General features: G+C 34.3%; 103 protein-coding genes, 1 other RNA gene and 1 pseudogene (2 of these 105 cut by a window edge). 36 read left to right on the top strand and 69 right to left on the bottom strand.

All coding sequences use genetic code 11. The features are described 5' to 3' along the window. Together C1631_RS10720 and C1631_RS10715 are read left to right on the top strand one after the other, a co-directional pair. Positions 1-1,795, top strand: the 3' portion of a protein-coding gene (locus C1631_RS10720; RefSeq protein ID WP_109712363.1) for a TonB-dependent receptor. The gene continues 944 nt to the left of window position 1, outside the view; the window shows 1,795 of its 2,739 coding nt (coding positions 945-2,739); its start codon lies off the left edge, out of view; it ends in the stop codon at positions 1,793-1,795. 275 nt (positions 1,796-2,070) lie between these two features. Then, on the top strand, positions 2,071-3,930 hold the full coding sequence (locus C1631_RS10715; RefSeq protein WP_109712069.1) for a CocE/NonD family hydrolase: 1,860 nt from the start codon (positions 2,071-2,073) through the stop codon (positions 3,928-3,930). Between the two features lie 179 nt (positions 3,931-4,109). Here the strand turns inward: C1631_RS10715 and C1631_RS10710 are convergent, their stop codons facing one another. The 3 genes from C1631_RS10710 to speB all read right to left on the bottom strand — a co-directional run bounded on the left by C1631_RS10710 (position 4,110) and on the right by speB (position 6,689). Next, positions 4,110-4,718 (bottom strand): alpha-ketoglutarate-dependent dioxygenase AlkB family protein, encoded by a 609-nt coding sequence (locus tag C1631_RS10710; protein WP_109712068.1) that lies wholly within the window; start codon positions 4,716-4,718, stop codon positions 4,110-4,112. A 201-nt stretch (positions 4,719-4,919) separates the two neighbouring features. Continuing rightward, entirely contained in the window at positions 4,920-5,762 is an 843-nt protein-coding gene (locus tag C1631_RS10705) for a bifunctional helix-turn-helix domain-containing protein/methylated-DNA--[protein]-cysteine S-methyltransferase (protein ID WP_109712066.1), read from the bottom strand. 69 nt (positions 5,763-5,831) lie between these two features. Then, entirely contained in the window at positions 5,832-6,689 is an 858-nt protein-coding gene (speB, locus tag C1631_RS10700; protein WP_103248178.1) for an agmatinase, read from the bottom strand. A gap of 244 nt (positions 6,690-6,933) precedes the next feature. On the opposite strand from speB, the gene C1631_RS10690 reads away from it, so the two are divergent. Continuing rightward, the gene (locus C1631_RS10690) at positions 6,934-7,593 is read left to right on the top strand and encodes an HAD family hydrolase (protein WP_109712062.1); all 660 of its coding nucleotides are present in this window, start codon (positions 6,934-6,936) and stop codon (positions 7,591-7,593) included. A gap of 105 nt (positions 7,594-7,698) precedes the next feature. Here the strand turns inward: C1631_RS10690 and C1631_RS10685 are convergent, their stop codons facing one another. From C1631_RS10685 to C1631_RS10660, 6 genes are all read right to left on the bottom strand, one after another. Then, positions 7,699-9,093 (bottom strand): type III PLP-dependent enzyme domain-containing protein, encoded by a 1,395-nt coding sequence (locus C1631_RS10685; protein ID WP_103248181.1) that lies wholly within the window; start codon positions 9,091-9,093, stop codon positions 7,699-7,701. 122 nt (positions 9,094-9,215) lie between these two features. Continuing rightward, positions 9,216-10,091, bottom strand: a complete 876-nt coding sequence (locus C1631_RS10680) for a tyrosine-protein phosphatase (protein WP_103248182.1) — start codon at positions 10,089-10,091, stop codon at positions 9,216-9,218. A 213-nt stretch (positions 10,092-10,304) separates the two neighbouring features. Then, a complete protein-coding gene (locus tag C1631_RS10675) occupies positions 10,305-10,934 on the bottom strand; it encodes a thiamine diphosphokinase (RefSeq protein ID WP_103248183.1) in 630 nt (209 codons plus the stop codon). Continuing rightward, the gene (locus C1631_RS10670) at positions 10,924-11,493 is read right to left on the bottom strand and encodes a cob(I)yrinic acid a,c-diamide adenosyltransferase (protein ID WP_103248184.1); all 570 of its coding nucleotides are present in this window, start codon (positions 11,491-11,493) and stop codon (positions 10,924-10,926) included. Before C1631_RS10670 ends, C1631_RS10675 begins: the two co-directional genes overlap by 11 nt. A 191-nt stretch (positions 11,494-11,684) precedes the next feature. After that, the gene (locus tag C1631_RS10665; protein ID WP_109712060.1) at positions 11,685-14,102 is read right to left on the bottom strand and encodes a TonB-dependent receptor plug domain-containing protein; all 2,418 of its coding nucleotides are present in this window, start codon (positions 14,100-14,102) and stop codon (positions 11,685-11,687) included. A gap of 331 nt (positions 14,103-14,433) precedes the next feature. Further along, positions 14,434-15,018 (bottom strand): hypothetical protein, encoded by a 585-nt coding sequence (locus C1631_RS10660; RefSeq protein ID WP_109712058.1) that lies wholly within the window; start codon positions 15,016-15,018, stop codon positions 14,434-14,436. 184 nt (positions 15,019-15,202) lie between these two features. Between C1631_RS10660 and C1631_RS10655 the strand changes: the two genes are divergently transcribed. Next, positions 15,203-15,694 (top strand): DinB family protein, encoded by a 492-nt coding sequence (locus C1631_RS10655; RefSeq protein WP_103249852.1) that lies wholly within the window; start codon positions 15,203-15,205, stop codon positions 15,692-15,694. Positions 15,695-15,761: 67 nt separating this feature from the next. On the opposite strand, the gene C1631_RS10650 is transcribed toward C1631_RS10655, so the two are convergent. Continuing rightward, positions 15,762-16,715, bottom strand: a complete 954-nt coding sequence (locus tag C1631_RS10650; protein WP_103249853.1) for a helix-turn-helix transcriptional regulator — start codon at positions 16,713-16,715, stop codon at positions 15,762-15,764. Between the two features lie 96 nt (positions 16,716-16,811). On the opposite strand from C1631_RS10650, the gene C1631_RS10645 reads away from it, so the two are divergent. Together C1631_RS10645 and C1631_RS10640 are read left to right on the top strand one after the other, a co-directional pair. After that, complete coding sequence (locus C1631_RS10645; protein ID WP_109712056.1) at positions 16,812-17,384, top strand: Crp/Fnr family transcriptional regulator; 573 nt, start codon at positions 16,812-16,814, stop codon at positions 17,382-17,384. 187 nt (positions 17,385-17,571) lie between these two features. Then, on the top strand, positions 17,572-18,036 hold the full coding sequence (locus C1631_RS10640) for a carboxymuconolactone decarboxylase family protein (protein ID WP_103248872.1): 465 nt from the start codon (positions 17,572-17,574) through the stop codon (positions 18,034-18,036). A gap of 51 nt (positions 18,037-18,087) precedes the next feature. Here the strand turns inward: C1631_RS10640 and C1631_RS10635 are convergent, their stop codons facing one another. Together C1631_RS10635 and lptB are read right to left on the bottom strand one after the other, a co-directional pair. Next, a complete protein-coding gene (locus tag C1631_RS10635; RefSeq protein WP_109712361.1) occupies positions 18,088-19,815 on the bottom strand; it encodes an ABC transporter ATP-binding protein in 1,728 nt (575 codons plus the stop codon). 505 nt (positions 19,816-20,320) lie between these two features. Continuing rightward, positions 20,321-21,046, bottom strand: a pseudogene (lptB, locus tag C1631_RS10630) (LPS export ABC transporter ATP-binding protein); the annotation flags it as partial. Between the two features lie 80 nt (positions 21,047-21,126). Between lptB and C1631_RS10625 the strand changes: the two are divergent. The 3 genes from C1631_RS10625 (at position 21,127) to C1631_RS24020 (ending at position 23,295) form a co-directional block, all read left to right on the top strand. After that, positions 21,127-22,578, top strand: a complete 1,452-nt coding sequence (locus tag C1631_RS10625) for a T9SS type A sorting domain-containing protein (protein WP_109712054.1) — start codon at positions 21,127-21,129, stop codon at positions 22,576-22,578. A 184-nt stretch (positions 22,579-22,762) separates the two neighbouring features. Continuing rightward, a complete protein-coding gene (locus C1631_RS10620) occupies positions 22,763-23,056 on the top strand; it encodes a TM2 domain-containing protein (protein WP_109712052.1) in 294 nt (97 codons plus the stop codon). Between the two features lie 65 nt (positions 23,057-23,121). Beyond that, positions 23,122-23,295: a hypothetical protein gene (locus tag C1631_RS24020; RefSeq protein ID WP_165828271.1), complete on the top strand. Its 174-nt coding sequence runs from the start codon at positions 23,122-23,124 to the stop codon at positions 23,293-23,295. A 78-nt stretch (positions 23,296-23,373) separates the two neighbouring features. Here the strand turns inward: C1631_RS24020 and hemB are convergent, their stop codons facing one another. Continuing rightward, a complete protein-coding gene (gene hemB, locus C1631_RS10615) occupies positions 23,374-24,363 on the bottom strand; it encodes a porphobilinogen synthase (RefSeq protein ID WP_103247825.1) in 990 nt (329 codons plus the stop codon). A gap of 118 nt (positions 24,364-24,481) precedes the next feature. On the opposite strand from hemB, the gene C1631_RS10610 reads away from it, so the two are divergent. The 3 genes from C1631_RS10610 (at position 24,482) to C1631_RS10600 (ending at position 27,165) form a co-directional block, all read left to right on the top strand. Continuing rightward, positions 24,482-24,832, top strand: coding sequence for a T9SS type A sorting domain-containing protein (locus tag C1631_RS10610; RefSeq protein WP_103247824.1), 351 nt, complete (start codon positions 24,482-24,484; stop codon positions 24,830-24,832). Between the two features lie 105 nt (positions 24,833-24,937). After that, the gene (locus C1631_RS10605) at positions 24,938-25,849 is read left to right on the top strand and encodes an ABC transporter ATP-binding protein (RefSeq protein ID WP_103247823.1); all 912 of its coding nucleotides are present in this window, start codon (positions 24,938-24,940) and stop codon (positions 25,847-25,849) included. Between the two features lie 5 nt (positions 25,850-25,854). Beyond that, entirely contained in the window at positions 25,855-27,165 is a 1,311-nt protein-coding gene (locus tag C1631_RS10600; protein ID WP_109712050.1) for an ABC transporter permease, read from the top strand. Between the two features lie 148 nt (positions 27,166-27,313). Here C1631_RS10600 and C1631_RS10595 read toward each other — a convergent pair whose 3' ends face one another. The 8 genes from C1631_RS10595 to C1631_RS10560 form a co-directional block, all read right to left on the bottom strand. After that, positions 27,314-27,985: a porin family protein gene (locus C1631_RS10595; RefSeq protein WP_103247821.1), complete on the bottom strand. Its 672-nt coding sequence runs from the start codon at positions 27,983-27,985 to the stop codon at positions 27,314-27,316. 16 nt (positions 27,986-28,001) lie between these two features. Further along, complete coding sequence (gene sucD / locus C1631_RS10590; RefSeq protein WP_103247820.1) at positions 28,002-28,874, bottom strand: succinate--CoA ligase subunit alpha; 873 nt, start codon at positions 28,872-28,874, stop codon at positions 28,002-28,004. A gap of 90 nt (positions 28,875-28,964) precedes the next feature. Further along, positions 28,965-29,867: a UDP-3-O-(3-hydroxymyristoyl)glucosamine N-acyltransferase gene (locus C1631_RS10585; protein WP_103247819.1), complete on the bottom strand. Its 903-nt coding sequence runs from the start codon at positions 29,865-29,867 to the stop codon at positions 28,965-28,967. A gap of 67 nt (positions 29,868-29,934) precedes the next feature. Further along, positions 29,935-30,501 carry an elongation factor P gene (gene efp / locus C1631_RS10580; protein ID WP_109712048.1) on the bottom strand — a complete coding sequence of 189 codons (567 nt, stop codon included), beginning with the start codon at positions 30,499-30,501 and terminating at the stop codon, positions 29,935-29,937. 85 nt (positions 30,502-30,586) lie between these two features. Further along, positions 30,587-31,381, bottom strand: a complete 795-nt coding sequence (gene lpxA, locus C1631_RS10575) for an acyl-ACP--UDP-N-acetylglucosamine O-acyltransferase (protein ID WP_109712046.1) — start codon at positions 31,379-31,381, stop codon at positions 30,587-30,589. Then, positions 31,382-32,779 carry a bifunctional UDP-3-O-[3-hydroxymyristoyl] N-acetylglucosamine deacetylase/3-hydroxyacyl-ACP dehydratase gene (locus C1631_RS10570; protein WP_109712044.1) on the bottom strand — a complete coding sequence of 466 codons (1,398 nt, stop codon included), beginning with the start codon at positions 32,777-32,779 and terminating at the stop codon, positions 31,382-31,384. Beyond that, positions 32,772-33,803: a UDP-3-O-(3-hydroxymyristoyl)glucosamine N-acyltransferase gene (gene lpxD, locus C1631_RS10565; protein WP_109712042.1), complete on the bottom strand. Its 1,032-nt coding sequence runs from the start codon at positions 33,801-33,803 to the stop codon at positions 32,772-32,774. The genes C1631_RS10570 and lpxD overlap by 8 nt, the downstream gene beginning before the upstream one ends. Positions 33,804-33,874: 71 nt before the next feature. Further along, positions 33,875-35,101: an HD domain-containing protein gene (locus tag C1631_RS10560; RefSeq protein WP_109712040.1), complete on the bottom strand. Its 1,227-nt coding sequence runs from the start codon at positions 35,099-35,101 to the stop codon at positions 33,875-33,877. Between the two features lie 280 nt (positions 35,102-35,381). Between C1631_RS10560 and C1631_RS10555 the strand changes: the two genes are divergently transcribed. The 5 genes from C1631_RS10555 (at position 35,382) to C1631_RS10535 (ending at position 40,429) form a co-directional block, all read left to right on the top strand. Further along, complete coding sequence (locus C1631_RS10555) at positions 35,382-37,016, top strand: S41 family peptidase (RefSeq protein WP_109712038.1); 1,635 nt, start codon at positions 35,382-35,384, stop codon at positions 37,014-37,016. 131 nt (positions 37,017-37,147) lie between these two features. Further along, positions 37,148-38,692 (top strand): T9SS response regulator signal transducer PorX, encoded by a 1,545-nt coding sequence (porX, locus tag C1631_RS10550; protein ID WP_109712036.1) that lies wholly within the window; start codon positions 37,148-37,150, stop codon positions 38,690-38,692. 122 nt (positions 38,693-38,814) lie between these two features. After that, complete coding sequence (locus C1631_RS10545; RefSeq protein WP_103248005.1) at positions 38,815-39,195, top strand: MliC family protein; 381 nt, start codon at positions 38,815-38,817, stop codon at positions 39,193-39,195. 179 nt (positions 39,196-39,374) lie between these two features. Further along, complete coding sequence (locus tag C1631_RS10540) at positions 39,375-39,665, top strand: YciI family protein (RefSeq protein ID WP_103248007.1); 291 nt, start codon at positions 39,375-39,377, stop codon at positions 39,663-39,665. Continuing rightward, entirely contained in the window at positions 39,665-40,429 is a 765-nt protein-coding gene (locus C1631_RS10535; protein WP_103248009.1) for an exodeoxyribonuclease III, read from the top strand. The genes C1631_RS10540 and C1631_RS10535 overlap by 1 nt, the downstream gene beginning before the upstream one ends. Positions 40,430-40,499: 70 nt before the next feature. On the opposite strand, the gene C1631_RS10530 is transcribed toward C1631_RS10535, so the two are convergent. The 40 genes from C1631_RS10530 to C1631_RS10335 all read right to left on the bottom strand — a co-directional run bounded on the left by C1631_RS10530 (position 40,500) and on the right by C1631_RS10335 (position 86,083). Then, positions 40,500-40,871: a septal ring lytic transglycosylase RlpA family protein gene (locus C1631_RS10530; RefSeq protein WP_103248010.1), complete on the bottom strand. Its 372-nt coding sequence runs from the start codon at positions 40,869-40,871 to the stop codon at positions 40,500-40,502. 392 nt (positions 40,872-41,263) lie between these two features. After that, positions 41,264-42,013, bottom strand: a complete 750-nt coding sequence (locus C1631_RS10525) for a hypothetical protein (RefSeq protein WP_103248011.1) — start codon at positions 42,011-42,013, stop codon at positions 41,264-41,266. A 22-nt stretch (positions 42,014-42,035) separates the two neighbouring features. Beyond that, the gene (locus C1631_RS10520) at positions 42,036-42,701 is read right to left on the bottom strand and encodes a phage tail-like protein (protein WP_103248013.1); all 666 of its coding nucleotides are present in this window, start codon (positions 42,699-42,701) and stop codon (positions 42,036-42,038) included. 383 nt (positions 42,702-43,084) lie between these two features. Then, the gene (gene rimO / locus C1631_RS10515) at positions 43,085-44,386 is read right to left on the bottom strand and encodes a 30S ribosomal protein S12 methylthiotransferase RimO (RefSeq protein WP_103248014.1); all 1,302 of its coding nucleotides are present in this window, start codon (positions 44,384-44,386) and stop codon (positions 43,085-43,087) included. Positions 44,387-44,482: 96 nt separating this feature from the next. Continuing rightward, a complete protein-coding gene (gene rfbC / locus C1631_RS10510; RefSeq protein ID WP_103248016.1) occupies positions 44,483-45,028 on the bottom strand; it encodes a dTDP-4-dehydrorhamnose 3,5-epimerase in 546 nt (181 codons plus the stop codon). Positions 45,029-45,047: 19 nt separating this feature from the next. Continuing rightward, positions 45,048-46,010, bottom strand: a complete 963-nt coding sequence (locus C1631_RS10505) for an MraY family glycosyltransferase (protein ID WP_103248017.1) — start codon at positions 46,008-46,010, stop codon at positions 45,048-45,050. 3 nt (positions 46,011-46,013) lie between these two features. Further along, positions 46,014-46,907 carry an NAD-dependent epimerase/dehydratase family protein gene (locus C1631_RS10500; protein WP_109712032.1) on the bottom strand — a complete coding sequence of 298 codons (894 nt, stop codon included), beginning with the start codon at positions 46,905-46,907 and terminating at the stop codon, positions 46,014-46,016. After that, a complete protein-coding gene (locus C1631_RS10495; RefSeq protein WP_103248018.1) occupies positions 46,908-48,113 on the bottom strand; it encodes a glycosyltransferase family 4 protein in 1,206 nt (401 codons plus the stop codon). After that, positions 48,113-49,249 carry a non-hydrolyzing UDP-N-acetylglucosamine 2-epimerase gene (gene wecB / locus C1631_RS10490; RefSeq protein ID WP_109712031.1) on the bottom strand — a complete coding sequence of 379 codons (1,137 nt, stop codon included), beginning with the start codon at positions 49,247-49,249 and terminating at the stop codon, positions 48,113-48,115. Before wecB ends, C1631_RS10495 begins: the two co-directional genes overlap by 1 nt. Continuing rightward, positions 49,197-49,838 carry an O-antigen ligase family protein gene (locus tag C1631_RS24015; RefSeq protein WP_165828270.1) on the bottom strand — a complete coding sequence of 214 codons (642 nt, stop codon included), beginning with the start codon at positions 49,836-49,838 and terminating at the stop codon, positions 49,197-49,199. The genes wecB and C1631_RS24015 overlap by 53 nt, the downstream gene beginning before the upstream one ends. Positions 49,839-50,416: 578 nt before the next feature. Next, complete coding sequence (locus C1631_RS10480; RefSeq protein ID WP_109712027.1) at positions 50,417-51,535, bottom strand: polysaccharide biosynthesis C-terminal domain-containing protein; 1,119 nt, start codon at positions 51,533-51,535, stop codon at positions 50,417-50,419. Position 51,536: 1 nt separating this feature from the next. Beyond that, positions 51,537-51,959, bottom strand: coding sequence for a WxcM-like domain-containing protein (locus tag C1631_RS10475; RefSeq protein ID WP_109712025.1), 423 nt, complete (start codon positions 51,957-51,959; stop codon positions 51,537-51,539). 6 nt (positions 51,960-51,965) lie between these two features. Further along, positions 51,966-53,000, bottom strand: coding sequence for a polysaccharide biosynthesis protein (locus C1631_RS10470; RefSeq protein ID WP_109712023.1), 1,035 nt, complete (start codon positions 52,998-53,000; stop codon positions 51,966-51,968). 12 nt (positions 53,001-53,012) lie between these two features. Continuing rightward, complete coding sequence (gene asnB / locus C1631_RS10465; protein ID WP_109712021.1) at positions 53,013-54,821, bottom strand: asparagine synthase (glutamine-hydrolyzing); 1,809 nt, start codon at positions 54,819-54,821, stop codon at positions 53,013-53,015. 3 nt (positions 54,822-54,824) lie between these two features. Further along, positions 54,825-55,595 (bottom strand): AglZ/HisF2 family acetamidino modification protein, encoded by a 771-nt coding sequence (locus C1631_RS10460; RefSeq protein WP_103248390.1) that lies wholly within the window; start codon positions 55,593-55,595, stop codon positions 54,825-54,827. Next, entirely contained in the window at positions 55,589-56,206 is a 618-nt protein-coding gene (hisH, locus tag C1631_RS10455) for an imidazole glycerol phosphate synthase subunit HisH (protein WP_109712019.1), read from the bottom strand. The genes C1631_RS10460 and hisH overlap by 7 nt, the downstream gene beginning before the upstream one ends. Positions 56,207-56,210: 4 nt before the next feature. Then, entirely contained in the window at positions 56,211-57,356 is a 1,146-nt protein-coding gene (locus tag C1631_RS10450) for an N-acetyl sugar amidotransferase (protein WP_027374612.1), read from the bottom strand. Positions 57,357-57,456: 100 nt separating this feature from the next. Then, a complete protein-coding gene (locus C1631_RS10445) occupies positions 57,457-58,602 on the bottom strand; it encodes a glycosyltransferase (RefSeq protein ID WP_103248393.1) in 1,146 nt (381 codons plus the stop codon). A 158-nt stretch (positions 58,603-58,760) separates the two neighbouring features. Then, a complete protein-coding gene (locus C1631_RS10440; RefSeq protein ID WP_109712015.1) occupies positions 58,761-60,326 on the bottom strand; it encodes a T9SS type A sorting domain-containing protein in 1,566 nt (521 codons plus the stop codon). A 29-nt stretch (positions 60,327-60,355) separates the two neighbouring features. Beyond that, a complete protein-coding gene (locus C1631_RS10435; protein ID WP_165828269.1) occupies positions 60,356-61,747 on the bottom strand; it encodes a right-handed parallel beta-helix repeat-containing protein in 1,392 nt (463 codons plus the stop codon). A gap of 17 nt (positions 61,748-61,764) precedes the next feature. Beyond that, complete coding sequence (locus tag C1631_RS10430; protein WP_109712011.1) at positions 61,765-62,943, bottom strand: O-antigen polymerase; 1,179 nt, start codon at positions 62,941-62,943, stop codon at positions 61,765-61,767. 7 nt (positions 62,944-62,950) lie between these two features. Further along, complete coding sequence (locus C1631_RS10425) at positions 62,951-64,180, bottom strand: oligosaccharide flippase family protein (protein ID WP_123966648.1); 1,230 nt, start codon at positions 64,178-64,180, stop codon at positions 62,951-62,953. A gap of 3 nt (positions 64,181-64,183) precedes the next feature. Beyond that, positions 64,184-65,209: a Gfo/Idh/MocA family protein gene (locus tag C1631_RS10420; protein WP_109712009.1), complete on the bottom strand. Its 1,026-nt coding sequence runs from the start codon at positions 65,207-65,209 to the stop codon at positions 64,184-64,186. A 10-nt stretch (positions 65,210-65,219) separates the two neighbouring features. Then, complete coding sequence (locus C1631_RS10415) at positions 65,220-65,792, bottom strand: acyltransferase (protein WP_103247613.1); 573 nt, start codon at positions 65,790-65,792, stop codon at positions 65,220-65,222. Positions 65,793-65,810: 18 nt separating this feature from the next. Continuing rightward, complete coding sequence (locus C1631_RS10410; protein ID WP_228441184.1) at positions 65,811-66,938, bottom strand: DegT/DnrJ/EryC1/StrS family aminotransferase; 1,128 nt, start codon at positions 66,936-66,938, stop codon at positions 65,811-65,813. Positions 66,939-66,977: 39 nt separating this feature from the next. After that, a complete protein-coding gene (lhgD, locus tag C1631_RS10405) occupies positions 66,978-68,162 on the bottom strand; it encodes an L-2-hydroxyglutarate dehydrogenase (protein WP_103247611.1) in 1,185 nt (394 codons plus the stop codon). A 6-nt stretch (positions 68,163-68,168) separates the two neighbouring features. Continuing rightward, positions 68,169-69,461 (bottom strand): nucleotide sugar dehydrogenase, encoded by a 1,293-nt coding sequence (locus C1631_RS10400; RefSeq protein WP_109712005.1) that lies wholly within the window; start codon positions 69,459-69,461, stop codon positions 68,169-68,171. A gap of 2 nt (positions 69,462-69,463) precedes the next feature. Further along, a complete protein-coding gene (locus C1631_RS10395) occupies positions 69,464-71,863 on the bottom strand; it encodes a GumC family protein (RefSeq protein WP_109712003.1) in 2,400 nt (799 codons plus the stop codon). A 7-nt stretch (positions 71,864-71,870) separates the two neighbouring features. Further along, on the bottom strand, positions 71,871-72,692 hold the full coding sequence (locus C1631_RS10390; RefSeq protein WP_103247608.1) for a polysaccharide biosynthesis/export family protein: 822 nt from the start codon (positions 72,690-72,692) through the stop codon (positions 71,871-71,873). A gap of 37 nt (positions 72,693-72,729) precedes the next feature. Beyond that, complete coding sequence (locus tag C1631_RS10385; protein WP_109712001.1) at positions 72,730-74,658, bottom strand: polysaccharide biosynthesis protein; 1,929 nt, start codon at positions 74,656-74,658, stop codon at positions 72,730-72,732. A gap of 127 nt (positions 74,659-74,785) precedes the next feature. Then, the gene (locus tag C1631_RS10380; protein WP_438502072.1) at positions 74,786-75,886 is read right to left on the bottom strand and encodes a DegT/DnrJ/EryC1/StrS family aminotransferase; all 1,101 of its coding nucleotides are present in this window, start codon (positions 75,884-75,886) and stop codon (positions 74,786-74,788) included. A gap of 55 nt (positions 75,887-75,941) precedes the next feature. Beyond that, entirely contained in the window at positions 75,942-76,412 is a 471-nt protein-coding gene (locus C1631_RS10375; RefSeq protein WP_438502071.1) for a regulatory protein RecX, read from the bottom strand. Between the two features lie 52 nt (positions 76,413-76,464). After that, positions 76,465-77,730 carry a serine hydroxymethyltransferase gene (gene glyA, locus C1631_RS10370; RefSeq protein ID WP_109711997.1) on the bottom strand — a complete coding sequence of 422 codons (1,266 nt, stop codon included), beginning with the start codon at positions 77,728-77,730 and terminating at the stop codon, positions 76,465-76,467. A gap of 153 nt (positions 77,731-77,883) precedes the next feature. Next, positions 77,884-78,789 (bottom strand): NAD(P)/FAD-dependent oxidoreductase, encoded by a 906-nt coding sequence (locus C1631_RS10365; protein ID WP_103247607.1) that lies wholly within the window; start codon positions 78,787-78,789, stop codon positions 77,884-77,886. 137 nt (positions 78,790-78,926) lie between these two features. Then, entirely contained in the window at positions 78,927-79,679 is a 753-nt protein-coding gene (gene blaCIM / locus C1631_RS10360; protein WP_109711995.1) for a CIM family subclass B1 metallo-beta-lactamase, read from the bottom strand. A gap of 67 nt (positions 79,680-79,746) precedes the next feature. Then, a complete protein-coding gene (locus tag C1631_RS10355; protein WP_109711993.1) occupies positions 79,747-81,276 on the bottom strand; it encodes a glycosyltransferase family 39 protein in 1,530 nt (509 codons plus the stop codon). 142 nt (positions 81,277-81,418) lie between these two features. Then, entirely contained in the window at positions 81,419-82,630 is a 1,212-nt protein-coding gene (locus tag C1631_RS10350; RefSeq protein ID WP_185144662.1) for an efflux RND transporter periplasmic adaptor subunit, read from the bottom strand. A 103-nt stretch (positions 82,631-82,733) separates the two neighbouring features. Next, complete coding sequence (locus tag C1631_RS10345; RefSeq protein ID WP_103249133.1) at positions 82,734-84,005, bottom strand: ABC transporter permease; 1,272 nt, start codon at positions 84,003-84,005, stop codon at positions 82,734-82,736. A 71-nt stretch (positions 84,006-84,076) separates the two neighbouring features. Then, positions 84,077-85,306: an ABC transporter permease gene (locus C1631_RS10340; protein ID WP_109711989.1), complete on the bottom strand. Its 1,230-nt coding sequence runs from the start codon at positions 85,304-85,306 to the stop codon at positions 84,077-84,079. An 87-nt stretch (positions 85,307-85,393) separates the two neighbouring features. Then, positions 85,394-86,083 carry an ABC transporter ATP-binding protein gene (locus C1631_RS10335; protein WP_103249131.1) on the bottom strand — a complete coding sequence of 230 codons (690 nt, stop codon included), beginning with the start codon at positions 86,081-86,083 and terminating at the stop codon, positions 85,394-85,396. 424 nt (positions 86,084-86,507) lie between these two features. On the opposite strand from C1631_RS10335, the gene C1631_RS10330 reads away from it, so the two are divergent. From C1631_RS10330 to C1631_RS10320, 3 genes are all read left to right on the top strand, one after another. Then, positions 86,508-87,482 carry a ribonucleotide-diphosphate reductase subunit beta gene (locus C1631_RS10330; RefSeq protein ID WP_109711987.1) on the top strand — a complete coding sequence of 325 codons (975 nt, stop codon included), beginning with the start codon at positions 86,508-86,510 and terminating at the stop codon, positions 87,480-87,482. Positions 87,483-87,579: 97 nt separating this feature from the next. Next, positions 87,580-87,870 (top strand): hypothetical protein, encoded by a 291-nt coding sequence (locus C1631_RS10325; RefSeq protein WP_103248130.1) that lies wholly within the window; start codon positions 87,580-87,582, stop codon positions 87,868-87,870. A 47-nt stretch (positions 87,871-87,917) separates the two neighbouring features. Then, positions 87,918-89,585, top strand: a complete 1,668-nt coding sequence (locus C1631_RS10320; RefSeq protein ID WP_262510208.1) for a ribonucleoside-diphosphate reductase subunit alpha — start codon at positions 87,918-87,920, stop codon at positions 89,583-89,585. A gap of 299 nt (positions 89,586-89,884) precedes the next feature. On the opposite strand, the gene C1631_RS10315 is transcribed toward C1631_RS10320, so the two are convergent. Continuing rightward, positions 89,885-93,070: a TonB-dependent receptor gene (locus C1631_RS10315; protein WP_103248131.1), complete on the bottom strand. Its 3,186-nt coding sequence runs from the start codon at positions 93,068-93,070 to the stop codon at positions 89,885-89,887. A 251-nt stretch (positions 93,071-93,321) separates the two neighbouring features. Between C1631_RS10315 and C1631_RS10310 the strand changes: the two genes are divergently transcribed. Together C1631_RS10310 and C1631_RS10305 are read left to right on the top strand one after the other, a co-directional pair. Next, positions 93,322-94,212: a DUF72 domain-containing protein gene (locus C1631_RS10310; protein ID WP_103248132.1), complete on the top strand. Its 891-nt coding sequence runs from the start codon at positions 93,322-93,324 to the stop codon at positions 94,210-94,212. Between the two features lie 161 nt (positions 94,213-94,373). Then, on the top strand, positions 94,374-94,604 hold the full coding sequence (locus C1631_RS10305; protein ID WP_103248133.1) for a hypothetical protein: 231 nt from the start codon (positions 94,374-94,376) through the stop codon (positions 94,602-94,604). Between the two features lie 55 nt (positions 94,605-94,659). Here the strand turns inward: C1631_RS10305 and C1631_RS10300 are convergent, their stop codons facing one another. From C1631_RS10300 to C1631_RS10275, 6 genes are all read right to left on the bottom strand, one after another. Continuing rightward, positions 94,660-95,169: a hypothetical protein gene (locus tag C1631_RS10300; protein WP_228441157.1), complete on the bottom strand. Its 510-nt coding sequence runs from the start codon at positions 95,167-95,169 to the stop codon at positions 94,660-94,662. A gap of 130 nt (positions 95,170-95,299) precedes the next feature. Then, positions 95,300-95,944: an HD domain-containing protein gene (locus tag C1631_RS10295; protein ID WP_103248135.1), complete on the bottom strand. Its 645-nt coding sequence runs from the start codon at positions 95,942-95,944 to the stop codon at positions 95,300-95,302. After that, positions 95,941-96,786 carry an alpha/beta hydrolase family protein gene (locus C1631_RS10290; protein WP_103248136.1) on the bottom strand — a complete coding sequence of 282 codons (846 nt, stop codon included), beginning with the start codon at positions 96,784-96,786 and terminating at the stop codon, positions 95,941-95,943. The genes C1631_RS10295 and C1631_RS10290 overlap by 4 nt, the downstream gene beginning before the upstream one ends. A gap of 88 nt (positions 96,787-96,874) precedes the next feature. Further along, positions 96,875-97,765, bottom strand: a complete 891-nt coding sequence (locus tag C1631_RS10285) for a ribokinase (RefSeq protein WP_109711983.1) — start codon at positions 97,763-97,765, stop codon at positions 96,875-96,877. Between the two features lie 69 nt (positions 97,766-97,834). Continuing rightward, positions 97,835-98,470, bottom strand: coding sequence for a DUF4241 domain-containing protein (locus tag C1631_RS10280; protein WP_103249019.1), 636 nt, complete (start codon positions 98,468-98,470; stop codon positions 97,835-97,837). Between the two features lie 93 nt (positions 98,471-98,563). Beyond that, the gene (locus C1631_RS10275; protein WP_103249020.1) at positions 98,564-101,179 is read right to left on the bottom strand and encodes a valine--tRNA ligase; all 2,616 of its coding nucleotides are present in this window, start codon (positions 101,177-101,179) and stop codon (positions 98,564-98,566) included. A 128-nt stretch (positions 101,180-101,307) separates the two neighbouring features. Between C1631_RS10275 and C1631_RS10270 the strand changes: the two genes are divergently transcribed. The 6 genes from C1631_RS10270 to C1631_RS10245 all read left to right on the top strand — a co-directional run bounded on the left by C1631_RS10270 (position 101,308) and on the right by C1631_RS10245 (position 104,822). Continuing rightward, a complete protein-coding gene (locus C1631_RS10270; RefSeq protein WP_109711981.1) occupies positions 101,308-101,772 on the top strand; it encodes a DUF1573 domain-containing protein in 465 nt (154 codons plus the stop codon). 127 nt (positions 101,773-101,899) lie between these two features. Beyond that, entirely contained in the window at positions 101,900-102,769 is an 870-nt protein-coding gene (locus C1631_RS10265) for a polyphosphate kinase 2 family protein (protein ID WP_103250225.1), read from the top strand. Between the two features lie 149 nt (positions 102,770-102,918). After that, a complete protein-coding gene (locus C1631_RS10260; protein WP_109711980.1) occupies positions 102,919-103,290 on the top strand; it encodes a hypothetical protein in 372 nt (123 codons plus the stop codon). 4 nt (positions 103,291-103,294) lie between these two features. Beyond that, positions 103,295-103,846: a hypothetical protein gene (locus tag C1631_RS10255; protein WP_123966646.1), complete on the top strand. Its 552-nt coding sequence runs from the start codon at positions 103,295-103,297 to the stop codon at positions 103,844-103,846. A 20-nt stretch (positions 103,847-103,866) separates the two neighbouring features. Beyond that, on the top strand, positions 103,867-104,244 hold the full coding sequence (locus C1631_RS10250) for a hypothetical protein (protein ID WP_123966644.1): 378 nt from the start codon (positions 103,867-103,869) through the stop codon (positions 104,242-104,244). Between the two features lie 47 nt (positions 104,245-104,291). Further along, complete coding sequence (locus tag C1631_RS10245; protein ID WP_103247304.1) at positions 104,292-104,822, top strand: hypothetical protein; 531 nt, start codon at positions 104,292-104,294, stop codon at positions 104,820-104,822. Positions 104,823-104,880: 58 nt separating this feature from the next. Here the strand turns inward: C1631_RS10245 and rnpB are convergent. Beyond that, positions 104,881-105,204, bottom strand: an RNA gene (rnpB, locus tag C1631_RS10240) — RNase P RNA component class A. A 237-nt stretch (positions 105,205-105,441) separates the two neighbouring features. On the opposite strand from rnpB, the gene C1631_RS10235 reads away from it, so the two are divergent. The 8 genes from C1631_RS10235 to C1631_RS10200 form a co-directional block, all read left to right on the top strand. Further along, on the top strand, positions 105,442-105,933 hold the full coding sequence (locus C1631_RS10235) for an RNA polymerase sigma factor (RefSeq protein WP_047098737.1): 492 nt from the start codon (positions 105,442-105,444) through the stop codon (positions 105,931-105,933). Then, a complete protein-coding gene (locus C1631_RS10230; RefSeq protein WP_103247303.1) occupies positions 105,926-106,600 on the top strand; it encodes a DUF8845 family protein in 675 nt (224 codons plus the stop codon). Before C1631_RS10235 ends, C1631_RS10230 begins: the two co-directional genes overlap by 8 nt. 59 nt (positions 106,601-106,659) lie before the next feature. Beyond that, entirely contained in the window at positions 106,660-108,285 is a 1,626-nt protein-coding gene (locus C1631_RS10225) for an AMP-binding protein (RefSeq protein ID WP_109711979.1), read from the top strand. A gap of 373 nt (positions 108,286-108,658) precedes the next feature. Beyond that, positions 108,659-110,287 (top strand): alpha/beta fold hydrolase, encoded by a 1,629-nt coding sequence (locus C1631_RS10220; RefSeq protein ID WP_109711977.1) that lies wholly within the window; start codon positions 108,659-108,661, stop codon positions 110,285-110,287. An 81-nt stretch (positions 110,288-110,368) separates the two neighbouring features. Then, a complete protein-coding gene (locus C1631_RS24010) occupies positions 110,369-110,554 on the top strand; it encodes a class I lanthipeptide (protein ID WP_103247301.1) in 186 nt (61 codons plus the stop codon). Positions 110,555-110,621: 67 nt separating this feature from the next. Further along, entirely contained in the window at positions 110,622-111,539 is a 918-nt protein-coding gene (locus C1631_RS10210; RefSeq protein WP_103247300.1) for an LLM class flavin-dependent oxidoreductase, read from the top strand. After that, positions 111,532-112,686 carry a lanthionine synthetase LanC family protein gene (locus tag C1631_RS10205; protein ID WP_103247299.1) on the top strand — a complete coding sequence of 385 codons (1,155 nt, stop codon included), beginning with the start codon at positions 111,532-111,534 and terminating at the stop codon, positions 112,684-112,686. Before C1631_RS10210 ends, C1631_RS10205 begins: the two co-directional genes overlap by 8 nt. Further along, positions 112,683-115,343, top strand: the 5' portion of a protein-coding gene (locus C1631_RS10200; protein WP_109711975.1) for a lantibiotic dehydratase. Its footprint extends 393 nt past the window's final position; 2,661 of the gene's 3,054 nt are visible here — the first part of the coding sequence; its start codon is at positions 112,683-112,685; its stop codon lies off the right edge, out of view. Before C1631_RS10205 ends, C1631_RS10200 begins: the two co-directional genes overlap by 4 nt.

Genomic DNA, 115,343 nt, shown 5'->3' with positions numbered 1-115,343 from the left:
AACTATTGGATTGAATTATAGTGATCAATTAGGTAAAGAAGCTGATCTCGACACTTTCAGTTTCATGTATAATAATTCCAATACAGAAACGAAATCCAAAGTTTCCCGGTCTACTCTTCTTCCGCAATACACACTTCAGACTCAATCTGAAAATACCGGAAGCAGTGACTCTAAACAATATAGTTTTAATACTTCAGCCCGAATCAAACTGGATTCTCTGACTAATATTTACATTTCACCGGGATTTACCAAAAATAAAACTTTGACTATTAACGACTCACAATCGTCAACTTTAAAAGGTAACACCCTATTGAATGAAAGTAGTTCTTATTCGAGTAATGAATCTGAAAACAATACTTTTACACCCAGTATTTATTTCTCTAAAAGATTCAAAAAAAGAGGACGTGTCATTTCTTCCAACATCAACACTTCCATTTCAGAATCCAAAACAAATAATTTGATCCAGTCTCAGAATACATTTTATCAGGATTCAGGAAATACGTTTGACAACAGGGATCAGGTTACAAAAAACAAAAATCAGAATAGTAATTTTGGTTTCAGCGCAGGATATACCGAACCTATTTCCGATTCTGCTACTGTAAGCCTTGAAGTGAAATATGAGAACAGATCATCCAGTGACCTGAGAAATGTAAATGATTTTGATAACACTACCGGACAATACTCGAAATATAATATGCTTTTGTCTAAAAGTATGAAACAGAGAATTAATCAAATATCGCCCGAAATGACCTTTCAACTCAGTAAAAGTAAACTGAACCTCTGGGCTTCTTTGAATCTTGATATTTCTGATATGAATGTAAATTCCATTTTTAACGGTCAGCAATATAATCTTCAGAAAAGCTTTGCTCTCCCTGGATATAATGTGAATTTCTATTATCAACTTTCCGAAGGTAAAAACTTAAGTATATATAACTATTCGAATTTTACCATTCCAAGTGCGGAACAACTGACTCCTTACAGAGATGAGTCTAACCCTCTAAGTACTTACACCGGAAATCCTGATTTGAAAAATACATGGACGAACAGCCTGTCTTTTTATTTCAGCAATTATAATAAGGTAAAAAATATCAATTATTTCGTCAATGTTGGCTTTACTTATAGAAATAATGATATCATCAATTATTCTAAATATGATGACACCGGAAAGCAAATCGTGACCTATGACAACGTGAGTGGCAATAAAAATGTAAATGCGGGAGGAGGTCTCACAAAAACATTTAAATGGAATGACAAAAAATTTAGCATGAGTCCGAGATTTACAATGAACTATACCTATAATAACGGATTCATTAACGGACAATCCTATACAAGCCATTCCTATAGCCTTAATCCAGGGTTGAATCTTGTATATGAAATCAAAGACAAGATTACTATAAAACCGTCATACCGACTTGGGTATAGCTTTTCCAATTACACCAATTATAATGTTGACAGGGTCAATACCGCCAATCAATCTTTAAAACTGGAACTAACCAATTATCTGTTTCAGAGCAGATTCGTTTTCGGAAATGATTTTGAATACAATACCAACTCCAACATTGCTCCCGGCTTCAAAAAGGATTTCTATTTCTGGAATACCAGTTTAGGATATTCATTCTTTAAGAAACAATTCACTGCCAAAGTGAAAATTTATGATGTACTTAATCAGAATCAAAGTGTGAGAAGAACCATCACAGATTCTTATTTTGAAGACAGAGAAGATCTGATTCTGAAGCGATATATTATGTTTTCCATCAGTATGAAGCTGAATAAATTTGCTGGGAAAAAATTATAAACACCATACTTTTATATATTTTCACTATTATGGCCGGAATTTTTCCGGCTTTTTTCGTTATTGAGAGTTGAAGGTAAAGCCATCTCATTCATTAGTTATAAAAGTTTTCTGACACTTAAGTTGACTGCAACCTGTTGAGAAGCACACTTACTTTTCCTCGAAAATCCCGGATTGTCCTCTGAAGAGTACAATCATATTTAATTTTTAGAAGAAGATTCGCAGAATAAGCTGCAATAAGAGTATTTTTATTTCTAAATTAGCCGTAAATTTTTTCTATGAAAATCCATATTTCAGTTTTATTTATTCTATTTTTCCTTCTTGGAAAGGCACAAACTGCTGAACAGAAAGATAACTTTGTGAAAGAAAATTTCACCAAAAAAGAATTTTATATTCCCATGCGTGATGGGGTTAAGCTTTTCACTTCTGTGTATGTTCCCAAAGATATTTCCAATAAAAATAAGTATCCTTTTCTGATGCAGAGAACCTGCTACAGCGTGGCTCCTTATGGTGAAAATGAATACAAAGTGAAAATCGGCCCGAATACTTATCTGATGAAAGACAAATATATTTTTGTCTACCAGGATGTACGGGGAAGATATATGAGTGAAGGGACTTTTACCAATATGACTCCTCAGGTTGAACGTAAAACTAAAAAAGATGTGGACGAGAGTACGGATACTTATGATACCATTGAATGGCTTTTGAAGAATGTAAAAGACAATAATGGAAAAGTAGGTCAGTTTGGAACTTCATATCCGGGTTTTTATACTGCTGTAGGAACATTAGCACAACACCCTGCTTTAGTAGCCTCTTCCCCACAGGCTCCTATTTCTGATTTCTGGAATGATGACTTTCTTCACAACGGAAGATTTATGCTGGGATATTTCAGAACCTTTCCGGTATTCGGGGTTCAGAAGACTAAACCGGAAAACAAAGCCTGGTATATGGATTCTTTCATTAAACAAACGTCTGAAGATGGCTTAAAATTCTACAGAGATCTTGGAACATTGAAAGATGCTTATGAAAAATATTACAAGAATAATTTTTTCATGACAGAAATTATGAATCATACCAACTATGATGAATTCTGGCAAAAAAGAAACCTCCTTCCTCATCTGAAGAATATCAACCATGCAGTAATGACTGTTGGAGGTTGGTTTGATGCAGAAGATCTGTCAGGCCCGTTAAATATTTACAAAACAATCGAAAAGACGAGTCCAAAAGCGAAGAATACTATTGTTATGGGACCTTTTTCTCATGGTGGTTGGTCGCAGGAACAAGGGAAACACTTTCACAGTGAGACTTATTTCGGTGACAGTATTGCAACGCATTATCAAAAAAATGTTGAAACAAAATTTTTCAACCATTATCTCAAAGGAAATACCAAAGAAGATGCAGGGCTTCCTGAAGCTTTGATGTATGATACCGGAGCTAAAGAATGGAAAGAATTTGCTTCTTATCCACCTAAAAATGCTCAGAAAGTTAATTTTTATTTAGCTGATAAAACATTGAAAAAAACCTCCGGACAAGGATATTCTGAATATTACAGTGATCCTAATAATCCTGTTTTAAGCTCAGATCATTTAAAAGATTTCAATGGTTTTACTCCAAAAAATTATATGTCCGAAGATCAGAGATTCGCAGTGGGAAGACCGGATGTTCTTACATTTACAACAGATGTATTGACTGAGGATATTACTTTTGCCGGTGAAATTATGGCTAAATTAAATATTGCCTCTTCTTCCACGGATGCTGATTTTGCTGTAAAACTGATCGACGTATATCCTGAAGATTTCAAACCTACAGAAAAGAAAGAGGGTGTTATTTACGGAAACTACCACCAGATGGTAAGAAGTGAAATTATGCCTGCCAGATTCAGAAATACAAGAGAAAAAGGAGAAGCCTTGATTGCTAATCATAAAACAGCAGTTAACTTCAGACTTCAGGACGTCGTTCATACCTTCAAAAAAGGGCATAAAATCCAGATTCAAATCAGCAGTACATGGTTCCCGCTTTTCGCCATCAATCCACAGAAATTTACGGATAATCCGAATTTTGCGACCAAAGAAGATTACACCAAAGCATTTATTAAAGTATATGATGACAGTTCTATTGAAGCTGAAGTTTTGAAATAAATCAGAAAAGCTGTTCGTTTGAACAGCTTTTTTTGAATACTTACGGTTTATTTTCTAGGTTTTGGCTAAAGCCATATGAATTTTAATTTATTTGGCAAATCGGCTAAAGCCCACTTCTATTGATGGAGATTGAGATTCCTACAGATTGACAGACATTGTGGATAAAATATCTCTTATCATTATTCCTCAATTGTTCTGAAGGTCAGGTTTACTCGGGGTGTTTTTACTTTCGTGGTGGGAGGTAGCCTGTGAAGCCAGTTATCCTGAGTAGCTCCTTTCATAATTAATAAACTTCCGTTTTCCAGGAATATTTCAACCTTTTCTTTGGTTGTTTTATGCTTAAATAAAAACTTTCTTTCAGCTCCAAAAGTTAAAGAAGCAATCGCTCCATGTTTTTTTAGATCAGTTTCACCATCGCTATGGTAAGCCATACCTTCACTTCCGTCATGGTATAGATTAAGAAGACATGAATTGTAAGTTTCACCAGAAACTTCTTCACATTTTTTCTTCAGTTCCAATAATTCCGGTGTCCAGAATTGAGCATATTTTGTTCTTTTTGAATAGGTATATTCAAAAGCTTTTTCTCCAAACCAGGCTACTTTTCGTTTGGTGAGAATCAGTTTTCCAAAGATGATTGCTTCATCATTCTCCCATGGAATCTGGTTCAATAGATAATCATAATAAAAATCTGATTTTTCTTTAGAAAAAACCTTCCCGTAATAATGAACGGTTCCGTCATGTGGAAGTATATTTAAAGGATAATCCGAGATATTTTCAAAGAGACTCATCATAATTTTTAATTTGTAAAATTGTATGACTTTTTATTAAACACAAATCACGCAAATATTTGACCAATAACACAATGATTTCTGCATCAATAGCAACGGACTTTAGTCCGTTCAATCGAAACAAGCAATCCATTGGCTTTAGCCAAAACTTAATATTGAATATTCTTTACCTGAATAGAATGTGCTTTTGACGAAAGATAATTAAGAGTAAACGTGTGAACTTTCCCAGCCTACAATCAGTTGTTTACGGTCACTCCCCCATCGATAACCTCCAAGATGTCCCGTAGACTGAATAACACGATGACACGGAATAAGAAATGCTACCGGATTACTTCCAATTGCTGTTCCCACCGCTCTGGATGCTTTGGGATTTCCAATTTTTTCAGCCAGGCTGCCATAGGTAGATAGTTTTCCCATAGGAATGGTCAATAAACTCTCCCAAACCTTAAGTTGAAAATCGGTACCTTTTAAATGAAGTTTAATCGTATTAAGCTTCGTCCAGTCTTCACTGAATATAGACAATGCATTTTTTTGAAGAGCATCCTGTTTTTCAAAAAAAGAAGCATTGGGGAACTTTTGTTTCAGCTCCCCTAATGCTTTTTCTGTATCGTTTTCAAAAGCCATGAAACAGATTCCTTTTTCTGTTGATGCAACCAATATGGATCCAAAAGGACTTTCGGAAAAACTATAATTAATCGTCAGGCTTTTTCCACCGTTTTTATATTCTGCCGGAGACATACCTTCAATGTTTACAAACAAATCATGAAGTCTGCTTGTACTGGATAGGCCTGTCTCGTATGCGGTATCAAACAAGCTTGCTTTTTCTTCCTTCAGTAAATTTTTAGCATGCTCAAGACTGATGAACTGTAAAAATTTTTTCGGACTTGTTCCTGCCCAATCTGTAAAGATTTTCTGAAAATGGGCGGGACTTAAGTGAATATTCTCTGCCACTTCCTCCAAACTTGGCTGAAGCCTGAAATTGCTTTGGATATATTCTATCGCCTTAGCAATTCTGTTATAATCTATCTGACTTTGTGTGGACATTGTATTATTATTTTACCTCACAAATTTCCAAAGAATATACGGCAGAAAAAATCCGATTCTTGCGGAATATTAGTTGTTGTTATAAATATCGTTGTATGCAAGCATTTTGTAATATAGCTTAGCTGCTAAGAAAGCAGTTGGTTTAGCCATTGGAGAATCCATTAATTCTACAATGTCAAATGCTACTACATTACATTTTTCAAATACTTTTCTTAATAATTCCAATGTAGGATACCATTGTAATCCGCCTGGTTCCGGAGTTCCCGTAGATGGAGCAATAGATGGATCAAAAGCATCAAGGTCGATTGTAATATATACGTTTCCTGAAACTTTCTCTAATACATCATTCACCCAGTTTTCGTTGTTGGCAATCTCGTGCGCAAAGAATACTCTCCCTTCCGGTAGGTATTGAGCTTCTTCAGCGTCCATAGAACGGATTCCCACCTGTACTAAGTTATGCTTCTGATTCGCTTCAAACACTGCACAAGCGTGATTAGAAGTAGAACCGTGGAAGTCAGGACGTAAGTCTGTGTGGGCATCTAACTGAAGAACGGTAAGGTTTTCAAATTTCTCACCTACTGCACGGATAGAACCGATAGAAACAGAATGCTCTCCCCCGAATAAAGTGAATACCTTACCTTCATTATTCAAAAGCTCTTTTGTTTTTTGATAAACAGCTTCTGTCATCGCTTCAGGTGTAGAATTTTCAGAAACTTCTCCAGCCAAATATACCCCCTGAAGGTAAGGCTCAGTTTGAGTTTCAATGTCATAAAGCTCCATATTTTCAGAAGCGTCTAAGAATAATTCAGGTCCTTTATCTGCTCCTTTCCCCCATGTTGAAGTTCCATCGTAAGGAACTGTTACCAACATTACTTTTGAATTCTCCAACGTTGCGTTTTCTTCAGGAATTCCAGCGTATGTTCTCATCTTTTATTTTAAAATTTTAATGTTTTAAGATTGAAATATTGACCACAAAGATACGAAGAAGTTGAGAGTTGAAAATGAAAAATTGAAAATTGAGAACGGAAAGAACACAGAAAATAATTTCCAGAACCCAATCTTTCCTCCAGCCTGCCCATTACATAAAAATAATTCTATTTCTCACTACTATTTTTCAACTTTCAATTTTCGCTTTTCAATTCAAACTCCTATTTTTGTGAAAACTTAAAAAATGTCTTTAAAAGCTGTTCTTTTCGATATGGATGGGGTCATTGTAGACACAGAACCATTGCATAGAAAAGCCTACTTCAAAACGTTTGATGAATTGGAAATTGCTGTTTCCGAAGACCTATACACCTCTTTCACAGGGGCTTCTACCAAAAGGGTCTCAGAAACATTGATCAATGAATTTAATTTAAATCAGACGTACGAAACGATCGCAGGCATTAAACGGGCTCATTTCAAAGATTATTTTTACAATGATGATGAGTTTGATTTAATTCCTGGTGTAAGACAACTTATTCAGCATTATCATGAAAATGGAATAAAACTGATTCTTGCCTCTTCTGCAACGATGACTACCATCAATATGGTCTTTGAAAAGTTTGAGCTTGAAAAGTATTTCAGTGGAAAAATCAGTGGTGCCGATTTAAAAGAGTCAAAACCTCATCCTGAAGTTTTCTTATTGGCTGCTGAAATGGCAGGTGAATCTATAGAAAACTGCATGGTTATCGAAGATTCTACCAACGGAATTCTTGCCGCACATCGGGCTAAAATTTTCTGTGCTGCCTACAGAAGCCCGCACTCAAAAAATCAGGATTATACCCTTGCAGATACTGTAATTTCTGATTATGAAGAATTGGAATTAGATAAGATTTCAAAATATTTTTAAATATAAAAAGCTCTCAGAATCTGAGAGCTTTTGTTTGGTATAAGTTTTGGCTAAAGCTTATTATTTTTGTAAACAGGCTAGAGCCCGTTTCTATTGATCATACAATTATTTATACCCCAAAAGTTTCAATATATCTTCCGGTTCCTGTTTTTCACGGAAAATCTCATATTGTAATTCCCCGTTTTCATCTTTCTGAATCAGGACATGTCTTGGCTGAGGCATCAGACAGTGGTGTACACCACCATAGCCTCCGATGGTTTCCTGGTAAGCTCCGGTATGGAAGAATCCGATATACAAAGGCTTCGTATCACTGAAAACCGGTAAATAAATGGCATTGGTATGCTGTTCAGAGTTATAATAATCGTCTGAATCACACGTTAATCCTCCCAGGAATACTCTTTCGTAGCTATCTTCCCAACGGTTTAACGGAAGCATGATAAAGTGTCTTGAAATTGCCCATGTATCAGGAAGTGTTGTCATGAAAGAAGAATCGATCATATTCCACTTTTCTCTGTCATTCTGACGTTTCTGAGAAATGATTTTATAAAGGTTCGCTCCACTTTCTCCAACAGTAAAGCTTCCGAATTCAGTATAAATATTGGGTTCTTCTACTCCTTCTTCTTCACAGAATTTTTTGATCTGAGAAACAATTTCTTCTACCATATATTGGTAATCGTAATCAAAGTTCAAAGAAGTTTTGATTGGGAAACCACCTCCGATGTTCAATGAATCGACCTCAGGAGCAATTTTCTTCAAACGTGCATATACACGAAGACATTTATACAACTCGTTCCAGTAGTAAGAAGTATCTTTGATTCCTGTATTAATGAAGAAGTGAAGCATTTTCAATCTTGCATTCGGGTGTTCAGCAATCTTCTGGCTGTAATAAGGAATAATATCTTTATATCCTATTCCTAATCTTGAGGTATAAAATTCGAACTTCGGCTCTTCTTCTGATGCAATTCTGATTCCGATATTGAATGTAGAGTCTATACTTTCTGTAAGCTTATCCAGTTCACGGTAATTATCCAGAATCGGAGTAATGTTTCCAAAGCCATTATTGATCATATCTGAAATGTTCGTCAGATAATCATCCGTTTTGAATCCATTACAGATTACTTCAATATTTTTATCAACCTTCCCTTTCTCATAAAGAGATTTAACAATATCCATGTCATAGGCAGAAGACGTTTCTATCGAAATATCATTCTTCAAAGCCTCTTCCAATACGAAATTGAAATGACTGGATTTTGTACAGTAACAGTAGGTATAATTCTTTTTATATTCAATTTTTTCAAAAGCTTCTTTAAACCAGCTTTTCGCTTTTTGAATATTTTGAGAAATTCTCGGCAGATAGCTAATCTTTAGCGGAGTGCCAAATTGCTCAACAACGTCCATCAATGGAACATCGTGAAACAACAAATTGTTCTCAGAAACATTAAACTCCTCAGTAGGAAAATATAATGTCTGATCAATAAGTTCCGAGTACTTTATTTTCATTTCTAAACAAGTGAATTAAGAAATGCAAAATTGCTAAAAAAGTTTGATTTTTGGATGTTAAAATTATTATAATTTTCTATAATAAAAGGATATCGCCCTTTAGTTTTTTTTGAACCTGATAATCAGTAGGTAAACTTTTCAATATATTCCCTTCTCTTGGTTTCAGAAATTTCTAAAGCCTGTTGAATGTAAGCATCCGTTGAGCCATACTTTTTATTGATCTCCCCAAAAGCAGCATCAAGATACCTTTTTTCTACCCAACTGAGTTTCTCCAAGACCTGTATATCCATTTTGGGATATAGGAAGTGTAAATTATTTGCCAGCCTAAGTCTTTTCTGAACAAGATCTTTTCTGTAATTATTAGATAAAAGGTATTCGTTGTAGATTGTTTCTTTATCAAACCTCAGAATGGTCAGAATCAATGCTGTAACAATTCCTGTTCTGTCCTTACCGGCAGTACAATGATATAAAACGGGATTTTTAGATTCTAAAGTTTCTGTAATAATTTTCTTTATGATTACAGGATTTTCCGTGACATATTCTCTGTAAAAATCTATCATTCTTTGATCGGCATCGGCTCCGTTTACTTTTCCTTTTAGCACAAGCTTTTTTGCCTGATCCAACTGATCTCCCTCATCTTCAAAAGCTGAATAATTTTTGTACATAATCTCTTTTGGAAGATGATCCGGTTTCTGAGCTATTTCTTTAGAATTTCTCAGATCAATAACTTCTTTGATTCCCAGGTTTTCTATTTGTGCAAAAGAACCCTTCTTCAATTTGGAAAGCTGTCCACTTCTGTAGAAAAAATCCTGCTTTAAAGCCCTTCCTTCAATATTTTTCATATTTCCTACAGCCCGGAAATTATAAACCTTTTTAACGGTAATCGTTTTCTCAATTTCATTTTTGCCATATTCAGGTGTTTCAAAGTGCTGTGTTTTACAGGAGAAAACACAGAATAATAAAATAGAGAGAACCGATATTTTGATTAATGTATTCAATAGATTTTTTGTTTCTCCACAAAAGGTAGTAAATTTTTAAGACTTAAGAAATGTCAAGCTTTTGTGATCAAATATTTTATGTTTTGGCTAAAGCCAATGGATTGATTTTCTTTTAATAAAACGGGCTAACGCCCGTTTCTATTGATAAAGATAACATATTTAATCCATAATTTTGTTGGTAAAAATGATCATTACAGGATATATCCGATCAAATCACAAATAGTTTTTTCCAATAAAAATTAGTAAATCACCTTTTTCATATTCAATAGAAACCTCATCTTCGACAGCGAAGTTTCTGGTTCCTATTTGTGAGGTGATACTTAAACTTCCATTCATCAAGGGCCAGTTTAACCCTTTTGTTGTAATATTTTCTACAACAGGAAACGGATATAATGAAATCATCTTATCCTTAACTCCTTTTGCTACATAATTTTTAGGGATGAAATAATATTCTGAAAACTCATCATAAAATTTCAAATCCATACTATCTTTAAAGGCGTAGGCAACTGTCAGGTTTCCGAGAAAATGATCCTGTTCTCCTCCACTTCCGCCTAAAACATCAACTTTCTTATAGCCCTTTTCTACAATAATATCCAATGCTTTGTGAAAATCTGTCTTATTCTGATCCGGCGTATGGATAAATCTCTCCTCATAAATATTTTCATCAGATCCGGAATGCGAATCAAAATCACCGGAAACAAAATCCAGTTTACCCAAAGGAAATCCCATTCTTTTTAAATAATGAAAAGCACCATCTGTACAGGCAATCAATTCATAATCATCTGGGTTCGGATAAGATTTTGGAGCATCTCCGTTGATGAAAAGTAATACTCTATCTCTCATTCGGGTTCCAGTATTCTTCCGGTTCGTTGTTTAATTTTGAAATATATCTTGCTAATACAAAAAGATAATCTGAAAGTCTGTTAAGATATTTAATTAATTCAGGGCGTACTTCCTCTGATTCATTTAAAAATACCAGAGAACGTTCCGCTCTCCTGCAAATAGTTCTTGCTGCATGTAAAAAAGTAGCTGGTTTTCCACCTCCGGGAAGAATAAAAAACTGAAGCGGCTCCAATTTTTCTTCAAAAGCATCCATCCAATGTTCCAATTCCTCGATTTCTGTTTCAGAAATGATAATCGGAAGACGTGATTTTCCATTCGCCAACATTAATTTATCTACCGGTGTTGCAGCCTCTGAGCCTACGGTAAATAAATCAAACTGAATTTTCTTTAATTGTTGTAAAACCTCTTTATCTTCAATATGACTTTTTGCAATCCCAATGAATGAATTCAGCTCATCTATATTTCCATAACTGTCTACTCTTGCACTGGCTTTAGAAACTCTCGTTCCACCATATAATGCCGTCTGACCTTTATCTCCTGTTTTTGTATAAATTTTCATACTACTAAAATACTTTTTTTTACACAATGTAAAAGTAAAATGTAGCAATAACTTCCTATTCTATCTGAAAAAACAAAACTGACATTAGAAATTAATGTCAGTTATATTTGCATATGCGGATTTTATATCTTTCGGGATTACTTTGCCTTCGTAAGGCACGATAACAAACATGCCCATCCTTTATGTATAGATTAAAAAGTATAATTAACATTAAGCTGAAAAGTTGTTCCGTTAAATCCAAACTGATTCACCTCCCAAGGATATCTGAACCTTCCTCCAAGATCAGTTACTACATCTCCTTTGCTGTCTATTACATCCGGATAAATATTAAATAAATTATTTACAACCCCGGAAACTTTAAGGTCTTGTGTGATTTTATATGTTAAAACGATATCCGTAACTACCTTACCAGAAAAGGTCTGATCTTTGGCAGGATCAGTTGCGTGCTGCCATGTCACAGAACCAAAGTAAGTATTATTAAGGTTAAAATTAAACTTAGAAATATCATACGAAAGACTAAGAATAGTTTTTGTTTTTGGCCTTGCAGAGGTAATTCTGGATTGTTCTTTTCTATCAAAAAAGTTTTCTGAGTAACCATTTTCAGCCAAAATCGGTGGAACAGCAATATTATCTACTATTTTTGTTTCGTTATAATTGAAAGCACCAATAATTCCCAATCTTCCTTTCCCAATAGCAGTATAATAATTAGCAACGAAATCTATCCCTTGAGTAACTGTATTTACCGCATTGGTGAAAAACTTCAAAGAGGTTATTTTATTATTGTCTAATATTACTTCCACAGGGTTTGCTATATCCGGATTCCCCGGAGTACCGGTTTTGTAACCAATATCTCCTGAGAAAAGTACCCGGTCTTTAATTTTTATTCTATAATAGTCTGCTGTAATAGTAAGGTTTTTAAAAGGTTTTACGGCAAATCCCCCGGTAATATTAAAGGCTTTTTCAGCATTTAATTTTGGTACCCCAAGATCAGATCTTACAATTTGAGAGTCATTATTGAAAGTCCCCTGATTCGCTACAGTATTTCCTGTGATTTTGGTTTGAACATTGGAATAATAAATCTGGTGTAATGAAGGTGCCCGAAATCCTGTAGAAACAGACCCCCGGAAAACTAATTTATCATCCAGCAATTTATATCTGGCATTTCCTTTCCAGGAAACATTATTTCCAAAATCACTAAAGTTTTCATATCTCACTGTTCCTCCCAATAACAAGTTTTTTGTAATATCCCATTCCGCATTTATATAAGCTCCGATATTCTGACGATTTTTATTGACTTCGTTTTGAGGTTGCAGTCCTGGAAATGATTCTGCACCACTTCCTATATAAGATGCTTCCTCTCCTGCTGTAGCCTGATAGTTTTCATTGCGCACTTCTGCTCCAGCTCCTAAAACAAGTGCACCAAAATCCCGGCTGATATCTATGTTTCCAATAATATTACTAAACTGATGGCCACCTGCTTTAAAACGGGTCGGTGAATTTGCACCCAAAGATGTATTAATGGTGTTTCCTACAACATAATTTACCGCATTAGAACCAAAGGTTGCACTCCCATCAAAACTCCATTTTCCAAACATCCCTTTCCATCCGGAAGTCAGGTTATAATCATAAACATCTGTTTTAAATTCCGGCTGAAATCCATTGTAAGGTTGTCCTTTTGGAGTTAATAAACCAAAATCTGAAGTTACCCAATAGGGCGTTCTATACAAAGCATAACTCGTTCCATTCCTGTAAGTTGTCCCCCCAAAAGCATAAAATTTGCCCGTTTCACTTGTTGGCAATTCAAAATTGACAAACATATTAGCAACTTTTGTATCCGGCTGCCCTATAATCATTCCTAAACCAGGATGAGCTTGTGTCCAGGCATTATCCACGCCAAAAAGTTCATCTTTTGTAACAGATCCTGCGCGGTTCGTTTTATTTTGAGAAGAATATCCCAGTGTAAGATTCAAACTTCCATTTTTTGCAACCCTGATTCCTGTATTAAAATCTGCTCCGATAGTAAAGCCATCTCCTTTTGAAGTGATACCTGAAAAAAGATTGACTGTACTTTTTCCAATGCTGTTCTTAAGAATAATATTGATCACTCCTGCAATAGCATCAGAACCGTATTGTGCAGAGGCACCATCTCTCAACACCTCTACATTCTGTAAGGCAGCAGATGGAATGCTTTTCAGATCTGTACCCACCTCACCTTTTCCCGGTGTATCATTTACATAAATTAAAGCACTTTGATTTTTTCTTTTACCATTAACCAAAACCAATGTTCTGGAAGGTCCTAATCCTCTTAAATCTGCCGGATCAAAATGAGCCGTTGCATCAGAAACAGTTTGTTGTGATGAATTAAAAGAGGGGACAGCATAGGTTAAAGCTTTATCAAAAGTAATTTGCCCTGTGGATTTTAATTGTACAGCAGAAATATTATCAATAGGAATTGCTGAGGTAATGATGGTCCTGGGCTTAGTTCTACCCGTTGTAACCACAACTTCATCTATTTTGTTTTGTTTTATGCTGTCCTGAGCATACCCCATTGCACCAGCTCCGCTTAATACCAGTGCACAGATTTTTTTATTAAATAATTCCTTTTTCATATAAATTGATAATTATTTAATAAATCTAGTAAAAATATTAACATTAAGTATAAAAATAAATCATATGATGTGAATAATACTCCATAACCACACAAATGGTATTTATTTACAAAAAGCATTAAATTCACAAACATCAAGTAATTTATTAATAATATTAAAAGAAATGTAGTAACAATTTCTTAATTATGTTTGAAAAAGCGATTAACTTACATCATAAATAACTGTGATTTCATTCTTTCTGATACGTAATTTTCAGCAAATTGAACTGCTTCACCTATAGCTCGCAATGACGATGTACAAAAATGGCCGGTAAAAACCGGCCATATCCAAATTATTTATTTACCTCTACATACTGTAATACGGTCTTATTTTGGGGGTTGTAGATAATAGTACTACTGTTGGGAAATCTCTTAAGCTTATAATACTCAATATTTTTATCTGTCTTGATTTCCTCTAAAAAACTGGTATCAATGGTATTTTCAGGGAGAAACTTTGATACAAGATCTATTTTGTCAATGATACTCTGACCATCAATTTTACGGGCTTTCTTATCTGATTTGTTTTCGTTGGATGTAGGTTGTCCCTCCAAAACGGGAAGAAGGACCGCTATATCTGCTTTATATTTAAAAATATATCCTTCAGAACCGGTAGGAAATGTGAACTTTTTCCCCTTTTCTTCTGAAACTACAGAAGTTCCGGTACCAGGAAATACATCATTCAATTTAACATCCTGAGAATTTGTTAAAGAATTGATAGATTCATTGACTGTTTTCTTTACCGTCTCTTCTACTGCCTGCTGAGCTTTTTGTTGTACCGTCTCCGTTGTTTTTTGAACGGTCTGGTCAATTTTTTCTTCAATTTTATTACATGATATTAATAAAAGCCCTGTCATTACAGGTAAAATATACTTCTTCATAATGCTATTCTAATGGATCAATTTCTTTTTTTATTAATTCACTTTTCTTCTAACGGAAAAGTAGGTATGGATATTTTAATAAGTAAATAAAAAATTTTTTATTGGCAAAAATCCTGCTGACAAACTGTTGTCATAACCCGGTCTTACCTTTGTATCAACAATAACAAACAAAAACCATACAATTATGACAACTACAGCAACAGCCACTAAACAATTCATGACATCTGATCAATTATTAGAAGATTGGCAAGGACACAGAAATCTTACAAGAAGAGTTATTGAAGCCTTTCCTGAAAAAGATTTATTTGAATTTTCAATTGGTGGTATGAGACCCTTCGCTAAAATGGCAACAGAGCTGATTGGCATTGCCGGACCTGCCCTAAAAGGAATCATTGACAACAATATGGAGGCCTACAATGAAGAAGGCTTCAAACCAGGCACTAAAGAAGATATTTTAAAGAAATGGGATGAAGAAACAGAAGTAATCAATCATTATTTCAATATGATTTCTGAAGAGCGTTTTCAGGAGACTTTCAACCTGTTCGGAGAATATGAATTTCCGGTGTATCAAAATGTTCTTTATTTTATAGACAACGAAATCCACCACCGTGCACAGGGATATGTTTATCTGAGAGCTTTAGGTATTGAGCCCCCTTTCTTCTGGGAGAGATTTTAAAACAACAAAAACCATTTCATCTATTGTCAATAAAAGTCACTTCAACCCCGGCCTCATAGCTGGGGTTTTATTGATGTCTTTCTGTCATTTTTGTGAGCAACTCGTTGAGCCTTGTCCGAAGTCTTTCCGGTTCCAGTACAGTTGCATAATCTGCAAAAGTGATAAGCCAGCGTGGAAATCCGTCATTGATCCATTCTGTTTCAAAAGTAAGTTCTACTCCTTCAGATGTTTCTACTTCTTCGATGAGACCGTAGTATCTTTTAGAGTTTACCAGATGAGACATGATTTTTTTATCTACTAAAAGTTTAGCTTTCTCTTTTTGGTTGTGAGATTTTTTCCGATAATCATTCACCTGACCGTACTCCTGTAAAAACGGGTTTTGCGTTTTGGAAATTTTTAAAATTCTATCGATCCGGAATTGTCTGAAATCATTTCTCAGGGTGCAATAGGCCATGATATACCAAAAATTAAATTCAAAAAAAACACCAACGGTTTCAATTGTTCTGGTGCTAACTCTTGCATCTACTGTCTGATACTCTATTGTTAATTGGGTTTTATCTGCAATACTGTCTAAAATAATAGGGATTACATTTTTAAGAGAATCTTCAGGTTGGGTATGAAAATTAAAAACATCAATTTGCTTTTCAATATTCTGAATTAAGTTTTTATCCGAATATTTCAATACTGAACGTACTTTCTCCATTGCTGTCTGGTAATGATCTCCTAAACTTTGGTGAGAAAATTTTTGCATCAGTTTTTCTGCCGTGATAAAACTCAGAACCTCATCCTTCGTAAACATTACCGGAGGAAGTTTATATCCTTCCATCAAAGAATAACCGTTTCCGGCTTCCCCTACGATCGGAATTCCTGCATTTTCCAGTGTTTTCACATCCCGATAAATCGTTCTGATACTGACATCAAACTTTTCAGCCAAATCCTGTGCTCTGACAACAGACTTAGACTGGAGCTGGGTAAGAATGGCGGTTACCCGGTCGAGTTTCTTTAGATAATGATCATTCATAATTGCTACAACAAAACTAAAATTCTTTTTTGATCTATCCCTTACAATATCATACCTTTTTTATTAAATTTATTTTCTGAAAACAAACTCTTCCTTATGCACCAAAATCACTTCATACAAGCTATTGAAAAGATATTAAAACCTGAACAAGCTGTAATGGAAGGTCTGGTCTCCAGTTCAGAGTCCAAATTGTACAGAAAGGGTGACTTTTTATTAAAAGCTGATGAAACCTGCCGCTATTTTTATTTTATTGAAAAGGGACTTGTAAAGTTATTTTTTGACAATGGTGATAAGGATTTCATCATGACCTTTTTTGCAGAACATTCATTCTTTGCAGAATTGAGTGGTTTTCTGACCGGACATCCGTCAAAATATATGATTGTTGCTCTGGAGCCTACCGAAGTTCTTCGAATTCCAAAAGAAACGATTGAGAAATTATGCAGGAAGTATCATTCCGCAGAAACACTTTTTAGTAAACTTTATTCAAAGGCTCCGGTGAATATGATGGGAAGGATAAGTGAAATGCTTGAAGACGATGGCAAGGAACGCTATCATAATTTTCTGAAACAAAGACCCGATCTTATCCAAAGGATCAGCCTGGGAGATCTTGCCGATTATATTGGAATTACCCAGGTATCATTAAGCAGAATAAGGGCACAAAAGCTGTAATGGAAGGATGCTGGAAGAAAGAAGTTATTGTAGCCAGAATAGAAGTTATTTACCTAATAGTCACTTCCAGCATCCCGCTCCCATCCTCCTGCTTCAAAAATCTTTCCTTTTAAAATTTATCATTTGTAAAAAAATCCGGAAAAATTCAGTTCTACATTTGTCTCATAATTAATCAAAAACAAATATTATGTCACAAAGAATCAATGCATTTGCGATGGGTAGTAAAGCTGTAAATGCACTTCACAACATGGGCTTTCAGGTACAGAATTCATCACTGGACAATTCATTTCTGGAATTGTTGTACTTCAGGGTGTCCCAAATGAACGGATGTGCTTTTTGCCTTGATATGCACTCTAAAGAATTAAGAGCAAAAGGAGAAACTGAACAGAGAATATTTCTGGTAAGCGCCTGGAGAGAATGTTCTTTTTATACTGATAAAGAAAAAGCGGGATTACTCTGGGCAGAGCGTCTTACTTCTCTGAACGGACAGGAAGTTTCAGATGAAATGTACTCTCAGGTAAGTCAATATTTCTCTGAAACGGAAATGGTAGATCTTACGATGGCTGTTATTGCAATCAATAGCTATAACAGGATTAATATCGCTTTTGGAGCAGATGTTGGAGCCTATCAGGTTCCTGAAAAGACTCACTAAAATTTTTATTACAGTACAAAATCTCAGTTATTCCTAACTGAGATTTTATTTTTAATTTTCTTTAAACGTATTGACCAATTTATCAAGATTTAAACTTCTTGCAGAGGCATCAAAAATTTCACGGTAGACTCCCTCCCTGTTATAAAGTTCATCATGGGTTCCATTTTCCACGACTCTTCCCTTTTTCATTACATAAATTGTATCTGAATCTAAAATTTGTGACAATGAATGGGAAATAATAACGACGGTTCTCCCTTCTTTTATTGCATCAAGTGAGTTCTTGATCTGTTCTGTAGCAATGGCATCCAGACTTGCTGTAGGTTCATCTAAAAAGATAATCGGTGGATTTTTCAGAAATAACCGTGCAATCGCAATTCTCTGCTGCTGTCCTCCTGAAAGCTGGGTAGCGTCATGCTGATATTGATTGGGTAAATCCAAAATCTGCTCGTGCAAATATGCTTTCTTGGCTGCTTCTTCAATTTCGTCAAAGCTGGCATTCATATTTCCGTAACGGATATTATCTTCAATACTTCCCTGGAAAATATGATTTCTTTGAAGTACTAGCCCCAGATCACTTCTCAGAAAAGTATTATTGAAATCATTTAAATTGACTCCATCCAATATGATTTCACCTGAATCAGGGAGATAAAACTTACATAAAAGATTAATGATCGTTGACTTTCCTGCACCGCTTAAGCCTACTAAAGCGGTAGTTTTTCCGTTTTCAATCTTCATCGAAACATTGTGAAGTGCTTTGGTACCGTTAGGATAAGTAAAGTCTACATTTTTTAATTCAAAAGTTCCTTTAATTTCTTTTTCTGTAAAATCTCCGTTAGGTTCAGTTTCACTGTCAGCATTTAAAATATCAAAATATCCTTCTGCATAAATCATTGCATCGTTCATATCATCATAAATCCTATGTAATTGGCGAATAGGTGCAGAAACATTATTGAAAAGCATAATATGAAGCATAATAGCTCCAATTGTCATTTGCTGATCAAGAACGAGATAGACCGTCAGAAGAATGATTAAAACTACTCCAAATTGTTCGATAAAAGTTTTTAATCCATCATAAATAAAATTGGTTCGTCTTGTTATCATCTGGCTTTCCATCAGTTCCATCTGAAGATCATATTGTTTTTTTCCCTCAAATTTTTCACGAACAAAACTTTTAATCACCATAATAGAGTTGATCAGATTCAGCAATCCGGATGTCTTTCTTTCCCTTTGATTTCTGAGTTGGCGACGAACTCCGCCCAGCTTTTTTGCTTGCAAGGAACTGATGTAGAAATAAATCGGAACAATAATGGTAGAAACAATTCCCACATATACATTCTGCATATACATAATGACCAGCGCAATAATTGCATTGGAAAAAAGTGGCAGAATATCAATGAAAAAGTTCTGAACTAACTTTGTCAGGCTTTCTATTCCACGATCTATTCTGATCTGTAGTTTTCCGGATTCATGGTTTTCATCATTAAAATAGGCAACTCTATAGGTTAAAATTTTATCAATCGCTGACTGTGCCAGTATAGAACTGACATTAATTCTGATTTTTTCTCCATAAAATTTCTGTCCGAAGTTGATGAAAATATTCAACAGCTCTTTACCCAATAAAATAACAGAAATAATAATGAGGATATGAATTCCTTCCGACATCGGGTGTGGAAGATGTGTCAGTTTAGTGACCTCATCCACCGTATACTTTAATACCAATGGGTTGACCTGTGCTGCAAGAGCTCCCAGAAAAGTAAGAAACAAGGTTCCATAAATCATTAACCGGTAAGGTCTTATGAACGGGACAAGCTGTTTATAAATTCCGAACAAGGTAACTGTTCTGTTAAAAGGTTTTGCCATAGAAACTATTTAAACTGAAAAACGTACCGTTTTCAAGAGAAAAAGGTACGTTTTTATTATTATTTTTTGTTGATAATTTGCTTACATTTTATCCTTCATACATATAAGTAGTAAGATAATGCAGCTCCTGTCTGCTTGCTTCTTTAGAATCTGCTTCAGCCTGCTCTTTGGAATATTGAGAATTAATCTCTTTTTTCTGGAAAACAAACGAATTATTTGCATTCTTGTCTACTACATCATTAAAGATATGTTCAATTTCTGAATTTGCCAGTGAAGCAAAACTAATGTCTTCAAATCCGTACATCAGTCTAAGATCATCAAATTGCTTAAAGTTTTCATTTACAAAACCTTGAAACTGAACTTTAGAATCAAAATTTCCCGCCCAGATATTATAAGCATATTTTTTCTTTTTAGGCTTGTCTAAAATACTCTGGTACACGAAGTTCTCTCCAAGATACGCTTCTCTTACCTGCGGATCATTTGCAAGTTCTTCCGGAAGACCTTCTTTCAGGATCTTTCCTTCAAACATGATGTATGTTTTGTTCGTAATAGCCAAAGTCTGTTGTACGTTGTGATCAGTGATCAGAATTCCGATATTTTTATCGACAAGGCTTCTTACAATTTTCTGGATATCTTCAACAGCAATCGGGTCTACTCCAGCAAACGGTTCATCGAGAAGAATAAAATTTGGACTTGTAGCAAGACAACGGGCGATTTCCGTTCTACGTCTTTCTCCTCCTGAAAGAAGATCTCCCCTGTTTTTACGGACATGCTGTAAAGAAAATTCTTCAATCAGCTCGTCACATTTGATTTGTTGCTCACGCTTTGAAAGCTTTGTTAGTTGCAAAACTCCCATAATATTTTCTTCTACAGATAATTTTCTAAAAACGGAAGCTTCCTGAGCAAGATAACCAATACCTTTCTGAGCTCTGCGGTACATCGCATCCGTAGTGATTTCCTGTTTATCCAGAAAAATTTTTCCTGAAGTAGGCTTAACCAACCCTACGATCATATAAAACGATGTGGTTTTTCCTGCTCCGTTCGGACCCAGCAAACCAACAATTTCTCCTTGTTGAACCTGTACAGAAACGCCTTTTACAACTTTTTTAGGACCGTATTCTTTGATTAAGTTTTCTCCGCGTAAAATCATAGGGCAAATATAAAAATTTCTTAGTAAGATAATTCAGTTTAGCTTCTTTATAATTAGTTTTGCAAAAAAAAAAAATTACCATGAAACATATTTACGTTTTGATTTTATTTCTAAATTCTTTGTTCCTGATAGCACAAACTCAAATTGGATCTACATTATATGGAACAGCAAATGTGGAAATGTCCGGCGAATCTATCAGTATGTCAAATAACGGAAACCGTATCGCAGTTGGAACTCCCTTTAATAATGACCAGGGATCTCATAAAGGCAATATTAAAATATATGATTGGATCAATGGAAATTGGGCTTTGACAGGAAATATCTATGGGCCCAACAACTCTTATCTGTCAAATAATGTACATCTCTCTGAAAATGGGAATACCTTTATTGTTACAACATCCGATTTTGTATCAACTGCAAATACAAACATTTGTATTTATGAGCTTCAAAACGGAGTATGGACCATGACATGGAATCTTACATCAGCTGTAAATAGTAATGTAGGATATTCCGCATCCATATCTGGTGATGGGAATACTTTTGCCTATACAGATTATAATCTGGGAAGTGATCAAATGTCTCTCGGAAAAGTCTACATAGTCAGAAAAATTAATAATACGTGGACAGAAATTGGGGTTATTAATGAAAACAGTTTAAATATTGGATACGGAAACGGCTTTGGGCGTACCACCAAACTTTCACCTGATGGAAATAAGCTTTTTGTAAGTGCTCCAGGCAAAGGAACTTTACATAGTTTCCAATATGAAAACGGACAGTGGGTACAATATGGAGGAACAATTTTAGAAACCAACAATAGTGCCGGACATTTTGGAGAATCTTTTTCATTAAATTCCAATTCGGACCTCATCGCTATTGGAAATAATTTCTATAACCGAACAACAACAAATAACGGAGCCGTTACATTTTATTCTTTAATTAATGGATTATGGACAAAAGTAGGACAGATTACAGGAGCTCCAGATGCAATGATTGGAAAGCATGTAAGTATCTCCGACAATAATCTGGTAGCGATTTCAAGTATAAAAAACAATTTGAATCAGAGTATTTCCGGTAGTTTATTGGTATATAAAATTGATCTGGCAAATCAGATTTATACTCAGCTTGGCAATACTGTAAATGCAGGATATAATGATTTTATGATTGTAAACGAAATTTCTAAAACATCTAATAAAGTAATGACTTCTGCACATAGTGCGGATAGCCCCAATAATACCAGAGCAGGCTATGTAAAAGTCTTTGGTTATGATTCATTTTTAAATACAACAGAAATCGATAATAAAAAAAATCTAAATATTTATCCTAGTCCTACAAAAGGAAAAATTTATTTTGATGGTCTGGAAAACAAGATTAATTCTGTTAAAGTTTTCAATACCAGCCAACAGTTGATAATGGAAAAAGCAGTTCAATCAAATGACAAAAATATTGATATTCCCCACATAGCAGGTATATATTTTGTAGTTTTTTATTTAAAAGACTCAACGACCTTAACTAAAAAAATAATTATCGAATAATCTACATCTATATTTAGTAAGATTTTGATACTATGAAAAGGCTGTTCTTATTTGAACAGCTTTTTATCTTTTTCAGAGTATTTTTTAAGTAAGGAATAACCACTACTACCAGTTAGTAACCTTTGTAACTTTTAATCATTTTAATCTACTTATTGTGTATCACGATCATTTAAAACATTAAGAAATGGAAAATTACGGTTATACCAAAACAGAAAACAACATCAATCAACAAAGCAACGTTCCTTATCGTTCAGAAAAAAAGCTTCCCGCTGCCTTATTAGGAATTCTTGTGGGTTGGCTGGCTTTAAATAAATTTTATCTCGGGTATACAAAAGAGGGTGTCATTCAGTTAGTTCTCAATATTGTTACTTTGGGTGCCGCTTCTGTTATTCCTTTTATTGAAGGAATTTTGTACCTGTTTATGAGTGATAAACAGTTTGATGATACGTATGTGTACGGAAGAAAAGGATGGCTTTAATATACTTCCAAACCATGTGATATATTTTCATTAAATTAGATCAACTAATTAATAAAATATTCACCATGAAAAAATTAACAAAAAGAGATTTAAAAGGAATCAAAGGAGGCTATTATTATACCTATCCTGATAAAAACGGAAACTGCTTTCCGGGATGGTACCTTTGTCCAACAAAAATTTGTCTTCTAGATCATCCCGAAAATCCTATACGCCCTGAGGATCCTTTCTGCCAGGGATAAATAAGAAATTACATCCGTAAATACTATAAAAGGCTGTCCCGATGAGACAGCCTTTGCTTTTTATATTGAATTATTTCTTTATTTATTCAATAGTATAGCAGCTTCTTTGGCAAAGTAAGTAAAGATCATGTCTGCCCCTGCTCTCTTAAAGCAGGTAAGGTTTTCAATAATTGTTTTATCATTATCCAGCCATCCATTTTGAGCCGCAGCCTTTACCATCGCGTATTCTCCGCTTACGTTGTAAACTGCTATAGGAAGGTCAATCGCCTCGCGAACTTTAGAAACGATATCCAGATAAGGAAGTCCCGGTTTAATCATAATCACATCTGCTCCTTCGTCAACATCTTTAAAAACTTCGTTTAACGCTTCACGGGTGTTGTGGAAATCCATCTGATAGGTTTTCTTATCCTTAGGAATTTCAATATCATCTTTTGGTGCACTATCCAGAGCACTTCTGAAAGGTCCGTAGAATGAACTTGCATATTTTGCAGCATAACTTACAATACCGACATCTGTAAATCCGCTTTCTTCTAACGCTTCTCTGATCACAAGTACTCTTCCATCCATCATGTCACTGGGTGCCACTAAGTCAGCTCCGGCTTCTGCATGGGATACTGACATTCTGGCCAGTGCATCATTGGTAGCGTCATTTAGAATTTTTCCGTTTTCAATAATTCCATCATGTCCGTAGATTGAATAAGGATCTAAGGCAACATCCGGCATCACAACCATTCCCGGAACAGCATCTTTAATTGCTTTAATGGTATTCTGCATCAATCCGTCTTTGTTCCAAGCCTCTTTTCCAGTATTGTCTTTCAGATGCTCAGATACTTTCATGTACAAATTGACAGCTTTTACGCCTAAAGAAAATAATTCCTTACATTCCTTCACTGTTAAATCTATGCTTCGCCTGAAAATCCCTGGCATTGACGGGATCGCTTCCTGCATGTTTTCGCCCTCCATTACGAAGATTGGCATTACAAAATCATCAGTTGTAAGAATAGTTTCTCTTACCAAACTTCTGATAGATTCATTAACTCTAAGTCTTCTATTTCTTGAATGTATCATTTTGGAATACTTTTTGAATAAGTTTCTACAAATTTACTACAAGTTCTATAAAAAACTATTGTACGAGATTGTAGAATTTTTTATATTTGTTATATATATTCGAGAAATTATAAATTTGATGAAAAAACTTTTACTTTTAATTTTATTTATAGGCACTTTTGTTGGGTTTTCCAACAATTTGCAAGCTCAGCTAAAAGAGCCGGGATCCATCACTCAAAAAGCTGATGATGGGGTATTGCTTGCCTATCCAAATCCTGCAAAGGATTTCCTTATCATTAAGGCAAAGGATTCTAATTTAAGAATCAAAAGCGTGACTTTCTATTCAATTTTGGGTATGCAGGTTGCTAGTTATACTGTCAATATGAACTCCGGAGAGATTAATATTGAAAAATTAAAACCCGGTAAGTATTTGATACGATATATTTTAAGCGACAATACGCAAAAAGTTACTCAAATCGTGAAACAATAAATTAAAATCCTGATAATCATCAGGATTTTTTCTTTTGCATTAATTCTCTTCAATAATTCCGTAACTTTCAGGACTTTTTTATACTAATTGTAAAAGAACATTTTAATGTTAAAAGCTGAACATATTAAAAAGACCTATAATGCCGGAAAAAAGGTCGCTCTGGATGACTTCAGCATCCATGTTCCAAAAGGCAGTATTTATGGCCTTTTAGGGCCCAACGGAGCCGGAAAAACTTCTTTTATCCGTATCATTAACCAAATTACTCAGGCAGACTCAGGCGATATTTTCATTAATGGAGAAAAACTGAATCCCACCCATATCAGAGATATAGGATATATGCCAGAAGAAAGAGGTTTATATAAAAATATGACTGTAGGAGATCAGATCCTTTATTTTGCAGAACTTAAAGGCATGCACAAAAATGATGCTTTGAATGAAGCCAAAAAATGGTTTGAAAAACTTAATATTGATCAGTGGTGGAAAAAGAAACTATCTGAATTATCCAAGGGAATGGCGCAAAAGATTCAATTTGTTGTCACCGTTCTCCACAGACCTCACCTTTTGATTTTGGATGAACCATTTTCCGGTTTCGATCCTGTCAATGCCAATTTAATCAAAGACCAGATTATTGATCTTAAAAACAATGGCACCACCATTATTCTTTCTACCCACCGAATGGAAAGTGTGGAAGAAATGTGTGATTATGTTGCTTTGATCGATAATTCGAAAAAAATTATTGACGGAAGGGTATTTGATGTAAGAGAAAAGTTCAAAAAAAATATTTTTGGAATTACACTTTCGGAAGTTAATCATGATCAGTTTGAAGATTTCAAGGCTCAATATGAAGTATTCAATTTTTCAAATGAAAATAATCTGATCTCTTTTGATCTGAAAAATGAAACTGACCAGAATCATATTCTAATGGATCTTGTACGCGTGGGTAAGGTGAGATCATTCGACGAGAGAATTCCCAGTATGAATGAAGTGTTTATTAATGCAGTCAGTAATCATTCTTAATTTTTATGAATAATATTTTTTTAATTACAAAGAGAGAATTTCTTACTCAGGTTAAGAAAAAATCTTTCATCATATTGACACTTCTGGCTCCTGTTTTGATTGTTGCCTTTGGCGCAGTAATCGGGCTTATGTTTAAAGCGAATGAGTCTCATAGTATTATAGAAGTTGTAGACAAAAGCGGAATGTTTACCCATCAGTTTAAGTCTAATGATAAAGTTGATTATGCGTTTGTTTCCGCAGCGGACGAAAAATCTAAGATCAATAATCTTAAAAGTAATGAATCTATCGCCGGTATTCTTATTCTACCTGAATTGAAAAATCAGAATTTTGATGAGCTGGAAACCGGAGCAAGATTAGTAGTCAATAGTAAAATAGGATTGGATACTAAGCAGAAGATCGTTTCTGATATCAGTAATGTGATTAAAAAAGAAAAAATCAAGCATTTAGGTATCCAGGAATCTCAATTGATAGATCTTGACAAAAGTTTCAGTCTAAAAACAATTAATGTCTCTGATAACAACAAAGAAGATTCTGATCTTGCTTTTGGGGTAAAAACAGGGCTTAGTATGATTTTGATGTATGTAACATTTATGTTTATCATCATTTATGGGGTTCGTGTCATGCGAAGTGTTCTGGAAGAAAAGAACAACCGCGTGGTAGAAATCATTATTTCTTCCGTTAAGCCTTTTGAACTTATGATGGGGAAAATACTTGGGGTAACATTGGTTGCTCTCACCCAGTTTGTCATCTGGATTACGATGTCAGTGATCGGAGCTTTAGTTTTAAATACCGGGTTTTCTCCCGTGCCGAAAAATATTCCGGGAGGAAATGAGCAAATAGCAAATAAGCTGGATGTTTCCGCTCTTGCTACTCAGATTTCTCATAGCTTATTGGAAATGAATTTTCCGCTTATTATTTTCGTTTTCATTGTTTTCTTTCTTTTAGGATATATCTTCTACAGTTCTATTTATGCAGCCATAGGATCTGCAGTAGATAATGAAACCGAAACTCAGCAATTCACTCTATTTGCTGTTTTACCCCTTATGCTAGGTATGTATGGCAGTTTCTCATTAATGAACAATCCTGATGGGCCGCTGGGCTTTTGGTTATCCATTATTCCATTTACGTCACCGGTTGCTATGATTGCAAGAATTCCGTTTGGAGTACCGGCTTGGCAGATCGCTTTATCTATTGTCTTATTACTGGGAACAACCATCTTCATGATATTCCTTGCCGGAAAAATCTATCGTGTAGGTATTTTAATGTATGGGAATAAGGCCACTTTAAAAGAACTTTGGAAGTGGATTAAAGGATAGGAGCAAAGAAAGCTGATAAGGCTAAAAAATAAAGGGCAAATTTGCAAATAAGCCAGTTTGCCCTTTTATTTGACTTTACTCAATCTATGGAAAATACAAATCCCGGAAATTTCTTTCCGGGATTTATTATTATTCTGAATAAAGTAATTTATTTGAATATATAGCTTAAGGTAAGTGCTATTACCTGTTCTGATTTTTTCTTATCAGTACCTTTAGTTTCTTTTGCAAGACCCGGGTAGGTATCTCCAAGACCTAAATCATACTTAAGAGCTACTTCCAGTTGTCTTTTATAACTATATCCGACTCCCAGACCAATTCCCCAGTTAAAGCTTTTTGCTTTTCCGTTTACTCCTGCCGGTTGGTTAGGATCAGTAACGTCCGGATCATAATAAGGTCTGCTTACGGGAGCATTCTTTACGTTCTGACTTACCAAAAAATTAAATCTAGGTCCAAGCAATCCAAAGAATTCTGATTCAGCTTCTGAAAAGTATCCTTTGAAATAAAGTGGTACACTCAGATAGTTATTTGCATATACAGCATCGTAACCATCTCTTCCTTTAGCATCTTTATCTTTACCCGTTTCTCCTGCACCATAATACAAAACTTCGGGCTGAATAAAGAACTGGTTTGCCTTTCCTACGGGAATTAAAGCCAAAGCACCACCTTGAAAAGTGTATCTTGGGCCTGAAGGATTATGGGCATTGGCTACTCTAGAGTAGTTTAAACCTGCAGCAATACCAAATCTTGTACTTTTCCATTGCACTTGCGCAAATGAGAAAGCAGAAAGGGCCAAAGCTGAGGCTAATAAAAGTTTTTTCATATGTTTTGGTTTTATATTATCCTAGGATTTTTGCTACAGTAGCACCGATATCAGCAGGAGAGTCAACAACGTTGATACCGTTTTCTCTCATGATTTCCATTTTTGCCTGAGCTGTATCTTCTGCACCACCAACGATAGCACCAGCGTGTCCCATTGTTCTTCCTTTTGGAGCTGTTTGTCCGGCGATAAAACCTACAACCGGCTTAGTAGATCCGCTTGCTTTATACCATCTGGCTGCTTCAGCTTCCAATCCTCCACCGATCTCACCGATCATTACAACCGCCTCAGTATCAGGATCATTAATGAACAATTCTAAAGCTTCTCTTGTTGTAGTTCCAATGATTGGGTCACCACCGATACCGATTGCTGTAGAAATACCGTAACCGGCTCTTACTACCTGGTCAGCTGCTTCATAAGTAAGGGTACCTGATTTTGAAACGATTCCAACTTTTCCTTTTTTGAAAACGAATCCAGGCATAATACCAATTTTAGCTTCTTCAGAAGTAATGATTCCAGGGCAGTTTGGTCCGATTAATCTGCAGTCTCTGTCAGCGATATAAGATTTTACTTTTACCATATCAGCTACAGGAATACCTTCAGTAATACATACAATTACTTTGATCCCTGCTTCAGCAGCTTCCATGATAGCATCTGCTGCGAATGCCGGTGGTACGAAGATAATACTTACGTTTGCTCCTGCTTTTTCAACAGCATCAGCTACCGTATTAAATACCGGTTTTCCTAAGTGCTCGCTACCTCCTTTTCCTGGTGTAACACCTCCCACTACGTTTGTTCCGTATTCAATCATCTGACCTGCATGGAAAGTACCTTCGTTTCCAGTAAATCCTTGTACAATTACTTTAGAATCTTTGTTTACTAAAATTGACATTTTATTGTTGTTTTAATTTATTTATTATTTTATTAATGCTCACAAATTTACTCAAATTTCTTTGATTTCGGATAAAACCTACACAATAGTTTATTTGAGATTTCTCAGTTTTACTTCTTTTTTCAGGTAACCTTTAAAATCCTCAGCAATAATTCCAAAATAGGTTCCTTTTTCAAGATCTCTGTTTACTCCTACTTTAGCCAAAAGAACTGTTCCGCTGGCAATTCTAAGGCCGGAAGCAATACCTGCCTGCCCCCAAATAGTAACCTCATCTTCAATAATACAACATCCTGCAATTCCTACTTGTGAAGCAATGAGACATTTCTTTCCTATTACGGTGTCATGTCCTACCTGAATTTGATTATCCAGTACAGAACCTTCTCCAATAATCGTAGAATCTGTAACTCCTCTATCAATGGTACAATTATTCCCTATTTCAACATTATTTTCAATGATGACATTTCCTACCGAAATCAAGCGGTCAAAATTTCCGTCTAATTTTCTGTAATAAAAAGCATCCCCCCCCAATACAGTGCCGGATTGAATGATAACGTTATCTCCTATTTCTGTTCTGTCCCCAATCACAACATTAGGAAAGATAAGACAGTTTTTTCCAATTTTCACATTGTTTCCAATCACAGCAGAAGAGTGAACTTTGGTCCCGTCACCTATTTCGACATCATGAAGTTCTTCTGTGAAATTATAAATTCTCGTAAAATGAGTATTGATCTTATTAAAATCCCTGAATGGATCATCAGAAACAAGAAGTGCCTTTCCTTCAGGGCATTCTACTTCTTTATCAATTAAAATAATGGTAGCTGCTGAGTTTAAAGCTTTGTCGTAATATTTAGGATGATTGACAAAAACAATTTCTCCGGGTTTTACCATATGAATTTCGTTGGAACCCAATACTTCAAAGTCTTCAGGGCCAACAAATTTTGAGCCTATTAAATCAGCTATCGTTTTAAGCTTTTGTGGAGAATGGAATCTCATAACAATAGATTTTCTTATAAAACAAAATTCGGACTGCTAGTGCAAACCGAATTTATGTGAATTTTATTTATTCTTTTACTCTTTCCAGGTAGCTACCGTCTTCAGTGCTTACTTTAATTCTGTCACCTGGCTCGATGAACAAAGGAACCATTACTCTTGCTCCTGTTTCTACAATCGCATTTTTAAGAGCGTTTGTTGCTGTGTTTCCTTTTACTCCCGGATCAGCTTCAATTACATCAAGGTAAACAGATTGTGGAAGTTCTGCAGAAAGTGGAGTTTCATCAACTTCTTTCAGAATGATTGTTACTTCTTCGCCAGCTTTCATAAATTGAGAATTTTCAATCATTTCTTTGTTTAAGTATAATTGAGAAAAGTCATCATTATTCATGAAGTGGAACCCGTTCTCATCATCATAAAGATACTGGAACTTTCTTGTGATTACTTTTACTTCTTCGATTTTGTGTCCTGCAGAGAAAGTATTATCAATTACTTTACCGTTGGTTACAGATTTTAACTTTGTTCTTACGAAAGCTGGTCCTTTCCCTGGTTTTACGTGAAGGAACTCGATTACTTTATAAATATCATTGCTGTACTCAATGCAAAGCCCTTTTCTGATATCGTTACTTGTTGCCATTAATTTATATTATTCTTTTTTTATTTAGTTTACGTGGCTGTCCGGTAAATAGGCAAATTACAAATTTACTTTTTAGCGTTGTTTGTTAATTGCTTTCTTTGGTGGTTCCGTATCCTTTTACAATACCTCTTGGAGAGTTTTGGATAAATTGCAGAATTTCATCTCTTTCAGCGGTAGGAAGCATTTCCTTTTCAATATGGGCCATTGCCTGAGAAACGTTCATTTTCATTTGGAAAATTGTTCTGTAGATTTTTTGAATTTCAAAAATCTTTTCATTAGTAAACCCTCTCCTTCTTAACCCAACAGAATTAATCCCTGCGTAAGACATCGGCTCTCTTGCTACTTTCACATAAGGTGGAATATCTTTTCTTACCAGAGTACCTCCGGAAATCATTACATGTTTTCCTATTTTACCAAATTGGTGAACAGCTGATAAACCTCCCATTACAGTGTAGTCTCCAATCTCAACATGTCCGGCAATACCACAACCGTTTACAATGATAACATGATCTCCAATTACGCAGTCATGTGCAATATGTGAAGTTGCCATAATAAGACAGTTTGCGCCTATTTTGGTATGCCCTAAGGCTTTTGTACCTCGGTTTACTGTAACACATTCTCTGATTGTTGTATCATCACCGATAATTACCTGGGTATCTTCACCATCAAATTTCAGATCCTGAGGAATTGCGGAGATTACGGTCCCGGGGAAAATCCTACAGTTTTTTCCTATTCTTGCTCCATCCATGATGGTAACATTTGGACCTATCCAGGTTCCTTCTCCAATTTCTACGTCCCCTGCAATTGTAGTAAAAGGTTCTACAATTACATTTTTGCTGATTTTCGCACGTTTATCTACGGCTGCTAATTGATGAATCATTTAATCAACTTTATTTTTTGCAACTTGAGCCATAAGCTCTGCTTCTACTGCCACTGTGTCTCCTACATATCCGTATCCTTGCATGTGAACGATACCTCTTCTGATAGGCTCAATCAATTCAATTTTGAAGATAAGGGTATCTCCGGGAATTACTTTTCTCTTGAATTTTACTTTATCAATTTTGATAAAATAGGTAGAATAATTTTCAGGATCAGGAACACTTGCCAAGACTAAAATTCCCCCTGTCTGAGCCAAAGCTTCAACCTGAAGAACTCCAGGCATTACAGGCTCTTTAGGGAAATGTCCAACGAAGAAAGGTTCGTTCATTGTCACATTTTTTAATCCTACAACATGCGAGTCTGAAAGTTCAAGTACTTTGTCGATCAATAGAAACGGTGGTCTGTGAGGCATAAGCTTCATGATACCGTTAATATCAAATACAGGTTCTTTAGTTAAATCAAAATCCGGAACGTTCTTCTTCTTTTGCAATTTCCACTGACGGTTCAGTTTCTTAGCAAATTGGGTATTTACGTAATGCCCGGGTTTGTTGGCAATAACCTTACCTTTTATTTTTACTCCGGCTAAAGCCAAATCACCAATTACATCAAGTAATTTATGTCTTGCGGCTTCGTTTGGATAGTTTAAGTTTAGATTATCAAGAATTCCGTTTGGTCTGATAGAAACATTATCTTTTCCAAAGGCTTTCTTTAGTTTTTCGGTTGTTTCCGGAGTAAGATCTTTATCTACATATACAATGGCATTGGAAATATCTCCTCCTTTAATTAATCCATGATCTAAAAGCATTTCCAATTCGTGCAGGAAGCTAAATGTTCTTGCAGAAGAGATTTCATCTTTAAATTCGGAAATATTTTTAAGAGTGGCATTTTGGGTTCCTAAAACTTTAGTACCAAAATCAACCATAGTGGTTACTTCGTAAGTATCTGAAGGGATAATAGTGATCTCTGAACCAGTAGCCGGGTCACTATAGGTAAGCACTTCTTTTACAACAAGATATTCTCTGGCCACATTTTGATCAACCACTCCAACACTTTCGATTGCCTCCACAAAGAATTTTGAGGATCCATCTAAAATCGGAGGTTCAGAAGCATCCATTTCTAACACAGCGTTATCAATATCACAACCTACCAAAGCTGCTAAAAGATGTTCACAAGTTGTAATCTTTACGCCCAGTTTTTCTAATGTTGTTCCTCTTTCTGTTGCTACAACATAATTTACATCCGCCTCAACCTGAGGGCTACCCTCAAGATCTGTTCTTACAAATACAAAACCTGTATTTTCTTTTGCAGGTTTAATGGTAAGTTTTACTTCTCTACCAGTATGAAGACCAATTCCAGAAAGAGTAACCTCTTCCTGAAGTGTTTTTTGCATATCACTCATTAGTATTATCTTTTGAGGTATTCTCAAGATTATTTATTCTGCTTACGATTTCAGGAAAGTTTCTAAAATGAACATAACTCCTCAGATAATCATTGTAGCTGATTGCTGGTGAGCCATACAATGTTTCTTTATCATTAACACTGGAATTCACTCCGCTCTGAGCCTGAATTTTCACCTGATTGCCGATCTTGATATGTCCAACAATTCCTACCTGACCTCCTATTTGATTCCAATCTCCAATAATCGTAGAGCCTGCAATTCCCGCTTGCGCTGCAATTACATTATTCTGCCCTATTTTTACGTTGTGAGCAATCTGGATCAGATTATCAATTTTTGTTCCTTTTCCTATGATAGTGGATCCTATTGTAGCTCTGTCGATACTACAGTTGGAGCCAATTTCAACATCATCTTCAATAATTACATTCCCCAGTTGTGGGATTTTCTTAAATCCTTCCGGTGTGGGCTGAAAACCAAACCCGTCACCACCAACTACAGTATTGGAATGAATGACGCAATTATCTCCGATAATGCAATAGTCATAAATTCTGGCACCACTGTCTATTTTACAGTTTTTACCAATTTTCACTCCTTTTCCGATATAAACATGAGGATAAATTTGGGAACCGTCTCCGATTTTGGCTTTTTCCGAAACATAGGTAAATGCTCCGATATAGGTTTTCTCTCCTATAACAGCCGTATCGTGAATAGAGGAACCATCCTCAATACCTTCTTTTCTCCCCCTCATTTCCTGATATAAATTCATCAGAATCTGAAATGAAAGATAAGCATCTTTTACAACGATTAAAGTAGAACTATAATTATTTTTAGCTAAAAGCTTTTCCGAAACGATAATTACGGAGCATTTTGAGGTATCTAAATAATGAGAAAATCTATCTTGTGCTATAAAAGAAAGATGCCCAGTTTCCCCATTTTCAATTGGTGAAACCCCAGTAATAAGTGCATTCTCGTCACCTATTATTTTTCCGTCAATAAAACTTGCAATTTGCGAAGCTGTAAATTCCATATTCTGCAAAGATAAGAAATTCTATAATTTGCAAACATTTTTTGGTTTGAGATCGTAAATTTTAATATTCTTTAAGAATCTAACCGGGAGATATCCCTCGGAAACATAAGGATATAACGTGTCGTTTTATTGATCATTAACCCTGATAAAAGCTGATCTTCTGACTCGTGAAGCTTCATTTTTTTACCATTTTTCTGCAATAAGTAGATGGGTTGTTTTTCTGTGTCGTAGGGTAAAAGCTTTCTTTTTATTTCGTGTACTAATTCTGCAGCATTGTCAATTTCAAAAAATTCATTTGTCTTTTTTATTTTTTCTTCAATACTTTGCTGAGGAAATGGATGGGAAGAAATAATCGTTTTTGGCAAATCCCTTTGAATCACACATTTACACCAATACGACAATACGAAATCATCGGAACTCTGCCATTCTTTCATAGCCTGAATCACATCATTATCATCAAGCTGTGTAAATCTTTTTACATCTTCATCGGTAGCAGTACTCTTACTGCGGTATAAAAAATATTTAAGATTTTCCGTTGCAGGAAGTTGTATTCCCTGAGAAATGAGATATTTTGCTCTTTCAAGAATTTTAACCAAAAGAAATTCCGCCAATGCTGATGTCTTGTGATAATAAACCTGCCAGTACATAAACATTCTGGCTGTAAGAAAGTTCTCAATAGAGTAAATCCCTTTTGCATCAATAACCAATTCTCCTTCTTCACACACATTCATCATGGAAATGATTCTTTGGGTATTAATATTGCCTTCGGAAACACCGGTAAAAAAACTATCTCTTTTGAGATAGTCTAATCGATCTACATCTAGTTGAGAAGAAATAAGCTGATTAAAAAACTTTCTATGGTATTTGCCCTGAAACATCTCGATAGCCATCGTCAGCTGACCATCAAATTCCCCATTTAGCTTATTCATCAATAATAACGAGAGATTTTCATGATGCCAGTCGTCCATCAGCATGCTTTCAAGAGCGTGAGAAAAAGGGCCATGACCAATATCATGCATTAAAATCGCCAACATTGCTCCTTTTTCCTCTTCTTCCGATATCTTAACTCCTTTTTGTTTTAACGTTTCTAATGCTGTAAACATCAAATGCATGGCACCTAAGGCGTGATGAAATCTCGTATGAGTAGCTCCCGGAAAAATAAGATTCAGAAGTCCCGTCTGCCCGATTCTTCTCAGCCTTTGAAAGTAAGGATGTTCAATAATATCAAATAAAATTTCGTGAGGAATTTTGATAAATCCGTGAACAGGATCGTTGATGATTTTTAGCTTGTTCTGCATTGAAACGTCAAGTATTAGTAAACAAAGTTAGGAATTTTAAATTTGAAGGATGATTAAATTAGTATTAAAAACGGAAGCTTGAAGCGGAAGGCTGGAAATTATCCTGCGCCATGAGAAATAAAAGTCTATACATTTTGAGAATAACTAATTCTATATTGACTGTTTTGTGATCATGCACCTTCAGTAGCTTTCAGCTTCCCCACCTTTCCAATTATTCATCAAAAACCTTTGTAGTTCTTACATTAATCATTTATCTTTGAGAAAAACCCAATTCTTTTTGATGAGAAAATATTCTCTTTTCATTTTATTATTTTTTAGTTTGCATTTTTCCGCACAAATTCTGTCAGAAACTCAGAAACTTGAATCACTTTGCAGGATTTGGGGATTTCTTAAGTATTATCACCCTAAGGTAGCCAATGGAAAGCTGGATTGGGATGAACAGCTTTTCCAAAAAATCAACGAGCTTGATCGTATTAATAGTAAAAAAGAATTAAACAATTTATATGCTACCTGGATCGAAAGCCTTGGCAATGTAGAACCCTGTATTAAATGTTCAAAAAAAACCGATAAAGTTTATTTTCTCAAAAATTTTGACCTAAGCTGGATCGATAATGAAGACCTATTCAACAAAAATGTAGCAAGAAAACTTCACTATATTGAAAATAACAGACATATGGGAAGCTCTTATTATCTGGGAAAAGGGGGAAGAAAAATATATTTCAAAAATGAAAATTCGTATGGATCACATTTTACATCCAAAAAAATCAATTTACTGGAGCTGTTCAGGTATTGGAACTATGTAGAATATTTTTTTCCTTATAAATATGAGACCGATCAGAATTGGAATAATGTTTTAACAGAAATGATTCCTAAATTTCTTATTGTTGGTGATGATACAAATTATCACCTTACATTAGCTGAACTGGTGGCAAAAACAGATGATTCCCATGCTTATCTTTTTTCAAAAGAGATCAGCTCCGGTCAATATGGAAACAAAAAAATTCCTGTAGAATATTTGTATGCAGAAGGAAAGCTGATCGTTACAAAAATTCATTCTAATAAGTTTAGAGAACAGTGTGCCTTGCAGGTGGGAGATGTAATCTATGATATCAATGGTAAAACTATTCCACAAATAGTCAACAGCATGGGAAAATATATTCCGGCATCCAATTCGTGGGGAAAAATTGAAAAGGTCAAAAGGTTTTTCCTTTCTGATAATCGGGATTCAATTTCTATGAAAATTGAAAGAGATGGTCGAAATATAGCTATTACCTCAAAGACCTACTTTGCAACAGATATTATCCGTGAACAAAATACAGCTTCTGAAAAATGGAAGTTTATAGAAAAAGGAATCGGCTACGTCAATATGGGCATCATCAAAAAGGGAGATCTTGATGACATGTACAAAAATTTACAATCTACCAAAGCCATTATTTTTGACCTCAGAAATTACCCCAACCAAACAATAGAACCCTTAAGCCGGCTTTTACTTCCGGAAATTACAACCTATTATATGTTTACTTTTCCCGAAACAGACTATCCCGGCATGTTCTACAGCAGAAAGAATGTTATTGGTCGCAGAAATAAAGAATACTATAAAGGAGAGGTTATCGTTCTAGTAAATGAAAGTACTCAAAGCCAGGCCGAGACAACAACAATGATGCTAAAGCAACATCCAAAAGCTAAGGTCATCGGAAGTAATACGTCGGGAGCAAACGGAGATGTTATTACCTTTAAGCTTGCTGATCTTGACACCCGCTTTACAGGGCTTGGCGCCTATTATCCGGACGGAAGAGAAACCCAAAGGATCGGGATTATCCCGGATATTGTGATAAAGCCTACCCTGCAAGGAATTAGAATAGGTAAAGATGAAGCCTTGGAAAGAGCTTTGTTTTATATAAAAACCAACAATTGAAGCGAACAAAAAATGAAATATTAAAAAGGATTTTCATTTAACTAATATTTAACTTTTAAACTTTCGATTTTGTGAGATTTTAAAAGGATTTGGTCAACATTTTGATAGAATAACCATGTAAAAAATAAATTATGTCAGAAAAGATATTATGGATCGATGATGAAATAGATTTACTTAAACCTCATATCGTATTTTTAGAAAAAAAGGGTTACCAGGTGACCCCTGTTAATAATGTGAATGAGGCATTGGAACTTATGGATTCAGAGAAATTTGCATTAACATTAATTGATGAAAATATGCCTGGGATATCCGGGCTCGAAGCCATTCCTATGATCAAGGAAAAAGATAATTCCTTAAAAATAGTTATGGTTACCAAAAGCGAAGAAGAGCATATTATGGAAGAAGCCATAGGTTCTCAGATCGCTGATTATATTTTAAAACCTGTAAATCCTAATCAGATCTTACTTTCGTTGAAGAAAAATCTTCAGGAGGACAATCTTGTGGAACAGAAAACCATTTTACAATACCAGCAAGAGTTCAGAAACTTGTCAATGGAACTTTCCTATTTGAGAACATATCAGGAATGGGCTGAGTACTATAAAAAAATTCTAAGCTGGGAGATTAAATTTGACAAAGTAGCAGATAATGAATTTGCAGACCTTTTGCAGTCTCAAAAGGAAGAAGCTAATATTCAGTTTGCCAAGTTTATTGAAAAGAATTATGCAGACTGGCTTATTGATTCCGACAAACCTCTTATGAGTCACACCCTTTTTAAGGAAAAAGTAAAACCGGAAGTTGAAAAAGAAAAAGTTCTTTTATTAATGGTTGATAATCTTCGCTATGATCAGTGGAAAGTTATCGAGCCGTTGTTTACAAAATATTATAATAAAATATCAGAAGATTATTATTATAGTATTCTTCCTACAGCGACACAATATGCAAGAAACTCTTTCTTTGCAGGATTAATGCCTTCGGAAATAGAGAAACGCTTCCCGGACAAATGGTTTAATGATAATGAGGAAGGAAATAAAAATGAGTTTGAACGTGATTTCCTGGAGGATCAAATGAAAAGAATTGGTCTTGGATCTAAATCTATGAAATACCTTAAAGTATTGAATGCTGATTTTGAAAGAAAAATTTATGATGACTTCAATCAACATAAAAATAATGACCTTCTGGTTATTGTATACAACTTCATCGATATTCTTTCTCATGCTAAAACAGACAACCATATTGTAGATCAGTTGATTCGGGATGATAAAACATTCCGTTCTCTAACCTTCAACTGGTTTGAAAACTCTTCTTTACTGAAGATTATTAAAACAGCCGCAGAAAATGGATATAAACTTATTATCACCACAGATCACGGAACTGTATATGTGAAAAAACCAAGTAAAGTAGTTGGAGACAGAGAAACTTCTACCAACATCAGATATAAGACAGGTAAAAGTTTGACCTATGACGATAGCGATGTTTGGGCTATTACCAATCCGGAAAAGCTTTTCCTTCCTAAAGGAAATTTAAGTTCTAAGTACATTTTTGCTAAAAACAATATTTTCCTGGCTTATCCGAAAAATTATAATCATTTTGTCAATTACTATAAAGAAACATATCAACACGGAGGAATATCATTGGAGGAATGCATCATTCCTATCAGTGTACTTGAACCCAAGTAGTTTTTTCAGAGCTAATTTAATTTTAAGCATAAAAAGCGGAAAAAATCGAATGATTTTTTCCGCTTCCTTTTTTTAAGGCACTTATTTTGCATACAAAAGAAACACGCAAATAATATACATTTATGAAAAAACACATTTTTATTGCCGCTGCATCTGCCGCATTATTTTTAACTTCATGTAATAAAGAAAAAAAAGCAACAGACTCTACTACTTCTCCAGACAGTATTGCTACTAAATCATCTGATTCAGCAACTGTAGCAGGAACTCAGGATGAAATTGTAAAAAGTACCATGATAGATGCAAAAGGAAAAAAACTGGAGGCAAGTTTTAATAATAACAAGGAAACAGCAACTATAGTTTTCGATGGTGAAACGATTGAATTAAAAGCCCAGGTTACAGGGTCCGGAATTTGGTATAAGAATGACCATTATGAACTTCGAGGAAAAGGTTCTGAAAATGAACTTTCAAAAGATGGAAAAGTAATTTTCAAAGGCATCAAATAAAAAACAATTAAAATTCAATTTTTAGTTAAATCGGTTTTTCTTGGTGGAAAAACCGATTTTTTGTTGGTATCATTTTAAAAAATCAAAATCCTCTAGCAAATCCCACACTTATAGATTAACGAAATCATTCAAAGTTTTTTATAGTCTGAAAGAGTTTATATCTTCGTAAAAAATACAGTATGTTTATTATTTCACTTACCTATAAAACATCTCTTGAAAATGTAGAGCGCTATATTCCCGGGCATAATCTTTTTCTTCAAAAGTATTATGATTCCGGACAGTTTATTGCTTCTGGAAGAAAAGAACCCAGAACCGGAGGTATTATTATTGCTAACGCTCAATCCATGAATGAAGCTGAACAGATTATCAGTGAAGACCCTTTCTATATTCATCAGATAGCAGAATATGAGATTACTGAATTTATTCCAACAAAATACAACGAAAATTTTAAAATATTTATAGAAGACTAATGAGATTAATTACATACAATGTCAACGGAATCAGAGCCGCATTTACAAAAGATTTCCTAGGTTGGCTAAAGACTGCTGATCCGGATATCATCTGCATTCAGGAAAGTAAAGCGGGAAACGATCAGATAGATATAGAAAGTCTTGAAAAATTAGGATACCACAGTTACTGGCATTCGGCAGTAAGAAAAGGCTATAGTGGTGTTGGAATCGCCTCAAAAGTAAAACCTAATCATGTAGAGTATGGGTGTGGAATTGAGAGCTATGACAATGAGGGTAGAATCATCCGTGCTGATTTCGATGGATATTCTGCAATCTCGGTCTACGTACCTTCCGCATCCAATATAGAAAGGCTGGATTTTAAGATGCAATTTTGTCATGACTTTTTAGAGTATATCAAAAACCTTAAAAAAGAAATTCCCAACCTTATTATATCCGGTGATTTTAATATCTGCCACGAGGCTATTGATATTCACAATCCAGTTGGTTTAAAGAATGTTTCAGGATTTCTTCCCATGGAAAGAGAATGGATGACCAGCTTCATTAATGAATGTGAATTGATTGACAGTTTCAGATTCTTCAACAATGAACCTGATCATTACACATGGTGGAGCTACAGGCAAAATTCAAGAGAGAGAAACAAGGGATGGAGGTTAGATTATAACTTCACTTCTTACAGTTTAAAAGATAAACTCACAAGGGCTGTTATTTTAAAGGAAGCCGTACATTCTGACCATTGTCCTGCTTTATTGGAACTGGATGTATAATTAATGAGATATCACCCATACAAAAAGCCAGCTGAAATCAGCTGGCTTTTTTTTAATTTAAATCATAAAATTAATCGACAATTTCATATTCGACCGGAATTGTACCATGATTGATATCTCCGATCTCATCGAACGCTGCTTTAGACATATCTAAAGATCTTGATGAATGGAAAGGTCCTCTGTCATTAATCCTCACTATTACCTCTTTACCATTTCTAAGGTTTGTTACCTTAACGTTTGTTCCAAATGGAAGCGTTCTGTTCGCTGCAGTAAACTTTGAGTTATCAAAGATTTCTCCGCTAGCTGTTTTTCTACCGTTAAATTTATCGTGGTAGTACGATGCATAACTTGTTTTTTTCGCATCTAAGGCAATACTCGCAAAAGAATAGATACCCAGGGTTGAAATCATCATTATGATTACGAGAATGAATCTTTTCATCATCTTGAACTTTTATTGGTTTTGACGGAGCAAATGTATCAGGAAACTTTTTAACTCCCTATTCAAATTGTTAAAAACAGTTAACAAAACCTTAAAAATATCTTAATAAACCCTGCAATGCCCTATGAATAGGGATTTTAAGGTGTACTGTTAAAAAGTGTTAAAAAAACAACCAAAAAGTTAATAGAATTAACTACTTTGTGCATAATTAAAAAAAATAAATTTTTCAAACACCTGAATTACAATAAGTTAAATAATTTATGATTTTCAGATTTAAATCTATTAAATAAAACATATCTCTATACATTGGTAAAATCAATCTCTCTCTTACAATCAAATAAAAAGCCGATGAAAATAAAATCACCGGCTATTATATGTAATTAATTAATTAAAAATTAATTGTTCGTTTTAGTGTACTCTACAGTATAATTATAAGTTCCTGAAGGATAAACTACAGACATACTTGGCGAACCTGTTACAAAAGTACCATCAGCGGCATATGAATATACACTGTTTGAGTATACATTATTTGTTCCTGACTGATAAATTGTAATTCTATAAAGGCTTCCAGGAGCTGCTACTGCAATTTGATTTGAATATGCTGTAGGAGCTGTAGAAGATCCGTTAGTTGTAAAGGTTCCTCTTCTAGCATATACCTGATTTCCGTTTACAGAAGTATTAGTAATAGTTTCAGCAGGAAGAATATTTACTTTACCAGCATTAGCATTACCTCCTAGCGGTCTCCATACCCCTGGTTGTACAGCACTTGCTGTTGCACCTGTCGGGTTATAGTAATAATAGAATCCGGGTGATACATCAGTCGCAGTTGAAGATCTTTGTCCGGTAGTTAAAGTAGTACCTGTAGATTTATTATAAACAACCATCCCATCAAACCATGTAGGGAAAGTACTACCATCAGCTAAAGATGTATCAAACTGAAAATTAACCAAATCTACACTTGGAACAACAATTCCTTTTCCAACGTTAGGACCAGCACCAGCTTCTGTACTAAAAGCAGAACTAAGGTCTATCCCGACATTTGAATTGTTAATAGCTGCATTCTGAGAACCATTATTAAGGCTTACCTGAGCATTTACTAGAGAACCAAAAGCCACAATAGCTAAAAGTTTAAATATATTTTTCATCTTATTTTTAAGTTTAAAAGGGTTATTTCTGAGGGGATGACCAAGTAGTTCCTGTCCAAACGAATTCGATACCTCTGTTTTGGTTAACAATTAAGTTTCCTAAGATAGTAGGAGGTGTATCACCTGCACCATTTGTAAATGTCAAACCAGTTGGAGTTGTATTGTTATTTACTACTTTAACGACACGTCCAATATCTGCAGGAGTGTTTGTCAAAGAAGGAAGTGTAATAGCAACACCTGTAGTTGCTCTTGTAACAATAACGTTATCTGAAGCCTGAAGCGTGTACGTAGGGTTCGTTACTACAGTTGTATTTCCTCTGATACCTTCATATCTTGAAACACCACCTCCACCACCTACAGCAACCCAAACAGAGTTTGGAGCATCATAGTAATAGAATCCGGTAGCTGTTACATTCACTGTTTTTCCGGCAGCTGCACCATCTAATGTAGTTACAAATGTAAGTGCACCATTTTGCAATGCCACATAAGTAGCATCTTTAGCTGCCAACTGAGCTCTTGTTAAACGAGGGACTAATAGAGCATCAGGCCTGGTTGCGTCTGTAGGAAATCCTGCAACTTCTAATGTCGCGTTGGGTGTGGTCGTGTTAATCCCCACACGCCCTTGCTGAGCCTGGGAAAATGCCGAAAGGCAAACCAGCATAGTAGCTGTTAATAAAAATTTTTTCATAAGTTTTTAAAGATTTTAATTACATTATTTTTCATCAATATTTCCAAAAAAGGAAGATACATCTCAACTTGCGATTATTATCGTAAAGCTTAATAACCAAAAATTTTTTTTCAGTTTTCTACTTCATTTTAATAATAACTTATTGAAAGCATATGATTTAAAAAACATTGCTTATGCCGCAAATTTAAGACATAATTTTTTAATTTATATACTTTATGAAAGAAAATTAAATTTTCTTAACATTAATGAAGCCCAATCAACTGAAATTCAATGATATAAAAAAGTAAATGCTTACGGAATTTATGTTAAATTTCTTTAATATTTCTATTTATATTACCAGACAGCAATTATCTTTTCTTTTTGATTAATAACTCTTTAGCATTTTATACCAGTTCTCCGTATAGGTCAAATTCTTCAGCTGAAGTAATTTTAACTTCTGCAAACTCTCCTATCGAAATATAGGTATCCTCAGCTGATACCAAGACAGTATTATCTACATCCGGCGAATCATATTCTGTTCTTCCTATAAAGTAGTTTCCTTCTTTACGGTCAAAAACACATTTGAATATTTTGCCAATTTTCTCTTGATTTTTCTCCCATGAGATTTGTGACTGAACTTCCATGATCTCTTCTACTCTTGCCTCTTTCACTTCCTGTGGAATGTCATCTTCCAGAACGTAAGCCGTAGTATTTTCTTCGTGAGAATAGGTAAAACATCCTAATCTGTCAAATCTTTGTTCTTTAACCCAGTCTTTAAGTTCCTGAAATCTTTCTTCAGTCTCTCCCGGATATCCGACAATCAAAGTTGTTCTGATCGCCATATCAGGAACTTTTTCTCTGAATTTTCCTAAAAGAGCATCAGTTTTTTCGTGAGTTGTCCCTCTTTTCATGGATTTCAAAAGATCCGAATTGATATGCTGAAGAGGAATATCTATATAGTTACAGACTTTAGGTTCTTCACGGATAATATCCAGAACATCTTCAGGAAAACCGCTTGGGAAAGCATAATGAAGACGAATCCACTCTATGCCTTCCACTTTCACCAATTCCTTGAGCAAGTCTCCCAGAGCACGTTTTTTATAAATATCCAGTCCATAATAGGTAAGATCCTGGGCTATAAGAATCAATTCTTTTGTTCCTTTCTTAGCTAACTTCTGGGCTTCAGAAACCAGTTTCTCGATAGGGGTAGAAACATGACCTCCTCTCATTAAAGGAATAGCACAGAAAGAGCATGGTCTGTCACAACCTTCGGAGATTTTAAGATAGGCATAATGTTTAGGGGTTGTGGTCAACCTTTCTCCAACCAATTCATGTTTATAGTCTGCCCCCAGGTGTTTTAAAAGAACCGGAAGGTCTCTTGTTCCAAAATACTGGTCAACATCCGGGATTTCTCTTATCAAATCCGGTTTATATCTTTCCGAAAGACACCCTGTAACAAATACTTTCTCAACTTCACCTCTATTTTTTGCTTCTACATAATCAAGAATTGTATTGATTGATTCTTCTTTAGCATTATCAATAAATCCGCAGGTGTTAATCACTACAATGTCGCCACGATCTTCGTGAACTACTTCTTTGCCATTGGCTTTCAACTGACTCATTAATACTTCAGAATCATATACATTCTTGGAACATCCAAGAGTAACTACATTGATTTTCTTCTTCCCTACAGATTTTGTACGCATCTTTTTGATTTTGAGTCTGCAAAGATACAAAATATTGAAGAGTTAAGGTCAAAAAATAAAAAAACCACTTTTTTGAAGTGGTTTTCAGATATATATTTAAAAGTTTTTTTCTTTGAATCCCGGTGCATTCTGATCTTTTTCCGAAAGCACAGCATCTTTTTCATCAACCTTCCAATCAATCGCCAGATCCGGATCATTAAACTTTACACTTCCTTCTGATTCTTTATTATAAAAGTTATCACATTTGTAAGCAAATACAGCATTGGTACTTAATACAGAGAATCCGTGTCCAAAACCTCTTGGAATATAGAGCTGAAGTTTATTTTCTGCTGTCAGTTCAATGCCAAACCATTGTCCAAATGTAGGAGAATCTTCCCGAAGATCGACTGCAACATCCCATACACTTCCTTCAAGACATGATACCAGTTTTGCCTGAGCATAATCTCCTTTTTGAAGATGTAATCCTCTCAATACTCCGTAAGAAGATTTAGAGATATTGTCTTGTACGAAATGTCCGTTCATTCCGGTCAGTTCTTCAAATTTTTTCTCGTTGAATTTTTCAAAGAAATAGCCTCTATCATCTTCAAAAATGTTAGGTTCTATAATGTAGCAATCTTTTAAGGGAGTCTCTTTTATTTTCATTATTAAGTTTTATTCAATTTTATAATCCGTATTGCTTTTTTAAACTTAGTTTTAATCCTAAATAAAGAATTCCAAGAGGGGCAAAAATAATCAGGATAACAGCCCAAATTGAAAGTTCAGCATGTATTAAAAAGATATTTACAATTAATTGTAAAATAGCATACACACTACTAATAATTAAATGAGATACCTTTTTTTCGTTTGCAAAAAGTTGATATAGATGTCTTCTATGGGCTTCAAAAATATTTTCTTTTAATAAAAGTCTTTCCATAATCGTCAGCACCACTTCCATTCCATATACAGAAAGTAATAGTATATATTTATATTCACCGGTTCTCATAATAAGAAGAGTAATCAAACCGATGATCCAAAAGCCAATCCCCATACTTCCTACATCACCTGCAAAACATTTTGCTTTTTTTCTGAAATTAAAAAACAGAAAGACAATGGTAGCTAATATGGGGTAATATATAAAATTCTGATCTGTAAACAGAACAACGTCTTTATTGATGTACGCTAAAGAACCAAGAGTAACAAGACTATAGGTTCCCGTCATTCCATTGATTCCATCCATAAAGTTATAGGCGTTCAGGGTTCCAATGATGATGACAAAAAGGATTGGCCATGTCCAGAAAGGCATTAATTCAAAGGCTCCTGTAAAATACAAAAGAAGAATTACAGAAATTAAATGAATGGAAAGTCTTATTTTGTTTGATAACGTTTTTACATCATCAATAAAACTAATAGTGCATATTGCCAACAGCCCTAATCCGAAAGACCAATAATTTTGTATAGCTTCATTAAAATTGAATACACAAAAAATGATAAAAGCAATGGGAAAAATAATTCCTCCTCCTCTTAAAGTGATCTGGGTATGGGCACTCCTATGATTGGGTTTATCAATAATATTATATTTATCAGCAATCTTAAAGTATATCAACATTGATATAAAAAGTAAAATTGTTACGATTGAAAATTCCATAAATTATAGTTGAAATTTTTCCATTACGTTGGAAGGATTAAAATTTAATTCTCTTTTAATTTTCTCGTTGGAAAACGTTAGAGAATCTGTAATTTTTCTTAATCTTAAAGAATTAATAGGGGCTTTATTTCCTAACAAATCACCCATTTTTGCCATTGATTTTGCCACAAAATAAGGAATACTGGCCGGTGATTTTTTATTTAATTTTTCTGAGATTTTATCTGAGATTTCTTTAAAGGTGGGATTATTATTATCACAAACATTATAAATTCCGCCATTTCGTCCTATTATATTAACTATAATTTCCGCAAAATCCTCTACCCAAAATATGCTTTTTCTCGCTGTTCCTCCGGCGATATTAAAATACTTACCAGATTTCACTGCATTGATCATATCTCCCAAATTGCCTGGAGGATTTGGCCCTGCGATTAACGAAGGTCTAAGAATAAATAATTTTACATTATTTTTTTGACACCAACTAGTAAGAAACTCTTCGGCCATCATCTTACTTTTGGCATAAGGTGTATATCCTTCTAAAGGTGCATTCTCATTTATATTTTCACCAAAATCTTTTCCGTAAACAGCTACTGTGCTGATGAAAATAAAATACTCGGGTACATTTTTCTCCAAAGCATTGCAAAGATTTTTTGTTCCGTCAAAATTTACCTTATAAAAGAGATTCTCTTCTTCCAGGTTTTGAGGGATAGAATGTGCCTTACCAGCCGCATGAAAAACAATATCAAATCTTTCTTCAAATGAAACTATGGCATTGGTTATATTCAATACATAATCTGCATGGGTTGTTCCAAAAGTTTTCACCTCAAAGTTCTTTTTGCGAAGCAGGGGAATTACATTTTTCCCTAAAAAACCGTTAGCTCCTGTAAATAGCACTTTCATTTAAATAATACTATAAAATTTGTTCAATATAATTTCTTCTGAAAATTTTGTTTCTGCAGCAAGTCTTGCTTTTTCTTTCTTCAAGTTTAAATCTGTGATGGAATTTTCATCAAAAGAATCAAAAAATTCCAAGAGCTTCTTTTCTTCAAAATGCTGAAATGAGTATCCGATATTTTCTTCTTTTACAAGTAAATCAATTTCGCTGTTTTTTTCACCAATATATAAAATAGGTTTTCCCGCAGCTAATATATTATAGGTTTTTGAAGGAACCCCTAATCCAAACATTTTTGGTGCTAAACTTACAAATGATACGTCCGCCTTGTTTAATACTGAAAGCTGATCTTCTCTTGAATATGCTCCATCGAAATAGACATTTTGTAGCTGATTCTCCTGTACATATTCAAGCATACTTTGCTTTACAGCTCCTTCTCCTACAAAATAAAAAGCTAATCTATTATTATTCACTTTTTTAATAATCTCCAATAATTCCAGTAAACCCTGAACTCTACCGATATTTCCGGCATATTGAAAAATGATCTTATTTTTCATAGGAGAATCGTCATTAAAGACATCTTGTTTTGACAATGGATAAATACCTTCAGTATCTCCCCAGTTTTCAATAATCTCGATTTTCGATTTACTATTATATTTTTTGATCTTCCCCTCAATAACCTTTTGCATATCTCTACCTAATGTGATCAAGAGATCAGCATTTGAATATGCTTTGTCAAAAATACTTCTGAGAAATTGATATGGTAATGTTTTTTCTGATTTAATAATCCCTGCAGGAATTGTATTTTCAGGAAAAACATCATGTACTAAAATAATCAATTCAATTTTTTTAAATCTCTTAAGTATTGAAATGAGTAAAATTAACGGTGCAGGATTCGTAACAATAAAAACCTTCTCCCCCTTCTTTACATTCTTCCAAAGATAAAAAAAGATAGAAAGACTTAGAAAAATAAATCGCAGGGATCTACTCACCAAACTATTCTTATTACCTCCAAATCCTTTTATTCTGTGAACAGAAACATCGGAATGAAGACTAAAATTCTTGCTTTTTGATTGTTTATCATACACAGGATCCCCACAAACGACTTTTACATTATATTTTTCTGAAAGTCTGTTTGCTATTTTGGTCAGAATAAAAGAAGTCGAAGTTTCTTCGGGATAAAAAAGTTCGGTTGCAATCCAAAGATTCTTCATTATTTTTTGCTCCAAACGACTCTGTTTATATAATCAGTATAACTTAAAATAATTCTTACCATTTTCTCAGATACATTCGGCATTGAATAATCTGCTACAGGTCTGTAATTTCTTTCTTTTCCTACCTTCTGCTGTTGAAGCTGAGTCAATCCCTGTAGAATTCTTTCCGGAGACAATCCTACCATCATCACGGAAGCTTCTTCCATCGCTTCAGGTCTTTCATGAGCTTCTCTGATATTTAATGCGCTGAAATTAAGGATTGATGATTCTTCAGAAATAGTTCCTGAATCTGAAAGCACAGCGAAGGAACGCATTTGTAATGCATTATAATCATGGAAACCCAGCGGTTTCAAAAATTGAATTTCAGGACGCATATCAATCTGCATCTTATCAATCATATTTTTGGTACGCGGGTGTGTAGAGACAATAATTGGATACTGATATTTTTCTGCGATTGCATTTAAAGATTCCATAAGGCCTCTAAAATTTTTCTCAGAATTAATATTTTCTTCACGGTGTGAAGAGACCACGAAATATTTTCTTTCTTCAAGGTTCAAGCGTGACAAAACATCTGATTTTTCTATCTGAGGTAAATAATGATTTAAAACCTCAAACATCGGAGAACCGGTTTTAATAATTCTATCCGCTGATAAACCTTCTCTCAATAAATACTCACGAGCAATATCGGAGTAAGTCAGGTTAATGTCAGCAGTATGATCAACGATTTTACGGTTAGTTTCTTCCGGTACTCTCTGATCAAAACATCTGTTTCCGGCTTCCATATGGAAAATCGGAATTTGTCTTTTCTTTGCAGGAATAGCACATAAACAGGAGTTGGTATCACCTAAAACCAAAAATGCATCTGGTTGTAATTCTTCAAGTAGAGGATCAATTTTTATTAAAATGTTTCCCACAGTTTCTGTAGCAGTTTTCCCGGCAGCCTCCAAAAAGTAGTCTGGTTTTCTTAAACCAAGGTCTTCAAAGAAGATCTGATTAAGCTCATAATCGTAATTTTGCCCTGTATGGACAATAATATGTTCTACAGCTTCAGAAGCATCTAAAGCTGATAATACTCTTGATAATCTAATGATTTCCGGTCGTGTACCCACGACTGTCATTACTTTTAATTTCTTCATCATTACAAAATAAAATTATAGATATTATTACTGCTGAAAAGCACCAAAATTCAATATTGGCAAAGATACAGTAAGAAGTTTGAACAAGTATAAGATACTGAACGAAAAATAAAAAGTAAGGTAAATAATTAATATTTGCCTTAATATATTTCAGTTTAAATTTTGTTAAATCTTTAAAATATAGACAAAAGAGGATCCCCCCTGCAATTCCCATACTCATTAATAATTCAACAAAAATATTATGGGGATACATAGCATCTTCAAATAAAATACGTCCTCCAAAAAGAATATTGTTTTTAAAAACATCCCACCCTCTAGTCAAATAATAAGATCTTCCGTAAGCATTACCTTCAAAAATAGCATCGTACATTCTTTTGATAAAACCAAAATTGGATATTGAAGTCTGCATTAAAAAATAAATGCCTACAATAAATAATAGTGCGGTAGACAACAATGCAATCCAATATCTTAATTTGTTTGCATACATTACAAATAAAAATAAAATAATAAACGCTGCCAGCATAGGACTTCTTGCGGAAGAGGTAATAACAGTAAAGATTCCCAATAGCACCCCTAAAATTGGTTTCACTGGCTTCTGAGGTGTTTGAAAATAACTAAATATGGAAATAATCATCAAAGATAACCCATAATGTCCCATACTTATATAATGGCTGGTAAATATCCCGCTTGACTGGTGATAAATGTTCCATACAAATATGGTGTACAGACAACTTACTGCAAGGATAATTAATAAAAAGTTAAAGATCCACCTATTCAACTTTACTGCAATTTTTTTTGAAAAATTGACACTTAAAACCGCTATATAGGGAAGCAGATTTGAAAACACAATACGAATATAAACCTCATATTCAGTTTTCATCACCTGTGGTAAGTAGATATCGTTTTTAAAGCTATAAATTGCTTTAATCAAATAGAATAACCAAAAAAGTATAACAAAAAAAACTGTTGTCTTTCTTTTTTTTAAGTTATCAAAGTTTTTGTAAATAATATAGATGCTTATGCATGCCATCATCATTCGAAAAGGAACTGCAAAGTACTTATTTGAAGTACCCAGGGGCATCGCTAATGAATAAACAAAAATATATCCGAAGGTTAAAAAAAAGAGGAAAAGAAATTCTATGTTATACTTCTTTAGTATTTCCATGCTTATACATTTAGAAAATAGGTATCTGCATCTTCGGGATTAAATGGTTCATTAATCCAAAAAATAGTAAACAACTCCTCTTCTCCGATATTTTTTATATTGTGGGTATACCAGATTGGCATATCAACATAAGCAGGCTCATTTCCATCTAAATAAAAATCCAGCACTTCATCTGTATCAATCTTTCTCAACTGAATTAAAGCTTTCCCTTTTATTACAGCGAATCTTTCTATTTTTCTAGTGTGAAAATGATTTCCTCTTGTGATTTCAGGAACAGTTGTTGAAAAAGAGCACTGCCCTCCGATCCCTAAACGAATTACTTCAACAAAAGCTCCTCTTGGATCGATATGCTGCGTGAATTTAACAGGATAATGCTTTTTAATGTCAAAATAACATCTGAAAGTATTGAATAAATTTAAATCAAATGTAGAGGTAAGCTCGGGAATTTCTCCATTGTCAAAATACAGCTTTTTATAATTGCTAAGCTTTTCCAGGACTTCTGAAACTTTATTTACAGAAGTATATGGAACTTCATATAGTTCTTTTGTTTCTAATTTTTCAATTTGATTAATAATCTCCTGGACAAGCTCCCCAACATAGATGAGTTTAACTTCACCATCATTATCAATATGTGGCACTTCACCATGAGTTAATTTATGGCAAAAAGTGGCGATAAAGGAATTATAATTAGGCTTACCAAAAGGACCAAATACATTTGGTATGATCATACCTGTAAATTTTCCACCTGACCTTTCTGCCCATTCTGAGAAAAATTCCCTTCCTTCCCTTTTTGACTTCCCATACAAATTGTCTTTTTCTTCTTGCGACGAAGAGGAAAAGATCACATGTGCTTTAGAACCTGTTCTGTCTAAAGAGCTAACCAATTTATGGACTAAATCTATATTGTTATCGAAAATAACCTGAGGATCGGAGTGGCGATTCATAGCAGCTAAATGTACAATAACATCACACTGCGCTACAAAATGATCTAATCTCTCTACATTATCAAAGAACTCTCTTTCAAAATAAATTCTTTCAAATTCCTCTGGTTTTAGACCTAGAGTATTATATAAATGAGATCCTACAAAGCCATTCTGACCTGTAATTCCAATTTTTTTCATGTTATAAATTTTCAAAATAATCTATGGAAAAACGATATTCATCATTTATCTCGCCTAAAAAATGATCTGCCATTACCAATAGTCTTGATTGACTTTCTATGGCCTGAATAGCACTTGCATATCCTTTTGGAATCTGAAGTATATGCAGTCCTCCGGCATTTAGTTTAAATTCCAAAATTTCGGTATTTTTCGAAGGTGCATCCCAGTGATCTATTTTTACTAATCTTATCAAAAAACTTCCCTGAAGAGCAGAAAACCATCGTTGTTCAATTTTATGACCAGTCCAGCCTCTGATAAATTTCGTATCTGCATTTTCTATACAGTATATTCTTTTAATTTCGGAAGCGTCAAAATTATTATTAAAAAAAAGGTTTCCCCTTTCATCAGAATATTCTCCACCTTCAAAAATGGTCGGTTTATCCATATTTTTTTAATCGGGATATTGCATTACATCTTCTCCTAAGACTTCTTTCCTGATTAAAGGAAGTTTTAATAATAAGTTTTTCATTCCTTCTACGTCTTGTTGTTCGGTATTATGAGAATGATAATCTTCTATTTTAGAGATATCCTCCACTCCTTCAGAAAAATATTGCGCATAGTTCAAATCTCTGTTATCAGCAGGGATTCTATAGAAATCTCCCATATCTTCTGCCTTAATCATTTCTTCACGGGTACATAATGTTTCGTACAGTTTTTCACCATGTCTTGTCCCTATTATTTTAATAGGATTATCTGCTTTAAACATTTCTTTCAACGCCTGAGCCAGATCACCAATTGTTCCTGCTGGAGCTTTGTTTACAAATAAGTCTCCTGGATTACCGTGTTCAAATGCAAACAATACCAAGTCAACTGCCTCTTCCAACGACATTAAAAAACGTGTCATATTAGGATCTGTGATCGTAATCTCACCACCATCCTGGATTTGTTTGATAAATAAAGGAATAACAGATCCTCTTGAAGCCATTACATTACCATATCTTGTAAGACAAACTACGGTTTCTTCAACGTTTCTGGAAGCCGCTACTGCTACTTTTTCCATCATTGCTTTGGAAATTCCCATCGCATTGATAGGGTAAGCAGCCTTATCTGTACTTAAACAAATAACTTTCTTAACTTTATTTCTGACTGCAGCTTCTATAACATTCTGTGTGCCTTCTACATTAGTTTTTACAGCCTGCATTGGAAAAAATTCACAAGATGGAACCTGTTTGAGAGCCGCTGCATGAAAAACGTAGTCTACTCCTCTCATTGCAGGTTCTATGCTATTAAAATCTCTTACATCACCAATATAAAATTTCAATTTATTATTTTTAAATTGATTTCTCATATCATCTTGCTTCTTCTCATCCCTTGAAAAGATACGAATCTCTTTAAAGTGATCTGTGTGTATAAATTTTCTTAAGACTGCTGTTCCAAATGAACCAGTTCCTCCTGTAATAAGAAGTGTTTTATCTTTTATCTGCATATGCGTTTATTATTACATTTTAATGTTATAGAGTTTTTCCCAAACTGCAATATTATACAGTCTCCATTCCAACTCTCTATCAGCTATAAAACTAAATTTCTTTTTAGAAATTTCCTTGATAATTTTAGAATTATTAATCGTTTCTAAAATCTCTTCGGATCTGGGCCACCAATATTTTATTGGGGGTTCAAACCCAATTTTCCTTTTGTTATAAACAATTTCATCTGGTAAAACTTTCTCTAGATTCTTTCTAAGAATATATTTTGACCATCCTTCTCCTATCTTATAATTATTATTAATGGAAAGACATAATTCAATTAATTTATAATCTAAAAAAGGCAGTCTTGATTCCACAGAATAGGCCATCGAGTTTTTGTCTTCCCATTTTAAAAGTTCTGGTAAATGACTATAAAATATTTCGTGTTTCTGAAGCTCGAATATATTTTTATATGATTTTGTAAGATTTTGAGCTTTAGAAAAATCTATTGTATTATAATATTTGTCTTTTAATATTCTGCCATTTATTCTAAAAAAAAGCTTATTGACAAAAGTATTTGAATAACACAAATAAATTGCTATAGCTTTCATCATTGAAATATTATAGTGGCTTCTTACATTCTTCAAAAATTTGATTTTGCCAAATAAGCTATGGCTTCTTAAATATCCTGCAGTATATTTACTATATCCCAACAGTACTTCATCAGCTCCTTGCCCTCCTAAAAACACTTTAATTCCCAATTTATTTGCTTCTTTCATTAAAAATTTCTGCATATAAACGGAAATACCACCAAAAGGTTCTTCATGTTTCATGATCACTTCTTCAAATGTATCCTCAAACTCATCTGATTTAGGGGTTACAATATCGTGGTTAACTTTCAGTGTATCAGTAATGACTTTGGCTAATGTACTTTCATCATTATCATCATCCATGGATCCTACAGTGACAGCTGTAAAATTATCACACTTTTTTGACTCATTAAGAATTTTGGAAGCTATTGAAACCACATAAGAGCTATCCAACCCACCGCTTAGGGCTGATCCTATTTTTACATCAGAGCGAAGTCTTAGCTTTATTGAATTTTCAAATTCTTTTTCAAAAAGGGCAATGGACTCATCTATATTTAATTGATTGATTTCCTCTTTATATGGGATATCATAATATCGATAGATCTCAAATGTATTCGTAGTTAAATCATATACAAGATTATGAGATCCTGGTAACTTTAGTATTTGGTCAAAGAATGTTTCGCCGGTTTCGTATGGCATGCTAAAAATCAAATATTGTAAAAGAATCTGAAGATTAACTTTTTCAACTTTTTCAATTTCTAATATGGGCTTTATTTCAGATGCGAAGAGGAATTTTTGATCATCTACATAATAATAGAATGGTTTTACTCCAAATCGATCTCTTGAACAAAATAATGTATTGTTTCTAGGATCAAAGATAGCAAAAGCCCACATTCCATTGAATTTCTGTACACAATCTCTCCCCCAAAAATGATAAGCAGCAATTAAAACCTCTGTATCTGAATTTGTTTTAAAGGTATAATTATTTTGTATAAGCTCTTCTCTTATTTCTAAGTAGTTGTATATAGCGCCATTAAAAACCAGAACTTGTTTATCTTCCCAAGTAAAAGGTTGATTTGCGGCCTCGCTGACATCAATAATGGATAGTCTTCTGTGACCTAATCCTATATTTTCATGAATAAAAAAACCTTCCGCATCAGGGCCTCTATGTGACAATTTATCTGTCATTTTTTTTAAAGACTCTTCTGATATCGGAATAGAATTTTTATTTATGAAACCAGCGATACCGCACATTAATTAAAAATAATTTTTAATTAGACTTTCTTTATCTGTAAAATTAGGATAGTTAATTAACACAGCTTTTAACTTGCCTTTAAAAACAAATAAACTACCAGCTGCGGCACCAATAATACCAAATTTTTTTATAAGTTCACCTATATCTTCCATTTTACCAGCACCGCCAATGGCTGTAAGTGGTAATGTAGTTTCTTTTCGCGAAGTTTCAATAAGCTTCATATCATACCCTTTCATCTCGCCGTCCTTATCAATAGAGTTAATAACAATCTCTCCGGCACCTAGCTGTTCAAACTTTTTAATAAGTTCAAAGGGTGATTTTCCTGTAGATTTTTTCCCATTGTGTGTGTATACTTCATATCCTCCAAATAATTTCTTTTTCACATCCAGTACGACAACTACACTTTGACTTCCTACCTTTTCTGATATTTCTCTAATAATATCCGGATTATTAATTGCTCCGGCACTGAATGCTATTTTTTCTACACCCAAAGAAAATATTCTTTGGGCTTGTTCAACGGTTGTTACTCCTCCTCCATAGCACAATGGCATTCTGCATTCTTCAGCCCAATGTTCAATCATTTTAAAATCGGGTCCTCTTCCTTCTGCGGTAGCATCGATATCTAAAATAATAAGTTCATCAACTTCCTTTTCATTAAAAATTCTCACCGCATTCATCGGGTCTCCCAAATATCTTGGATTTTTGAAATGCTCGGTTTTTACCAATCCTTTATCATGAACCAAAAGGCAAGGTATAATTCTTGGTCTTAACATTTTTCTGCAAAGTTCTTTAATAATTGAATTCCAAAATGGTGGCTTTTTTCCGGATGGAATTGCGCTCCAAAAATATTGTCATGATTGACAGCACTTGTAAAGTTGATTCCATAATTTGTTTCTGCAATAGAATCATTTTCATTATTACATTTGAAATAATAACTGTGCAAAAAATAATATCTGGGATCAATTTCCAAATCTTTCAAAAGCGGAGTTTCTTGCACAATCTTAATATCATTCCATCCCATATGAGGCAATGGTAATTTGGCAGAAACCTGCGAGACATCAAATTTGTGAACATAGGCATCTATCCATCCCAATCCAGGAAGATTTCCCTCATCACTGCCTTTAGCCATCATTTGCATTCCTACGCAAACTCCTACTACAGGAATCTTTTTATTAATAACCAGGTCATTCACTGTATCTTTCATTCCTGAATCAGTGAATCTCTGCATAGCATAATCAAAATGTCCTACCCCTGGAAGAATAAGTTTAGTTGCATCATTAAGATCTTCAACTGTTTTTGCTGTACTTGCCGGAATATTAAGTTGTTTATATATATTCAAAAAGGCGTTAATATTTCCAACGCCATAATCAATGATTGTAACCATATTATTATTTAAATGCTCTTTTTTCCAAGCCTAATATTTGCATTATTTTGGTTCCCAACTGAATCAGTTTGTAATTATTTTTATAGTCTTTAAATGTTTTGTTTGGACCGTTAAAATACCCCCAAAGTTCATCAACTGTAAAATCAAGTTTTTTTGCTACATATTCAAACTCTTTCATTAATTCATCTTCAGGTAGTTCTGATCTTGACACTCTATCCAATGCTGCCTCTCTTGTTAATTGTCCTGTAAGAACCAAACTTGACAAGTGGTTTTTTCTTTTATCAAATCCAAATTTTCTAGGTAGCCAGAATGCTTCATAGAATCTTGTAAATCTTGATTCATGGTGTTTATGCTGATATCTCTGCCATCCGAATTTTTCTTCTAACAAATCTTCAGCTTCTTTTTTAATGAATCTTGTATGATCAAGAGGTTTTACAACTCTTACACCATTGATCAATCTATATTGGATTTTATATTTGAATATATCACATCTAGGGAATGTTTTTAGTTTTCTTTCTCCAAATTTTTTATGAATATCATTTACATATTTCATATCTGTTTGATAGTAAGCTCCCCAATGAAGAGGTTCTCTTACACATTCGGTTGAGAAGTTACCTCCAGTCAAGATATATTTTATCCCGTTTTTAGCACAATAATTGTAAAGTGATGAGAAAAACACAAGATCCTGAGGAGTATCAATATCTGGCACCTGAGATTTGATAAAAGCTCTCTGAAGGTCTTTCATTTCTTCCCAATTGATTACATCTGTATAAAGATCTAATCCCAAACCGTCAACAAGATTCTTAATATTATTAGTAGAAACATCGGAATTCCAACCTGCGTCTACGTGATAAAGCATCGGTCTTAAACCCCATTTTTCAACTGCTAAATAGACAAGATATGAACTATCTAAACCTCCGGAAATACCAATGATACAATCATAGTCTTTTCCTTTACCTTCAGCTTTTATTTTATCGATTACCTTTTGGATTTCCTGTTCCCCTTGTTCATTAGGGTGCCAGTTTGGTAAAATATTATTATAATAATTTCCACAATAATCGCATACCCCTTTTTCATCAAATATAATGGTCTCGTCTGTAGTATCCATGATACAATTTACGCAAACTTGTGGATTTCTATTTTCACTCATTTTATGAATTTTAATTGCAAAGTTAAATAATTATTAGAACTATCTCTATTAAATTTTTTTGATCAATTTGTAAGTTTTTCTGCTTTTTTATTTTCAAAAATCATAGACGGATATTATCATACATATCTTTATATACATTTGCTAATTTTAGCTTATACAGGTTGTAATTATAATTCTTCAAAAAGAATGTTCTAAGACGTTTCTCATCAATTACAATTTCTTTTGTCGATAATTTTTTTAATATGTTCACAAAGCTATCATAATCATCATATTCTATACCAAAACCGAAATTATGTTGTTTTATTTCTTCCCATACATCTTTTTGCCCTAAGCTCACGATCATAGGTGTGCCCACCATCAAGCAGTCAAAATACTTAGTGGGAAAAGCATACACATTGTTTAATAACTTCGGGTCATAAAGCTGAGGAACAACTAATGATTTTTGAATCATTTTTAGTGCATGAAGATAAGGGACCTTGGGTAAGAATGTAACATTACTTTTATTACTTAAAAAGCTGATTTCACTTTCGTCCCTTAAGTCCCCTGCGAAAACAAAGTGAAACTCAGATAAGTTATCATCCTGAATAGCCCTAAATAATAAATCTTTCCCCCGTGTTTCAGAAAAATAGCCCAATATAGGAATCAGTGGTTTTTCAACTGGGATATTATAGAGTGCCTTGAGATCAATATTTTCTAATTGATCATATACATCTTCTGCAGAATTGGGTAAAACAAAATACTTATCTTCGGACAGACTAAACATTCCGTAATGGGAAAAATATTGTTTATCCGGAAAAATAACAAAGTCTGCAAATTTCATACATAAATTATCTAAAAATCTGATAACTGAAGCTATAACAATATTCACACGGTATGAAACCGCCACATAATCTCGCGGATCGTATATAACCTTAGATTTCCTGTTTATAAATAAACGGTAAAATAATGCAGGAAATATCGTATAAAAAGTAAAAGCAATAACCAGATTAGGTCTTTTCTGTAATAACGTTTTTAATAACCAAATCTGATATTTAACGAACTGAACCAGTACGCCAAGACTTCGCGGAGGTGCTGTTTCTTTGTATACTTTTTTAGGAATATTTTTGAAAATTGCTTCATTAACATCTCTCTCATATCCTAGTCTGGCCCAATAAACGAATTCCAATTCATCAAAATTTTCATTTAAGGCATTTACAACTCTTCGTGTTGCTGTTGTTGCATCAAAATAATCTGCAAATAGTAACAATGACTTTCTCTTTCCCAATTTAAATATTTATTTAATTTTCAATCATCTATCTTCCTGCTTATCCTGATTCTGAAATTACTACCATGGTACCAAGAAGATCTCCAAAAATACCATGGTATATTTACATCTTTCTTATATTTAATTTTATAAAATGCAGGTTAGTCTTTTATAAACTTAATTGTTTTTTGCTGAATATTAACCATATAAATTCCTTTTGGTAAGTGTGAAACATAAATCTTCATTGAATGATTGAGCTTACCTTTCAGAATAGTATTTCCAGTTGTATCATATATAATAAATCCCTCATTTGCCTTGATCATTGAATGATTATTAAAATTAATAACATCCTTCACAGGATTTGGATAAATTTTTAATTCTTCTTCTTTCTTTACATTGTCTTTAATTCCCAAAAAACCTTCATCTGTTAATCTTAAAACAACTCTGGCAAGTTTTCCATCGGGTGTATTGGACTCGCCAAAAACAAGAAGTTTATTAGTTGTTGGCTGCAAAACAATATCATTAAATTTAGCATCATAACCATTATAAATTGTTTGGGTCATTATTCCTACATTATTCAGAGAAGTATCTAAATTTCCATTGATATCTAATTTGGCAATCATAGGCATATAATTATATGTTCCACTCTTATTATTATCTCCGACCAGATAGATTTTATTATTAATGATCTTCATTGTTCTGCTGTTAAAAGTCTCGAGACCCGTAAGGTTTTTATACCCATTTTGTCCAAAGCTTGTATCTAAACTTCCATCGCTGTTCAGCCTCATCAAAATATTTCTTATCGGGCTGTAACCTTTCATAAGTACCAGGATTTTATTATCCGGTGTGATCGCAATACTTTTTGCAGTAAAACCTTTGTTGGGCTCCGGTGCCTGCTTTGAGATTCCATTTACTCCAAAAGAAGTATCTATTGAACCATCAGCATTAAATTTTCTTATAAATACATCATGTATCCTTTCGTCTTTATTAAAATTTGAAGTTGTAATATAATAATTATTATTATCATCAATTGTCACACTGGAAGTATAATCTCCCGGTCTGTTATGTACATAAGTTTTTCTTCCCGTTCCATTAAACGAGGTATCTAATGTACCTCCAGCATTTAATTTAATAATTCCAAATCTAAAATCCTGGCCGTCTACATATAAATAGGCTGAATTATCAGGCAGAACTTTAATATTTAAAACTTTAAACGTAGAATTAGGTAATATATAAGAGGATCCTACACTTGTTAAAGTATTTCCATCTGATGAAAATTTACCTATACGATAGACATCCAGATTATTAGGGAAATTTAATCCCGCTATAAAATTCTCATCATTATGATTACTATACAGCATTTCAGTTCTGGTATTACTGGATTGTCCCCAATTATATTCTGCCCCTGACAAACCATTGTTTCCATAACTTAGATCCAGCTTTCCTTCCGCATTATATTTTTTTAGCCTAAAATTAGAGTATCCATTAAAGTTATCTCTATCCATAACTCTTCCTGAAAAATCAATAATATTAGTTGCTAAAAAAGGAGCAAACTCTGTCTGCTGTAAGCTTTCACTTTGATAGGTTACATTAAGGCTAGGAGCCAGTGAATACTCTAGCCTTCCATTGCCCCCACCATATGCGTTATCTACATAAACAGTTTGTGAAGATACTCCTGTATAAAATAGCACTCCCACCAGCGATAATAAATAATTTCTTGTTTTCATAGGTTTTAGTTTTTTCAATTTTATAATAATTACTGGTTAGGTTGATTCAATATTTTCGATCCACTTACCTGAGAGTCAAACTGGTTGCCAGTAAACTCTTTAAATTTCACTTTTCCTTCAGAAAATCTTGCTCCTGAATCTCTCGCTCCAATAAACTTATTATTTTTTATAATTATTGTTTTTTGATCTCCATCTGGAATATATAAAGAATACTGTGTATACTTAGGGTTGCCTTTCAGATAATTGTTTACTATTTGTCTATTATTTCCTGACTGGATAAATATACCTGAACTAAGACCATTTTTGTCATTCCCAGCCAAGCCAATATTAGTAATGGTATTACTATCCATAACGATATTAGTTCCCGATCCTTCATCAAAAATTCCATTCTGCTGGATATTTTCTATTGTATTTTTATATATTGTCAAGCTATAATTCTCTTTCAAATAAATACCCGATCTTTTAGTCGTTAGAATCTGATTATCTAAAACCTTGCTATTTTTTGAAAACCTAAGATTAATTCCATCCTGACCAATATTTTTTAAGATATTCCCGGTAATAGTTACATTTTCTGCATATACCTCGTTACCTTCAGTGTTATTTACAAGTATACCGTCTCCAAGTCCTGTATCAAAAACGGTATTATCCTTAATTAAGATATTTTTGCTAATCCCCGGAGGAATCTTTTTACTTCTATTTTGTATTTTTATTCCAGATCCGTTAACTTTTGTGATCTTATTATTTTCGATAATAATATCTGAGCATGAAGCATCAACATAAATTCCATGTTCTAAAGGCAAATTATAGATTTGATTATCTTTTATTGTTATATTTTTACTTCCTTCAGCAATCATAATACCCTGTGAACTATTTGTGATCCGGTTATTCAAAATACGGATATCTTCTCCACCCAATGTGACTCCGGTAACATCTTTCTGATAATATTTAGGATTATTCAAACCAATACCTTCACAGTAATTATTTTCAAACAATACATTTTTTACTTTTCTTAATCCCGCAACTGGAGAATATGAAAAATTATAAAAATTATTTTCACAAATCCTTACATTTTCAGCTCCAAAGCACAATATTCCTACTGAAGTAGATGAGGATGTAGGTGAATAGTCATTTCCATATCCTTTTAAATTAATTTGTGAAACTGAAATATCTTTTTTATCTACACAATCGAAAATAGGCTTTCCCGGAGCAGTTTGTATGATCGTTGCATGATTTCCAAGGATTTTTTGTCCATTCTTCAAGTATAGTGTCCCGTTAATCTTATATGTTGTATTAGCTGGAAGTTCTACAATATTCTTTTGCTTAAGTAGAGTTTGTAGATATTTCGTATCATCATCACTTTTTTTAATAAAAATATTTTCTAAAGAAAATATCATTGATATGATTAATAAGATTTTTCCCATTTGCATTTTTTATAAAATTACTTAAATCTGACGTATATTACCATCAGATAGAAAAATAAATATCCATTACTCAAGAGATTTCCTATCAAACCTGAACTGAACAGATTATAAAAAAGTAAAGGAATAATACATATTATAGCAATATTTTTGGTATTGATCATATCCTTCACTATTTTACCCAATAAAAATGAAAATAAAAAAACACCAACATATCCATAATTAATAAAAGCTTCTATCAGATAAAACTGATTAGCATTTCCTGTTTCACTACCGCCAAATTGGCTCTGGTATAAGGCTCTTTCAAAATTAATACGTTCCAATCCAAATATTGAGGACAACAAACTACTTGTCGCACCATATAAATATTCACCATGAAACTCATTTGAAAAAAACAATTCGAGACCTTGATAGGCAGTGATTACAGGAACAGCAACCATTCTCCATACAACGGCTTCAAAAATTGTTGCGGGAATATGATAGATACTGAAGAAAGGTTCATCTCTGCTTGCATCAATAGCATCAAATTTTGAAAGAAGAAACATTAAACTGATTAAGGCTAAAATAACTCCGCCACTGACAAGTAAGTAGGTTTTTTTATTTTTTGATTTATAATATAAAAAGAAAAAAACAGGAATTGCAATTTTCAAAAAATACCCCTTTTCCAAAAATGAAATAGAGTATAATACAAATACCAACAGATACAGAAACCTTGATTTATTTTTGTAAAAAAAAGCTCTGACAATAACAAAGGGGAAAAATGTACTATCTATAATTGTTATTAAATAACTGAAAATAATTTCAAATCCTTTTCTGTCTTTTAAGAAGTCTTCTCTTAACCCAAAAAGATCTTCCTGGCTAGCACCTCTAAGCGAGGCTAAGATAGGCAGCTCTCCTGCAGTAACCATAATTAATAAAACAACCAGAATATAAATAATAAAGACATATTTGCTAAAGGTATCCCCGTTAATAACCAAATATTTTTGTTTATGATTTGGGAAAAAATTTATACAAAATGAAGCTAAGAACCCAAACACCGATAACAAAGTAATAGCTCCTAAAGTCTCACTTATAGTCTTATCAACAGAGTCTCCCATAAAAAACACAGGAATAATACAATAAAAAGTCAAAAAAATGACGCAATAACTAATTGCAAATATTTTTTTAATTTTTTTTATATTGATTTCAGTATTATACATAAATGTTCTAATTTTTATTTATTACACTTTTCATAATGTAATAATATATTGCATATAATATTGTCTCATGTATTACATAAATCCACAACAATGTTTTTATTGAAAAGAAAGATCCAACAATAAAAATTGTCATTGAAGTAAAGAAATATATGGTTTGCCACCTAGCTACTTTATTGAGTTCTTTCTTAACGATTAAAACTGTACTCAAAGGAGATACAATAAATTTCATCATAGATGCTAAAGCAATAATCTCTATAAACTCACCAGCTTCCTTCCATGCTTTCCCAAAAACAATTAAAGCTAAGTCTTCTCCAAAGAAAAATAAAGGCAAAAATATAAATACAGAAATAAGACAAAGTATATAGGTACTTTGTAAAAATGTTTTTCTTATCAGATCATTTTTATTTTCATTGTAATAATCTGATAAATTCTTAAAGTAAACTTGTCCTATTGCTGTACTTATTACAGATATAGGAGCAGTAAGTACTCTGTTGGACATTGAAAAAGATCCTAATTGAGATGATGTATAAAATTTTTTTATAAAAAAAACAGGAGCATAGCTACTTACTGTATTCATTAAAGATGAAGGTAAAATCAGAGTAGGAAATTTTTTATATTCAAAAGCCAAATGTTTGATTTCATTAAAATTTATCTTGCGAAGATGTGAAAAAAAACTATATATATATATAAGGAAACAAAACATTCCACCTAATATATAACCATAAACAAGTCCATTTTTTACTTTATAAAAGATAAAACTTCCAGCAATAATTAAAACGGATTGAAAAATCCTGATAATGTTTAATGTTTTATATTTTTTCATCCTATTGTACCAATAGGAAATCACATTATAACAGACTGTAAAAAAAATAGAGAATGGTAGTAAAAAATAAAAAAAATCTAATTCAATAAACCAATTTGCAATGTAGAATACAATCCCTGTTAAAACACTAACAGATATGGCAAGTACTGATATTAATTTAATAATATTCTGTGCATCTTTATCTTCTTCAGGCAAAACTATTGCATACTCATACATTCCAGAAGCACCCATACCGATAATAAGAGAAAAAGCCATAAAAATAGCAAGATCTCCAAAATTGGCAGGTGAATATATCCTTGTCAGGAAAGGACTAAACAGAACAGGGATAAATTGGCTAATCCCGGTTCCGACCATTAACAAAAAAGAATTTCTAATGCTAGATGAATTGACGATATTTTTAAGTTTTTCTCTCAAAATCTACCCTTTTGGAGTGTTTTTTAAAGCATATATCTTTTCTATGATATCAACTACTTTTAATCCTTCTAAAGCATTAGTTGTAATAGTATTTCTTCCTTTAATTACGTCAACAACATTCTCAATAATATAATGATGATTGGCAGCTGAACCTTTATAAGCACCATAATCATTCCCAGGATTCGTTGGTGCCAGTTCAGGCATTACATAATCCTTTACGTTACAAACCTCTACTTTATCCATGTATTGTCCACCAATTTTCACGGCTCCGTTCTCAGCAATAATAGTCATTGAACTTTCCAGGTTTTGATTCCAAACAGAAGTTGAATAATTTAAAGATCCCATTCCTCCATTTACAAAGTCAAAGCTTACAAATCCTGAATCTTCAAAATCAGTAAGATCTTTATGGTTAAAATCAGCAAATTTCGCCTTAATATTAGTGATGTCTCCGAATAACCAGTACATGATATCTATAAAGTGAGAGAACTGTGTAAACAAAGTTCCACCATCCAACTCTAGTTTACCATGCCAGGATTCCGGCTTATAATATCTGTCGTCACGGTTCCAGTAGCAATTTAACTGTACCATATATATTTTACCCAGTTTTCCGCTTTCTACTATTTCCTTTATCCATGCCGATGGTGGAGAATAACGGTTTTGCATTACGGCAAAAACTTGTTTATGCTTGTGAAGGGCTTGAAAAATCAGCTTTTCAGCATCTTGTTTATTAAGAGCCATTGGTTTTTCCACAACAACATGTTTTCCGGAATCAATTACCTTGTAAGCCTGTTCAAAATGGAATCCATTTGGAGAAGCTATATTCACAACATCTGCTTCTATCCCGGAGTTTAAAAAATCTTCCAGTGATGAGAAAAAAGGAACATCATAATTTTCTATTCCTAAGACAGATTTATCTTTTACATCTATTAACGCTACCAGTTCGCATTCAGAATTTCTCGACACCATTTCTGCGTGTCTCTTTCCGATATGTCCACATCCTACAACTGCAAATTTTATTTTTTCAGACATCGTTACTTATTTAAATTTTCGAAACTTTATTATTATCTATTTTGTATTTTTCTCCACTTTCAGTGCAAACCGCTACTCCTTCTTCATTAAATTCAAGGCGTTGTCCATATTCGCTCATCCAGCCTAATTGTTTTGCAGGATTTCCCACCACCAAAGCATAATCAGGAACTTCCTTCGTTACAACAGCCCCAGCACCTATAAAGGCAAACTGTCCGATGTTATGTCCACAAACAATGGTTGCATTAGCTCCAATAGAAGCACCTTTTCCAACATGGGTTTTAAGATATTCATTCTTTCTGTTTACTGCGCTTCTAGGATTGATTACGTTGGTGAAAACCATCGAAGGTCCCAGAAAAACGTCATCATCACATATAACCCCTTCATAGATGGAAACATTGTTTTGCACCTTAACATTCTTTCCCAAAACAACTTTAGGTGAGATTACAACATTTTGTCCAATATTACAATGTTCTCCTAAAATACATCCCGGCATAAGATGTGAAAAGTGCCAAATTTTAGTTCCATTACCTATTTGACACCCATCGTCTATAACAGCTGTTTCGTGTGCAAAGAAATCCGACATAATATTCTGTTTTAATGATTAATTGAAAAAGTTTTTAATTTCAGATATTACAAAATCTGAAGCTTCCTTATCAAATTCTGTATGAATAGGAAGTGAAATAACTTCTGAACAAAGTTTCTCAGTAACCGGTAAGGTAAAACCTTCTGCCACATATTGCTGAAAAGCTTCCTGCTTGTATAATGGAAGTGGATAATAAATCATACTTGGTATGTTCTTCTCACCAAGAAATTTTTGCAACTCATCTCTCTTCCCGTTTTTTACCTTCAGAGTATATTGATGGAATACGTGAGTTGAATTTTGTGCTCTTGCAGGAATTTCAATATCAGCAATACCGGCAAGATTTTCGTCATAATAGGTTGCCATTTTATTTCTTGATGCTGAATATTCGTCAAGATACTTCAACTTCACTTTAAGAACAGCAGCTTGTATGGTATCTAATCTTGAATTACAGCCCAGTACTTTATGATAGTATTTTTTCTCCTGTCCATGGTTCGCGATCATTCTTATTTTAAGAGCCAGATCATCATCATTTGTCATTAAAGCACCTCCATCACCGTAGCACCCTAAATTCTTGGATGGGAAAAAAGACGTACACCCGATATGACCAATAGTACCAGTCTTTTTAACATTTCCATCAGAAAAAGTATAATCAGAACCTATAGCCTGAGCATTATCTTCTATTACGAATAAATTATGCTTTTCTGCAAAAGCAAGAATTTTTTCCATGTCTGCACTTTGTCCATACAAATGAACAGGCACGATTGCTTTAGTATTCGGTGTAAGGTACTTCTCCAAACCTTCAAGCTCAATATCAAAAGTATTTTCATTGACATCTACCATGATTGGCTTTAAGCCTAAAAGTCCCATTACTTCAGCAGTGGCCACATAAGTAAAAGCAGGGCAAATAATTTCATCACCTGGTTTTAAGTCTAAAGCCATCATTGCGATCTGTAATGCATCAGTACCGTTGGCACATGGAATAACATGTTTTACCCCTAAATATTTTTCAAAATCCTGTTGAAATTCTTTTACTGCAGGGCCATTAATAAATGCGGTATTATCTAAACAATTCTGAATACCTGCATTTACTTCTTCTTTTATCTTTTCGTATTGATTTTTTAAATCAACCATCTGAATTTTCATAATGCTATTTTATCTTTAAGTGTTTTTTGAAAATAATCAGTTTTATATAAGCTCACTTATTGCATTTCCTATAGAAAGACATGAAGTGGCCGCAGGACTTGGTGCATTTCTTACATGAATGATATTTCCGTTTTTCACAATATCAAAATCATCAATTAAGGCTCCATTTCTGTCACATGCCTGAGCTCTTACTCCGGATCCTCCCGGAACAAGATCACTTTCCTGAATCTCTGGCATTAGTTTTTGTAAGGCTTTTGTAAAAGCGGATTTTGAAAGTGAACGATGTACTTCTCCCATTCCTGTTTTACCATATTTAGCAACAATTTTTCTAAAACCTGGCCATGTAAGGGTTTGCATGGTTTCATTAAAATCAAAATCAAAAAATTTATATCCTTCCTTTTTAAAAGCTAGTACTGCATTTGGACCAGCTTCTATGTTCCCATCAACCATTCTTGTAAAATGAACACCTAAAAAAGGAAAATTAGGATCCGGTACGGGATAAATAAGATGTTTTACCAGATGTTTCTTTTCATCTTTAATTTTGTAGTACTCTCCTCTAAAAGGAATAATGATAACATCATTCTTTTCATTAGTCATTTTTGTAACCTTGTCAGAATAAAGTCCGGCACAAGAAACCAGTTTGGTTGTCTTAAATTCAGAATTATGAGTCTGAACAACAATCTCATTATCTTTGGTAACAATATTTGTTACTTCCTGATTAAATTTAACTTCACCTCCTAATTCTTCGAAAAGCTTTTTTATTTTTTTGGCTACACCAGGGTAATCAATGATACCTGTCTGTGGAACTTTAATGGCTCTTACTCCTTCACAATGAGGTTCTATTTCACGAAATTCTTCTCTTGACAGATATTGTAAATTTTGAAGCCCATTTTCTACTCCTCTTTTATATATATTATCCAAAAGAGGAAGTTCTTCTTGCGAAGTTGCTACAATTATTTTACCACAAAGGTCGTATTTTATACCATGTTTCTCTGCAAAATTGATAATAGAGTTATAGCCTTCAATACAATTTTTTGCTTTTAAGCTTCTTGGTTTATAGTATATTCCGCTATGAATCACTCCGCTATTATGTCCGGATTGATGCAGCGATACATTGTTTTCTTTTTCTAAAATAAGAATTTTAGAGCCGGGGCTTTTAAGCTGAGCCTGGTATGCTGTTGCCAACCCCACTAAACCTGCCCCGATGATTACGATATCATAATTCATTTGCGATTATAATCTTGCGTCTACTAAATTTCTATCTAAACAAGCCTTAGTATCAAAAATAACTGCATTTTCTTTCTTTAGTTGAGCAAGATCCATCTGAAGAAATTCATTATGAGAAACTGCAATAATAATGGAGTCGTATTTCTTACCTTCCTGAAGTACACCTAGAATATCAATACCATACTCATGTTTTACTTCTTCTTTGCTTGCCCATGGATCATAAATATCTACATTTACACCATAGTCTACAAGTTCTTTATAAATATCTACTACTTTGGTATTTCTTACATCCGGGCAGTTTTCTTTAAAAGTAACTCCCAGGATAAGAGCTTCAGAATTTTTGATAACCCCCCCTTTTGCAATTAAAAGTTTAACCACTTTAGATGCGACAAACTTCGCAATTGAGTCATTTACTCTACGTCCTGAAAGGATTACATCTGGATGATATCCTAACTGTTCAGCTTTGTGAGCAAGGTAATAAGGGTCAACGGAAATACAGTGTCCTCCTACCAGGCCTGGTTTGTATTTAAGGAAGTTATACTTTGTTCCTGCTGCCTCCAATACATCATTGGTATCAATACCAATTCTGTCAAATATAAGAGCAAGTTCGTTTACAAAAGATATATTAACATCTCGCTGGGCATTCTCTATTGCTTTGGAAGCCTCTGCTACTTTAATACTTGATGCTTTATGTGTTCCGGCAGTAATAATTTTTTTATATAGATTATCTACTTCGTCTGCAATTTCATCTGTAGAACCCGAAGTTACTTTCTTAACACTTGTAAGCGTATTTACTTTATCTCCCGGGTTAATTCTTTCCGGAGAATATCCTACAAAAAAGTCTTTATTAAATGCAAGTCCTGAATGTTTTTCAAGGACAGGAACACATTCTTCTTCTGTACAACCAGGGAAAACGGTAGATTCATAAATAACAATATCTCCTTTCTTGATAATTTCTCCAAGCATTTTAGAAGCAGAAATTAATGGCTTCAAATCAGGAGCATTATACTTATCAATAGGAGTAGGAACGGTAACAATAAAAACATTAGCTTCAGCTATGTCTGCTAAAGTACTGGTGGCTTTGTATCCATTTCTCCCATTAGATTCTTTGAAGTTTTTTAAGCCTTCATTAAGTTTTTCAATTTCAGCCTCAAGGGTAATATCTACTCCCTTATTAAGCTGAACAACTCTTTCTGCATTGATATCAAATCCTAAAACAGGATAATGACCAGCAAATTCTAAAGATAAAGGCAGCCCTACATAACCTTGCCCTATAACAGCTATTTTATATGTTTTCATCACTAGCTAAATTTATTTTTAATTTTTTCTAACCAAGTTTGTTCTTTTTGGTTATTATATCCGTAACCGTATTTATTACTATATCCCAGGTTTTCTCTACTGACATCGTTTAAAACAAATCCGACGTTTTTAATCTTATTTTGATCAATATTTTTATTTGCAAATTCTGTTAATGCTTTCTCAGTATATTTAGATCTGGAAACATAAATAGTAACATCAGCGAGATCAGCAATCAGGAATGTATCTGTAACCAAAAGCAATGGAGCAGTATCCAGTATAATATAATCATATTTTGATTTTAGCTCATCTAATAGGAGTGCATAACGTCCATTAGAAAGCAATTCTGTAGGGTTAGGAGGTATCATTCCCGAATAAATAACATCCAGATGAGGGTTAAATGAAGAAACATGGATAATTTCTTCCAGTTTAGTCTGATCTGAATAAAGATACTCCGTCAACCCGGCTAAGCCTTTTCTTGCAGGATTATATCTTTGTAGCTGAGGGTTTCTAATATCAGATCCGATAATAATGGCTTTTTTCTTAGGATTGGCTAAAGTAAGTGCAAGATTTACAGAAGTAAACGTTTTACCTTCTCCCTTAACTGTAGAAGTTACAAAAACAATTTTTCCTCCATCTTTATTTTTAGGAAGCATGAAATTCATATTAGTAATAAGAATTCTGAATGCTTCAGCCATAGGAGTAATATCATTTACTCTTACAATATCTGAATCCCCTTTCTCAAGGCTTGGTAATTCTGCAATAACAGGTGCATGAACTAGCTTATCAAGATCATGCTTAGTTACTATCTTATTATTAAGTAATTGTAATAGATAAATAATCGCAAATGGGATTAGTAGACCTACAACTAGAGCACCAAGCAAGATGAAGTTTCTTTTAGGGGCTACCGGTATGGTAGATGCGTATGCAGTATCAATAACTCTTGCTTTAGGAGCTGTAATCGATTGAGCAATTGCAGTTTCTTCTCTTTTCTGTAAAAGAAGCAAATATAAATTTTCCTTTATCTGTTGCTGTCTTTCTATACTTCTAAACATTTTTTCAATAGAAGGAAGTTTAGATATCTTACCTGAAACCTTATTCTGTTCTCCCAAATATTCATTTCTTGCCAATTCAAGACCGGTTCTATTTCTTTGTAAACTTTGCGTAATAGTACCACGCAATGTATTAATCTGCTTGGTAATATCAACAACTGTAGGGTTTTCTGCTGTTGCAGATTCAAGTAATCTGTTTCTTTGTAAAATTAACTGGTTGTACATTGAGACCCCTGCGGTAGCCTCCGGGTTATTTAATCCTACATTTGCTGGTAATGCCTGATATTGCCCCTGCTTCGAAACAAATCCGATCAATGCATTTGTGAGTTCTAGTTGGGAATCAATTTCAAGCTGTTTTGCTCTTGCTGCTGCAGAACTTTCCAAACTGATTTTAGCTTCAGTTTCAATATCCGTAAGATTATTTTTAGATTTAAAACTTTCTTTTTGATTTTCAACCTCACCTAATTCTCCAGATAACTTCTTTATTCTATCTTCAATAAAATCCAATGTTTTTCTTGACTCAGTATTCTTATCAAGAATAGCATCGTTGTTATAGGCTACAACAAGATTATTTAGAATATCTTCAGCCTTTGCTATTTGAGGATACTGTATAGCTAATCTCACCACGGTAGCCTCTTTAGACAACAAACTTACATTTAATGAATTTTGTAAACTAATAACTTTGGCTTCCAGAGAGGAAATCTGTAACTGTAAATTATTAGGATCTACTCCTTTTACCAGAGACGGATTAAATTTATTATTTTTTGTAATAATAATATTACCAAATGGCAACCCGATGGTTTTACCATAAGTGGTTATTATATCTTTTTTTAATTTTTCTGATGATATTGTAAGTTTGGTTCCATCAATTGTAAGATTAATGGTATTAACTGGTGCGTCAGCAGGTTTCTCTGAAACTACTTTAATCTCTACGGGAGAAGTTTCTTTATACAGCTCCATCGTAGAAATCTTACCTTTTCCGACAATATTGGTCTGGAGATTTTGGTTAGCAACCACTTCTCTCATCATTTTTTTTGACTTAAGAATCTCTATCTCATTAGCAACGCTATTGGTTTTCAAGCCTCCGAGACCAGATAAATCGGGTAGAAATCCTAAATCATTAGCAACAGGTGATGCAGTATTTTTAGCATCTTTCACCAATACAGTAGCCTGCACTTCATAAACGGGCACCATAAACTTGAGAGCAATATATCCTATTACCAAGGCAATAAGACCACTAACAATAAACCACGGCCATTTTCTAACGTATGGTTTAATTATTTCATTGAGATCAATACCATTTGAATTATCATTTTCAACTTCCGAGACTTGCGACGATTTTTGAATATCCATCAATATTTTATTTCTTATTAAATAAACTTACAACTACCGCTACCGCTGTAACTGCAATAGAGACACCTGTTAAGATAAGGCCTGTATTTGGATTTTGTTTTGCTAGAACATCTTTCGTATTGTTAGAAGAAATAATAATCGCATCTCCCTGCTTAAGATTATAATACGGTGAATTGATTAAATTAGCGTCACGAAGATTCACACGACCATGGGAAACAACACCATTCTCTGTTCTGATTACCAATACATCTTCTCTTTTCCCGTATGAAGTAAGATCACCCGCCATACCTAAAGCATTTAAAATAGTTCCTTTACCGTTGACTATTGTATAGTCTCCCTGTCTATTCACTTCACCCAGAACAGTAACTTTAAAATTAGCCAATCTTACACTTACCGTTGGATTAATGACATACTTAGTCATTTTATTATAAAGCTCTTCTTTAAACTCTAATAAAGTCTTGTCAGTTGTATTGATTTTACCTAAAACAGGAAAATCAATATTTCCTTCTGCATCTACAATGTAACTTGGTCCTGTAATAGTAGTCATCCCCTGATTGGGAGTATTTCCACCAGCTAAAGAATTTGTCTGAATCAATTCAGAAGAGGAATAGTTTTGATTGAATGGCTTTACAACATCCATATCTTTTGCCGTAATCATAATAATCAGCTGATCACCTGTCTGTATAGTAGGTTTAGAGTTTTTCTCTGATGCTTCTATAGCAACTTTTTCTATATTTTGCATATAGTTCAAGTCATTCGGCCTGGTTTGATTAACCTTGCAGGAAACCAGCGTTAATGCCAAAGATATTGCTAATATTTTTCCCTTCATATTTTTAAAATTGTACAAATATACATTTATATTTTTTCTATTTGTCGAGTGCCTCATAGATAGAATTATTGCTCCTAAACTCCGGCACAATTGTTTTTAAGATTTTAACTACTTCCACTTTATCTCTTCTTAAGGATGCTTTGGTTATTTGTCTTGTCAGTAAGTCAATTTCTTCAAACCCCATAGTTGGATCCTTAGAGACCATAATCTTGTCATTATGAGTAGGAAGTGTTTTTGCGTTGTCACTTAGGAGCTCCTCATAAAGTTTTTCTCCTGGCCTTAGCCCTGTATAAATTATCTTTATATCAATATTGGGTTCAAATCCTGAAAGCTTTATCATTCTTTTTGCTAAATCTAAGATTTTAACAGGTTCGCCCATATCAAAAACAAAGATTTCACCTCCCTCACCCATTGTTCCTGCCTGAAGAACCAGCTCACAGGCTTCAGGAATGGTCATGAAATATCTTACAATATCCGGGTGAGTAATTGTTACCGGACCGCCTGCTTCAATTTGCTTTTTAAAATGAGGTATAACAGAGCCATTAGACCCTAATACATTTCCAAATCTTGTTGTAATGAATTTAGTAGTATTTCCTTCCAGATTTTGAAGAGATTGCACGAAAAGTTCGGCTGCACGTTTAGAGGCCCCCATTACATTCGTTGGATTAACAGCTTTATCAGTAGATACCATTACAAAGCGGTTAACCTTATATTTACTGGACAATCTTGCAATAATTTTAGACCCTAAAATATTTACAAAAATAGCTTCATGAGGGTTTTCTTCTACCAAAGGAACATGTTTATAGGCTGCAGCATGATACACCATAGAGAAGTTATAGTGTTGAAATAAGGATTCCATTCTATGTTGATTGGAAACGTCACCTAAAACAAATTTAAAAGCAATATGAGGATATTTTTCTCTCATCTCAAGCTCAATCTCATATAGCGGAGTTTCAGCCTGATCTAAAATAACAATTAAAGAAGGGTTAACTAAAGCCACCTGTCTTACTATTTCGCTTCCTATAGAACCAGCCCCACCAGTTACCAGAACGGTCCTTTCAAAATGTCTGCTTTTAATCTTCTCATTCTCAATCTTGATCGGTTTTCTATTCAATAAATCTTCTATTTGAAGATTCTTGATGGATCCGCCTAAATCACTATCTCTAAGCTTTTGTACAGATGGTGCTTTGAAAACATTTAAATCTTTTTCAAGGAACAAGTTTACCCACGAATTCATTTCATCTCTGGCCATCATTTCCTTAACGACCAACACGCCGTCAATGATCAGGTCCTCTTTTGTATTTTCTTCAATTCGTTGTTTTTCGTAGATAGGTTTTCCTAGTAGAGAGGCTCTTTTAGAATCTGTTCTTTGCGTCAAAAAGCCAACTACCTGATAAGGTAAACTTGGATTATCTAAAATAGCACGGGCAATTGCAATAGACTGTTCATCAATGCCCAACACCAGAATTCTTTTTTTCAAAGCACTTCTCCTATATTCTCTTACCACATGAAAGAATTCCTTTACATACAATCTGAAAAGAAATAATCCCATAAAAGAAATAACAAAGTACAAGACCAGATAAGGGGTGAGTATAAATTTACTTCCAATAGTCCAGAAATAGAATATGTTTATTGTTCCAACGGCAAGTAGCGTACAAAAACATGACACGAATAATTTGAACAGATCTATAAATGTCGAATGCCTAATGATACCCGCATATGTTTTAAAGAAATACATAAAGACTGTATTTACTACAATGATAAAAGCGAAAACAACACTTTTATCTTCATGGTAAATAAACTCTCTTTGCGTGATTTTTTCTATAATATAAGTTGAGAGAAATAGTGATATCACCAGAATAATAATATCTATAATTAATATTATCCATCTGGGAAGATATCTTACATCTGAGAGATTGACAACATTATCTCCTCCAAATATTTTTTTCCTGAAAGAATTATACATTGTCTTTATTTGTGTTCATATGTTATTATTACGGTACAGTCTCGGTTATTAATTCAAAATACTATAAAGCATTTCCTGCAAAATTAAAATAAAATATCATCTATGCTTTAGATTTAAAAAAATAAATTTAACTTCTAAAATTCATCAGTATATTCATTATCCTATCCTTGTCATTACCTGTCAAATTTGTACCTGACGGTAAACATAAACCGTTCTCAAAAAGTATACCACAAACATTACTTCCAAAGAATTTATATTGTTTATAAAGAGGTTGCAAGTGCATAGGCTTCCATAAATATCTGGTTTCTATATTATTCTTCGAAAATTTTCTTTTTAAATTTTCTCTTGTAATTTCCGCATTATTTCCTTCAATGGTGATTGTATTCAACCAAAAATTAGAAAAAAAATCTTTTCCGGGTTCTTCAAACAGATTTATTTCATCAATATTTTTAAAAATCTCTTTATAAAAAACATGATTTTCCCTTCTTTTCAGAATTCTGTTTTCTAAAACCTCTAATTGCCCTCTTCCTATCCCTGCAGAAATATTACTCATTCTGTAATTGTATCCTACTTCAGAGTGGCTGTAATAGTCTTTGTTCTCTTTTGCCTGTGTAGCAAAATAAAGCGCCTTGTCTTTACTCTCCTGATTTCGTGATATCAGAATACCTCCACCTGAAGTTGTAATAATTTTATTTCCATTAAAACTGATGACTGAAAGGTCTCCAAAAGTTCCACAAGGCTTATTTTTATATTTACTTCCTAAAGCTTCAGCACTATCTTCAATAACAGGAATATCATATCTTCTGGATAATTCAAGGATTTCATCTACCATAAATGGCATTCCGTATAAAGAAACGGTAATGATAGCCTTAGGTTTTTTACCTTGTTTAAGACAATATTTAATAGCGTCTTCTACTGCATTCGGACACAGATTCCAGGTAGAAGTTTCACTGTCAACAAAAACAGGTATTGCTTTTTGGTAAAGAATAGGATTTGCAGAAGCAACAAAGGTAAATGATTGGCAAATCACAAAATCATCTTCTCCAACACCCAACAACCTCAATGCAAGGTGTATTGCCGCCGTACCAGAAGAGAGAGCTGTTACGAATGAATTATCACCAAGAGAATTTCCCAATATTTTTTCAAATTCATCTATGTTTGATCCATACTGAGAAACCCAGTTTGTATCAAAGGCATTCTGTATATATTTCAATTCGTTTCCTCCCATATGCGGAGGCGATAGCCAGATCTTATTTTCTTTCAAGTTCTTTTGTGTGTTGCTATTAATTTTCAGCAAAAATATCAATTATTTTCTCATATTCAAAACCTCTGCTCATGAGATATTTTATAGTCTTTGACTTTCTTTGATATTCCTGCATTCCTTTTTGTTTTGAAGAGTAGTCTTCGTAGATTCTTGAGATTGTTTTCATATAATCATCTTCGTAGATTTCATCAAAGCATGTATTCATCAGTCTTTCAGAAATTTGCTTCTGCTTCAGATGCATTTTAATTTTATTTCTACCCCAATGCTTGATATAAAATTTCCCTCTGATATAACTTCGGGTAAAACGTTCTTCATTGAGGTAATTCTCTTTCAAAAGAAATAGAAAAATTTCTTCTTTTGCTTCATCTATAAGCAAAAATTCTCTCATTTTCTGTTCTACTTCTGCATGACACCGATCCTGATAAACACAGTAGTTGATCAGTTTCTGCTTAATTTCATCAAAGGTAAAAGATTTTTTTTCCATGTGTATAAAAAAAGAATGGGCTATCGCCCATTCTTTATATAATTATGGTACTTCTTTATTAGTAATTAAATAAAGCCTTACCTTCCATTAATTCATTTACTTTCTTTCTTACTGAAACAAGAACTTCTTCATTTTTGATATTATCTACGACTTCAGAGATTAATCCTGCGATCGTATCCATATCATTTTCTTTAAGACCTCTTGTTGTAATGGCAGCAGTTCCTAATCTGATACCGGATGTGGTGAACGGTGATTTATCATCAAAAGGGACCATATTTTTATTACAAGTAATGTCAGCAAGTACTAATGCTTTTTCAGTTTCTTTACCGTTTACTCCCTTATTTCTAAGATCTACCAACATCAGATGATTATCAGTTCCTCCACTTACAATATCAAACCCTCTGTTGATCATTGCTTTTGATAATGCCTGAGCATTAGCTCTCACTTGTTTAGCATACGTTTCAAACTGTACATCCAGAGCTTCTCCGAACGCTATTGCTTTACCAGCAATCACATGCTCCAGTGGTCCACCCTGAATTCCCGGGAATACAGCCCCGTCCAATACCTGGCTCATCATTTTAATTTCTCCTTTTGGAGTCTTATGACCGTATGTATTTTCGAAATCTTTGCCCATCATAATCATTCCCCCTCTTGGACCTCTTAGTGTCTTATGAGTTGTAGTAGTTACCACATGACAATGTTCGAATGGAGAATTTAATAATCCTTTAGCGACTAAACCTGCAGGGTGTGCAATATCAGCCCATAGTGTTGCTCCGATCTCATCAGCAATCTCTCTGTATTTGGCATAATCAAGGTCTCTTGAATAGGCTGAGAATCCTGCGATCATCATTTTGGGTCTTTCTCTTAAGGCTACTTCTCTCATCTGATTGTAATCGATAAGACCTGTTTCTCTTTCTACTCCATAAGAAACCACTTCATACTGAATTCCTGAGAAATTTACAGCAGAACCGTGAGTAAGGTGTCCTCCCATTGAAAGATCCATTCCCATAATTTTGTCTCCTGGTTTTAAAACGGCAAGATAAATAGCAGCATTCGCCTGAGAACCGGAATGTGGCTGCACATTCACATAATCTACACCGAAAAGCTCTTTCGCTCTGTTGATGGCTAAAGTTTCAACCTCATCTACTACTTCACATCCTCCGTAATATCTCTTTCCGGGATACCCTTCAGCATATTTATTTGTCAATACACTCCCCATTGCTTTCATCACATTATCAGAAACAAAGTTTTCTGATGCAATAAGCTCTAATCCATGGGACTGTCTTTGTCTTTCTTTTTCAATCAGGTCGAAAATAATATCCATTTTACTTTTAGTTTTTGAAATTTTCCAGTCCAAATGTACGGATTTTTCATCGAGATTTCAGCATCAAAAAAATGATTTTTGAAAGCTAAAGAATGAAAAAAAGAAAAGTAAACCTATTGGTAATGCAGGTGATAACCTCTTATAAATAATGATCTAGAATGCTTCGTCTGAAAGCTCTTTATTGGCAACTGCCCCTGCAAAATTCCCTTGTGCAACAGCATTTGCAACCGATCTCATCATGGTTACGCTATCTCCACAGGCAAAAATTCCGGGAATATTTGTTTTCTGCATAAAATCAACTTTAATAAAGCCCTGTTCTGTCATTTCACATCCCAGATCTTCCGAGACATTGATATTTTGCTCAAAAGGAATTTTAGCATATAAAGCTTTTAACGGAACAGAATCTCCATTCTTAAATAAAACTTTTCTTATATAGCCATTTTCATGTTCAATACGATCGATTTCATTTTCGTTCAGATTAATCTTATTCTGATTTAATTTCTCAATTTGCTCAGGGGTCAAAACAGATTTACCATTTGTCAATAATGTCAAATCTTTTGTCATATTAAAAACCAGTTTTGAAAAATCAAAAGCCAGATCTCCGTCAGCCAGAATTCCTGTGGTTTCATTTTTCACTTCGTACCCATGGCAATAAGGACAATGCAGTACAGAAATGCCCCAACATTCTGCGAAACCAGGGATATCCGGCATTATATCTTTTACTCCCGATGCAACAATCAGTTTTTTGGCATATAATTTTTCACGAGCTGATGTTTCTACCACAAAACCATCAGATATTTTCTTTGTTTTTACAATGGTACTCTCATAGAATTCTACCGTATCATATTTTGCCACTTGTTTTCTTGCCATATCAGCAATTTCCCCGGGGGATCTCCCGTCATGAGTAATAAAATTGTGTGAGTGCGGAGTCTGTCTGTTACACGACTTTCCGTTATCAATAATGAGAACATTTCTTAATGATCTTCCTAAAGCCATACCTGCTGATAATCCTGCATAGCTTCCTCCAACTATAATAACATCAAATTTTTTATTTTCCATAGTAATTAATCCTTAGTTGATAATGATCTTTTTATCACTACAAAGTTAAGGTAAAAATAATTAACGCAACTTAATTGCATTAATTATTTTAGCATAAAAAATTGTTTTTAGATAAAACAGTTTTTTATTTACAATTCTTAATTGTTTTTGAAAAGATTAATTGTATAATCTAACAACTTCATTCCTCCAGCATCCCCATGTCCCGGTATTACAATCCAGACATCAGGATATTGTTTTTTTATTTTTGTCACTGTTCCGGACCAGGCTTGTATGTTAGCATCTCCAAGATATCCTTTTGTTGCCCCATTTTCTTTAATCAAACACCCTCCAAAAAGGATTCTTTCGTCAGGAAAATAGGCGACAACATTATCTTTAGTATGCCCTTCCCCGAAATATTTGACAAAAACATTCGTTCGCCCCACCTTTAATGTCAGATCGTTATCAAAGCTATGCTGAGGAATATTTTCATTGTTTTTCTTTGCCAGATCTATGGTTCTAACGCTACCATAGGAAGGAATTTTATTTTTATCAAACTCTTTTAAGCCTCCTAAGCAATCATTATGAAAGTGGGTTGCTACAACTGCATTAATATTAGAATTCAAATTATTTTTAATCCACAGAATCAGCTCTTCCGAGCTTTTATCATTCGCAGGAGTATCTAAAATCACAACTTCACCATCTTGTTTAACAATCATACCATTACAGGGTACTCTCCCAAAAGAATCTGTATTCAAATAAGAAATATGCTGATAAACATGATCAGATAGCTGAATAACAGAAAGTTCATCTGTTTTATAAACGATCTTGGGCAGGTGTGATGCTTTTTTAGTATTACAGTTTAAAAAAAATAAGAATAAGGAAAACAATACTATTTTAGAGAGGAACTTCATATAAATTCTTTAACAATGTAACTAATTTAAAAATTCTTTTTGTTTACCTTCTGCCAAAAAAAGTTAATTATCTGTTAAGATATGATTTAACTTCTTTCATTTCATCTGTTATTCTTTTATTGATATCTGTTTTCGCTCCTTTAAATCCAAAGATAGTAGCCCCATTTTCTCTTGCAAAAGGATTGGTAACGGAGCCTACAATGACACTATTTTCAAAATACCGGCTCGTTTCCCTGAGTTCATTTTCTGATTCAGAAAAATCTTTAACCCTGATCACATTACCATATTTCTTAGTTAAATCAAACCAATCAATATAATCTGCATTAAATGAAACTGCTTTTATACCAAGTTTTGAATAAAAATTTATTGCTCCCGCTTGTCCATAATTATCACATAGCACTAAAGTATTTCCGGACTTTGATAATTCAGCATACTCTCGATCCACTTTCTGAGCTAATTCTTTCCAACCCAACATATCTGCAAAATCCTGATGAATAGGATGATCCTTGCCATCTTCCCAACGAAGTAGCCCGTATTTTTTATATAAATTTTGATGACTTGCAATAAATTCCGGGCTTTTGTTTGGAAATGCAAGACTATATAAAGGCACAAATAAAATAACAGGAAGTAAAATGGAGACGGGTCTTAACAATCTTTTCCAGCCATTTTCCAGAATGACACCCAAATAAGCTGCACCAAAAGCAATATAAACAGGATAAAGCCCCATAGCGTAATAGTCCTTCGCCCTGAAATACATAAATAAAGCTATTGTAAAAACATATCCCCAAAAGAAGAATCTAAACTTTTTAAAAGAACGATCCATCAATACAGCATATAAACCTGCAAGGATAACAAAAATAACTCCGATAAAAAACAATGCCTGAGATCTTAGGAAATCAAATCTATTGACATTGACCAGCTGCCTTTCAGAAAGTTCTTTCATATGGTGTACAACAGGAAAATGATGTTCATATTGCCAGAGAATATTGGGAAGAGCAATAATAAGCGTCAAAAGTCCGGCAAAATATAAATGTGGGTTTGCAAATATTCTTCTTTGGTGGCTTATCAAAAGTGCCGGAATGAAACCCAAAGCAAGAAAAGCAATATTATATTTATTTAAAATCCCGATTCCAAAAGTGATCCCTCCCCAATAAAGCCATTTTATTTTTTCTGTAATGACATATTTTATCAGAAAATAAAAAAATAAAGTCCACAATAATACCTCGAGAGAATTGGGCTGGAAAAACATATTTAATCGAAGAAGTATTGAAAATAAAAGCCCCATAGACGCAAGAACTTTGGCAAACAAATTCCCGTTTAATTCTTCAATAATTTTCCATACAACAACAATGGTGAGCGCTCCAAATAAGGCTGGAAAAAATTTCACCCAAAATACAGTACCTCCCAAAATCTGAATGAGCCATCCCAACCATGAGCTTACCGGCGGTACCGACAAATATCCCCAGGCGAGATGACTTCCCTGATCAATATACAGGTATTCATCACGTTGCAATTCATACTCAGGAGCAATCAAAGAATACTGAAGGACAAACTTGAGAATGATAAAAAGAAAAAGAACCCAATAGCTTTTCTTCATGACTTATAGTTTAAGATTAAAATTAAGACATTTCAGACCATTTTTCTATTACATTTCATATTAATAATCACATGATAACAAAAAAATCCCGGAGAAATATCTCCGGGATTCTGCAGTTTTAAAAACTTATAGTTTTAGTTTATTATTTTTTATTTGCTTTTTCCTTTAACTCGTCCTTGTCTTTATCTGAAGGATTCCATACTTTCACTTCGGAATCTTTCGTAATATTTGATCCTGGAAGAACCTGAACATTAATCCCGTCGCTGGCACCTAATTTCAAGTATACCTTTTTAAATTTCCCGTCTTTTTGTTTCACTTCTACAAAGGGAACATCTTTTCCTTGCTTCTTTTCATACTGAACTAAAGATTCATCCAGTAAAAGGGCATTTTTCTGAGAACTCAATACAATCTCCCCATTAGCAGAGAATCCAGCTCTGATATATTCGTTATTAGGATTTTCTACGTTTCCTTCAACCGGAAACTTGATGGTTCCGGCGTTATCTTTTCCCTTAGGAGCAATCATCGTAAGTTTTCCCGGGAAAGTTTTATTCTGTAACGCACCGATTACAATATTCATATCCATTCCCTGGCTCAGTTTTCCAGCCTGGGCTTCGTCAATTTCTCCTTTAAAAATCAGAGAATTTAAGTCTGCTACTGAACAAATCGTTGTACCAGCATTGAAGTTATTCGCTTCAATCACCTGGCTTCCCAGTTTTACAGGAACTTCAAGAACGGTTCCTGAAGCTTTGGAACGAATCTGTGTTGTTGCTAACCCTTGCCCCTGAAGTTCAGGAGTAGCTCCGGTTTTTGCAATCTGCAATCTTTTCTGAGCAGTATTCAGCTGTTGTTGTGCATTTTTAAGAGTTTGCTGCTGAGAAAACAATTGCTGCTGGGAATTAAGGTAATCTTGTTTAGAAACCACCCCTTGCTTAAAAAGCCTATCCTGCATATCATATTGCTTCTGCATATTTCCCACATTTAATTGAGCATTATTGATCTGAAGCTGCGCATTCTGAACTTCCTGCTGTGCAGCATTCACTTCTGAAATACTCGGAACAATTCTCACGGTAGCGATCAACTGTCCTATCTCCACTTTATCTCCTTCTTTCACCAGAATTTTATCGATAATCCCGGTAATATTGGGTTTGATTTCAATTTCTTCCTTTGGAACAATTTTTCCTGTAGCCATTACCTTATCGTCCATATTCTGAACAGTAGGTTTACGCGTGAGGAAAGCCTCGCCCTCCTGAGAGTTTGATTTTATAAGATAGCCAATCCCTGAGAACAATGCCACTGCAAATAAAAGCCCTAACACTATATAAACGGCTTTTTTCCAAGTGAATTTCTTTTTCATATGTATAGTTTATTTTTTATTTTAAGATGGAAAGATTTAAAAAATTAAAAAGATTGGATGATCTCTGTTTTCAAACTTTCAAATTATTTCTTTTTTAAATTAGTTACTCTGTTCTTAATGCTTCAATTGGTCTTATCTTCACCGCTCTTTGTGCAGGGATCATCCCGATTACCAATCCCAGGACAACCATAACTCCCATTGCAGCGAATACATTCCCATAATTTACTGTCGGATTATAGAAAGGAAATGCATCCTGACCTTGCGTTACTGCATTTAAAATCATCAATACAAAAATTCCAAACATAAAGCCCAGCAATCCTGAAGAAAGGGTAATCACTACACTTTCCAATAAAATCTGATTTCTTACTTCAGAGGGTTTTGCTCCCAATGCTCTTCTGATCCCTATTTCTTTTGTTCTTTCTTTTACTGTAATCAATAAGATATTTGAAATGGCAATGACCCCCGCAAGAATTGTCAGTGTTCCCACAATAATGGTTAACAGTTGCATCCCTGTAAGGAACCCCGTTAATTTCTTAAATTCTTTTCCTAAGTTGAAACTACCGAAAGCATTGGTATCTTCAGGAGAAATTTTATTTTTAGATTTTAATACCTCTTTTACATCCTGTTCTACTGAACCCACATTAGCATTAGGTTTGCTTACAATCGCAAACAGATCAATCTGCTCACCTGCATTGTACATTTTAGTGTAGGTAGACAATGGAATAAATGCAGTCTGATCATTTTCAAAACCACCTCCTTTTTTCACTCTGAAAACACCTATTACATTAAAGAAAATACCTTTGATATTAATAGATCTTCCAATAGGGTTTTCTTTTTTCTTGGAATCAAAGAAGTTCTTGTAAATTTCTTCTCCAATAACCACTACATTTTTATTTCCTGAAACATCTGCGTCATTGATATATCGTCCGAAAATAAGTTTCTTTTCTGAAATTTTATTTCCAACAGCGTAGTCTCCCGTAAGAGAATATGTTCCGTTTTTTCCATTTCTTGACATAGCTTCGCCGGGTGTTCCTGTAAAACTGCCTCTTGCATTTTGTGGAGATATATAATCTATGGCGGTTACTTTTCTTTTCAGCATTTCCATATCAGATAATTGCAAATGCACTTCTCTACCTTTAGGAAACCCTTCATACGGAATAGACGTTTTCTGTGCCCACAGGAAGATCGAATTGGTAGCAAACCCGGAAAACAGTTTATCAAAACCATTCTCCATTCCTTTTGCTGCTCCAAGAAGGCTTACATACAAAAACATTCCCCATCCTACCCCAATCATGGTAAGAAATGTTCGAAGCTTATTATTCCTCAATGAATAATAAATCTCCTGCCAAGTATCTTTTTTAAATATGATATTCACCTTTCTGAATTATAAGTTATCAATTCTATTATTCTGTTTATCTGTCTTTCTTACTTTCGGATTAATGATTATTATTCCGTTCTTAATGCTTCAATCGGTTTAATTTTTGAAGCTCTGTATGCCGGAATAAACCCTGCAATCAGTCCTGAAAAGATCAATGCAATAAAAGCCATCAGGATGGATCCCCAACCTACGCTTGGGCTTTTAATAAAGAACTCTTCAAGGCTATCTCCAATAAGATTTAATGTTAAAACACCAATTCCTACTCCAACAAGTCCGGAAACAACGGTGATCACAACACTTTCCTGAACAATCAAAGCAACAATTCCTCCTGGTTTGGCACCAATCGCCTTTCTCACCCCTATTTCTTTAGTCCTTTCTTTTACGATATACACCATGATATTACTGATTCCGATAATCCCCGCCAGTAAAGTTCCCAGACCAATGAATCCTACAATCGCTGTAAGAACTGCCATAAACGTAAAGGTATCGTTCATATTTTTGGCATTATTCCAGACACGAACTCCATTTTCATCGTCAGGAGCAACATTTTTTCTTGCTTTTAATTTATCTTTTAATTCATCACCATATTTGATGGCCTGATCCGGAGTCAGCTTTTCATTGTATGTAATATAGGCTATATTCACCGTATCTGAGCCTTTTTTCATCTGCTGCAAAGTCGTAATCGGAACTGTAATATGTCTCTCATCTCTATCTCCTCCGTCATCTGAAAAAACTCCAATGACCTTATACATCGTTCCATTAATATTCAGCTCTTTCCCAACAGGGCTTCCATTTTTGATTAAATCGCGCTGAACCATTCTTCCAATGACTGCAACATTTAATTTTCTTTCCAGGTCCATAGCTGTTAAATAGCGGCCATCAATAACCTTTCTGTTTTCAATAACCTGCTCCCCGGGATCGGCTCCGTTGATCTGATAAAGACCACTCTCTTTCCCATATTTTACCATTAAACTGGCACTATATCTGGGACTTGAAGGTCCTGCTTTTTCCTTGTCTGCATTAATTAAAAAGTCATAGTCTGAGTTATTCATTGTAACATTTCGATCAGACTGCAAGCCTTTATAAGCTAAGGTGGTCTTCCCTGTGGAAAAAATAATCAGATTTTTGGCATCTCCCGCAAATCCTTCAGAAAATGCATTTTGAAGCCCTTTTCCAATTCCGAAAAGCACAATAAAAATAAACAATCCCAAAGCCACGGTAAACCCCGATAGTACCGTCCGAAGCACATTACTACGGATAGAACTGAATATTTCCTGCCAACGATCTAGGTCAAACATTTTAGTTGATATTAAAAGATTGAAAAATTTAAAGATCAAAAAGACATCATTAAATTTTCAAATTATTTTCAAATTCTCAAATTCACTTTATAAAACAATCTGCTTAATAAACTCATCACTTTCAATGATACCGTCTTTCAGCACTACATTTCTTTTGGTTTGCGCCGCTACATCAGGCTCGTGAGTTACCACGATAATTGTTTTTCCCTCATTATTAATATCCTGAAGTAGTTTCATAATATCATGAGTGGTTTTAGAATCCAATGCTCCGGTTGGTTCATCCGCCAGTACGACTTTAGGATTCGTAATCAAAGCTCTGGCAATTGCTACTCTTTGCTTTTGCCCTCCTGAAAGCTCACTGGGAAGGTGATTTGCCCATTGCGCAAGACCAACCTTTTCCAGATATTCTAATGCTTTTTTATTCCGCTCTTTTCTTGGTACGTTTTGATAATATAGAGGGAGTGCAACATTTTCCAAAGCAGTTTTATAATTGATAAGATTAAAGGATTGAAAAATAAATCCCAGAAATCTACTTCTGTATTCTGCGGCTTTTACTTCAGACAAATGCTCTATCGGGACTCCATCCAATTCATAGGTCCCTGAATCTTTTTCATCAAGAATACCAATAATATTAAGAAGAGTAGATTTTCCCGAACCTGAACTTCCCATAATAGAAACAAACTCTCCTTCCGAAATGCTCAGATTAATCCCTTTAAGGACATGAAGTTTGCTTTTTCCTGTATCGTATGATTTATGTAAATCCTGAATTACTAACATTAAGTGATCTATGTTTTATACCCAATAAGTAGATGATATTTTCAAATTGTTACAAGAATAAAAATTTATTCAAATATTTTTTTGTTTAATACCACACCCCTCTATTTAAAGCAGTTTATTTAATTTTGTTTAACTGTAACTTAAGTTTTCCATCTATTTACCCTCTGTATAGCTGTTCAGGCTATTATTCGAGGCTGTTTCATGTAAATGTGGAAAACTTTTACAACTAAAAGTCAACCGATTAGTATTTACCTCTTTCAAAATCAGTTCTTTTTTTCGAACTTTGTATTTAGATTCTGATCAGAAACACAAACTTGAAATGTGAATAACGTATATTCACAACCATCACAAAAACAAAAAGTTATACTTTTTCTGAACGTTATCCACAGAGATCTGAATTATTTAATTATAAAGATATTTTAATATGGGAATTTTTGATAAGAGAGTAAGTTATAAGCCATTTGAATACCCGGAGGTTCTTCAATTTGTAGAGGCAATCAACAAATCGTTCTGGGTACATTCGGAAGTGGACTTTACTGCAGATGTACAAGATTTTCATTCGCAGTTGGAACCACATGAGAAGCATGCTGTGAAAAATGCGCTGTTAGCCATTGCACAGATCGAGGTGTCTGTAAAGACATTCTGGGGAAACCTATATAATCACATGCCGAAACCCGAGTTGAATGGTTTGGGGGCTACTTTTGCAGAATGTGAATTCCGTCACTCTGAAGCTTATTCCCGTTTATTGGAGGTCTTAGGATATAATGAGGAATTTTCAACGGTAGTAGAAATTCCTGCGGTGAAAAAGAGAATTGATTTCTTGTCAAATGTCCTTAAACATGCCAATTCTACGACACCAAAAGAATACGTTTCTTCTCTTTTATTATTCAGTATTTTAATTGAAAATGTATCACTCTTCTCACAATTTGCCATTATTTTATCTTTCACAAGATTCAAAGGATATATGAAGAATGTTTCAAATATCATTGCATGGACTTCCGTAGATGAGCAAATTCACGCTAATGCAGGAATTTATTTGATTAATAAAATTCGTGAGGAACAACCTGATCTATTGACAGATTCAGATATTGAAGATATTTATACTCTGGTAGATCAATCTATAGAACTGGAAGGCGAAATTCTGGACTGGATCTTTGAATTGGGAGAATTAAGTGTTTTCTCCAGAGAAGACTTACTGAACTTCATGAAGTACCGTGTTGATGATAGTTTAAAGAAAATCAATATGGAAACCCGTTATAATATTTCTCCTGAACAGTATCGTCCTATGAAATGGTTTGAAGAAGAAGTTTTTGCCAACTCTATGGATGATTTCTTTGCCAAAAGACCTGTGGATTATACAAAACACGATAAAAGTATTACAGCAAACGATTTGTTTTAATGCAGTAGTCGCGAGCGAAGCGAGCGTCAAGGCCGTTAGGTATTGTGTCATTCTAAATGACAACCCATATTATATTTAACAAGCACAAAAATAAAAGATGATCAATGTAATTGTAACCTACACGGTAAATCCGGAATTTGTTCCAGCCAATAAAATTAATATTCAAAAGTTTTTGGATGATTTTAAAAAGCTAGATCAATCTACATTTGAATATAAAGTGTATGCAAAAGAGGATGGTGTTACTTTTGTACATTATTCAAACTACATCAATGAAGAAGTTCAACATGAAGTTTTGAATGTACCTTCTTTTAAAGAATTTCAAATGTTAAGAGATGAAAGCGGATTGAATGGTTCCCACAAAGTAGAATTTTTACAATCAATAATATAAAAAAAACAAAATTCCGGAGTGATAGTCTCACTCCGGAATTCGAAAATATAACATCTATGGAAGAACAAAATTCAAATATATGGTGGCTCAACGAAGAGTCTGAGCAAATGTTGAACAGAGGATATCTGTTGAAAGGCGAAACAGTAGATGGAGCTATCGACAGAATCACTACTGCGGCTGCAAAAAAATTATATAAACCGGAACTACAACCCGCTTTCAAGGAAATGATCACCAAAGGGTGGATCAGTTTCTCTTCACCGGTATGGGCTAATATGGGAACACAGAGAGGACTTCCCATCTCATGTTTTAACGTTCATATTCCGGACAGCATTGAAGGCATTACTCACAAAATGGGTGAAGTAATTATGCAGACAAAAATTGGAGGTGGAACTTCAGGTTATTTTGGAGAGCTTCGTAACAGAGGTACTGCTGTAACGGATAATGGTAAATCTTCGGGAGCCGTCTCTTTCATGAAATTGTTTGATACAGCAATGGATGTAGTTTCTCAGGGAGGAGTAAGAAGAGGAGCTTTTGCAGCTTACCTGGACATCGACCATGGAGATATTGAGGAATTTTTATCGATCAAAGATATCGGAAGCCCTATTCAGAATTTATTTACAGGAGTATGTGTACCAGATTACTGGATGCAGGATATGATTGATGGGGATATGGAGAAACGTAAAGTTTGGGCAAGAGTTTTAGAAAGCCGCCAGCAGAAAGGTCTTCCATATATTTTCTTTACAGATAATGTAAACAGAAACAAACCTCAGGTTTATAAAGATCAGGGAATGACTGTTAACGCAAGTAATCTTTGTTCTGAAATTATGCTTCCTTCCACAAGAGAAGAATCTTTCATCTGTTGTTTATCATCCATGAACCTTGAATTGTATGATGAATGGAAGGATACTGATGCTGTAAAACTGGCAGTATATTTCTTAGATGCCGTTTTATCGGAATTCATTGAAAAAACTGAAGGAAATTATTATCTGCAGGGAGCAAGAAACTTCGCCATGCGTCACAGAGCTCTTGGATTAGGAGTTTTGGGATACCATTCTTACTTACAGAAAAATATGATCCCGTTTGAAAGTTTTGAAGCCACTCAATTCAATGCAAGAGCTTTCAGACATATTAAAGAACAGGCTGAACAAGCTTCAAGAGAGCTTGCCAACATTTATGGTGAGCCGGAATTACTGAAAGGATATGGATTGAGAAACACCACGACTATGGCCATCGCTCCTACCACTTCAAGTTCTGCGATCTTAGGACAAACGTCTCCTGGAATTGAGCCTTTTGCATCTAATTATTATAAAGCAGGTTTAGCTAAAGGAAACTTTATGCGTAAAAATAAGTACCTTGCTAAATTGTTAGAAGAAAAAGGACTGGATAATGAGGAAACATGGAGAACGATCATGCTAAACCATGGTTCTGTACAACACTTATCTGAATTAACAGACGAAGAAAAAGCAGTATTCAAAACATTCAAAGAAATTTCTCCGATGGAGATTATTTCTCAGGCTGCACAGAGACAGCAATATATTGATCAGGCACAATCATTGAATCTTCAGATTCCTTCTACAATGCCTGTAAAAGATGTAAACTATCTTTATATTGAAGCCTGGAAAAAAGGAGTAAAAACATTGTACTACCAAAGAAGTTCTTCTGTTTCGAAAGAAATGATGGTCAACTTTGTGACATGTTCTGCTTGTGAAGCATAAACTCAAGTAATAAACACGCTATATTATTAAAAGGCACGCCGAAAGGTGTGCTTTTTTCATTTTTCAAATCTATACACGTCTTATCCCAACACAGATAAGTTTTTGCTAAAGTCATTGGATTTATTTCAAACGGGCTAAAATCCATTTCTATTGAATATATCGTGTTTTTTAAAATTTATAGATTTCCTTGATTACATGAACAGTAAAACGTTTATATCTTTCATCAATTATAATAAAAAGGCCCGGAAGAAGACCGGACCTTGAAAAAAGAATTGTATTGAAGTAAAATAAAACAGTATCTAAAAATTGTATCTGACCCCCAGTTGTGCCTGGAACCTCGATGCAAACTGATCGATAGTATAAGGCAGCCCCGGCGTTTTAAAATTATATGTCGGGTCTCCTGCTGAAGGCTGACCTGTGGCAACGGTTCCTACTTTTGTCAATCCTACACTTGCAGTAGAGTTGAATGTATTGGGTACGAAATATACTTTCCCCCAATCCTTATTTAATAAATTAGTAAAATTGATGATGCTCAAAGAAATCTGTAATGTATTTTTAGATTTCTCGCTCAATCTGAATTCATCCATAATTCTGATATCCGCCTGAATATTCCACGGGGTAACATCTCCGTTTCTTTCGGTAAACTTCCCTCTTCTGGATTTTAAGTAATCATTATTGTTAACGAAGTTTTCATAATCAGCAATCTGCTGCTGAGCACTTACCAGTACATTGCCTGCACCGTCTTTTATTGGAACAATATATTTAGCCGCCTCAGCTGCATCTTTAAAGATATAAGAAAGGCCCGCGGCCTGTCCTGTATTCGCAATAGTACTATTCACAAATCCCCAGGTGAAAGGATTTCCTGACTGTGCATTAAAGTATACGTTGGTATACAATCTGTTTGATTTAGAAATAGTAAAAGCATAGCCAAGGTTCGCTACCACTCTGTTTTTAATGGCAAAATTGGAAGTTGTCAACTGAGGATCATTGGGAGTCAGAGACTGGTTCATCTGCCAGTTACTTTCCATAGAGTTTCTGATTCCGTTGGTAATGTCTTTAGCATCCCCATAGGTATAGGCAACAAAGAAATTAAAACCGAAGTTGTATGATTTTGATAACTGTGCCGTCAGGTTATAACGATATCCTTCTTTGGTATTCGATAAAAGATAGGCATTAGAAAAATTACTGTTAATATTGGTTGTATAGATAGGCATCTCGTGATTCACATCATAGCTGTAATACGTCACATTATCTGTCTTATTAACCTGCTGAAATTTCAGGTCATACAACACTTTTGTATAAATACCTTCCAATGTAAGTTTATATCCTTTTAAAGTATAATCAAAAGCAAGGGAGCTTCTCCATACCCTTGGCATTTTAAAATTATTATCAATAAGATCTACCTGTACTTTTGAAGAGTTTTGCCACTTAGGGAAGTTGGTACTGATCAACGGGTCGCCGTTCGTAGCGAGCTGGCTCGCTGTTGGTGCATTGTAATCATAACTTCCGAACCCGACTCCATCATTATAATAGGCATATCCAAGCCAGGCAAATGGTATTCTACCTACAAAAATGCCCGATCCTCCTCTTAATACCATCGATCTGTCTTCCGTAACGTCAATGGTAAATCCAAGTCTCGGAGATAAAGTGGGCTTGTTAAGATAAGTATTGGTGAGTTGGCTTAATGGAGTATATGTATAAGTGTTTCCAAAATTAGGGTCCTGAGGAGAGCTGCTCACTAAGGGACTCAATTGCGGTTTATTCGGTAAATCGGTATAATCTACTCTGACCCCCGGTGAAAGTCTTACTCGTCCCCAGTTGATCTCATCCTGTAAGTATAATGAAAGAAGATTTACATTGTATTGTGCATAAGGATTATCAAAAAGTGTTTGTCTGCTATCCCCGTTAAAAGGATAAGTTCCTCTTATTCTGGCAGGATTACCTGCGTAAAAATCATTTAAAGATTTATAGGAGATCCTTCCGTTCAATGCATTCACAAAGCCATAATTGATGTTGTAAAATTCATTGTGAGTTCCCAACAAGAAGGTATGATTTCCTGTTTTATAAGTAAGGTTATCTGTGATTTCCAAAGTCTTTTGCTTCATATTGAAAACAGTGGCCTCTCTATCATTACCCAACAGAATAGTTCCTCCGTTATAACTTATTTCAACCTGCGGGAACATGGCGTTTCCTGAGGTAGGATCCCTGTAATCATGAATAGAAGAATATCCTGCCACAAAACTATTACTCCACTTATCATTAAAACGGCTTTTCAATTCAAGTGTAGTAGTAGACGCTGTATTTTTCTGAACGAAATCCATACTGGCAAACCTGAAGTTGGCTCCGTCTCTTTCAAGATTAGATGCCTGTGAAAATACGGTATTGTTCTTAATAGATAGTGTATGTTTATCATTGATTTTCCAATCTAACTTATTAAAAAGTTTAGCACTTTCGGAGAAATTATTATACTGATTAAAACTTCCTGTATTGAAACCATACTTATTTCTTACAAAATCAGAAATTTGTTGTGCAACAGCCTCATTTACCAAAGCATTAGGATCATTGGCATTATAAAAAACCGGGTCTGTTCTTTTAGTATATTCCAGATTGGTAAATAAAAACACCTTGTCTCTCACAACAGGTAAACCTACTCGCCCCCCATAAATAAAATCAGAGAAATCTTTTGGCATTTTTGAATTATCACCGACTCTGTTATTCCCTGTAATGGCTGCATTTCTTCCATATACATACATGGATCCGGTAATATCATTACTCCCACTTCGGGTTACCGCATTGATACTTCCTCCAAGAAAATTTCCCAGTTTCACATCATAAGGAGCAATATACACCTGTACATCCTGAATGGCATCCAGACTTATCGAATTAGAACGTGTACTGCTTCCTGGCATTCCGGAAGTTCCTGTCTGCCCACCCAATGAAGGACTAAATCCGATAGCATCATTATTAATAGAGCCATCAATGGTCACATTATTATAACGGAAATTGGTTCCGTTAAAAGAGTTATTGGCACTTTGAGGAACCAATTTAGTAACATCCTGAATGCCTCTGTTGATATTAGGAAGTCCTGAAATCTGTGCCTGGCTGATCCCTACGCCATACTTTACAGCAGCCTTTTTAGAAGTAATTTTCACTTCATCAATGGTCTTTTCTTTACTTCCCAGATCTACCACCGGTAAGTCATTATTTCCTAGAGAAAGCTGTAAATTGGTATTTTCGTAAATAACCTGTGATCCATCCAGAATTTCAATCGTGTAAGGTCCGCCAGGCTGAAGGTTATCCAGGCTAAACTGTCCTTTATTGTTACTCCTGGTTTCAAAAGTACTATTGGTAGGGACATGTATAACCTTCACTATTACTTCAGAAGAAACTCCTTTCAATCTTCCAAAAATTTTAGAGCTGGTTTCCTGTGAAAATGCAAAACCAAAAGATAATAAAGCAAAAGCACAGATCAATTTTTTCTTCATATTTTTTATTAGTAAAACTTGGTGTAAAAGTAGATCTACTAAATATGAAGTGTGGTAACATACAATTAACATTATGTAACACGATGTTTAACAATTCCTTAAAAAAAACTTAATAGAACTCATAAGGTAGTTTCAAAAAAAATCTGATCAAAAGAATAATTTACACGGACCGCTCCTGAAAATCATAGGACTTTCTATGATTTTTTTCGTTTATCTTTGTGTTTATTGTTTAACACTCCAAAATTACAGATATGAAATTCGGACAAGTAGAAGATCCTTCAAAAATAGATTTTACTCTTCCAAAAGATCACTCCAGAACAAAAGAAATGTTGAGTCTTAATAAAAAAGGACTTGAAAACATCTCTATCGGATGTGCAAAATGGAATAAAACCGACCTTAAAGGATTTTATCCAAAAGGCACTAAAGACGAACTGACCTATTATGCGACCCAATTTAATTCTATTGAATTGAACGCTACTTTCTACGGAATGCCAACTCCTGATCAGGTCAAAACATGGAAAGAGAAAACACCTGAGAATTTTAAATTTTTTCCTAAAATCACCAACACAGTCTCTCACTTCAGAAGATTAATTGACGTTACAGATCCGGTCACGCATTTTGCCTCTGCAGTTATCAATTTTGATGAAAAATTGGGAATGGCTTTCCTTCAGCTTCATGATAATTTTAAGCCAAAAGATTATGACCGATTGGAAAAATTTGTAAAAGAATGGCCCAAAGAAGTTCCATTAGCTATCGAACTTCGAAATACTGAATGGTTTACTGATGAAGAGATCCTCAATACTACTTGTGAGCTTTTTGAAACCCATAATATAACCAATATTATTGTGGATACAGCAGGGAGAAGAGACATGCTCCATATGCGCCTTACAACTCCTAATGCATTCATTCGATACGTGGGTGCTAACGCAGAGAGCGACTATGAAAGACTGGATGATTGGCTGAAACACCTGACCAAATGGAAAAAAGAAGGTCTTCAAAATCTTTATTTTTTTGTTCATCAGAATATTGAAAAAGCATCTCCTCTACTATCCGCTTATTTCATCAAAAAATTAAATGAAGAATGGAAAACCGATTTGCATATTCCACAAATGGCTACAGAAAGTACAGGCACACTTTTTTAAACCAAAATAGGGAATTATCTTAATTATTTTATTATTTTTCACAATAAAACATTATTTTAACCTACTCATTTTAAAGCAATAAAACCCTTTTCATATCTGAAAATTTCATACATTAGACATGTAATAATTCACTAATTACATATACATTTAAAAGAAATAATATGGAAAAGGAAATTTGCAGAATAAGTATCTCCAGTAACTGGCTGGGTGATGAATATACTTTCTATGAAGATAGTACGATAAAAAGAATTTATGATAACCACAGTCTCAATTCCAATAGAGTTGAATGGTTGGAGCCCAAACAAATCAGCAAACAAAATAAAGACAAATTAGTAAAAGGCTGTCCTGACGATTGCAAAGAGCAGATCATGCTGATTCTGGATTATCCCTAACAGTAAACACTGAATAAAACATAATTTTGATCATGTCTTATTCAGTGTTTATCTATTATATATTTTTATTATTCTTTCTGAGCAGCAATACCAGATTAAGAAATAAAAGCAAAAAATCCAGGGTAATCCAAATTCCCAACTTTGTATTTTCATAATTATATGCCTCTACCTGCTTTTTGGCAGCATCAGAAAGTTTCATACTTTGATTGATGTAATTCTGTACTTCTACAATCTGATCAATATTCTTATTAGGAACAGAATGTTGTGAAAAGTATACGAGGTTCTTTTTTCCCAGGTATCCTACGATCCAGTATTCATCAGATTTATCCATTTTCAGATATTCTATCCTGTAATACTCCGGACGTATTTTGCCAATATGCTTAGGGATAAGTGTTGTATTTTTATCTACTTTATTTACGTTGATCAGATAAAAGTCCAGTGCCTGTGGAAGCTTGTTTACCACTTGAAGCCCCACAGAATTATCTACAAATGCAACAGCACTTTTTTTGATAAACCAGTACGCAAAAAATGAAATTGAAAAAACAACAGTCAGGATTCGAAACAATTTTGCCCATTTTGCTATCCTTCCTGATTTAATTTTATATAAAATCAGAGAAAGCAGACAAGTCCAAAAGATAACAACAATGAAAAATTCCATAGGGCAAAGATACTGATTTCAGAATTGAGAGGGAAGATTAATCCACATTCCACTCTTTATAGAACTGGTCAAGGAAGTTCAGCATATAGTTATGTCTTTCTTCCGCCATTTTTTTCCCATGCGCTGTATTCATGAGGCTCTTAAGAAGCAACAATTTTTCATAGAAATGATTGATGGTGGTCCCATTAGATTTCTTATATTGTTCCTTAGACATCTTCAAGTCAGGTTGGGTAGCAGGATCATACATTGGATTATTTTTAAATCCTCCAAAATTAAATGTTCTGGCAATTCCAATAGCACCAATGGCATCAATGCGGTCTGCATCCTGTACAATCTGAAGTTCAATAGGCGGGTCTGCAGGAGCCTGATCTCTGTTTTTAAATGAAATATTTTCAATCACAAATAAAACCTGGTCAATGATTTCATCAGATACATTCTGGTTTGTAAGAAACTCTCTGGATATTTTGGGTGCTATAGTTTCATCCCCGTTGTGAAATTTAGGATCTGCAATATCGTGGAGAAGTGCAGATAATTCAACCACATCTTTATTACAGTTTTCGGTTTCAGCAATTTTTTTGGACAGCTTCCAGACTCTTTCAATGTGAAACCAGTCATGGCCGGCCTCTGCTCCTTCTAATTTTTCTTTTACAAATTCTACCGTGTTGTCAATTGTACTTTTCATTTATCTATCAGTTCATTTAAAATAATATCCCAAAGTTTGCTATTGTAGCTTCTAAAAAAATTAACATGTCCGATTTCTTTCTTTTCAGATTCGGAGGTTTTCACAAGTCTGTAGGTGGGTGTAAGATTAGGATATGTATTATTTAATAAACTCAATACTCCCTTTTCTGTGAGCCATACATCATCTTCGGCTCGGATTACAAATACCTTTTGTGTTAAGTTTTTAGAATAATCATCAATTTTCTCCAACAATCTGTTGGTTGATTTCTTGTTTAAAATTAAGGTTCTCCAGTCATATGCACAATTTTTTGGAAGACTTTCTCCAAGCCCAAACCAATTTGCAGGAAAATAGCCTAGCAAAGAAGTAGTTAGTGGTTGTACAATTCCAAACCCAAGATAAGCTTCGATTTTGGTTTTCAGCTTTAAATTTCCAACAAAAGCATTTTGTGTACCCACAAAAATCAATTCTTCAAATATCTCAGAGTCTTCATTCATTCCTAAAATCAATGCTCCTACAGAATGTCCCAAACAATACTTTCTATAGCCTGAAAATTCGGTTTTGATATACTGAGTTACTGTTTTATAATCTTTTGATCCCCATATCCGCATAGAACCATGAAATCCTTTCATCTCTTTGGGTTTCGAAAGCCCAATCCCCCTGTAGTCGTAGGTAATAACAGTAAATCCTTGTTCAGAAAAATAGTGAGCGAACGAGAAATACACCTGTTGTTTTACCCCTGTTGCCGAATTAATTAATAATAATTTCTCATTACTTTTTTCCGGCCGAAAGAGGTGAACTGCTAATAATGCATGATCTTCTGTGGTAAGTATTAGTTTTTCCATGTCATAAAAGAAAATGTCCACTATAAAAGTGAACATTTTGGATATATTTTTATGTTAAGTTTCAAACTTTTGATATGCCGTAAATAGTTTAAGAAAGGAAATCTGAGATTCTGGGCAGTCCTGTCTGAGATCCTTTTCCTCCGGAAACCCGAGATGAAACTTCATTCCCAAACTTCACACAGTCTTCAATGGTATTTCCATGACATAATGCTATTGCAAAACCTGAGGTAAAAGCATCCCCCATTCCCATCTTATAGACTGTCTTGTCTTTATCATTTCTATAATACTTCATTTCCGTACCATCGAAATAAATAGTGGAATTGGTATCATCTCTTACAAAAACTTTATTGAAATATTTTGTAAGGACTTCTTCTCTTCTCTCTTCCCCGAAGATAATATATAACTCACTACTTTTTGCTACAATAAAATCTACACTTGCTAATACCTCATCACGTACCCTCATTGCCGGAGAGGCATACAAACCTACTTTTTTACCATATCTTTTGGCTTTTTGCACTGCATATTCTACCACTTCCATCGATACTTCAAGCTGAACCAATACAAGATCTGAACTGTGAAAATATTTATCTGCCTCATCTATGTGTGACTTGTTAAGATATTTATTAGCTGCCGGAACGACAACAATTGCAGCATTCCCGTTACAAGTTGTTACATAAGCTGTTCCTGTAGCTTCCTGATCTGTTTCATGAACAAAACCAACATTTACATTTTCGCTCACAAGATTCCTCATGATCTGTTGTCCCAGAGGATCCATGCCTACACAGCCTATAAAATAAACACTTGCCCCCAGCCTCGATGTACCCACTGCCTGGTTGGCTCCTTTTCCTCCAAAATAGCTATCCGAATTAACGGCTAAAACTGTTTCATTAGGCAAAGGAAGTTTTTCTGTTTCCAGGACAAGATCTATAGAAGAGCTTCCTACAACAATAATTTTGGGTTGTTCTGATGAGAAATTCATTGTGTTTTTACTATTAGTTTTACAATTTATAACAGACAAAAATTCTGTATCAAAAATAAATAATTTTACTTAACTTATTTCAATAAATTCAGTTATTATCTTTACAGGTGATTGATCTTTATCATAGGCAATATAACTTGCATAAAAACCTTCCCCATAACCGGTCTCAAAACCTAATATAGTTCCGGGCTCTGTTTCTGATGGCTTTAAAAATGCGTATTGGTCAATAGCCCCGTTTTCATCAAAGAAATGTTCATGGAAAAATTCTTCATAAATCCCCATAAAATCACCTCCTTTATTTTCATATAACCTTTGCTCAAGCTCATTGAGGCTTTTTTGAGTATCTACATCCATGAAGCAGCCCATTCCGCTTTCCACAGGATAACCAAAAACTTCACCTTCTGCAAGATCCTTTATATTTTGTCCGGCAGTGGTTGCCAGTTTCCAACTTTTAATTTCTGAATTACTAAAAATAATTTCCGCGTAAGCTACGCAATTACTTTCTCTTTCTTTGTGTAACATTACAGAAAAATCTCCTTTCGGAAATTCTGTAGAAAAAGGAAGCATCTCATTTGTGATCAGAGGATCACAGGCAACCAATTTTCCACTGGAAAGATAGATCTTCCCTACTTCAAAACTTTCCAGCAAAGGACTTTCTACAAAGTCTTTTGAAAATAGCTTTTGTATGTTTTCTATATGTGTCATATTTTCTTTTTCTTTAAACCATCAGGCTGGGCACAAGTTTTCATCTGTACCCAGCCTGAGATTCTGACAAACGAATTTGTCGATATTTTAAATTTACAAACTTTTCAGCTTCTCTTCCAAAATCGCAATTTTGTCAAGAGCATCTTTTTGTTTCTTACGCTCCACCTCAACAACTTCAGGTTTTGCATTGGCAACAAATTTTTCGTTGGAAAGCTTTTTATCAACTGAAATCAAAAATCCTTTCAGGTATTTTAATTCTTCTTCAGTTTTAATTTTTTCTTCTCCTAAATCTAAGTTCTCGCTCAAAGGAATCGAAACTTCTGTCGCCCCTACCAGGAATGTAAAACTAGGCTTATCTGTTTTTTGTCCGAAATGAATTTCAGCAACATTAGCCAATTTCCTTACCACTGCCTCATTAGCAAATTCAACTGCATTCGTATATACTTCAACGGCTTCTCTTGGTGAGATTCCTTTTGTCTGACGGTAATTTCTAACTCCCGAAATTAATTCAGCTGTGATCTCAAAGTTTTTAATGACATCTTCATTAAAATGATCAGCATTCTTTTGCTGAGCAATTACAAGAGCCTCATCAATATTTCTTTCTGAAATCAATTGCCAGATCTCCTCTGATTGGAAAGGCATGAACGGATGAAGCAGCTTCATCAGCTCTTCAAAGAAGTATATTGTTTTAGTATACACTTCTTTAGAAATACCTTCTCCATAATTGGGTTTAATGGCTTCAAGATACCACCCGCAAAAATCATCCCAAATTAATTTGTAGATCAAATGAAGAGCATCAGAAATTCTGAACTTCTCAAACTGATCGTTGATTTCAACAATCGTTTTATTCAATTTATTCTCAAACCATTCAATAGCCTGATTATCGGTATCAATAGCTGGTTTATCCTCATGATTCCACATGTTGATCAAACGGAAAGCGCTCCAGATTTTCGTCATGAAGTTTCTTCCCTGAAGCATCAGTTCTTCATCAAAAAGAAGATCGTTTCCTGCTGCAGAACTCAATAAAATTCCTACACGAACCCCATCAGCACCATATTTTTCCATTAATTCAATCGGATCAGGAGAATTTCCTAAAGATTTTGACATCTTTCTTCTTTGCTTATCTCTTACAATACCTGTAAAGTAAACATTTTTGAACGGCACTTCTTTTTTATACTCTAATCCTGACATGATCATTCTAGCCACCCAGAAGAAAATAATATCCGGTGCCGTTACAAGGTCAGAAGTAGGATAATAATAGTTAATATCTTTATTCTCAGGGTCTAAAAGTCCTTCAAAAACAGACATTGGCCACAACCATGCTGAAAACCAGGTATCTAATGTATCCTGGTCCTGTCTCAAGCTTTCAGCAGTCAGCTCCTGATTTCCTGTTTTCTGTTTTGCCAGTTCTAAAGCTTCTTCCGCACTTTCTGCTACTACAAAATCTTCATCACCGGTTCCATAGTAAAACGCAGGAATTTGCTGTCCCCACCATAACTGACGGGAAATATTCCAGTCGCGGATATTTTCCATCCAGTGTTTGTAGGTATTTTTAAACTTCTCAGGATAGAATTTCACCTTATCATCCATTACCACATCAAGTGCAGGCTGAGCCAGTTCAGACATTTTAAGGAACCATTGAACTGAAATTTTAGGTTCAATTACCGCTCCGGTTCTTTCTGAAGTTCCTACTTTATTGACATAGTCCTCTGCTTTTAACAAAAGATCTTTTTCTTCTAATTCTTTAGCGATTTGTTTTCTTACATCAAATCTGTTTTTTCCTGCATAATGAAGTCCGTGCTCATTTAAGTTTCCATCATCATCTAATGCATCAATCATTTTCAGCTGATGTTTCTGACCGATTTCGTAGTCATTGACATCATGAGCCGGAGTAATTTTCAATGCACCGGTTCCAAATTCAATATCTACATATTCGTCTTCAATAATAGGAACAACTCTGTTGACGATCGGAACAATCACATTCTTACCTTTCAGATGAGCATATCTCTCATCATTCGGATTGATACAAACAGCAGTATCTCCAAAAATAGTTTCCGGACGTGTTGTAGCAACTGAAAGGAATTCTTCTGAACCTTCAATTTTATATTTTAAGAAATATAGTTTTCCGTTCTGCTCTTTAAATATTACCTCTTCATCTGAAATATTGGTCTTTGCTTCAGGATCCCAGTTAACCATTCTGTATCCTCTGTAGATTTTCCCTTTATTATATAGATCTACAAAGCTAATGATCACTTGTTTTGAAAGATTATCTTCCATAGTGAAACGGGTTCTGTCCCAATCACAAGAACACCCTAATTTTTTTAGCTGCTCCAGGATAGTTCCTCCGTACTTATGGGTCCACTCCCACGCATGTTTTAAAAACTCCTCCCGGGTAATATCTGACTTATTAATCCCCTCAGACTTCAATTTAGCAACAACTTTAGCTTCAGTAGCAATTGAAGCGTGATCTGTTCCCGGAACCCAACAGGCATTAAATCCTCGCATTCTTGCACGACGGACCAGTACATCCTGAATGGTATTATTCAACATATGCCCCATGTGTAAAATCCCCGTAACGTTTGGCGGAGGAATTACCACAGTATATGGTGGTTTATCATTAGGCTCTGAATGGAAATACTTGTTTTCCAACCAGTAATTGTACCATTTTTGTTCTGTTTCCTGTGGATTATACTTTTCTGAAATCTGCATAAATTCTATTTCTTTGGCTTACAATTTGCAAAAATAGTCTAAAGAAAAAAATTTTTAAGCATGAATTAAAATAATTTTTAACTTTGTTTCACAAAATTTATCTAACAAACATATTAACATTCAAGAATATGAAGAAATTAATCGCAGGAATTGCATTATTCGGAACATTTGCTCTAGCCTCTGCACAAACTATTACGTTTGATAAAACTACTTTTGACTATGGTACTATCAAGCCTAGTTCTGACGGTACAAGATTCTTTACAGTAACAAACACAGGTGATAAGCCTTTGATCATCTCAAATGTAAAACCTTCTTGTGGATGTACTACACCGGAATTCAGCCAAGATCCGATCATGCCGGGAAAATCTGCTAAGATCAAAGTTGGATACAATACAGCTCTTAACGGAGGCTTCAATAAAATGATTGAAGTATTCTCTAACGATCCTGCCAACAGCAGAAGCGTAATTTACATTAAAGGTAATGTAGATGCTAATGCTCCTGAAGCTAAAGTATTAACTCCTGCTGAGCAGAAAGAAGCTGCAAAAGCTGAGAAAAAAGCAGCAAAAATAGCTAAGAAAGCTGCTGCAAAGTAAGCTTTACTCAAAAAATAAAGAAACCGTCTCTCCAGAGGCGGTTTTTTTTTATTACATTTATAATATCAGTAGAGGATAAAGGTCTTTGATCCTTATCCAACTTCTTAATCTTTTAATTAAAAAACATATGGATACCAATTTCACAAATGATTTTCTAGTAGATGGAAAATTTTCAATTAAAAAAGCATCAACCTCCTACAAAGGAAAGCTCACCAAAGAGGAAGGTGCTGAATTATTAATTAAAGAAAAAGAAAAACTTCGTGAATTACAGGAAAGGCTTTATGCAGATGGAAGCCAGTCTCTTTTAGTAGTGCTTCAGGCAATGGATGCAGCTGGAAAAGACAGTATGATTGAACATGTTTTTGGAGGAGTTAATCCTCAGGGCTGTAATGTTACCAGCTTTAAAACTCCCAGTTCAAAGGAATATGCTCATGATTTTTTATGGAGGCATTATCTGGCACTGCCTCAAAAAGGAATGATAGGAATCTTCAACCGTTCCCATTATGAGAATGTTTTGGTTTGTAAGGTTCACCCTGAATATAATTTAAGTGAAAAAACCTGGTCTTCGGTAAAAGATTTTGATACTCAATTCTGGGAGAACAGATATGAGAGCATTCGAAATTTTGAAAAACATCTTGCACAAAACGGTACTACTGTTATCAAGATATTTCTGAATGTATCTAAAGATGAGCAAAAGAAAAGACTTTTGGACAGAATCAATGAACCGGACAAAAACTGGAAATTTTCTACAGGTGATCTTCCTGAAAGAGCATTATTCGACCAATACATGGAAGCTTATGAAACAGCAATCAATGAAACTTCAAAGAATCACGCCCCATGGTATGTGCTTCCGGCCGACAATAAATGGTTTGCACGAGTTGCCGCTGTTCAAATTATCATTGATACATTAGAAAAAATGAACCTTAAGTATCCCACTCTTTCTGACAAAGAAAAACAGGGACTTATGGATGCTAAAAAAACTCTTGAAAGTGAATAAAATAGATATGTAATATATTCATACATAATTCAATAATTAAAAATATTTTTAACTTTAAAACTCAATATCGTGAATAATTTATTTATTTACGATATTTTTTTATATATTTATCACAAGTGATTTTCACTATAATCATTAAAACTTTAACCATGAAAAAACAGTTAGTATTAGCTGTATTTGCTTTTTTCACTTTCATGTCCTGCAACAATGAGAGTAATGTGGTAAATACGGTGGAGGGTATGAAAACTCCGCAAATGGAAAACTTTGACAAGGCTTTCAAAAGTCTTGGTAATCCTGAAAACAGACCTACCGAAGAAGAAAAAAAGAATCCAGAACTAAGTGACAGAGGAAAAGCACTTCTTCTCCCTGCATCAAAAGAACTGATACTTTCTACAGGAGTTACGGAAACAGAACTATTGCGTAAAACCGGTGGAGATATGAGTGCTACAATCATTTGGGCCAGTCAGATCTACATGAAAAAAAGTGAAGAAATCCGTAAAAACATCAAATCTGAAAAATAACACCATGAAAAAAATTATAACATTATTAAGCCTTGTTGCCATGACTGCTGCACATGCACAAGGAACCCTTATTATCAATAATTATTCGGCGTATGATTTCTATGGTCATGTACTTGCTTTTAATATGTCTGCACCGTGCTACCCAAGGGTTTCAAACATTGATCCTATTACCGTACCTGCAAACTCCCATACCGGAAACGGAAATCAACTTCAATACGACAATTACAGAGATCAATTTACATCATCTCTATATCCACAGGCAATGTGGACTGTATCAGATTCACCAAATGTTACAAACAACAAGCCATGGAACGACTTTCAACTAGCTCCTGGCGGAACATATTCAACAAACACAAAATGGGGATTAGCTAAATTCGGGATGGTGTATCCGGGTACTCATAACAACGTTCCTAATTTCAGTGTTAATATTGCTGTAGCGGGAAATCCTTGTTACAATTCACCAGTTGATTATACCACTCCCAATGGTGCCAACTACACCAATATATTTACGATCACCAGTGGAGGTACTTCCATTACTTATCTTCAGATTTATTAATGAACAATAAAAATTTAATCATGAAAAAACACTTATTGTTATCAGCTTTTATTCTTACAGGTTTAGTATCCTGCAGCAATGAGCAGTCTGTCATCAATACGGCAGAAAGTATGAAAACCCCGGAAATGGAAACCTTTGACAGAGCGTTTAAAAGTCTGGGAGAGCCTAAAAACCAGGCTACGGAAGAAGAAAAAAGAAGGAATTCTGTGGAATTGAGTGATAGAAGAAAGGAAATTATCATTCCGGCTTCGAAGGCTTTGATTATTTCCACCGGGGTTTCAGAAGTGGAAATGAATAGAAAAACTGGAGGAGATAAAAATAAAATTATTGCCTGGGCACTTGATATTAATTTAAAAAAGAAGGAAGAAATATACAGAACAATGAAAGCGGGCAATTAGAAAATACCCGGTCCTTTAAAACCCAATCTTTTTAATCTATCATAATTATGAAAAAAATAATAGTACTCACCTTGTTATTTTTGGGTGTATTTTGTTTCTCGCAAAATCAAAATAACGTCCTTGCCATTATCAACAAAACATCATACACCATTCAGGGAAGACTGGGAGCAGGTAACCCTAACCCTCCCTATTACCCTTTTGTTATTCCTGTGTCTACCAGCCCCTCTGGTTTATATACCGTTCCTCCTCATACAGACACCAAATTTGATTCACTTAATACATCCGGAAATGCCATAGTACCGGTCTATCAATGGACCGTTGTAAGTTCTCCACAGACATCCATGACCTATCCTTATACTCATCCTATTATTTCAAATGTCATGAACATTGTGAAATGGGCTTACTACGACTTCTTCACAGTAGATAACCAGGGAAATGTTATCGATCAATTTAGAATGGGAGATCCTGTTCTAAGTCCGTCCAGCAACACCATTGTATATGGACAAAATATGCCAAACATCCATGCTGAATGGGTTCAGTATGCTGATTACATAGCATTAACAGTCTATGAAAATTAAAAAAATATGCGGAGAACATTCTCCGCATTATTTTTGAAGTTGATTAAGCTCAATAAAAATCACGAGAAAATCTATAAGCCGGATTTTGTACTTCCGAAGAAGTGCCTGTTATTTATCTGCGTTTTACATTGCTGCAAAACTTGAGCTGATTACCCCTCGGCTTTCAGGACGAGTCACCCCTATTTTCATTGCTGAAAAGAACCGATATACTTACCATTGCACCGCAAAGAGTTTACCTGGTTTCACTACAGCCGAACTGTACCTGCTTTCTGTTGCACTTGTCCTACCCTCACGGGTGACGGATGTTATCCGCTTTGCTACTCTATGGTGTCCGGACTTTCCTACCTCCCGAAAACGGGAAATCAACAAGCCGATTTTCTCGCGGCTGCAAAGATACGCAAATTTCGTGGTAAAAAGACAAATGACTGGGATAACAGAAAAAGTAAAAGCAGAAGAATGGGAGAAAGTAAAAAAATTACTTTCTGATTTACCTTCATGTACTTTTTTATTATAATACTCTTTTCCATTTTACAGTTTTATCTTTTCGTTCTTTCATTTTTTTAAATTATAATTTTCACTAATTACCACATTATTATTATCTTCGTGGCATTATACATCTATGGATTCCAGAGAAAAAGAATTTGCGCAACTTATCAAAGATAATCAGGGTTTGATTATTAAGGTATCTCGCTTATATACTAATTCTCTTGAAGATGAAGAGGATCTTTTCCAGGAAATTGTGCTACAACTTTGGAGAAGTTACGATTCTTTCAAAGGGAATTCTAAAATCTCCACCTGGATGTATCGTGTAGCCCTTAATACAGCCATTACTCTTTTTAGAAAAAAAAGCAAAAGTTTACCCACCAATGAACTGGATATCAACCATAAAGATTTTGTGGAAGATGATGATGAAAAACAACAACAAATTTCGCTTTTGTATACTGTAATCAAGACTCTTCCTAATGTGGAAAGAGCTATTGTCATGATGTATCTTGACGATCTGCCTTACAAGGATATTGCAGAAAACCTCGGAATCACTGAAGTCAATGCCCGTGTGAAAATGAACAGATTAAAGAAAACCCTTAAAGAACAGATGGAAAAATATGCCTGAATTTGATTTAGATAGTTTCAAAAAAACATGGCAGGAACAGCCTGTTCAGCCAAAATACGACAATAGCGAGATCCTTCAGATGTTGAATCGGAAGTCACGCAATTATGTAAAGTATATTTTCTGGATCAGCGTGGTAGAATTCCTGTTCTTTTCAGTGCTGGGATTGTTCTATTTTTTCCAGGAAGAAGAATCAGAAAGTTTCCGTAAAGTTCTTGAAAGGCTTGGTGCACAAGAGGCTCCTGAAATTGAAAACAATTTCGGTCACGTTTATCTGGCGATCAAAATTTTAAGTTTGCTGATTACAGCCTATTTTGTACTAAAATTTTATCAGAATTACCGTAAAATAAAAATTGAAGAGAATCTAAAAGCTCTTATTACCAGAATTATTAAATTCAAAACTACAGTTAATGCTTTTATTCTGATCAGCATTGTATTACTGATCATCTTTACCTTTATCCTGGTTGCTTTTATATTTTATATTGTAGATTCTCAGAATGTACAACCTACCAACTCTAACCTGATGATTATTATTATTGGAATTACTGTGAGCACTCTACTTGCCGTGTCTATGATCTGGGTATACTATAGATTGGTATACGGTACTATTATTAAAAAACTTGACAAAAATTTAAAACAACTTAAAGAAATAGATTCTCAGGAAAATTAGTATCCACAGGTTATAGTTCAGGATTTATTCATTATTTTTATCCAACCAAATCTTAAACTATGCCTTTATCTTATGTCTATGGAGCATCCGGGGTTCCATTATTAGGACAGACCATCGGAGCTAATCTTAAAAGTACAGTTGAAAAACACCCTCATCAGGAAGCGTTAGTTTGTGTTCATCAGGATTACAGAGCAACTTACCAGGAATTTTACAATCAGACAACTGCGGTTGCAAAAGCATTACTATTCCTGGGGGCCAAGGCTGGTGACCGAATCGGAATATGGTCTTCCAACCGTTATGAATGGGTGCTTTTACAGTATGCCACAGCCAGAATAGGAACAATTTTAGTCAATATCAACCCTGCTTACCGTACCCATGAGCTGACCTATGTACTCAACCAGTCCGAGATACGTTTTATTTTTTCTGCATTACATTTCAAAACAAGTAATTACAAAGAAATGATAGAATATGCTAAAGAAGTATGTCCTGCTCTCGAGCATGAAATTTTCTTTGATGACACCTGGGAAGATTTTGTAAACAACGGACAGGATATTTCCGATGAAGTACTTCACAGTTTTGAAGAACACGTGCAGTTTGACGATCCGGTCAATATTCAATATACCTCGGGAACTACAGGTTTTCCAAAGGGAGTCACCCTTTCCCATCATAATATTTTAAACAATGGTTACTTTATTGGAATAAGATTAAAATATACTGAAAAAGACCGTGTTTGTATTCCGGTTCCTTTTTATCACTGCTTTGGTATGGTCATCGGAAATATATGTTGTACAGCTCATGGTGCCTGCATGGTAATTCCTAATGATAGTTTCGATCCGGAGCTTACCTTAAAAGCTGTGTCGGATGAAAAATGTACTTCTTTATATGGTGTTCCTACCATGTTTATCGCTGAACTGGCTGTAAAAGATTTTGACACCTATGATTTTTCAAGTTTAAGAACCGGGGTAATGGCAGGTTCCGTCTGCCCGCCTGAGATTATGAAAAAAGTGGAAAGCCTGATGAATATTAAAGAAATGAGTATTTGTTATGGAATGACAGAAACCTCTCCTGTATCAACACAAACTTTAATAGGGACTCCTTTAGCTAAACAGGTAAGCACTGTTGGAACGGTTCAGGACCATCTCGAAATAAAAATCATTGATGAAAATGGCAGAATCCTTCAACGTGGTGAACATGGCGAACTTTGTACCAGAGGGTACTCTGTTATGCTAAAATATTGGAATGATCCTGAAAACACAAGAAAAGTACTGGATGATGCCCGATGGATGCATACCGGTGATATGGCTGTAATGGACAAAGAGGGATATATAACGATTTCAGGAAGAATCAAAGATCTTATTATCCGTGGTGGTGAAAATATATCACCAAAAGAAATTGAAGATTTCCTATACACGTATACTCATATTCTCGATGTCCAGATTATAGGGGTTCCGAGTGAAAAATTTGGAGAAGAAGTAATGGCATGGATCAAAGTGAGAAAAGGATTTACAATTACTGAAGAAGAGCTTATAGAGTATTGTAAAGGAAAAATTGCTCACTATAAAGTCCCGAAATACTGGAAGTTTGTAGATGAATTCCCAATGACCATTTCTGGAAAAATAAGAAAGGTAGAAATGCGTGAGATTTCTATGAAAGAATTGGGGCTTGAAAACGCAAAAAATGTGTAGATTTTCTCTCAGTTCGGCAGTAACGGACGAAAAATGCAATTCATTTTTTTAAAAAAATAAGTTAAGAGTATAAAAAGCTCACCATTTACCAGGTGAGCTTTTTTTTTCAAAAAAAAATTGTAGCCAATAATATTGGTTAATAAAAATTAGAATTATTTAAAACACAGCTCAGTGAAAAGTCCTTTAAATACGAGAATGAACGAAAGTTTATATTTTATTAAATCACCATGTATTTTTTAAGTTAAATACAGATAACACATCAGTTTCAATTAAAATTTACATATTATTTAATAAAATTATTTATTTTTTTTTCCTGCTTATGTGATTAATGTAAAATAAAATCCTATATTTAGCCCATAATAAAAAACTAATAATGAAGATTGCATTGGCCCTTTGTGCTGTATTACTTGGTCTAAGTATGTATTCACAAAAAATATCAGGGGCAGTTACCAATGAAAATGAAGAACCGGTTTCTTACTGTTCAATAAGCTTAGGAAATGAAAAAGCAAGTACGATTACTGATGTTAATGGTATGTATTCTTTGGAAGTTCCTGACAATACCAATAAAAATGGTGCTATCATTTTTGAATCCAATGGCTATGACAGTAAAAAACTAACAATTAATGAAATAACCAGAAATCCGAATATCAAATTAAACAAAAAAACCTATGCAATTCAGGAAATCAACTTAACCGGAAAAAAAACTAAAAATGAAGTAATAGGTACCGAAAGAAGACCTATGCTTACATTTTCTAAAATGTTTGATCAAAACATTCCGACTATTGAGCAGGGACAAATCTTTACGATATATAATTGGACAAAGCTTAACAGCTATAATTTTTACATTATTCCAAGTTCAAAGTTTAAAGAGATTACTTTAAAACTAAATATATACACCGTCAAGAATGATCTTCCCTATCAGTCTGCCCTCAATGAAAATATAGTTTTTACAACCAGTACAACAGGTTGGCAAAGTATTGACCTTCGCAAATACAATCTGATTTATACGGGCATAGACAAATTGGGGATAACTCTGCAGCTTGTCAACCATATTTCTCAGGATAACGGAGAGTTTGTGTTTGGGATTTCTGCAAGAAAAACATTATCAAATGACCTGCTATACCGCTACCAAAGCCAGGGATCATGGGAAGTGAGTAAAGGAAGTTTTATCTCAAATATTGATATAAACTATAGTAAGGATAAGAACGAAAAAGGAATTGAAAAGATGGATAAGAATGACACCAATACTGAAAACGAGGAACTTATCAATTATTATAAAAATAAAGAAAAAGCCAAGAAGACGATTTATGGTCAGAATAAAAACGGAAGATTTATTGATCTGAAAAATGCCAAAATATATTATGAAGAATATGGAAGTGGCGATCCTCTTTTTCTTCTTCATGGAAATAATGGAAGCATCTCAGATTTCTATAAACAGATCCCAGATTTAGCAAGGCATTTCAAAGTAATAGCCTTAGATACAAGAGGACAAGGGAAAAGTACAGACTTGTCAACAGAAAATTATACTTATGAAACATTTTCTGATGATCTGCTGGCTATCATACAAGAACTTAAGTTAAAAAAAGTCAATATTTTAGGATGGAGTGATGGCGGAAATACGGGGCTTACATTTACTATTAAACATCCGGATATGGTAAATCATCTTATCGTTATCGGGGCCAATATAACCCCGGAAGGTATTGATCCCGGTATGATGGAAACCTTCAGGAGACAGATGAATGATAAAGAAATTTACAACAAAAGATTGCTACAGCTGATGATTGAACAACCCCAAATCAGTACAGAGCAGTTAAATAATATTAAAACTCCGGTTTTAATCATTGCGGGAAGTCACGATGTTATCAAAGAAGAACATACAAGATTGATCAATAATAGTATTCCTGATTCAAAATTAGTGATTGTTCCTGATGCTACTCACTATGTTCCTTTTGAACAACCGGACAGTATTAACAAGACGGTAATTGATTTTTTAAAGCAGTAAAAAATAAGGTATTAATAACAATACATATAAAAGCGGAAACCGAAAAGCTAACGAGTAGGTAAATTTTTAAATTTTTTAACCATGAGCAAAAAGCTTACAAAAAAGTTAACTCTTAAAAAAGAGAAGTTATCTCAATTAAACTCTGACGAAATGAAATCTGTAAAAGCAGGTAAAGAATTAGTAACATCTGTATTCAACTGTACAGGATGGACATGCACAGCAGGTAGTAGTAGATCTACCAACCTTTGTGTTTGTGTTGAAGCTTAATAATAAAACATTTCGCAAAGTATTAAAGCTACTCCGTTTCGGAGTAGCTACTTTTTAATAATGATCTATGGCAAATAAATTAAAAATAGGCCTCCTTGAATTTGGTTCCAGAAATAATTCTCTCAACAACCCAAAAAAAACACTGTATGACATCATAGAGTATGCAACAACTGCAGATGAGCTTGGTTTTTCAAGGTTTTGGGTTACTGAAAATTATTTTTCCAAAGCAAATGATGTGGCCTGGTCTACACCGGAAATGCTGCTTCCCATATTACTGGGATTAACAGACAAAATAAAGATTGGAATTGCAGGTGTTATTATGCCATTACAAAGCCCGTTCAGGGTTGCTCATAATTATAAACTTTTATCAAGTTTATATCCTAAAAGACTGGATCTTGGATTTGTAAAAGGATTAGTTGGAGAATATGATCTTCAGCGCTTTAATATGGGTGTTGATAAAGACAATTATTTTTCCTCATTTATTCCTAAGCTTGAAGCAACATTGAGATTTCTGAGAGAAGAAGATGAACTTTTGAAAGAAGATGTAATCATTCCTCCGTTTAAAGGAAATATTCCGGATATATGGTATATGGGTTCCTCCCATTCTGGTTTGGAAGTAGCTTTGCAGCATGATCTTAATTTTGCAAGATCTATATTTCATGGAGAATCCAATAAAGAGTATTTAAAAGAGGAATTACAAAATTTCAAAAAAGAATACAAAACAAAACATGGAAAAGATCCGGCTATGGTATTAACTTTTTCAGGATGCTGTCACAACACAAAGCAAAAAGCTTTAAAAGTAGCAATGAGCAGTACCAATAATGAGATAGGGGCTGTAAGTATTATTGGTGACGGAAGCTTTTTCCATGAAAAATTACTTGAATTTAAAGAACTATACGGATACAATGAATTTATATTCAGCAATGTATCTAAATCTCATAAAGATTCATTAACCGCCCTTGAAATATTAAGCCAATATGTATAAAGATAAAATTGATTTTTTTTTACAGGAGATTTCAAAAAAATGCAACGATGAAAAAGCTGATAATATTTCATTAAATATAGGAAGCAGCTATTATTCGTTATTCTACAATAATGATGTTGAAATTGAAAGAATTGAGGATCTGATAGACTTAGCCTCTGAAGATATTCAATACTCGTTTGCCACCGGAAGCTTAGCTGTACTTTATTTTATGCGACTTCTGTACAATTCCGATATCATTACAGACGAAGATATTGAAAGTATAGAAGAAGACTCCATCGATTTCTTTTTAGAGCTGATTAATATTTATGCAGATAAAAAAGAATACGACTTATTTACCGGCCTTATCGGTCTTGGTCTCTATTTTCTGGAAATCAGAAAGTTTGACACTGTTGCAAAAATAGTGTCATATCTGGACCATATGAAACATGAACACAACACATCCTTTTTCTGGATTGACAATATAACAAAGGAAGAAAATACCTGTGATCTTGGTCTTGCCCATGGTCTCCCTTCTATTATCTCTTTTTTATCAGAATGCTACCACCATGATTGTGAAAAAGAAATATGTGAAAAACTGATCAGAGGTGGTGTCAATTTTCTCATTGAACTGTATAATGAAAATAAAGATGCACAGCACATTTTTCCATCCAAAATAAATGTAATCACCGGCAAAAAACTTCCTTCAAACAGACTGGCATGGTGCTATGGTGATCTCGGTATTGCGGTTTGCATCTGGAAAGCTTATACTGTTTTGAAAGATGAAGAACTGAAAGCCATAAGTCTTGCCATTATATTAAATTCCGCCAGGGTAAGGATTGATAATTCCGGTATTTTCTACAGTACTAAAAATGATTGCATTGATACCGGATTCTGCCACGGTTCATCAGGGATTTCACACATTTTCAATAAATTTCACAGGATCTTTGAACATGAAGAGCTGAAGGAAGCCCGTGATTACTGGATGGCCATTACCCTTAAAGAACTGGATAAAGGAACGAAATTCCCGTATGATCTGAAAAATGATGTCTGGAAGGAACATACCGGCCTTTTGGAAGGTATTTCAGGAGTGGGTATGGTATTACTGGATTATCAGTACCCTCATAAAGCTAAGGACTGGGATAAAATTTACTTAATGAATATAGAATGAGATACAACGATATAGAAAAGCTAAACTTTTATTTACTGAGAACTCCTCTTTTTCCACAAACCAATATTGATGGATGGGAAAAAGATATCAATACTGAAAGTTTCCGTAAAGCTATCTACCTGTCTTCGCCAGATTTACACGAACAACTTATTAATTGGAATGAGAAAAAGCTTTCCAAAGAAAAAACAGATAAAATAAAAAAATCTTTGCTGAAATATTGGCTTAGAATACATTTTAGAACGATACCCTTTGGTACCAATGCAGGAATAAGTATGGGACAATGGGATAACAAGACGCTTGTTACCCTGGATAAAGAGCAGGATAAAGTATCTGTCCGTTTGGATATGCAGGTAATGCATGATATTATTGAACAATTGGAACAAAAAATATTCGTACGGCAGATCTGTACATTTTACACCAACAATACCCTGTATAGTACAAAAAATAAATACCGGTATATAGAATCGTCCACCAAAGATTCAAGACTGAACTATGAAGTTATTTCTACAGAAAAAAACAAGTATCTTAATTCAATTGTAAAAGCCTGTACCAATGGATTGACCTTATCATCCATCATAGAAATATTAGTAAAACAAGATATTTCTTACGAAGACAGCTTCGACTATATCAATGAATTGATTGATTCAAAAATTCTTATCAGTGAGCTTTCCCCAAAAGTTACTGACAAAAATTTTCAGGAGTCTATATACCAGTTTCTAAAAAAACTACAAGTTTCTGTTGACAGAGAAAATAAGAATGATGTGGAGTTGATTCATAACTTACTGACTCTATTTGAAATTGTAGATAAAGCCAATAGAACCAATGAAATTGGCAATGCTGTTGATCAGATTTCCAAAATTTTAGATACAGCAGGGATTAAAAATCATAAAAAAAATATCATCCAGACGGATTTGCTAAAAGGTAAAATATCCAATACGCTCAATACCAATATTTTTAAGGATTTTAAAAGAGTACTTTCAACTGTATTTCAGATCGGGGGTTCAGATAATATTGATGCATTAACAGATTTTAAAAATGTATTTACAACAAGATATGATCAACAGGAAATTCCTTTATTATTAGCACTTGACCCTTTATCAGGTATCAATTACCCTGTACATTCCGACAATGACGTTTCAGACCTGATCGGAGATATTCAGTTTAAGAATGAAAGCACTTCTAATGTTATCCAGGGATCTGTAAAGTGGAATCAATTTTTAGGCGAAAAATTAATTGATGCCATCAAAAATAACGAAGATAAAATTAGCATTACTCAGGAAGAACTTGCCCCATTTTCGGATGAAAATAAAAATGTTCCGTTCTCCATGTCTTCACTTGTACAAATTTATCATGATCATGAAGAGCAGCCTGTTATCTTCCACAAATTCAGTGATGGTCCGTCATCCTCTACTTACCTGGGAAGATTCTGCCATTTGGATACTCAACTTGAAGAATCAGTAAAGCAAGCTTTAATACAGGAGGAAAGTTTCTTTGAAAATCAAATTATTGCTGAAGTTGCCCATACTCCACAACCACGGGTTGGGAATATTCTGCTCAGGCCTCATTTACGAAACTACGAAATTCCGGTGCTCACTCCTCATAACAAAGACAGTGAACCTATCTATCTGGATGACCTGATGATTTCCATCAAAAATGACAGGATTATTCTTCGTTCCAAAAAGTACAACAAAGAAGTCATTCCAAGTCTTTCCTCCGCCCATAATTATAATTTACATAAAGTACCTGTTTATCATTTTCTTTGTGATCTTCAATACCAGAATGTCACTCCATCTTACAACTGGAATTGGGGATTATTCACCAATTATGAATATCTGCCAAGGATTATGGTAAACAATATTATATTGTCAAGAACATCATGGCTTTTATCATTCGACAAAATTTTTAAAGGAAAACAAGCTTCTCTGGATGTTTTCAGGGAGTATTTAAAAGAAATTAATATTCCTGAGGTCTTTACATTTGCAGAAAGGGATATGGAGCTTCCTGTATTTAAAAATAACGACTTGTCCCTGGAAATCTTGTTGGATCATCTTTCCAAAGAGAAAAAAATAAGGGTTTTTGAAAACCTTTCTCATCAGTATGAAAGTGTGGTGAAGGATGTCGATGGAAATGTTCATAGTAATGAATTCCTTATTCCATGGAATAATATCGGCAGCAAAAAAAACAAAGACCTGCCTCTGTCTACAGTTAAAAATACAGTTACCAGAAACTTCATCCCCGGAAGTGAGTGGTTGTTTTACAAAATCTATTGCAGCCCTAAGGTTACCGATCAGATTATTAAAAATGTCATTTATAAATTTGCAGGCACCCTTATCAAAAAAGGAATTATAAAAAAATGGTTTTTCATGCGGTATACCGACCCGGATCATCATATCAGGCTTCGATTTTTGACTGCATCAGACAATCACACGATCTCAAATCAGATCTGCCAGCTGCTTGATAAATACCTGACCCAGGAAATGATCATCCATAAGATCGTCGTGGATACCTATAACCGGGAAATTGAGAGATACGGTGAATCTACAATTGATCATATGGAAAGTATTTTCTATTTTGACAGCGAATGTGTTTGCCGGTTATTAAAAGAAGCTGAATTGACAGAAACATCTATCTGGAAATTCGCTATTGCAGGTGTCAAT

The sequence above is a fragment of the Chryseobacterium phosphatilyticum genome (assembly GCF_002899825.2).
Lineage (GTDB): Bacteria > Bacteroidota > Bacteroidia > Flavobacteriales > Weeksellaceae > Chryseobacterium > Chryseobacterium phosphatilyticum.
The sequence above is the reverse complement of the archived record's forward strand: the minus strand, read 5'-3'. Positions and strand labels throughout refer to the sequence as shown.

Coding starts and splice junctions, on each gene's coding strand:
- C1631_RS10595 (WP_103247821.1), bottom strand. CDS start 27,985: ATGAAAAAACTTTTATTAGCCTCAGCTTTGGCCCTTTCTGCTTTCTCA.
- C1631_RS10305 (WP_103248133.1), top strand. CDS start 94,374: ATGGAAAAGGAAATTTGCAGAATAAGTATCTCCAGTAACTGGCTGGGT.
- lpxD (WP_109712042.1), bottom strand. CDS start 33,803: ATGGAATTTACAGCTTCGCAAATTGCAAGTTTTATTGACGGAAAAATA.
- C1631_RS10235 (WP_047098737.1), top strand. CDS start 105,442: ATGGATTCCAGAGAAAAAGAATTTGCGCAACTTATCAAAGATAATCAG.
- C1631_RS10270 (WP_109711981.1), top strand. CDS start 101,308: ATGAAGAAATTAATCGCAGGAATTGCATTATTCGGAACATTTGCTCTA.
- C1631_RS10290 (WP_103248136.1), bottom strand. CDS start 96,786: ATGGAAAAACTAATACTTACCACAGAAGATCATGCATTATTAGCAGTT.
- C1631_RS10470 (WP_109712023.1), bottom strand. CDS start 53,000: ATGCAGATAAAAGATAAAACACTTCTTATTACAGGAGGAACTGGTTCA.
- C1631_RS10390 (WP_103247608.1), bottom strand. CDS start 72,692: ATGAAGGGAAAAATATTAGCAATATCTTTGGCATTAACGCTGGTTTCC.
- C1631_RS10635 (WP_109712361.1), bottom strand. CDS start 19,815: ATGATTTATGGAACCTTGTTTCTTACTTTTCTGGGAGCTCTTGCAGCA.
- C1631_RS10220 (WP_109711977.1), top strand. CDS start 108,659: ATGAAGATTGCATTGGCCCTTTGTGCTGTATTACTTGGTCTAAGTATG.
- C1631_RS10675 (WP_103248183.1), bottom strand. CDS start 10,934: ATGAGAGATAGAGTATTACTTTTCATCAACGGAGATGCTCCAAAATCT.
- C1631_RS10525 (WP_103248011.1), bottom strand. CDS start 42,013: ATGAAAAATATATTTAAACTTTTAGCTATTGTGGCTTTTGGTTCTCTA.
- C1631_RS10560 (WP_109712040.1), bottom strand. CDS start 35,101: ATGCAGAACAAGCTAAAAATCATCAACGATCCTGTTCACGGATTTATC.
- C1631_RS10480 (WP_109712027.1), bottom strand. CDS start 51,535: ATGAAAAAAATTGGAATTACAGGTCAGAATGGCTTTGTAGGATCTCAT.
- C1631_RS10205 (WP_103247299.1), top strand. CDS start 111,532: ATGTATAAAGATAAAATTGATTTTTTTTTACAGGAGATTTCAAAAAAA.
- blaCIM (WP_109711995.1), bottom strand. CDS start 79,679: ATGAAGTTCCTCTCTAAAATAGTATTGTTTTCCTTATTCTTATTTTTT.
- C1631_RS10430 (WP_109712011.1), bottom strand. CDS start 62,943: ATGTATAATACTGAAATCAATATAAAAAAAATTAAAAAAATATTTGCA.
- C1631_RS10570 (WP_109712044.1), bottom strand. CDS start 32,779: ATGAGTGATATGCAAAAAACACTTCAGGAAGAGGTTACTCTTTCTGGA.
- C1631_RS10495 (WP_103248018.1), bottom strand. CDS start 48,113: ATGAAGAATCTTTGGATTGCAACCGAACTTTTTTATCCCGAAGAAACT.
- C1631_RS24010 (WP_103247301.1), top strand. CDS start 110,369: ATGAGCAAAAAGCTTACAAAAAAGTTAACTCTTAAAAAAGAGAAGTTA.
- C1631_RS10250 (WP_123966644.1), top strand. CDS start 103,867: ATGAAAAAACACTTATTGTTATCAGCTTTTATTCTTACAGGTTTAGTA.
- C1631_RS10340 (WP_109711989.1), bottom strand. CDS start 85,306: ATGTTTGACCTAGATCGTTGGCAGGAAATATTCAGTTCTATCCGTAGT.
- C1631_RS10505 (WP_103248017.1), bottom strand. CDS start 46,010: ATGGAATTTTCAATCGTAACAATTTTACTTTTTATATCAATGTTGATA.
- hisH (WP_109712019.1), bottom strand. CDS start 56,206: ATGGTTACAATCATTGATTATGGCGTTGGAAATATTAACGCCTTTTTG.
- C1631_RS10670 (WP_103248184.1), bottom strand. CDS start 11,493: ATGAAAATTTATACAAAAACAGGAGATAAAGGTCAGACGGCATTATAT.
- C1631_RS10385 (WP_109712001.1), bottom strand. CDS start 74,658: ATGTATAATTCTTTCAGGAAAAAAATATTTGGAGGAGATAATGTTGTC.
- C1631_RS10400 (WP_109712005.1), bottom strand. CDS start 69,461: ATGAAAACATATAAAATAGCTGTTATAGGGCAAGGTTATGTAGGGCTG.
- C1631_RS10395 (WP_109712003.1), bottom strand. CDS start 71,863: ATGGATATTCAAAAATCGTCGCAAGTCTCGGAAGTTGAAAATGATAAT.
- C1631_RS10500 (WP_109712032.1), bottom strand. CDS start 46,907: ATGAAAGTGCTATTTACAGGAGCTAACGGTTTTTTAGGGAAAAATGTA.
- rimO (WP_103248014.1), bottom strand. CDS start 44,386: ATGCGTACAAAATCTGTAGGGAAGAAGAAAATCAATGTAGTTACTCTT.
- C1631_RS10690 (WP_109712062.1), top strand. CDS start 6,934: ATGTCTTTAAAAGCTGTTCTTTTCGATATGGATGGGGTCATTGTAGAC.
- C1631_RS10350 (WP_185144662.1), bottom strand. CDS start 82,630: ATGAAAAAGAAATTCACTTGGAAAAAAGCCGTTTATATAGTGTTAGGG.
- C1631_RS10640 (WP_103248872.1), top strand. CDS start 17,572: ATGTCACAAAGAATCAATGCATTTGCGATGGGTAGTAAAGCTGTAAAT.
- C1631_RS10330 (WP_109711987.1), top strand. CDS start 86,508: ATGGGAATTTTTGATAAGAGAGTAAGTTATAAGCCATTTGAATACCCG.
- C1631_RS10650 (WP_103249853.1), bottom strand. CDS start 16,715: ATGAATGATCATTATCTAAAGAAACTCGACCGGGTAACCGCCATTCTT.
- C1631_RS10530 (WP_103248010.1), bottom strand. CDS start 40,871: ATGATGAAAAGATTCATTCTCGTAATCATAATGATGATTTCAACCCTG.
- wecB (WP_109712031.1), bottom strand. CDS start 49,249: ATGAAGAAATTAAAAGTAATGACAGTCGTGGGTACACGACCGGAAATC.
- C1631_RS10255 (WP_123966646.1), top strand. CDS start 103,295: ATGAAAAAAATTATAACATTATTAAGCCTTGTTGCCATGACTGCTGCA.
- C1631_RS10380 (WP_438502072.1), bottom strand. CDS start 75,886: ATGGGAGGAAACGAATTGAAATATATACAGAATGCCTTTGATACAAAC.
- C1631_RS10645 (WP_109712056.1), top strand. CDS start 16,812: ATGCACCAAAATCACTTCATACAAGCTATTGAAAAGATATTAAAACCT.
- C1631_RS10315 (WP_103248131.1), bottom strand. CDS start 93,070: ATGAAGAAAAAATTGATCTGTGCTTTTGCTTTATTATCTTTTGGTTTT.
- C1631_RS10710 (WP_109712068.1), bottom strand. CDS start 4,718: ATGAGTCTCTTTGAAAATATCTCGGATTATCCTTTAAATATACTTCCA.
- C1631_RS10660 (WP_109712058.1), bottom strand. CDS start 15,018: ATGAAGAAGTATATTTTACCTGTAATGACAGGGCTTTTATTAATATCA.
- C1631_RS10715 (WP_109712069.1), top strand. CDS start 2,071: ATGAAAATCCATATTTCAGTTTTATTTATTCTATTTTTCCTTCTTGGA.
- efp (WP_109712048.1), bottom strand. CDS start 30,501: ATGGCAACAAGTAACGATATCAGAAAAGGGCTTTGCATTGAGTACAGC.
- C1631_RS10285 (WP_109711983.1), bottom strand. CDS start 97,765: ATGAATTTCTCATCAGAACAACCCAAAATTATTGTTGTAGGAAGCTCT.
- C1631_RS10420 (WP_109712009.1), bottom strand. CDS start 65,209: ATGTCTGAAAAAATAAAATTTGCAGTTGTAGGATGTGGACATATCGGA.
- C1631_RS10540 (WP_103248007.1), top strand. CDS start 39,375: ATGTTTATTATTTCACTTACCTATAAAACATCTCTTGAAAATGTAGAG.
- C1631_RS10685 (WP_103248181.1), bottom strand. CDS start 9,093: ATGAAAATAAAGTACTCGGAACTTATTGATCAGACATTATATTTTCCT.
- C1631_RS10230 (WP_103247303.1), top strand. CDS start 105,926: ATGCCTGAATTTGATTTAGATAGTTTCAAAAAAACATGGCAGGAACAG.
- speB (WP_103248178.1), bottom strand. CDS start 6,689: ATGAGAACATACGCTGGAATTCCTGAAGAAAACGCAACGTTGGAGAAT.
- C1631_RS24020 (WP_165828271.1), top strand. CDS start 23,122: ATGAAAAAATTAACAAAAAGAGATTTAAAAGGAATCAAAGGAGGCTAT.
- C1631_RS10600 (WP_109712050.1), top strand. CDS start 25,855: ATGAATAATATTTTTTTAATTACAAAGAGAGAATTTCTTACTCAGGTT.
- C1631_RS10310 (WP_103248132.1), top strand. CDS start 93,322: ATGAAATTCGGACAAGTAGAAGATCCTTCAAAAATAGATTTTACTCTT.
- C1631_RS10555 (WP_109712038.1), top strand. CDS start 35,382: ATGAGAAAATATTCTCTTTTCATTTTATTATTTTTTAGTTTGCATTTT.
- C1631_RS10610 (WP_103247824.1), top strand. CDS start 24,482: ATGAAAAAACTTTTACTTTTAATTTTATTTATAGGCACTTTTGTTGGG.
- porX (WP_109712036.1), top strand. CDS start 37,148: ATGTCAGAAAAGATATTATGGATCGATGATGAAATAGATTTACTTAAA.
- C1631_RS10545 (WP_103248005.1), top strand. CDS start 38,815: ATGAAAAAACACATTTTTATTGCCGCTGCATCTGCCGCATTATTTTTA.
- C1631_RS10365 (WP_103247607.1), bottom strand. CDS start 78,789: ATGGAAAATAAAAAATTTGATGTTATTATAGTTGGAGGAAGCTATGCA.
- C1631_RS10605 (WP_103247823.1), top strand. CDS start 24,938: ATGTTAAAAGCTGAACATATTAAAAAGACCTATAATGCCGGAAAAAAG.
- C1631_RS10535 (WP_103248009.1), top strand. CDS start 39,665: ATGAGATTAATTACATACAATGTCAACGGAATCAGAGCCGCATTTACA.
- asnB (WP_109712021.1), bottom strand. CDS start 54,821: ATGTGCGGTATCGCTGGTTTCATAAATAAAAATTCTATTCCGATATCA.
- lhgD (WP_103247611.1), bottom strand. CDS start 68,162: ATGAATTATGATATCGTAATCATCGGGGCAGGTTTAGTGGGGTTGGCA.
- sucD (WP_103247820.1), bottom strand. CDS start 28,874: ATGTCAATTTTAGTAAACAAAGATTCTAAAGTAATTGTACAAGGATTT.
- C1631_RS10585 (WP_103247819.1), bottom strand. CDS start 29,867: ATGAGATTCCATTCTCCACAAAAGCTTAAAACGATAGCTGATTTAATA.
- C1631_RS10440 (WP_109712015.1), bottom strand. CDS start 60,326: ATGAAAACAAGAAATTATTTATTATCGCTGGTGGGAGTGCTATTTTAT.
- glyA (WP_109711997.1), bottom strand. CDS start 77,730: ATGGATATTATTTTCGACCTGATTGAAAAAGAAAGACAAAGACAGTCC.
- C1631_RS10655 (WP_103249852.1), top strand. CDS start 15,203: ATGACAACTACAGCAACAGCCACTAAACAATTCATGACATCTGATCAA.
- hemB (WP_103247825.1), bottom strand. CDS start 24,363: ATGATACATTCAAGAAATAGAAGACTTAGAGTTAATGAATCTATCAGA.
- C1631_RS10295 (WP_103248135.1), bottom strand. CDS start 95,944: ATGAAAAGTACAATTGACAACACGGTAGAATTTGTAAAAGAAAAATTA.
- C1631_RS10325 (WP_103248130.1), top strand. CDS start 87,580: ATGATCAATGTAATTGTAACCTACACGGTAAATCCGGAATTTGTTCCA.
- C1631_RS10450 (WP_027374612.1), bottom strand. CDS start 57,356: ATGAGTGAAAATAGAAATCCACAAGTTTGCGTAAATTGTATCATGGAT.
- lpxA (WP_109712046.1), bottom strand. CDS start 31,381: ATGATTCATCAATTAGCAGCCGTAGATAAACGTGCGAAAATCAGCAAA.
- C1631_RS10520 (WP_103248013.1), bottom strand. CDS start 42,701: ATGAAAAAATTTTTATTAACAGCTACTATGCTGGTTTGCCTTTCGGCA.
- C1631_RS10335 (WP_103249131.1), bottom strand. CDS start 86,083: ATGTTAGTAATTCAGGATTTACATAAATCATACGATACAGGAAAAAGC.
- C1631_RS10415 (WP_103247613.1), bottom strand. CDS start 65,792: ATGTCGGATTTCTTTGCACACGAAACAGCTGTTATAGACGATGGGTGT.
- C1631_RS10475 (WP_109712025.1), bottom strand. CDS start 51,959: ATGGATAAACCGACCATTTTTGAAGGTGGAGAATATTCTGATGAAAGG.
- C1631_RS10260 (WP_109711980.1), top strand. CDS start 102,919: ATGAAAAAACAGTTAGTATTAGCTGTATTTGCTTTTTTCACTTTCATG.
- C1631_RS10225 (WP_109711979.1), top strand. CDS start 106,660: ATGCCTTTATCTTATGTCTATGGAGCATCCGGGGTTCCATTATTAGGA.
- C1631_RS10280 (WP_103249019.1), bottom strand. CDS start 98,470: ATGACACATATAGAAAACATACAAAAGCTATTTTCAAAAGACTTTGTA.
- C1631_RS10275 (WP_103249020.1), bottom strand. CDS start 101,179: ATGCAGATTTCAGAAAAGTATAATCCACAGGAAACAGAACAAAAATGG.
- C1631_RS10245 (WP_103247304.1), top strand. CDS start 104,292: ATGAAAAAAATAATAGTACTCACCTTGTTATTTTTGGGTGTATTTTGT.
- rfbC (WP_103248016.1), bottom strand. CDS start 45,028: ATGAAAATAAAAGAGACTCCCTTAAAAGATTGCTACATTATAGAACCT.
- C1631_RS10620 (WP_109712052.1), top strand. CDS start 22,763: ATGGAAAATTACGGTTATACCAAAACAGAAAACAACATCAATCAACAA.
- C1631_RS10625 (WP_109712054.1), top strand. CDS start 21,127: ATGAAACATATTTACGTTTTGATTTTATTTCTAAATTCTTTGTTCCTG.
- C1631_RS10265 (WP_103250225.1), top strand. CDS start 101,900: ATGGATACCAATTTCACAAATGATTTTCTAGTAGATGGAAAATTTTCA.
- C1631_RS10210 (WP_103247300.1), top strand. CDS start 110,622: ATGGCAAATAAATTAAAAATAGGCCTCCTTGAATTTGGTTCCAGAAAT.
- C1631_RS10665 (WP_109712060.1), bottom strand. CDS start 14,102: ATGAAAAAGGAATTATTTAATAAAAAAATCTGTGCACTGGTATTAAGC.
- C1631_RS10705 (WP_109712066.1), bottom strand. CDS start 5,762: ATGTCCACACAAAGTCAGATAGATTATAACAGAATTGCTAAGGCGATA.
- C1631_RS10435 (WP_165828269.1), bottom strand. CDS start 61,747: ATGGGAAAAATCTTATTAATCATATCAATGATATTTTCTTTAGAAAAT.
- C1631_RS10355 (WP_109711993.1), bottom strand. CDS start 81,276: ATGAAGAAAAGCTATTGGGTTCTTTTTCTTTTTATCATTCTCAAGTTT.
- C1631_RS10460 (WP_103248390.1), bottom strand. CDS start 55,595: ATGTTAAGACCAAGAATTATACCTTGCCTTTTGGTTCATGATAAAGGA.